The organism is Ruegeria sp. CG11, assembly GCF_056537245.1.
In genome coordinates, this window is the sequence record NZ_JBQFRE010000012.1 from 1 (window position 1) to 99,192 (window position 99,192).

The following is a 99,192-nucleotide window of genomic DNA, read 5'->3' on the forward strand; positions in this document are numbered from 1 at the left end:
ACGTTGGAAGGTATCAAAGTGGCCAACATGATCCGAAAACGGCTATTTCCAACCGCGACAGCTTCTGGATTTCGGATGTTTGCGGAGATCGCAGGAAAAGTATGCCCAGCTAGACGTTGGCTTTGGCTCTCTGAAAGTTTGCGACACAACCGAGATTGACCCGGCCGATGTTTCAATTTCGACCGGGCTGTTCCTGACAATTAGAGGCAATCGGCCAGTGTCTTGGCCATGTTGCGGATGACTTGCGGGTACAGCGCCGCGCCGGGTTCAAGATCGGACCCGAGCGGATCGATCACGCCTGTTTTGGCTTTGGTCCCGTCCAGCACGGTGTCCACAATTCCAGGGTTGAACTGCGGTTCTGCCAACACACAATTGACACCCTCTTCGCGGATGCGGCCCTGAATCTCGGCGATGCGTGCCGGGCTTGGGTCGGCCGCGTCACCGATTGAAATTGCGCCTGAGGCCGGGAAGTCGAACGCGTTCTCGAAATATTGGTAGGCGTCGTGGAACACGATGAAACTGCCGCCACGAACCGGCTCCAGTGTCTCGGAAACTTTGGCGGACAGCGCTGCCATCTCCTCGCGCGCGGCGGCAGCGTTTGCAAAATACGCGCCCGCGTTGTCCGGGTCTGCGGCCGACAGTTGCGCCGCGATCGTATTCAGCCAGGTTTCTGCGTTTGCCGGAGACAGCCAAGCGTGGGGATCATGGTCGCCATGTTCATGTCCTTCATGGTCATCATGCCCAGCATGATCGGCGTGATCTTCGTGGCCATGCTCGTCATGCTTTTCGTGATCCTCTTCTTCATGCGCGTGCTCTTCGTCATGACCGTGATCTTCATGATCGTGGTCGTCATGATCCTTGTCTTCGGCATGTTCCTCATGACCATGATCGTCATGGTCCTCGCCTTCAGCATGTTCATCATGCCCATGGTCGTCTTCGTCACCATGTTCATGCGCCTCGAACAGGGCGTTTTCACGGAAGTCCAGTCGAACCGTTCCGTCCGATTCCAGCAATGAGGTGACGGTTGCGCCGCTGGCCAGCGTATCTATTGCACCTTCCATCCACGGCGTCAGGTCTTCACCGATCCAGAACACCAGATCAGCCTCTTGCAATGCAGCGGCTTCCGAGGGGCGCAGGTTGTATTCATGCGGCGAGGCGCCGGGCGGAACAATCAGATCAGGTGTCCCAACACCTTCCATGACCCGGGCCACCAGCGAATGAACCGGTGCGATATCGACCGCGACGTTCGGAACTTCCGCCATGGCCGTTCCACCCAAAAGTGCAGCTGAGATCGATACTGGGAGAAGCTTTCTGGACATCAGACCCTCTGTGTGATTTTATAACGTTACGAGCCGCATACATGATATGGAATAACATGACAAGTGACACGCACCCCATACCGGACGACGAGACGGCCCCGGTCGGGTTCCAGAAACATGACCACGAACATTGCGTCGAAACTGCACTGGCGACAGCGGAAGCTCGCTGCAAAGAGGAAGGGCTGCGTCTGACCCCGGTTCGGCGCGAGGTTCTGGAGATGTTGCTACAGGAACATCGGGCACTTGGCGCCTATGCCATCCTTGATCGTTTGCGGGACGAAGGGTTTGGATCTCAACCGCCGGTCGCCTATCGCGCGCTTGATTTCCTTGTCCAGAACGGGTTCGTGCACAAGATCGAACGTTTGAACGCGTTTGTCGCCTGCTCTCATCCCGGTGCTGCGCATTCCCCCGCCTTCATGATCTGCAGAAAGTGTGATGCAGTGGCCGAGGCTCAGTCCGCTCCGGCGAAAGGTGTTTTGGGCGCGGCGGCGCGTGCGGCGGGTTTCGAGATCGAGCGAACGGTTGTAGAAGCCGAGGGAATCTGCCCCGACTGCACCAAAAAGGCGTAGAGATGACCCTGATCACCGTTGAGAACCTCAGCGTGCGCTATGGCGCAAATACCGTTCTGAGTCATGTGGACATGGCCATCGAGCCCGGAGAGATCGTGACCATCGTCGGCCCGAATGGGTCCGGCAAGACCAGCCTGTTGCGGGCGATCATCGGTGCGACCAAGCCATCCGTCGGAAAAGTGTCCCGCAAGCCCGGTCTGAAGATCGGATATGTTCCGCAAAAACTGCATATCGATCCGACCCTGCCAATCTCGGTTGAGCGCTTCATGGGTCTGACTCACCGTGTTTCACGCAAAAGCTGCGCCGAGGCGCTGGAAACGGCGGGCGTGCCTGATCTTTTGCAGCGCCAGATGTCACAATTGTCCGGCGGGCAGTTTCAGAGGGTGCTTTTGGCGCGCGCGCTGATCAATCGGCCAGAGATCCTGCTTTTGGACGAGGCGACGCAAGGGCTCGACCAGCCGGGATCGGCGGCGTTCTATCGCCAGATCGAAGATGTGCGCCGTGAAACCGGTTGTGCCATTCTGATGATCAGCCACGAATTGCATGTGGTCATGAGTGCTTCGGACCGGGTGATCTGCCTGAACGGCCACGTGTGCTGCGAAGGGTCCCCCGCCGTTGTGGCCTCGGCCCCGGAATACCGGGCGCTGTTCGGCACCGGTACGGGCGGCGCGCTGGCGCTTTACCGTCATGATCATGACCACGATCACGACCACTGTGATCACTCTCAGGAAGCCGCAGAATAATGCTTGATGATTTCATGACCCGCGCCACACTTGCGGGTGTCGGCGTAGCTTTTGCCGCAGCCCCTCTGGGGTGTTTTGTCGTCTGGCGCCGGATGGCCTATTTCGGTGACGCAACAGCCCACGCGGCCATCCTTGGTGTCGCGCTTTCGCTGGCGTTGCAAATGTCCATTTTCCCGGGCGCATTGGCTGTGGCGTTGGTCATGGCGCTGACCGTGACCCTGTTGGCCGGTCGTGGCTATGCCATGGATACGCTTTTGGGCGTCATGGCCCATTCGTCGCTTGCTTTCGGTCTTGTTGCGGTTTCGTTCCTTTCTGGTGTCCGCATAGACCTGATGGCGTATCTTTTCGGCGACATTCTTGCGGTTTCCCGCTCTGATCTGTTGGTGATCTGGGGCGGTGCCGCGCTTGTTGTGGCGTTGATTGCGTGGCGGTGGTCCCAACTGTTGACCGCTACGCTGAATGAGGAACTGGCCTATGCGAGTGGTTTTGACCCTAAGCGCGAGCAGTTGATCCTGACGCTTGCGCTTGCCGTTACCGTGGCTGTGGCGATCAAGGTGGTGGGCGTTCTGCTGATCGCGGCCATGCTGATCATTCCAGCGGCTGCCGCGCGCAGCCAGGCAAAGTCCCCGGAAACGATGGCTTTGATCGCTGCCATGATCGGTGCGGTTTCCGCCATCGCTGGGTTGAGGGCCGCTTACGTGTTTGACACACCTGCAGGCCCTTCAATTGTCTGCGTCGCTGCAATACTGTTTGCGGGCTTCAGTCTGGTTGGTTGGCAGACACGGCACCAGACCTAACTCATCGGCGCCAGAGCGCACTCGGCAAAGCCTGCGTTTCGATGTGAGGAGCGCGTCGGTTAAAGTTGTAGTAAATCAGTGGTCGCCGCCGCGGCACTGTACGATCTGTGTGCTGCGGTTGGGGTTGAGTGACTAAGTCGAGGCTGTAAAGGTTGACACTTTTCAATGCGTCAACCACACCGGGCACAATTGGACCCAAAAACGTTTCAAGAAGGCCCCTCTTGCCAACGCCCCTACCAAGCCGCAGTGTTCTTTGCCTCTGCCTTACTGCCAGTGTGGCGGCCGCGGACTCAGAGTTTCTTTCCCTGGCTCCAACCTATCTGCCGTCCTATGTCGGGCTCGGTATCGGGCCATATCCTGAATATATCGGGGCAGATAAAACCACTGTCGGGGCCGCTCCGATCGCGCGCTATACATTTGGCGAACAACGCTACGTTGCTCTTGAGGTCAGCTATGCAAGGATAAACCTGCTGGAAAACCGCAATTGGCGGGTTGGGCCTGCTGGCATGTACCGATTTGGCCGGGAGGATGTGAAAGACGATGTCGTCGCCGAACTCCCGGACGTTGACGGGTCACTCGAGCTGGGTGCTTTCGTGGCCTATGAAGATGTGGGCAAAGATCCTCGGAATAGGTGGGTAGTCGGCGCCAGCTTTTTGCATGGTGTTTGGGGCGACAATGACGGCTATACGATCTCCGTCAATTTCAACAGATGGGTCCCGGTCGGGCGCTATGCGGCATTGGGTCTGTACACGGCGGCATCCTTTGGGTCTTCCGAGTATATGAGCACCTATTTCTCGGTCACACCTGCGGGCGCGGCGGCCAGTGGGCTGCCCGTCTTTGACGCGGGTTCGGGTGTGCGTGATCTGCGGTTTGGTGTCGTGTTCATCCAACCTCTGAGCCGGGAATGGCAAGTCGGCACCGGTTTTTTGTACAGTCGCCTGTTGGGTGATGCTGAGGACAGTCCCATCGTCTCGGAACGCGGTGACCGCAACCAGCTCGTCTATGGTGTCGGGTTCACTCGCGCATTCTAATCCTTTCGCCCGCATAAGCCTCGGGCAGGGATGAGCAAGGTGCTACGATTGTAGTAATTCGTTTGACACCGCAAATCTCTACCCCGCCGGGCTGTCAGCAAATTCCGCAACGCCAGTTCATTCTTGCGGTGCAAGCCAGGTTTCAATGACAAAGCGTGTCGCCGGGTCTGTGTCTTCCTGCTCCAAGAGCGCTTTGAATTGATCATCCAATAATGTTTCACCCCAGTCGCGCGACGCGATTGCGATATCCAACGCCAACGCGCTGTCGTGGTTCAATATCCCAGAGAAAATCTGGATGATCTGTCCTCGGAGCATTGGTGAGACTGAACCGCCCTCAGCCAAAGCACGAACAAGCGCGCGCCGGTCTTCTAATTTTCGGTTGCCCGTACCTAGCACGCCATCGATGGCCGCGACCGCATTTGATCCATCCACCTCGATCCCGGCCAAAGTCCATTCGTATAGGTAGCTGCTGCCTGAATTCAATGCGTGCTGATAACGTGACCGAACAATCGAGACGGCCTCGGTATCGCCTGTTTGCAGACCCAGCAGGCGGATGGAAACAGGGACAAAGCCGATACGATTGATATCGCGGAACTCTTGCAACATCTGCTCTGTGGGAACTTTGATGCGCAGAGATCGAACAAGGTCATACGGTGCGCGGTCGATTTCGATCAACGCGGTGTCGCGCAAAACTCTGTCTTGGTGCGAAATATACGCGGCAAAAAACGCGATACGGTCGGCTGAGCGGATATCGCCCAACTGCCAGGTTTCCTCTGCGGAATTCAGCACCTGCAGAAAGCGTGTTCTTTCCGGGGTGAGCATGAAAATCCTGCGCCATTTGCGCGACACGCTTCGCCCCGCAGCATCTTTGTCCGTGGCCCCATATGTCAAAAGAACGGCCTTTTGCGGATCGGCTCGAAAGGCGGCCCGTGTTGTGCTGTCGATCAGGAAGGGAATCTCGGGCAGCATTGCGATGTCCTGTGTCGTGCCTTTTAGAATTTCCTTTGGAACAAACATAAACGGGTTGTCTGGTCCTGGCCCGGCCAACACAATGGCATCCGCAGAAAGCAGGTGATCAGCAAGGGATGTTTCGGGCATCTCGATGCACACGGCACAGGCTTCAGCCGGTCGGGTCGCCACAATACTTGCGGTCAAGGTGCCTATGACCAGAAGGAGCAATCCTGATAAGCGCATCAAGCCATCCCGGTATGATTGTCAAAATCGTCTAGCCGGCAGATCGAACGCCGACCAAATCTGCCTAGGTCAACTGAATGATCGCAGACCCTTATGCTTTTTCATATCCCTTATCTATCAGGCCCGACGCCGCTTCGGAGGTCTGGTTGGCACCGTTTCTTCGGCTAGACTGCCAACCCGGCCCGCAACCCTTCCAGCACAGCCTCTTCAGCGGTGCGCGGAGCGACGCAGTCGCCGATCAGGTGGTGTTCCAGTCCTAGTTCGCGGACCAGATCCTCGACAGTGTTAAGGGGGGTGTGACCCTGACACAAAACCAGCGTGTCGACGCCTTCACAGATCACCGCTTGGTTGCTCATGATGTGCTGAAGATAGACGCTGTCCTCATCTGCGCCGAACAGGCGCATGAAGGGCAGGGTTTCCACGCCGAGACCGTGCAGGCGCCCGATGCTGGCATCGCGGACATACATCTGGATGGATTGCCCTGCCATGTAACCGTTGACCGCCAGCCTGACCGAGTGACCGTTCTGCGCTAAAAGCTCCGCCATTCCGATGCCAATCCAATCGGCTCGCCAATCGGCGACGACAACCGATTTGCCAACGTCTGCATCCCCTTGCAGGACTTGCCATGCATCCACGACATGCGCGTCATCGCGCCCTTCGAATTTCGGCCAACGCGGGGTGGCGCCCGTTGCGACAATGACGGTGTCGGGGGCATAGTCGGTGATCGAGGCTTCGGTGACTTCGGCGCCCTTTCGGATGTCGACCCCGGCCAGTTCCATCTCACGCGTCAGGTTGGTGATGATGCCGCCGAACTCGGCCCGATGCGGCAAGAGTTGCGCCAGCCGGGCCTGACCGCCAAGCTGGGCGTTCCGTTCAAAAAGGGCAACCTCATGCCCGCGTTCGGCTGCGACTGCGGCGGCCTTCATGCCACCCGGCCCGCCACCGGCAACAAGCACCCTGCGTTTCGGTGTGGCCAAAGCGGGGGCGCCAAAGCGCAATTCACGCCCGCTGACCGGGTTCTGAATGCATGAAATCGGATAACCGGCGTGGAAATGCCCGATGCAGGCCTGATTGCAGCCGATACAGGCGCGGATGTCATCCATCCTCCCCGTTTGCGCCTTGATGGCCATGTCCGGATCACAAATCATCGCGCGAGTCATTCCGCACAAATCCGCCTGACCCGAGGCGATGATCTTCTCAGCATCCTGTGGCTGATTGATCCGTCCGGTAACGATGGTTGTCAGGCCTGTGCGCGCGCCAATGGCCTGACCCAGCGGCGCGGTATAGCCAACCTCTTCGAACATCGGAGGGGCAATGTGGACCGATCCGGCCAGCGTGGCGGAGGACCCGGCCACGACGCTGAAGTAATCCAGCACCCCGTCTGCGGCGATTATTGCGCAAGCCTCGAGCATGTCGGATTGCTCCAAGCCCTCATGGCTGCGTTCATCGCCGGACAGGCGCAGGCCGATGACAAAATCCTTGCCCGCCTTGGCACGAATATCCGCGGCAATGTCCCGAATGAAGCGTGTCCTGTTTTCCAGTGACCCGCCGTAGGCATCCCCGCGCCGGTTGACCTGCGGATTGAGGAATTGCGCTGGCAAATAACCGTGCGACGCCACGATCTCGACCCCGTCGAGACCGGCCTCGCGCATCCGGCGGGCCGCGTCGCCATAGGACGAAATCACCTCGGCGATCATCTCCAGAGGCATCGGTCGGGGCATCACATGGAACCGCTCGTTCGGTGTGGGCGAGGCCGAATAAGACACCGGAGTCGTACCATCCTCGGAAGCCAGCATTTCGCGGCCTGGGTGGAACAGCTGTGCAATCAGACCGCTGCCGTGGCCATGAACGACTTTTGCCAGTTGCCGGTAGCCTGGAATGCACTCATCCGTGTCCACCCGGATCGGGTCGGCGACGAATACTGCGCTGGGATGCACCAAGGCGACCTCGGTGACGATTAACCCCGCACCCCCGCGCGCGCGGGCCTCGTGATAGGCAATCATCCGGTCACCGATACGGCCCTTGTCGTTTAGATGGGTCTCATGCCCGCTGGACACGATGCGGTTGCGCAAGGTCAGGTTGCCGATGGTGATTGGCGAAAACAGGTTGGGGAAACCGGCTTGGCTCATCGGGTGTTTCCTGGCTGGTGCGGTCAGAAATTCGGCGGTGTGATCGCCCAGATCACCACGGTGTCTTCCTGTGTCGGGTTGCGGTAACGGTGCGGCGTCGTGCTGTCGAAGGCAAAGCTGTCGCCTTCTTTCAGGTAGTACAGCGTATCTCCGATCCACAGGTCCAACGCGCCGCGGACCACAACGCCGGCCTCTTCTCCTTCGTGGAAATACACGGTTTCGACGCCGCTTCCGGGGGGAAACCGGCAGGACAAAAGCTCGAGCTTTCCGCCCAGCCCCGGTGTCAGCAGCTCGTCGCGAATGCCGTCATCATATTCGATGGAACGCCGTTCCTTTTGGCGCACGACATGGGCTTTTTTCGCGGTATCCGAGGTCGAAAAGAACCAACCCACTGACACCCCCAGCGCGCGACTGATCTTGAACAGTGCGGTCACCGAAGGGCGGTTCTGGCCCCGTTCGATCTGGCTGATGAAGCCGTTGGACAGGCCGGTCGCCTGACCCAATTGGCCAAGCGTCATGCGTTTCGCTTTGCGCAGCGCCCTGATCTCTTCCCCCAGCAGCGGATCAAACCGGGAGCTTTCCACTGTCTCGATGTCCAGTGGAGCAGAGATCACATTTCCTTCGTAGTGATTGGGCATTCCAAGCACTCTGGTTTGTAAAATTTTGATACAAATAATTTACAAGTATAAATTTTGTCAACTGATTCTAGCCAGCGAGCGGGATCGACCTGTGCCACTCACGGCGGGTCTGAAGGGTTGTATGATGATGACCTCGCGGAAGAAATCAGGGGGCTGAGAGGTTTACAACAGGCGGCAGATACGCTTTCACATTGATGAATGCGTTTTGTTGGGGCATCTCAAAGAAACACAGTTGAGCAGGAAGCCATGGGCCACGCGTGGATCGACAAATTCAAAGGTCTGAGCCGTCTTCCCGAAGACATTCGGGCAGAGCTTGTTGCGGGCAGCCAGGTCATCTCACTGCCTGCGGGAACTCAGGTGTTTGCACCGGGTCAGACAGCGGACAATCTTTTGTTATTGCTGGACGGTACCGTTCGGGTGCAGCAGAAATCGGATACCGGTCGAGAGGTCTTTCTGTACCGGGTTCATGCTGGCGAAAGCTGTGTCCTGACCACCGCCTGCATGTTGGCGTTCGAGGATTATTCGGCGGATGGGATCGCCGAAACCGATATCACCGCCGTGGCCATTCCGCGAAACACCTTTGACGATCTGGTCGCGAAATCGACGGTGTTCCGCGAGTTTGTCTTTACCGCCTATTCCCGGCGGATCACTGACCTGTTCACATTGATCGACGACATCGTTTTCCAACGCATGGACGTGCGACTGGCTGCGCGATTGTTGGAGCTTGCCGACGAAGACAACATAATACACGCAACCCACGCCATTCTGGGAACCGAATTGGGAACCGCGCGTGAGGTGGTTTCGCGCACTCTCTCCGAATTCCAGCGCCGCGGCTGGGTCGAGCAGGCCCGAGGTGAGGTCCGCCTGACCGAGCGCGAAGGGCTGGAACATATGGTAAAGGCCGCCAGCGCAGCCTGAACTCTTCTGATTTACGATTTTTCACGGCTTTGGTGACCAAGTCACCAAAGCTCCGGTTCCGGCTGTGCGATTGAACCTCCATTGATTCTCGATGGAGTGAGACATGACCAGCAATATGGGAAAAATTGACCGCGCCCTGCGCCTCGTGATTGCGGCAGCCCTGGCCTATGCCGCGCTTGGAACAACCGTGCTTGGCACTGGTGCCCTGTTCTGGCTGGCGTTGATCGTCGCGGCGGTCTTCACGCTGACGGCTTTTGTGGGGAACTGCCCCCTTTACCGCATCATCGGCATGAAAACCTGCAGCGACTGCAGCTGACTCAAACGCTGGCCACACCCTGAATACGACCCGGAGGAGGAAAGACATGACAACCTATCCCGTGAACATGGCCGTAAAGCCGGACGTTTTCGCGTTTTTTGACGAGGCCACGAATACCATCAGTTATATCGTCAAGGACCCGGGTTCGAACGCCTGTGCCATCGTCGACAGCGTGATGGATATCGATTACGCGGCGGGCCGCATTACCTTTGATCATGCGGACGAACTGATCCGGGTTATCACGGAAAAAGGACTGAAGCTGGAGTGGATCATCGAAACCCATGTCCATGCCGACCACCTTTCCGCCGCGCCGTACATTCAGGAAAAACTGGGCGGCAAGATCGGGGTCGGATCGAAGATCACCGTGGTTCAGGATACGTTCGGAAAGGTCTTCAACGAAGGCACCGAGTTTCAGCGCGACGGCTCGCAGTTCGATGCGCTGTTCGAGGATGGCGACACCTACATGATCGGCACGATGAAGGCCTTTGCCATGTATACGCCCGGTCACACCCCCGCCTGCATGGTGCATGTGATGGGCGACGCGGCCTTTGTGGGCGACACATTGTTCATGCCTGACGGCGGTTCGGCCCGTGCCGATTTCCCCGGTGGGGATGCAGGCGTTCTGTATGACTCGATCCAGAAGGTTCTGGCCCTGCCAGATGAAACCCGGTTGTTCATGTGTCACGATTATGGGCCGAACGGGCGCGATATCGCCTGGGAAACCAGCGTAGCCGAAGAAAAGGCCCACAACATCCATGTTGGCGGCGGTAAGACGAAAGAGGAGTTCGTCAGATTCCGCACCGAACGGGATGCCACGCTTGCCATGCCCAACCTCATTATCCCCTCCCTGCAGGTCAACATGCGGGCTGGCGAAGTGCCGACCGACGCGGACGGCAAACCGATGCTTAAAGTGCCGGTCAACGGGTTGTAAGCCGCAATAGGGAGGAGAGCCATGGAACTTCGTACCATATCGCCCAAGTTCACGGTCAGCCCGCAGATCACGATCGAAGACGTACAGGTCATTGCGGCACAGGGATATCGTTCGATCATCTGCAACCGGCCGGATGGCGAAGGCGCCGACCAGCCATCGTTCAAGGAGATCGCAGCAGCTGCCGAGGCTGCAGGGATCGAAGCGCGCTATGTTCCGGTTCAGTCCGGCATGGTGAAGGATCAGGACGTTGCAGCGTTTGGTGAGGCGTTGGAGGACCTCCAGCGCCCGGTGCTTGCCTATTGTCGGACCGGAACACGCTCGGCGACGCTGTGGTCGTTTCACGAGGCCAAGAAACGCCCCATGTCCGAGATCCTGATGGCCACCAAGGCTGCAGGCTATGACATGAACGGCGTCGCCCGCCGCATCGCCAATGGCGGGAAAACCCCGACTGACACAGGCGACGCGCATTTTCAGGTTGTGATTGTCGGCGCGGGCGCGGGCGGCATTTCGGTCGCCGCCAGCCTCAAATCGCGGCAACCTGATTTGGACATCGCGGTGATCGACCCCGCCGATATTCACTACTATCAGCCCGGCTGGACCATGGTGGGCGGCGGAATCTTTGACGCTCAGACCACGGCGAAAACCATGGGTAGCCTGATCCCGAAAGGCGTTCACTGGATCAAGGCCGCAGTCGCCGCGTTCGAGCCGCAGAACAACGCCGTCGTTCTGGACGGGTGCCGGGTGGTGAAATACGACCGCCTTGTCGTATGCCCCGGGTTGAAGCTGGATTGGGGCAAGGTCGAAGGGCTGGAAGAGACCTTGGGCCGTAATGGCGTGACATCGAACTACCGCTATGACCTTGCGCCCTACACCTGGCAACTGGTGCAAGAGATGAAAGAGGGCAGAGCGTTGTTCACACAGCCGCCAATGCCGATCAAATGCGCTGGTGCGCCGCAAAAAGCTATGTACCTCTCTGGCGATGCCTGGTTTCGAAACGGTGCGCTGAAGGATATCGATATCCAGTTCATGAACGCGGGTGGCGTGCTGTTCGGGGTCAAGGATTATGTCCCGGCGCTAGAGCGGTATGTCGAGAAATACGGCGCCACGCTGAATTTCTTCCACAATCTGGTGTCGATCGACGGGCCAGCCAAAAAGGCGGTTTTTGAAGTGGTCAAACCGGATAGCGAGCCGGGCAGGGTCGAGGTCGAGTTTGACATGATCCATGTCTGCCCGCCCCAGACCGCCCCGGATTTCGTGCGTGTCTCACCGCTGGCCGACGCGGCAGGCTGGGTCGACGTGGATCAATCGACACTGCGCCACAAAAGCTATGACAATATCTGGTCGCTGGGTGACGTGATGAATGCGCCCAATGCCAAAACCGCCGCCGCGGCCCGCAAACAGGCGCCAACCGTGGCGGGCAACATAGTGGCCGACATCGCAGGGCGTTCGGCTGTGGCGCAATATGACGGGTATGGCTCCTGCCCGCTGACGGTTGAGCGCGGCAAGATCGTGCTGGCCGAATTCGGCTATGGCGGTGCGCTGAAACCCAGTTTTCCGCGTTTCCTGATCGACGGCACGCAGCCAAGCCGTATGGCATGGTTTCTGAAGGAAAGCCTGCTGCCGCCGATCTACTGGAAGGCCATGTTGCGCGGCAAGGAATGGATGGCGCGGCCCGAGAAGCTGAATGTCGCACCAGAGTAAGAATTAAGTCTGCCTGCGACTTTGTGCGCAACGACACGCGGGTGGTGCCGATAGCACCGCCCGCTCTGAACGCTGGAAAGTCTAGATGATCGAACACATCCGCCAATACGTCCCCGTTCTGGATTGGGGCCGAACCTATACGCGCGGCGCCTTTTCCAACGACCTTATTGCGGCGCTAATCGTCACGATCATGCTGATTCCGCAATCGCTGGCCTATGCCTTGCTGGCTGGCTTGCCTCCCGAGGCGGGAATTTACGCGTCCATTGTGCCCATCGTGCTGTATTCGATCTTTGGCACCAGCCGCGCACTGGCGGTTGGACCCGTGGCCGTGGTTTCGCTGCTGACCGCAACGGCCATCGGGCAAGTGGCCGAGCAGGGCACGGCGGGCTATGCGGTTGCGGCGCTGACGCTTGCCTTCCTTTCCGGCGGGTTTCTGGTGCTGATGGGCGTTCTGCGCCTTGGGTTTCTGGCCAACTTCCTCAGCCATCCGGTTATTGCCGGGTTCATCACGGCCTCGGGCATCCTGATCGCGACCAGTCAGGTCAAGCACATACTGGGGGTCAGCGCGCATGGGCATACGCTGCCGGAAATGCTGGGTTCGATTTTTCAGCACTTGCCCGAAATTAACTGGGTCACGGTGACAATCGGAACCCTGGCGACCGGGTTTCTGTTTTGGGTGCGAAAGAACCTCAGACCTTGTCTGAACCGGTTGGGAGTACAGCCGGTTCTGGCCGATATCCTGACCAAGGCCGGGCCTGTCGCGGCCGTGGTCGCCACAACCGTTGCCGTCTGGCAGTTCGATCTGGCCGCCGAGGGCGTGCAGATCGTCGGGAGCGTTCCCCAAAGCCTGCCACCCTTGACCCTGCCGGGGTTTTCTCCGCATCTGATCAAGTCGCTTGCTGTGCCCGCCATCCTGATTTCGATCATCGGTTTTGTCGAAAGCGTCTCGGTCGCGCAAACTCTGGCAGCCAAAAAGCGTCAGCGCATCGATCCGGATCAGGAGTTGATTGGTTTGGGCGCCGCAAATCTGGGCGCCGCCTTCACCGGGGGGTATCCGGTGACCGGTGGTTTCGCCCGCTCGGTTGTCAATTTCGACGCCGGGGCGGAAACGCCTGCGGCGGGGGCTTTTACCGCCATCGGTCTGGCCATCGCGGCGGTCGCCTTGACACCTTTAGTCTTCTTCCTGCCCAAGGCCACGCTGGCGGCGACCATCATTGTCGCAGTGCTCAGCCTTGTGGACCTGTCCATCCTGAAGAAAACCTGGGGCTATTCCCGCGCCGATTTTACCGCCGTTTCCGCAACCATTCTGCTGACGCTGGGGCTGGGGGTCGAGGTTGGAGTGGCGTCGGGCGTGGCGATCTCGGTTCTGCTGCACCTCTACAAGACCTCGCGTCCGCATGTGGCCGAGGTGGGCCTTGTCCCCGGAACCCAGCATTTCCGAAACATCCTGCGCCATGAAGTCGAAACCGTGCCTTCGCTGGTGACACTGCGCGTTGATGAAAGCCTGTATTTTGTGAATGCGCGTTTTCTGGAGACATTTATCCAAAGTCGCGTGACCGAAGGAAGCGCGGTTCGGAACGTGGTGCTGATGTTCTCGGCGGTGAATGAGGTGGATTTTTCCGCCCTCGAAAGCCTCGAGGCGATCAACCACCGGCTGACCGACATGGGGGTTGGTCTGCATCTGTCCGAAGTCAAGGGACCAGTTATGGACAGGCTGAACCGCACGCATTTCCCCGAGGTGCTGAACGGTCAGGTGTTTCTTTCACAATATGACGCCTGGACAAGCCTTTCCCACAGTGAAACCTGCGCGGGTGGCGCGACTAGGCTGTCGTCGGTCGGCGGGTAACTCCCGTCGCCGGGCCATCCATCAAGTCGCGCGGGCAGTGTCCGTTTTGTCTGACTGGCGCGCCGAAAGCGCCTGTTCCGTCAGGGTTGCCACCAGATTTTGCGCGGCATTCAGGTCAATGGGTTCAACACGGGTAGCGTGTTGCAGCCACACCCCGTCAATCAGAGCAACAATCATGCGCGCAATATGCCCGGCCTCGTCATCGGAATAAAGCGGTGCAATGGCCGAGCGAACAACGTCCAGGTTCTGCTGCTGATAGCGCAGCAATTCCTGATGATACTCGGCGTCCGACCCGGCAAGGCAATAGAGCGTCAGCCAGACCGACGACAGCCGCTTGTTCGACTGCTCGGGCGCAAGTGCCATGCGCACCAGCGCCAGCACCTTGTCCCGGGGCGGAGTGTCCTGTTCCGCGATCAGGTCCAGCTGTTCCCCGTAAGATGTCACCGCATGGCGGATCGCCGCCAGCAGCAGCCCCTGTTTGGTGTCGTAGTAGTGGCAGACCAGTCCGGCAGAGACACCCGCCTCATGCGCCACATCCCTGATCTTCAGCGCACAGAACCCCTGATCATTCAGCACGTCCATGGTGGCTTCAATGATCTGTCGTTTGCGTATTTCAGTATCTGACAATCGGGACACGGGCTGAGATCTCCTGGCTTGGGGTCGTTTTAGACGGCGCTTGGGCTGAAGGCCAGAGGCGTCATTGAACCGCTGTTCAATATTACGTTGAACGGCTGTTCAATCAGTGTTAGCCGTTCTGAAACACAAGTCCGGAGGTCCAAATGATCCGCGCAATCAACCTGACCGATGCCGGGGCACATGCCCTGATGGCTGACCCGCGTCAGATGGTCATGAGCTCGCCCGAGGTGGCCGTGCCGTTGGAATGGGAAAACCTCGTGATCGATCGTGCCTCGGACGAGGTGCGCGTCGGTACCTGGAAATGCGAACCCTACACGGATGAGATCGTCGATTATGCCTACGATGAGTTCATGTACGTGATCGCCGGAACGGTCGAGTTGATCTACCCAGACGGCAGCTCTGACAGGTTTGGTCCCGGGCAGGCATTCTTGTTGCCTAAAGGCTTCACAGGCACGTGGAAACAGCCCGAAACGGTCGTCAAATTCATGGCGATGATCCGCTGAACCGGATGGAGCATTACGACTATATCATTGTGGGTGCAGGGTCTGCGGGCTGTGTGCTGGCGAACCGGTTGGGCGAAGATATACGCAAGCGCATTTTGGTGCTTGAGGCCGGGGGCAGCGACAATGCCATGATCGTGCGGATGCCGTCGGCCCTGTCGATCCCAATGAATACCAAACGCTTCAACTGGGGGTTCGTGACCGAGCCCGAGCCGCATCTGGATGGGCGTGTCATGAACCTGCCACGAGGCAAGGGGTTGGGCGGGTCGAGTTCGATCAATGGCATGTGCTATGTTCGTGGCAACCCAATGGATTATGAGCTTTGGGCGGATCACGGGGCCACGGGATGGAACTGGGCCAACGTGCTGCCCTATTTCAAGCGACTGGAAAGCGCATCGGACGCGGGCGCGTTTCGGGGGCGCAGTGGCCCGATCAAGGTGACAAGGGGGTTGGAAACCAACCCGCTGTATCAGGCGTTCATCGAGGCGGGCGTTCAGGCCGGATATGCCCGCAGCGCCAACATGAACGACCTTCAACATGATGGCTTCGGCCCGATGGAAATGAATGTCGGCGGGGGTGAGCGCTGCAGCGCCGCTGTTGCCTATCTGCGCCCGGCCATGGCGCGGGGCAACGTTCGGGTCGTGACCCACGCTCATACAACGCGCATCCTGACAAAGGGGCGCAAAGCGGTCGGCGTTGAATACGACCACAAGGGACACCGGGTTCAGGTGCGGGGGGCAGAGGTGATCTTGTCCGCAGGCTCGATCATGTCCCCCGTCATTTTGCAGCGGTCGGGCATCGGGCCGGGGGGTGAACTGCAACAGGCCGGGATCGACGTTGTCCATGACCTGCCCGGCGTTGGCGGTAATCTGATGGATCATCTGGAGTTGTACGTGCAGCAGGAATGCACGCAGCCGGTATCTCTCTACCCGCATATGAGCCTGATGGGCAAAGCCCGGATCGGAATGCGCTGGCTGCTGCGCCGTGATGGTCTGGGGGCGACTAATCACTTCGAGGCGGGGGCTCATATCCGCAGTCGTGCTGGTGTCCTTTACCCGGACATTCAGTTTCATTTCCTGCCGCTGGCTATTTCCTATGACGGGAAATCGTTGGCCAAGGGCCATGGGTTTCAGGTGCATGTCGGCACGAAAAGATCGAAAAGCCGGGGCAGAGTGCGGCTGAATGCGTCGGACCCGCTGGGTGCCCCTCGCGTCCGGTTCAACTATATGAGCTACGAGGACGATTGGCATGAGATGCGCACCTGTGTCCGCCTCACGCGCGAGATATTCCAGCAGCCCGCCCTGGCTCCATTTGCCGGTCAAGAACTTGCTCCGGGACCGGATTGCAACAGCGACGTGCAGATCGATCAGTTCATCAAGGACAAGGTCGAAAGCGCCTATCACCCCTGCGGCACCTGCCGGATGGGCGAGGATTCGCAATCCGTCATCGACCCCAAAACGATGCGCGTTCACGAGATGGACGGCTTGCGCGTCGTGGACGCCTCGATCATGCCGCAGGCCACGGCCGGAGATCTCAACGTGCCGACGCTGATGCTGGCCGAACGCGCCGCTGATCTGATCAAAGGCACCAACTTGCCCGCCGCCGATCCGGCGCCGATGATGGTGGATGAAAACTGGCAGAGCCGTCAGAGGTCGGGGACAATTGATATGGACCTGAGCGGCAAGGATACCGGCGCGCTATTTGCCGAAGAACGTAACCTTGCGGGTGGCACAACTTACCGATAACCGAGCATCGCCTTCTGATCGGCAAGCGGGCCCGCAAGGACCCGCCGCCTCGATCATGTTATTCGGGTAGGTATTTTTCTGACCAGCTCGTGCCCACGGCGCCAGCAGCGATCAGATCGTCGATCTGCCAGTCCTCATAACCCAGCCGTGCCAGAATGGTCCGCGTGTGCTGCCCATATTTCGGCATAGGCCCCGGAATGCTGATCTGTCCGGACTTTGGCCGCACCGCGTTCGGGGCTACCAGATCGCACCAGCGTCCCATCGGGTGCTGATCATGGCGAATGACGCGGAAAGTTGCATCGGCCAAATCGATATTACCCGCGCTTTCAAGCTGTAGCGCCTTGTCGCGTGTTTCATGTAGGGAGGCGAGCGGGACAACCGTGCTTTGACCCTCGGAGAATGCCTTTTGCCAGAACGAGAGGGGCCGTGTTCTGAACCGCTCTGATAACGCTTCGTGCAGATCGTCCGATGGCACCTCTGCGAGATCGGCAAGATCGGGTACACGGGCTAGCGCAGCCTTCCGCTCGGTCGGGGCGGCGTAGAACATCCACTGATCCGCCGCTTCATAGCAATGATAAAACGGGCCCCAACCCAGCGCCTCGCGGCCTGCGGGTTCGTCAAAGGGCGCGCGGCCGTCATAGTCATACATGAACTGCGCCTGGATAAGGTTGCCCGCCCCCGCCAGAGACGCCCGTGCAATGCCGCCCTTTCCGGTTTCGCGCAGGCGCAGCAAGGCGCCACCCAGCGCCACGCAGGAGCAGAAACCGGTCAACACGTCGATGGTTCCGAAATGCGCGTGTTCCTCGGGCGTGTCCATGCTGCCCCCAAAACGCACCATGACACCGGTTGCCGCCTGCGCAAGATCGTCATAACCCAGATGGTCCGATTTCGGCCCGCGCATCGGCCCACCGAACGCATCCAGCTGAACCAGAATGAGACGCGGATTGATCTCGTTAAGACGTTCGGGCGTTAGCCCCAGCTTATCGCGCTGCTCGTCCGTGCCGTTCATCGTTATCACGTCGGCTTCGGCAATGAGTTTGGCCAAAACCTCTTGCCCTTCGTCGCTGCGCAGGTTCAGCAGGATGTTTTCCTTTCCCCTTTGGGCGTGAATGCCAAAGACCACAGTGTTCCAAGGGTCGACCGAGGGCTCAACCGGCTGCACCAGCGTCACCTCGGCCCCATAGCGCGCCAAAGTTGACCCGATGGTCGGCCCTGCGATGACATTGGTCAGATCCAAAACTTTCAGGCCGTTCAGCCAGCCGCCGCCGCCTGAATTGCCGCTAGCGCGTGGGTCATCGGCCAGCAATGCGTCCAAATCAGCAGTCGTCGGACCGGTCTTTTCTGCCGCCGCCTCATCCCCGGACAACCAGGCCACGTTGCCCATCTGGCGCATCTCGCCGTGGCGGGCATCTTCGACCCGAAGAACCAGACCCGAGGCCAGCGCATGGGGATCAGCCAACCATTCCTTGCTGAACCGCTGCGCCGTGGCCGGGGCTTTGGCGGTGCCGAACAGCTCTTCCCACTCATGCGCGGGGCGGGTCAGAAACGCCTCTTTCATCGCCGAGGACACGCGCGCCCGATCAGAGGCTCCGACCGGGTAGTTGCGCATTGACCATTCCGCAGGCCAGTCCTTGGTGTCCAGATAGGCCGAGAAATCGGGCAGCTCGTCCGCCAGATCCTTGAGCCCCAGCGTTTCCAGCACCCGGCGCGGATGCGTGGCGACCGACCCCGAAACAACATAGAACCCCCGCCCGTCGGCACAGGTATATGTGCGGTAGAACGGGTCGAGGAATTCGGACAGTTCATCGAATTCGAGATTCATCGGCAAGCCTTCGGCGGCGCGCCGATCCAGTTCGACCTCGCGCGGGGACTTATAGCGTTCCGGGTAATCCTCGATCTGCTCGCAATTGTAGATTAGGCCTTCTAGCAGCGCGGCGGCTAGGGGGACCTCGATATGATCCCCGCCATTGCGCTCGCGCGCGTTCAGGGCGAACAGAACGGCCATGGCGCCAAAGCTTGCGCCGTAGGCCGAAGCCAGGGTCAGCGGTGTGAAGGACGGGTTGATGCCCATCAGTCGACGATTCAGGCCCATATCGGTGAATTGCCCGGTATAGGCGGCGATCACGGCCTCCCAGGCGGGCAGCGCGGCCAGTTCGGTATCGGTCGACGCAAAGCCGGGCATGGAGAGGTAGATCAGTTGGTCATTTGCCGCCCGTAAGACATCCGGCCCCAGCCCAAGGCGATTCATCACGCCCGGCCGGAAATTCTCGATCACCACATCGGCGCGTTTGGCCAGTTTGATCGCGGTATCGCGCCCCTCATCCGTTTTCAGATCCAGCGTCAGGGTTTTCTTCCCGCGTGAGATCATCCGAAAGGCGGGGTCGTCAAAGGCGGGGCCGTTTGGTGGGTCAATCCGAATGACCTCGGCCCCCATGTCGGCCAGCATCATGCCAACAAGAGGGGCCGCCAGGTATTGCCCGAAATCAAGGACGCGGATGTGGGATAGTGGGCGATGGGTCATGAGAGTTTCACACAGATTTTTCGTTAGGGGCTTGCGATTCACGAACAGATGAAAGGCAAACCCGCTGAAAGTACACTGGCCAAAACATGATGCACGATATAACAAATTGTTATGGAGAGAGTGATACGTCCCATCTCTGGTTCACTGAACGCCTTGCTGGTTCTTGAGGTCGCGGTGCGCCGCGCCAGCCTGTCCCGCGCCGCCGAGGAACTGGGGCTGAGCCAGCCTGCTGTTTCACGGCATATTTCAACGCTGGAAAGCCGGCTGGGGCAGGTGCTGTTCGAACGCAACAACAATCAGATCGTGCCCTCTGCCGCCGCTGTGCGGCTGGCTGATGCCGTGGCTTTGGGGTTTGGCCACCTGGATCAGGTCTGGACTGAGATTTCGGCGCCCGCCGACCGGCAGGAGGTGACGCTGGCCTGCTCGTTCGGCTTTGCCGACCAATGGCTGATGCCGCGATTCTCGGACCTTCGCGAGCATCTGGGCGGATCAAAAGTGCGGGTCGTCACAACCGACCAGCTGGGTGACATCGACCTGAGCCGTTTGGACGCCGCCGTGGTTTGGGACACTGCTGGATTGCCGGATCGACCGTTCATCCCGTTGATCAAATCCGAAGTGTTCCCCATCTGCAGCCCCGATTTCCTGGCCGCACACCCGGAAGCAAAGGACAATATTTCTCAGCTGCCGCCATCGCTGTTCCTGCATTTCGATGTCAGGGAATCCGGCTTTCTGACCTGGCAGGGATGGTTCGAACGTATGGGCCTGCAGGCGCCGCCCTTTGATCGGGAATCCGAATTCGACGCCTATCCTTTTCTGTTGCAATCCGTCCGGCGCGGAGAAGGGGTGGGCCTGGGCTGGCATGGTCTTGTCGATCAAGCGCTTGCGAAGGGCGAAATTCTTCGGCTAGGGCCGAGTATTTCCGACCGAGACTATTCCTATTTCCTGCAACATCGACCGTTCCGCGATAAAGAGGGCGCTCTGGCGCGCTTGGCGGATTGGTTCGAGACGGCGACTTCGGAAGATTTGGAAGGCATGGCGTAGGGGCTAAGCAATCAATCCGTGACGCGCTTCGGCGCAGTCAGGTATCGACCGCACCCTGAGGCAGACTCTCGCTCCAGTTCCGCAGTGCGTCCAGAAACCCAAGTGCGGTGCGACCCAATTCGGTGATCTCGTACTGGACCGAGACCGGTGCGGTATCCATCACTTCGCGTTTTACCAGACCGTGGGCCTCAAGCTGGCGCAGGCGTTCTGTGATCATCTTCTTGCTGGCGCCTCCAATCAGACGGGACAGATCGTTGAAGCGCACCGGGCCGTCCTTCAGATGCCACAGTATGGACCCGGTCCATTTCCCGCCGATGATCCGCATTCCACGCTCAATCGGACAAGGCTCTGAACAAGCGTCATAAACCTGTCGCCGCCCTTTGCCATCGTCTTCGAGACGTGCCCGCATCCTGCACCTCCATCGCTTAGGAACAAGGTTACCAAAAGTATACTAGTTGCATTTCCACCATTGGGAACACAACTTCATCACGTCGCCGCGCAAAGTCAAGCGGCATCTGAGTCAAGGAACAAGGATCCAGACATGAGCAACGTTCTGATCATCAACGGCACACAACCCTATGAATTCGCCCCGGGCCGGTTGAACGCAAGCCTGGCGCAAAAAGCGCGGGATGCGCTGGAAAGCAAGGGTCATGCGGTGCGCCTGACAACCATTTCGGACGGTTATGACATTGACGCCGAGGTGGACGCGCATGTCTGGGCCGATTTGGTCATCATGCAATTCCCGGTGAACTGGATGGGAACCCCCTGGGTTTTCAAGAAATACATGGACGAGGTCTACACCGCCGGAATGAACGGCCGCCTGGCCAACGGCGATGGCCGCACTACTGAAGCGCCGAAAGCGAATTACGGCATGGGCGGAGCGCTGAAGGACAAAAGATACTTGCTGTCCGTGACCTTCAACGCGCCGGAAGAGGCGTTCGAAAACCCGTCAGAACCCTTCTTTGCAGGTGACAGCGTCGATGACTTGCTGCGCCCGGTGCATCTGACCGCCAAGTTCCTTGGTATGCAGCAGCTGCCGACCTTCGCCGCGTTTGACGTGATGAAAAATCCGGAGATCGACGTAGACTTCAAACGCTTTGACACCCACCTGACCACCGTTTTCGCCGAGGCCGAACATGTCCCGACCTGATATCCATCTCTATACCGCGGCCACCATGAACGGCTACAAGCTGGTGATCTTTCTGGAGGAGGCGGGCGTTCCATATGACCTCACCGCCATTGATTTTTCAAAGCAGGAGCAGAAAACGCCGGATTTTCTGAAACTCAATCCCAATGGCAAAATCCCAACGATCGAAGACCGGGCTGAGGGGCGGGCGATTTTCGAAAGCGGGCTATCCTTTGGCACCTGGCCGAAAAATACGGGAAGTTTCTGCCCGCCGATCCGGTTAAACGGTCTGAGGTAATGCAATGGATGTTCTTTCAGGTCGGCCATGTCGGCCCGATGATGGGTCAGGCGATGTATTTCCAGCATATCGCCGCCCCGAACGGACATGAGGAACCGTTTTCGATCAAACGCTATGTCGACGAGTCTCGTAGGCTGTTGGAGGTTCTGAACACCCACCTTGAGGGCCGCGAATGGCTGGCGGCAGGGGAATATACTATCGCGGATATGATGATCTATCCTTGGGCGCGTGCGTATGTCTGGGCCCGCGCCAGCGTCGAAGGCCTGCCGCACCTTCAGGCTTGGTTTGACCGGATCGATGCCCGCCCGGCGGTGCAAAAGGCCCTTACCATTCCGAAAGCAAACCCGCATTTCTGGGATACAGAGGCCGATGCCAGCGCGTTTTCCAGGGAAAATGCGGCCCGGTTTGCCGAGGATGTCAGGAAAGACTGACGACGAATCCGCCATAGATCCCAACGATCATGGCGGAAATCGGCCCGAACTGTTCCGTCCCGTGTTGGGAGCAGCGTCATGTGATCGTGCACCGGGGACAAGCATATGTTCCGTACCGTTGCAGCCATCGCCTGTTTCCTTATCCTAGGTCATGTGCCTTCTTGGATAGGTAACTTGATCTTGGGGAGAGTGCAGTGTCAGCACCAACAATTCCCAAGACCCGGGCCTGGAAGACGTATCGCCATGAGTGAAACGACACTGGAGCATAAAAGCCTGCGGGCGAAACTCTTTTGGTGGCTGGAGCGGCCCGACCGCAGTGCGACCGGGCCATGGCTGCTTGAGATTGCGCTGATCCTTCTGATCTCACTCAATGTCACCGCTGTCATCCTGGAGACGGTAGCATCCATCTACACGCGCTGGCATCTTGCGCTTGACCTGTTCGAAGGGATTTCGCTGGTAGTTTTTGTGGCCGAGTATGCCGCGCGCCTTTGGGTTGCGCCGGAAGATCCAAACTACAAATCCCGTTTGGATTGGGTCAAGTCCCCGCTGGCCGTGATCGACCTTTTGGCGATATTGCCAGCGCTGCTCTACCTGTTTTTCCCGATGGATCTGCGCATCCTGCGGACATTCCGGATGTTGCGGCTACTCAAACTGACCCGCTATTCTCCGGCGCTTGGGATGTTGTTTGCCGTTTTCGAGGAAGAGGCCGGGTCCTTTTTTGCCGGGTTCTTCATTCTGATGGTCATGCTGGTTTTTGCCGCCAGTGGCGCCTGGATCGCCGAGCACGACGCGCAGCCCGAAGCGTTTGGATCAATCCCTGCGGCGATGTGGTGGGCCATGGCGACATTGACGACCGTAGGCTATGGAGATGTGACGCCCGTCACAGTGGCCGGGAAACTGTTTGGAGCTTTGATTACGGTGATCGGCATTGGCATGGCGGCCGTGCCAGCGGGGATCCTTGCCAGCGGCCTCAACGACCAGCTGCACCGGCGCCGCGCAAGGATGGAGCGAGAATTTCGAGCGGCGCTGGAAGATGGCGCCATCTGCGAAGATGAAGAAAAGGAAATCGAGACCCTGCGAAAGCAGTTAGGTCTTTCGCATCGCGCCGCAAATCACATTCGCGAACAGATTCATTCCGAGACGCAATCTGAGGCAGGCCGGTGCAAAACCTGTGGTCAGGCCCTTCCGCTGCCGGAGGAAACGCTGGATTAAGGTGCCAAGTTTCGCTGAAGAATTGGTAACCGCCCTCAGTTCAGAAACCAGTTTGCCGGATTGTCGTAGCAAACGCGCGTGACCAGACCCTCTGCCAATGCCATGTCGTCGGGCATATGGCCCTCGGACATCCAGCGGCCGATCATCTGGCACAGCAGGCGCCTGAAATACTCATGCCGCGGGAAGGACAGAAATGAGCGCGAGTCGGTCAGCATTCCGACGAACCGCGACAGCAGACCCATTTGCGCCAGCTGGGTCATCTGGCGCTCCATCCCATCGAGCTGGTCGTTGAACCACCAGGCCGTGCCCGCCTGTATTTTCCCCGGTTCGCTGCCGTCCTGAAAGTTCCCGGCTGTGGTCACCAGTATTTCGTTCTGTGAGGGGTCTAGCCCATACAGGATGGTCCGCGGCAGGCCGCCGTGGTTTTCAATGGCGTTCAGCAGCGCATTCAGCGGCGCCGCGATTGCAGCATCGTTGATCGAGTCGCAGCCGATATCCGGCCCAAGTAGATTGAACAGGCGCGTGTTTGTGTTGCGCAGCGCCCCGATATGGAACTGCATGACTAGCCCACGCTGTGTGTAGGCGCGGCCCAGTTCGATCAGGGTGGCAGCCTGAAAATCCGCCTGTTCCTGCGCGGTTGTCGGCTCGCCCCTGCGGGCGCGGTCCAGAATGGCGTCGCGGTCCGATCCGGTAAGGGGTTCGAACGCGGTCAGGCGGTCCAACCCGTGATCCGTCGCCTTGCACCCGGCTTCGACGAAGGCGTCCAGACGGACAAGCAGCGCCGTGATCAGATCGTCAAACCCTCTGATTTGGACACCTGAGGTGTCCGACAGCCGGTCGAGATAGGCCCCATAGCCGGACTTTTCGATCTTGAAGGCCGCGTCAGGGCGGAAACTTGGGGCTACTGTGAATCCCAGATCGGGATCCGCCGCCAGGGCCTTGTGGGCGCTCAAGTCGTCACAAGGATCATCCGTCGTTCCGACAAAGCGCACATTCATCTGCCGCAGCAATCCGCGCGCCGAGCAATCGTGCTGAGACAGTTTGGAACCGGCAACCTCCCAAACCTCTTCTGCGGTGTCGGGGCTCAGCACCCCCTGCCAGTCGAAGTAGCGGGACAGTTCTAGGTGACTCCAGTGATACAGCGGATTGCCCAGACAATGGGGCAGCGTTTCGGCAAAGGCGCGGAATTTGTCGCGGTAGCTGGCGCTGCCGGTGACATGTGCCTCGTCGATCCCATTCCAGCGCATCGCCCGCCATTTGTAATGGTCGCCTTCCAGCCAGATCTCTCCCAGATCGGACCAGACCCGGTCCTGCAGGATCGCCTGCGGGTCGAGGTGGTTGTGGAAATCGACGATAGGCAGCGGGGCCGCGACCTCATGATAAAGCCGTTCGGCCTGCGGAGTGGTCAGCAGGAAATTGTCGCTCAGAAATTCGGTCACGGGTTGAGGTCCTCCAGCTGCATGGCTTGGGACAGAGCCTCCCGTGCGCCAAGTATTGAAAGTGCCTGATAGGCGCTGTGAAGCGTGACTTGGAAACCGGGAGTGACCACGAGATCGGAGGGAAACACCTGCTCGAGGCCCAAAAGAGCGTCGAAATAGGTGTCTCCGTCGGGGAGATTGGCGCATTGTGCCAACGTATCGGCCAACGGGTCCTGAACGGTCAGGGCCGAACCGTCCTCCGTCTGCCCACGCAGAAACCGCATCCATCCCGCGACGGCCAAGGCTGAAATAGGCCAGGGCGAGCCGTCGGGCAGGTGATCAGCGATCGGGGTCAGCAGACGCTGCGGCAATTTCTGGCTGCCATCGGCCGCGATCTGGATCGTCCGGTGATGCAGATGGCTGTTGCTGAACCGCTCGATCAGGCGATCGGCATATGCGGTCAGGTCAATATGATCGGGCATGCGCAGGGTGGGGGCCTGCTCGTTCAGCATCAGGTGTCGAGCTGCTGCGCGGAACACCGGGTCCTGCATACAATCCGCTACAGTCTCATGCCGGGCCAGCGCCCCAAGATAGGCCAGACAGGAATGTGCGCCGTTCAGCATCCGCAGCTTCATCTCTTCGAACGGGGCGACATCGTCTACAAACTCGGCCCCGGCCAGATGCCAGTCAGGGCGACCGGCGGCGAAATCATCCTCAATCACCCATTGGCGAAACGGTTCGCACAAAATGCCGTTCGGGTCCGGGTGGCCCAGTATTCGTGTCAGCAGAACTTGGCCCTCATCGGTCATCGCGGGCACGATCCGGTCGACCATCGAACAAGGGAAGGTGCAGGTGTCGGCGATCCATTCCGCCAGCGTGGCGTCACGCATCTGGGCTAGCGCCAGAATCGCCTTTCGGCAGGCGTGACCATTTGCAGGCAGGTTATCGCAGGACAGGACGGTCAACCCGCCATGCTCTGCCGATCTGCGCCGATGCAGTCCCTCGACAATGGTTCCGATGGCGGTTTTGGGGGCTTGGGGGTTTTCAAGGTCGTGGCGGATGCCCGGCAAGGTCAGGTCAAGCTGATCCCCGGAAAGGCAATACCCTTTCTCGGTAATGGTCAGCGTGACGATACCTAAGGCCGGGCTGGCCATCAGGTCAGGTATCGCATCTGAGCCGTCCCGCCCGGGATGCAGGGTCTGTGTGATACAGCCGACCCGGCGAGCCGAGGCGCCTTGGTCGGATGTGGTGACAACGGCGTACCAGCCCCCCGCCTGATCCAGCACGCTCAGCTGGTCGGCCCCGGTATTCAACCGCGCCGCAACCACGCCCCAATCGGCTTGCGTTTCTTCCAACGCAAGATCGGTATAGAGCAGCGGATGCGCCCGGGCGAAGGCACCAAATCCAAGGTGCAGAATGCGCGGTCGCAAGGCGGAGCGGTCATATCCGGCCTGAACCACCGGGATGTCTGAGCTTTGCAAAACGTCCTCCTGTGCCCTTATTTCTGCATCTGAAAACGGTGGAGCCCACCGGACTCATGGCGTTGCCCCTGCACGGTTAGAGCCTGCCCCAGAGGTGTGCGGATTTCCACGTGATCGAAATGGGGCGACCTGTCGCCTGACATTGACCATGACAGAGTCGCTTCCTGCGCGCCGCCGCGAAGCTCAATCCGGGTCAGGCAGAATTGCCCGTCCATCGCGGCGGTGCTTTTGCCGTCATCGTCATACATCCATGAGGTGTAGGAGGCACCGTGTTGCGCAGCGGGAAAGGCCATCAGAACCCTGCGGCCCTCAAGCTCCGGCGCGGCCTGGCTGGTGTCTTCCGACAGCGGCAGCACCGCACCGCCTTTCACAAAAACCGGGGTGCTGGACAAGGTGACCGGCAGCTCGAGGCGGGTTCCACCCGGGTGCCAGGTTTCGGTCTCCAGATGCCACCAGCCGCCGGGCCACTCGGGCAGAACAACGTCGCGGTGCGTTGCGCCCGGTTCAATGACCGAGGCCACCAGCAGGTCCGGCCCAAGCATGAAATCGAACTGACAGCCCCGGCAGGCGGGGTCGTCTGGAAAGTCCAGAAACAGGGGTCTGAGGATCGGCTCCTGCGCGGTCGCCGCGCGATACAGCTGGGTATAGAGATAAGGTAGCAGACGATAGCGCAGACGGATCGCGTCGCGCACGAGGTCCGTAACCTCGGGGTGCATCCAGGGTTCGTTGACCGTGCCGTCGTCATTCCAGGAATGAATGGTGAAACGCGGGTGGAAAACCCCGTTCTGGACCCAGCGCAGAAACAGTTCCGGATCGGGTTTTGCCCCGGCAAACCCGCCGACATCATGGCCGATGTTGAAAAACCCCGACATACTGAGCCCCAGCCCCATCGGGATATTCCATTTCAACGTCTCCCAACTGGTTCGGTTGTCTCCGGTCCAGGTCTGGGCATAGCGCTGTGTGCCCGGCGCGGCGCAGCGGGAAATCAGATAGGGCCGCGTGTTGGGGTCAAAAGCACGCTGCGCCTCGTCCGAGGCGCGGGTCATGAGCTGGCTCATTAAAGGGCGGACTTGTTCAATGCCGCATTCTTCACCGAAACCATTGCAGCGGGCAGCACTGTCCCAGATTTCATATTCGTTATTGTCATTCCACGTCGAGCCGATCCCGCGCTGTAACAGCGCGTCGGTGACATTCGATTGCCACCAGCGGATAGTGGCCGGGTTGGTGAAATCCAGATGGCTGCCTTGCCCGTCCCAGAATTGCGAGGTCTCGGGGGCATCTGTGTCTGGGTCCCGCACAAACAGGCCGTCTCGGGCGGCTGCGTCATATTGTGGGTGATCGTCCAGAAGCACCGGTTTGATATTGGCGATCAGGTGGATGCCTTCCGCCACAAACTCATCGGTGACCGTCTGAAAGCGGGGGAACTTGTCGGTGTTCCAGTTGAAGACGTAACGGCGGTCTTCAATCGAGGTGTAGCCCGACGACATCTGAAAACTGTCGCAGGGAATGTCGTGTTCTCGCAGTTGGCCCAGAAATCCCAGCATCTGATCCTGAGCGTTTTCGGCATCGGTGTAAGCCATCGAAGACGCAGAGTAACCCAGGCTCCAGCGCGGCAGAAAGGCTGTGCCGCCCGTCAGCGCTGCATGTTGTTTGATCACGCCGCGCAGGTCCGGTGCCCAACTGACATAGAGGTCCAGATCGCCGGCCTCGGCCCTCCAGAGCCGATAGGGGGCGTGGTAGTTGTCCAGCTCGTTCCCCAGATCGAACCAGCTTGTCGACAGGTTGTCGTAGAACAGCGCCGATGCTCCCGAGACGGGGCGTTCGGTGATTGTGAAGGGGATGTGCTTGTACAAAGGGTCCGTGCTGCGCGCGTCATATCCCATTGCATCTAGATTGCGCATCTCGAACCGGCGGCCGTTGCGCTCCAGTGGCCCGGTTTTTTCACCCAGCCCGAAGTACCGTTCCCCCGGAAAACGGTGCATGAAATGTGCCACTTGCCGACCGTTCCGGGCGATCTGATAGGCACCGGTGGTGCGATCCTCGGCCAAAGGCTGCCATGGCTGCGCCGGATCGGTCCTGCACTCCCATCGCAAGGCCAGCGGTTCCAGAACGCTCAGGCGCAGTTGGTCGGTTTCCAGAACCAGACCGTTGTTCAGATCAACCCTGCAACCCGGGCACGCGAACCCGCTGCGATCCTCGCGGTGTCGCCCCTGCCAGGGGACATCGCCCGCAGGCGCCACCGACCAGCTTTTGTCCATCTGCCATTGCCCATCCCGCAAAAGCTGCACACGGATCAGATTGTGCTCCAACACCACAATCTTCATCAGGTGCTGGCCCTCAACCAGCAGGGTCAACCCATCTCGGTCATGATGCTGTAGGGTCCAGTGACGCAGAGGTTTCATGGTGCGACCTCAATACCCAAGCAGCAAACGCGGCAAGAACAGGCTGATCTGCGGAAAGTAAGTCACGATCAGCAGCAGAACCACCAGCACCGCATAGAACGGAAGCATGGGGCGGATGACCTCGCCAATCTTCACCCCGCCGACCGAGCAGCCCACAAACAGGGCTGACCCGACCGGGGGTGTGCAGATCCCGATGCACAGGTTGAAAGTCATCACCACGCCGAAATGCACCGGGTCCATACCCAGATCGCTGACCACAGGCAGGAAGATCGGTGTAAAGATCAGCAGGGCAGGGGTCATATCCATGAAAGTACCGACCACCAGCAGGGCGATGTTGATGATCAACAACAGCACCAGCGGGTTCTCGGACAGGCCCAGCAACGCATCCGAGATCGAATAGGGAATATCGGCAAATGCCATCGCCTTGGACATCGCAATCGAACACCCGATCATCAGCAACACGATCGAGGTCGTCACCGCGCTTTCCAGAATGATCCCCGGAAGCTCTTTTACCGTGATCTCGCGATACCAGACCAGCGCCAGGAACAACGTATAGACCACCGCCACGGCCGAGGCTTCGGTGGCGGTGAAAATGCCTCCGACGATGCCCCCCATCACGATCACGATCAGACCCAGCGGCAGCATTGCGTTCAGGGCTTTCTCGGAGGTTTCGCGCAGCGACGGCCGTTCGGCCACGGGGTATCCGCGCCGTTTGGCAATGAGGCCTGCAACCACCATCAGGCAGACCCCCATCAGGATGCCGGGCAGGTAACCCGCCACGAACAACGCCGCGACCGAGGTTCCGTTAGTGATCAACGAATAGACAATGAAGGTGGAACTGGGCGGGATCAAAAGGCCCGTCGGACACGAGGCGACGTTCACGGCCGTGGAATAGGCTGGATCATAGCCTTCCTTGCGCTGAAGCGGGGACATGACTCCGCCCACCGCCGCTGCTGACGCCACGGCCGAGCCCGAGATCGATCCGAACATCATGTTGGCGATGACGTTGCAATGGGCCAGAGCCCCCGGCAGTCGTCCACCAAGGACCTTGGCAAACTCGATCAGGCGCAGCGCGATGCCGCCGCGGTTCATGATGTTGCCGGCAAGGATGAAGAACGGGATCGCCAGCAGGGTGAAACTGTCCAACCCCGACGCGACCTGCTGTGCCACGATATAGACCGACTGGTCGAAGGACATGAACAGCAGGAACGTGGCCAGCGCCGATAGGCCAATGGAAAACGCAATCGGAACGCCCAATGCCATGAGCAGGGCGAAAGTTCCGAAAAGTGTGGCGACAGACTGAATATCCATGACAGGCTCCTAGTCCAAAGGCCCGCCGGGGGCGATCGGCTCTAACCGTTCATTCGGGCCTTGGCCTGTGCTCGCCAAATCAACCACAAACCCCAGGCAATAAAACAGGATGGCCAGCCCCGAGGCCGGGATGGCGATGTAGACCACCCCCATCGGCAACCGCAGCGCAGGCGAGACCTGCCCGGTCTCGAGCGTGCGCGAGACGAGGTTCCAGCCGCCATAGAGCATGACCACACAGGCAAACAGCGCGATTGCGCCAATGATGGCCCCGTTGACCAATAGGCGCGGCACCCCATGCGTGATCGTTGGCAGCAGGTCGATTGCCAGGTGTCGACGCTGCCCCAACGTGTAGGCTCCGCCCAAAAGAGCCACCCAAATGAACAGGAAACGCGCCATTTCATCAGTGACAGTGCTGGGGGTGCCCAGAACGTACCGTGAAAAAACCTGCCAGATCACGCAGGCCACCAGGACCGCAAATGCGATCACGATAGTGAGGCGAAGCACGGTATCCACCGCCGCAGTCATTTGTTTCATCAATTTCCTCCCAACGGGGCCGGGGTCCTCACCCGGATCGTTTCGCCACTGCTCTTGCCCTATAAAACAAAATTGGTCAACCAATTTGTGATTTTTGGTTGACTAATTTTAATTATTGGGCGATCACATTGCCTGTCACAGGCCGGCGGGCGGTCCGTGGCGCCGAATCAGTTCTTATTCATGCAGGTTCCGAACAGCCTGCCGCACCGGCCCGCGATTGGGAGGAGACTATGTCCAAATTCTCGAAGATCACCGCTGCCATGGCGGTCAGTTTCATGGCCCTGTCGGTTGCGGCCGAGGCCAAGACCCTGCGGCTGAACCACAACAACCCCGAAGACCACCCGTTGCACAAGTCGATGGAGTTCATGGCGGACCGGGTCGAAGAACTGACCGACGGCGATCTCAAGATTCGCATCTTTGCCAACGCACAGCTTGGCACCCAGCGCGAATCGATGGAGTTGATGCAGAACGGCTCGCTGGATATGGCGCGGTCGAATGCCAGCGAACTGGAAGCGTTCGAGGAATCCTATGGCGCGCTGAACCTGCCCTATATTTTCACCAGCGCCGATCATTACTTTGACGTTCTCAGCAGCGATGTGGGCGACGACATTCTGGCCTCTTCGGCAGACAAGGGCTTTATCGGGCTGACCTATTATATCGAAGGTGCGCGGTCTTTTTATGCCAACAAGGAAATCCACTCACCGGCCGATCTGGCAGGCATGAAAATCCGGGTGCAACCCAGCCCCTCGGCCATTCGGATGGTTGAGCTGCTGGGCGGCAACCCGACACCGATTGCATGGGGTGAGCTTTACAGCGCGCTGCAGCAGGGTGTGGTCGATGGGGCCGAAAACAACCCGATGGCGCTGACCAGCGCGCGGCACGGCGAGGTGTCCAAGGTTTATTCCGATGACGGTCACACGATGATCCCGTCCGTGGTGATGATCTCGACCCAGAGCTGGAACGACCTGAACGAAGATCAGCAAGCGGCTTTGCGTCAGGCGGCCAGGGATTCGATGGTGTTCCACCGCGAACAATGGGACGCCATGAGCGCCGCTGCTGTCGAGCAGGCGAAGACCGAACTGGGCGTCAAGTTCATCGAGGTTGAAAAAGGCCCCTTCATCGAGGCGGTTCTGCCGATGCATGAAGAGGCTGCGGCGAACTCACCGGTGGTGGCGGACCTGATCCAGCGCATCAAGGCAATGGCCCCTTAAGTTAGGAACGGCGCGATGCTTGAACGGTCAGAATTGGCGGAAAACGCACTTCAGGCGCTGCATGACGAGGCCTATGATGTGCCTCTGAACCCGCAGAACCTGAACGCCGATACGCTGCTGTTTACTGGCGGCCGGGCATCGCGCCCCCTTGATGGGTTCTGGAAATTCTGTGTCGATCTATTGGACACCGGACTGCGCCAGAAATGGTATGAGATGCAGCCCGCAGCCCCCGAAGACCGGACAGAGCCCTGGGACTATGACCCGTTTGATGGCGAGACCGTGCGAATTCCGTCGAACTGGGCCATGCTGAAAGAAAAATGGTATTTCTTCGAAGGCAGCGCCTGGTACACGCGGGCGCTGGATGTCGAGGAAATTGACCCCGCGCGGCGGCAATTCCTGCGTATCGGGGCCGCAGCTTATGCCTGCAAGATTTTCCTGAACGGAGAGTTTCTCGGCAATCACTACGGTGCCTCGACGCCGTTTTGCGTGGAACTGACCGGAAAGCTGCGGCCGGGGCGCAACTGGCTGATGGCCTGCGTCAACAACACCCGCACGCTGGACCGCGTGCCGATGCGCAACACCGACTGGTTCAACTATGGCGGCCTCTATCGTGAGGTGGCGCTGTATGACACGCCCCAGACCGTGATCCGGAACTTCGCGATCCATCTGGTGCCCGATGGCAGCTATTCCCGCATCAAGGTCGAACTAGTGGTAGACGGCCTCGATGCTGGACCGGCCCGTGTGGACATCCCCGAGCTTGGCCTGTCGCAGGATATCCCGATCCAGAACGGGCAGAGTGAGGCCGAGATATCTGCCCGCCCGGTGCTTTGGTCGCCTGACAATCCGAAACTCTATGATGTCAGCGTCACTCTGGGCGCGGACCAGGTGGCCGACCGGGTCGGGTTCCGTCAGATCGAAGGGCGCAGCACGGATATCCTGCTGAACGGAGAGCCGATCTTCCTGCGTGGAATATCCGTTCACGAAGACGATGCCACTTTGGGCAAAGTCACGAATGAGGCTGACCTGCGCCGACGTTTCGAGCACGCGCGGGAACTGGGCTGCAACTTCCTACGCCTGGCGCATTACCCACATCATGAACGGGCGGCCGAAATTGCTGATGAGTTGGGCTTTTTGCTGTGGGAAGAAATTCCGGTTTACTGGGCCATCGATTTTACCAACCCCGCCACCTATCGAGATGCCGAAAATCAGCTGCGTGAGCTGATCATGCGCGATCGCAACCGCGCCTCGGTCATCATCTGGTCGGTGGGTAATGAAAACCCCGATACCGACGCGCGTCTGGATTTCATGCGCCGTCTGGCCGAAACCGCCAAGGCGCTGGACCCCACGCGCCTGACCTCGGCCGCCTGTCTGGTCAACCACAGCCAGAACCGGATCGAAGACCGTCTGGCCGACCATATCGACGTGATCGGGCTGAACGAGTATTACGGCTGGTACGAAGAAGATTTCGAGGATCTGGCCCGGATCGGTGCCAATTCAGCGCCGGAAAAACCCGTTGTGATCTCGGAAACCGGCGCGGACGGGGTGATCGGCCCAAATGGTCCCAAGACCGGGCTGTTCAGCGAAGATTACATGGCAGAGGTCTATCGCCGCCAGATCGATACCCTCCGGCGTCTGGACTATATCAAAGGCATGTCGCCGTGGATTCTGTACGACTTCCGGGTAGAACGCCGCCAGAACAAGTTCCAGAACGGCTATAATCACAAAGGCCTGATCGCCGCAGACAAGAAAACGAAAAAGCAGGCATTTCACATTCTGGCTGAGTATTACCACCAGATCGCCGACACGACCGAAGACAACAAGACGGAGACCGCATGACCGACGCCTCGAAACGCCCCTATCAGGAAGTGGCCGCGCAGCTGGTTGAACGGATCGCGCAGGATGGCTTCAAACCGGGGGACAAGTTCCCGACCGAGCGCCAGATCTCGAAAGAGATGGGGATTGGCCGGTCGCTGGTGCGCGAGGCATTCATCATGCTTGAGATCGAAGGCTACCTGGACGTCCGCAAGGGTTCGGGCAGCTACGTGCGGGATCGTCAGCCCGGCCGGTCAGGCCTGACCGGTGGTGATTATGGCCCGTTCGAGCTGTTACAGGCACGGCAACTGTTGGAAAGCAGCATCGCCGGGTTCGCGGCGACCACGGTGACCAAAGGCGATATCCTGTCGCTGCGTGAAACACTTGAGTTGGAGAAACGCTCGATCGAAACCGGCGAAGACGACTACAGCGCGGATCGCCAGTTTCACCTGCAAATTGCCGAGGCCACGCAGAACTCGGTTCTGGTCAACCAGATTGATACGCTCTGGCATTTGCGGGAATCCAGCCCGATGTGGGACAGGCTGCATTCGCGGATTTTCGACATCGGTTATCGCAGTCAATGGCTGGACGATCACGCGGCCGTCCTCGAGGCGTTGCGCCGTCGTGATGCAGAGGGCGCGCGACAGGCGATGTGGCAACATCTTGAAAATGTCCGGCTGACACTTTTGGACCTGTCGGACGTCGAAGATCCCGAATTTGACGGGTTTTTGTATTCCAAAACGGTCTCGGGTTAAGCGCGGGGAACAGGGGGCAGTCATGTTGGAAAGTTGGCGTTGGTTCGGGCCGAAAGACCCTATTCCGCTTGCTCATATCCGTCAGACCGGCGCGAAGGGGATCGTTACCGCCTTGCATGAGGTTCCCAACGGTCAGGACTGGCCGGAAGAGGCGATCAAAGCTCGCCGCGAGTTGATCGAAGCGGCGGGGCTGCGCTGGGTGGTGACCGAAAGCATTCCGGTGCATGAGGACATAAAAACCGGTGCGCCTGGCTGGGAGCGCTATGCACAAATCTGGGCCGAAAACCTGCGCCGCCTGGCCCGTCAGGGCATCCGCAACATCTGTTACAACTTCATGCCGGTGCTGGACTGGACGCGTACCGATCTGAACTATGCCCTGCCCGACGGGGCGCTGGCCTTGCGGTTCGATTTCAGCGCCTATGCCGCCTTTGACCTGTTCGTTTTGCAGCGCGACGGAGCGCAGGACAGCTATACGGCACAGGATCTGGCGGCGGCGGAAGACTGGTATGCGAAGGCTGATCAGCCGATGCTCGACAAGTTGACGCGAACGATTATTGCTGGCCTGCCGGGGTCTGAGGAAAGCTATACGCTGGATACCTTCCAGGCCTGCCTTGCGGCTTATGACGATCGCGATCATGCGTCGCTCAGGCACCAGCTTGCCGCGTTTCTTGAAATCGTTCTGCCAGTGGCCGAGGCCGAAGGGGCAAAGCTGTCGATCCATCCTGACGACCCGCCCATGGATATTTTTGGCCTGCCTCGGATCGTCTCGACCCAGGCCGATCTAGAGGCCATTGATGCAATCTCTGCGTCGCCAGCGATGGGATTCACCTTGTGCACCGGATCGCTGGGTGCGCATTCTGAAAACGATTTGGTCGCAATCGCGCGTTCGCTCGGGCCACGCATCCATTTCGCGCATCTGCGCGCGGTAAAACGCGAAGACGACCCCCGGAGTTTTCACGAAGACATGCATCTGGCCGGTGATCTGGACATGATCGGGGTCGTGCGCGAAATCATGCGGGTGGAGCGTGAAACAGGCGTTCAAATCCCGATGCGGCCAGATCATGGGCATCGCATTCTCAGCGATCTGGAACGGGATTCGGTTCCCGGCTATCCCGCAATCGGACGGCTGCGCGGCCTAGCAGAGCTGCGCGGTGTCATGCACACTCTAAGTGCTGTCGGCATCTGACATGGTGGCCGCATCTAAAACACTTCTGTGCATCGGCGAGTGCATGGTCGAAATGTCGCCACGGGGCGACGGCGTTTTTCATCAAGGGTTTGCAGGGGACGTATTCAATACGGCATGGTATGCGCGCAAACGGATGAGTGAGGACTGGCGTGTTTCGTTTTATTCCCGGGTCGGGAGCGATGCGTTGTCTGACCGTTTTGTGGAATTCACCAAGGCGCATGGCATCGATTCCGGCATGATCCGGCGTGATCCCGACCGGACCATGGGCCTGTATCTGATCGAACTGAATGAGGGTGAGAGGAGTTTCGTCTATTGGCGCGACCATAGCGCCGCCCGCAAGTTGGCCGCCGATCCGCAGGAGTTGGAACAGGTGGTCGCGGGCAGCGACCTGATCTATTTCTCTGGAATTACGCTTGCCATTCTCGCGGAAACGGATCGAGAAACCCTGACGGGCGTGCTGGAAACTGCACGAAAACAGGGAAAGCAGGTGGCCTTCGATCCCAATATCCGGCCAAGGTTATGGCAAAGCACGGCCGATATGCGCCGTTGGATCGAAGCTGGCGCGCGGATTGCAGACATCATCCTGCCGTCTTTCGAGGATGAGCAGACGGCTTTCGGCGACAGTGATCCCGAAGCCACCGCAAAGCGATACTGCGCGCTCGGCGGTGGTCTCGTCATCGTCAAGAACGGCGGGGACGACGTCACATGTCTTGAAACGCCAGACGCTCCCGTCATCCGGGTGCCAGTGCGGCAGGTGCAGCAGGTTCGCGACACAACCGCCGCCGGGGACAGTTTTAACGGGGCATTTCTGGCGGCCTGGGGAAATGGCGAACCTCTCGAGACATCGGTGCACCAAGCCGCAGACAATGCAGCGGAAGTCATCGGCAGCTTTGGCGCGTTGGTTTGAGGTCTAGGTCTTGCAGGGCCGTTAGTCGCACTAAAACCAAGCGCGTTGCGTGTCCTTGTCCGCGGATCAGGCGCGGTCAACTTGTGGACGAACCGTTACGGGCGAACGGCAGCTTTCGAATCCCGGTTGGAATTCCGGTGCCGTGCGTATAGTGCAAATGCCATCTCAGGCTTCGCATTCGATTGATGCGGAATGGACATTTGTAACGGTTTAATCCTATGCCCGAACACTCGATTGGTTTGATGCGCTCAGTTGCTTTCTGCATCTCGCTGGTGGCCACTCCTGTACTTGCTGAACAGTCTCTGGAAAGCGAAGCAAGTGATCCGACCGCGTCCCTCATGGCGTTCCAGTTGCAGAACTTTTATTCGCCGGCGCTGCATAACAGGTCCGGGTCCCAAAACGTTCTTCAGTTCCGCGGCGCGATCCCATTCCACCTGGGGGGGACGGATAATATCGCACGCCTCACGCTGCCGTACTTCACCCATAACGATGGGGGGGAAACCGGATTTACGGATGCCACGTTGTTCAACCTCACGACCTTTGATCGCCCATGGGGCCGGTTCGGCGCCGGAGTTGTTGCCTTGCTGCCAACAGGCAGCGATGGGCTGAGCGCGGAAAAGTGGGCACTGGGTCCTGCAGCCGGTTTCGTGGCGCAGACTGAATGGGGGCTACTGGGGCTTTTCAACCAGAACCTCTTTACCGTCGCGGGCGACAACGCGCGTCGGGATGTGAACCTGTCGACTCTGCAACCGATCGTGAATGTCGAGCTTGACGATGGGTGGTCAATCGGAACATCCGAGATGAATATCGTCTATGATTGGCAAAGCAGCGAATTTGTTGCGTTGCCGGTGGGGATCAAATTGTCCAAGCTGACGCAGCCGGGCCGTTTGCCTGTGCAATGGCAATTGAGCTACGAGCGTGACTTCTATGACTCAGGGACAGGCCCGCGCGACACGATTGGTCTGACGGCCAAGCTGCTGGTTCCCAAATAATGGTCCGGTCAGGGTGCCGCGCGGTTCAGAAGGACATGACCCGCTCGACAAACCAGAAGGTTGCCACCGCACCGATCCCATAGCTAATGGCGGTTGCGGTGAAATCTCCGGGGGTGCGCCAGTGCGCGGCGACACGGGGCAGGGCAAAGCGCAGGGTTATGGCGGCGGTCAGGACAACGCCGACAAAGGCCAGCTGACCGGCCTCGACGCCCAGGTTAAAGGCTAGCAGGGCGGTTGAAATATCCTGTTCCGGCAAGCCGATTTCGCGCAGGGCTCCGGCAAAGCCCAGCCCGTGCAGTAGGCCAAAGGCGAACGCGATCAGCCAAGGGTAGCGTTCGGACAGGCGCATTTCACCGGCACTGGACTTGAGCGCCTCGACGGCCAGAAACACAATGGACAGCGCAATGATCGCCTCGACCGGAGGGCCGGGCACCGAAAGATGCCCCAGCGCCGCCAGCGCCAGCGTGATGGAATGCGCAAGGGTAAAGGCCGTGATCGCCCCAACCAGACGCCAGAAATCACGGATCAGCACCAGCAGGGCAAAGACGAACAGAAGGTGATCCCACCCTTCGAGGATATGTTCGAAACCCATTGCCAGGTAGCTGCTGAAAACACCCCAGCTTCCTGTCTGCGCCGGGATCAGATGCTCTGGCTGGTCGGGGGTCAAACGGATGGTATCTGTCGCCCCGCTTTGCATCTGAAGGCGCAACAGAACATCAGTGCGCTGACCCGAGAGACCTTCGATAGACACCGTGCCATCGGTCAACCCCTCGGGACAGTCGGCAACCCAAACCGAAATCCAGGCGGATCCGTCGAACAAGGGCTCAGGTCCGGTTTGCGGCGTGCACGTGTTGGGCAGGTGCAGCGCAATGGCCATGGGCTGGCCCGCGACGTCCGGTTTGCGCCAGAACACCTGCCAGGTTTGCGGGGTCAGCTGCCGGATATCCGCAAATCCGGGTTCCAATGCGTGGCCAAAAGCCTGGATGGCAGGCATAATAACCAGCAACAGGGCCAGCAGCAGGCGCTTCATCACTGGTCCAACCTCCGGGCGATGTCGTCCGGCGCAGGTGTGATCAGGTCATATTTTTCCTTCAGCGCATCAAACTGCGCCTCGGACAGGTCGGATTTCAGATTGCGCCGCCAATCGAAAAGAACATCTTCGCGAACGTCCTCAAATGCAGGGAGTTGCGCTGATTCACGGGTGTTGACCCGCACCAGATGATAGCCAAACCCGGACGGGACGGGACCAACCCACTGTCCCACGGGCAAGTCGTTCAGCAGGGCATGGAATCCACGCCCCATAGTGGCATCAACCTTCTGCGCCGGGCTAAGCGGCAACGCGGCCGGCAACAGGCTTGGCCCGGCAAATTGCGCCGGGTCCGCGCCCCCGTTCAAGGCGCCCAGCATTTCGTTGATCTGAGCGCTCTCGGGCGTTGATCCCACCGCGACCTGCTCAAAGGCCACCCGTTCGGGCAGCAGGAAACGCTCTTTGTTTTCGGCCAGATGTGCCTGTAGGGCCGCGTCGTCGGGTTCCGAAGCTTGGGCCAGCGACAGGGTCAGAAACTCCATCTTTTGCGCCAGCCGGTTGCGGACGATGCTGTCGCCCCGGTCCAGGCCAAGCGCGCGGGCTTCACGCACCAGAACCTCTTGCCGTAAAAAGGCCTCTTGCAGCTCGGCCAGTTCCTCAGGTGCGGGTGGGCGTTGCCATGTTGATTGGAACTGGTCGATCAGGCGATTTATGTCCTGCATGTCGACAACGATCTGGTTTCCGCCATCGGGCGTAGACGGCGACGGATTGAGATAGCTGAACCAGCCGAAGATCGCGACGCCCAGCAGGAAAAAATGAAACAGGGGTTCTTTGAGAACGGACATGCGGGACCACGTTTATTAGGGCTGTCGGGGCAGATGCAAATCACCGGCCCACTCAGGTTAACTTGGTGTGTACCAGATTGGTGATGTATAAGCGCGATCCTGCACCGACGCCGGAACGTCGTCTGGCACCGAGACCCCGAACACCTTTGCGTCGTAGGTTGTCCAGCGCGGTGTCGGAATCTCGATCACGCGCACATAGTAGAATGCGTGCTGGTTCGGGTCGAAGTTAGGGTCCATCCAATAGGCGCCCAACACCGTTGCGCCGATCGCATTGGTGTAGGTTGCATTTTCCGGATCGACGGTATTGCCGACGGGGGCATCGCAGCGATGATCCGCCGCTGGGCCGCGATTGCCCGCGCAGGCAATGTCATAGATGGCCTCATGCGTGTTACCCTCGGCATCCAGCCATCCTTTGACGACCTGCACACGGTCCAGATTGGCGCCGTCCGGATCACGCAGGGTGCGGATCAGAAAGCGTGGCGCCTGACCGTCCGCGGGGGCTGTCAGATCACCCCCCATAGGGACGCCTGCCGCATAGCCACGGGCCGCGAAATCCGGGCGGGTCAGGTCTTCTTCGACAAAATCATAGCCAGCAAACACACGCACGCGCAGGCGGGTGCCGGTGGTCGCAAAGACTTCGCGCCGCTTCATCGCGTCCCAGATCGCTTCGCGGGTGTTTTCGCGGGCCCAGACTGCGGCCAGACCCGACGCCGAACTGTAAGCAGCCGTGATGTCGTCCGATGGGTCATCCGGCGTCAGCGCCCCGGTAATGGCTTCTTCCATGCGGATGGGATCATTGGTGGGCTCCAGCGCGGAAACCTTGCCGAAAAAGTTATCCTCGGTGGATGTGGCAAGGCCGGTGTGGCTGTCGGTTGACCCTACCACGCCGATTTTAAAGGGATTTCCGCCCAGATCGCGTTGATAGGCCAACCCACGTTTCAACGCTTCGCGCGCATATTCGCGCGGCAGCATGTCGGGGGTCTTGAGCTGCGTTCCAAAGCTGCCCTTGTCCCAGGTTTCGAAATCAGCGAACTCGTCTTCAGGTGACAGGAAAGGATGTGCCTCACCGTCGCCTTTCATCTGGGTGACCTCATAAATCGGCTCCCACCTTTGGCGACGGGCGGCGTAGTCCGCGCTGAGCGGCTCACCCGACAAGGTGACGTCATCGAACATCAAGCCGTTGGACAGGTTGCCGTTATGGGCCAGCGCCAGAACCTGACCGCCGGTCTTGTCTTCATAGCTCTGCAGCCAATCCCAGAGCTTTTCGGGATCTTCCGTATCATATGAAGACAGGGGAACGATCTGATCCGCCATGTCCTTGCCGTCACGGAAAATGACGTTTCGGTGCAGGTTGTTTCCGGTGGGCGAGCTTGTCCACTCAAAGCCGATGAAGGTTGTAAACGCGCCGGGTTGATAGTGGCGCTCGGCAGCCTCGGTGGTTTTAGCCCAATAGGTTTCGGCCAGACCAGTTCCGGCCATAGGGTCGGTTGCGCCGGGTATGTTCACCTCGCCGAACCAGATACCATACGCTTCGAGAACGGCGTCCATCGTTCTTGGCTCAAAAGCCTCGGCGATCGAGCGGCTCCAATCATTCGATTGCATCACAGGATCGCCCGAGTTCAGCGCGGTGGGAAGGCCCAGATTTTCGGCGTGATCCGTCACCACCATCCAATCCAGCGGCCGCTCCAGACGGGCGGGAACCCCCAGAGAGGACGTCACGGCCTCACCTTTGGCAAACCGATAGGCGTCGTCAGGAGACAGGGTGGCCAAAGCCAGACCGGCATCGGCCGAATAGGCCGTATGCAGGTGGGTGTCGCCGAACAATACCTGATTGGGGAAGTCCTGTTCCAGATAGGGCGAATACCCGGCGCTTTCCGGCGGAACCTGGATTGCTTCCTCAGCTGCGACCGGTGACGCCGCAAGAACAAGTGGGATGGTTTTCAGCACATGTGCTCGGCGCATTTTTGCCTCCACTTTCAAGATGCAAACCCAATGGGAAACGACACCGTCATCGGCATCGAAGTCTATTAGCATTCGCATTTTAGAATGGAATTTTCATCGTAGTGCAATGTGCCATTTCCGGCGTGGGCTGAATTCTTGCGGTTGCCTAAGGGCTGGAGGGCAAGCGCCAGGGTTGTTGCCATCGGGTAAGGCTGTTTTTGGTATAAGGGGCGAGTTCTATTTATATTTTACCCTTTGTGTGACCTCCAATCGGATGATGTGTCGCTTCGTTCCCATTCTGACCCTTAAACATAACGGTGGACCATTTCACTGGGAGGATGACGTCAACCATGTGATAGGTGCCCGCTACCGCTGGTGCTTGCCTGAAGGATAACGCATCACGAACGGAACGTGCTGATTGGTCTGCCAAATTCTTTGGTGAATGAGCGACCCAGCGCTGACGCGCAGGAGAACCCGCATCGCAAAGCGATCTGTTCTGTGCTCAGGCGCGTTTCCTGCGCCAGGTATCGCGCGTGCTGCAGGCGATAGAGCTTGTAGTATTTTCCGGTCGTCATCCCCAGCTCTTGCGCGAAGGCCCGGTTCAGGGTCCGTTCTGACAACGAAACACGTTCGGCCAGTTCGAATGTGGTCAGGGGGTGTTCGACATTCTCTGCGATGATGTTGAGCGCATTCAGCAGTTTGGGTGATCCGCGGTCGCGCAACCAGGCAGCGCCGCGCTGTTGATCCTTTTGGCGGGCGGGATCGAAAAGGAACATGCTCGACGCGTCAAATGCCGCTGCCGGGCCAAACGTGTCCTGTATGAGTTCAAGAACCATTTCCAATGCTGTGCTGGCCCCACCGCATGTCATGAACGGCCCCGACCGCACAAACCGGGCGTTGGAAACATCCACGTTTGGAAAGGCCTCCTCGAATGCATCCAGCTCCTGCCAGTGGATGGTTGCGCTATGGCCGTCCAAAATCCCGGCTTCGGCCAGCAGCCACGATGCCGTATCCAGCGCCAGCACACGCCGCGCGTTGCGGGACGCCACTCGGATCATTGAGACCAGTTCCCGGGTGATCTGCTCGCGCACACTGTAGCCGGCCACGATGACAAGCGTGCCTTTGGTCTTTTCGGGGTCAAACTGTCTGTCCGGCGACAGTTTCAACTTGCTTGAGCTGGTCACGGTCAGGCCGTCCAGAGTTGTGACCTCCCAATCCAGACTGGCGAACATCGCGCGCATTTTGACGTCGCGCAGAGGTTCCAGCGCGCTGGCCAGAACCATGTTCGAAAACCCGTCCAGCAGCAGGAATTCGAACTTTTCATGTGATTCTGACGACAAATGTATTCCTCCTGACGAAAATTGTATCGTTTCCGCCGGAAAGTTGAAAGTAGCTTCGCGTCAATTCGTCACCAGACGATTCACACTTTCTGCCGACCGGAGGCCTGTTTCACCATGCTGGATGCTGACCTTCTCTGGACACCCAGTGTCGAACAAATCTCGCAAACCCGGCTTGCCGCGTTTCGCGACCTTGCAAGCCAGCAGGCGGGAAAGGCGCTTGACGCCCACGCGGATTTGCATCGCTGGTCGGTGGATGAGCCCGGCGCATTCTGGCGTCTTGCATGGAAGTTCTGCGGTCTGGTCGGAAAGGCAGGGGACACGACGCTGATCCCCGACGCCGATCCTCTGAATGTCCGCTTCTTTCCCGAGGCACGTCTGAACATTGTCGAGACTTTTCTGAAGAACTCCGACGACCGTGATGCCATCATCTTCTACGGTGAAGACGGTCGCCGCCTGCGGTGGAGCCGCGCCGAGCTGAAGCAGGAAGTAGAGCATTTGGCCACCGCTCTGAAAGACGCGGGCATTGTCGCGGGCGACCACGTTGTGGGCTATGTCCCGAACATGCCGCAGGCCGTGGCGGCCATGTTGGCGACGGCGTCGTTGGGGGCGGTGTGGTCCTCTTGCGCGCCGGAAAGTGGGCCGGACGTGGTCGTGGACCGTTTCGGCCAGATCGCACCGAAACTGATGTTCGCCGCCGACGGCTATTTCTACAATGGCAAGGTTTTTGAAACCCGTGAGGCCATCGCCACGGTCGTCTCCCGCGTGCCGACGATCGAACAGGTCATCGTCTGGCCCTATGCAAAGGACGGGGCTGACCTGCCCGAAGGCATGACCGCCTATGACAGCTTCAAGCCCACTGACGCGCCCACGCTGAACTGCCGTCCGATGGGGTTCCGCGATCCGCTTTACGTGATGTTCTCGTCCGGCACGACGGGCAAACCGAAATGTATCGAGCATTCGGGTGGCGGCACCTTGCTGCGTATGCTGGTCGAACAACAGTTGCATTGCGACCTGCACGCAGGCGACCGGATGTTCTATTACACCACCTGCAACTGGATGATGTGGAACTGGCAGGTTGCCGCGCTGGCCTCTGAGGCGGCTATCATCCTGTTCGATGGCAATCCGGCCTATCCGGGTATCACCCGCCTGTTCGACCTGGTCGAGGCGGAACAGGTCACTCATTTCGGTATTTCGGCGAAATTCATTGATGCCGTGCTCAAACGCGGTGTTCGGCCGGTCGACAGTCACTCTCTTCCTTTCCTTCGTGTAGTGCTGTCGACCGGTTCGCCCTTGTCTCCGGACGGGTTTGACCATGTGTACCGGGACTGGAAAGCAGATGTGCAGCTGGCCTCGATCTGCGGGGGCACGGATATTCTGGGCTGTTTCATCGGCGGCTGCCCCACGCTTCCGGTGCATAAGGGTGAGATTCAGGCCCCGATGCTGGGGCTGGACGTGGCAACGCTGGACAGTAATGGCAACCCGGTGGCAGGAGTGGCCGGAGAGCTGGTGTGCCGCAATGCACATCCGTCGATGCCGACACGCTTCCTGAACGATCCGGGACAGGCGCGGTATCGCTCCAGCTATTTCGAGATCTACCCTAACATCTGGCGGCAGGGCGACTTCACCATTCAGACGGGCCAAGGTGGTTATGTCGTTCTGGGCCGGTCGGACGCAACGCTGAACCCCGGCGGCATCCGGATCGGCACCGCCGAGATATACCGGCAGCTGGACAAGATCGAACAGGTCGAGGACTCGGTCGTTGTCGGCCAGAACATCAGCAATGATGTGCGCGTCGTCCTGTTCGTGACCACTCCCACGGATGTGACCCTTGATTGCGAATTGGTGTCCCGGATCAAGTCCGAAATCCGCACCAACGCCTCACCGCGGCACGTTCCTGCAAAGATCATCAAAGTCGCGGATATCCCGCGTACGAAATCCGGCAAAACCGCTGAACTGGCCGTGCGGGATGCCGTCAACAACCAACCCATCCGTGACCTGACCGGCCTGATCAATCCCGGCGCGCTGGCACAGTTCACGGACCACCCTGACCTTAAATGCTGATCGAAGGATACTCATCATGCCTCTCGCAATGAATCGCGAAGTTTTCATCACCTGCGCCGTGACCGGTTCGGGCGGCACTCAGGACAAATCCCCCCATGTTCCGCGCTCTCCCGAGCAGATCGCGAACTCGGCCATCGATGCGGCCAAGGCGGGTGCTGCCGTTGTGCACTGCCACGTGCGTGATCCCGAAACCGGTGCGCCGTCGCGTGATCTGGGCCTGTATCGCGAGCTGACCGACCGGGTCCGCGATGCCGAGGTGGATGTGGTTCTGAACCTGACCGCCGGTATGGGCGGCGACATCGTGTTCGGCTCGACCGAAAGCCCGTTCCCGGTCAACGAGGCAGCGACTGACATGATTGGTGCGACCGAGCGGATGGCGCATATCGCCGAATGCCTGCCCGAGATCTGCACCTTGGACTGCGGCACCATGAACTTTGCCGAGGCCGATTATGTGATGACCAACACCCCCGGGATGCTGCGGGCGATGGGTCAGATGATGACCGATCTGGGTGTGAAGCCTGAAATCGAAGCCTTTGACACCGGCCATCTGTGGTTCGCCAAACAGCTGGTGAAAGAGGGCATTCTGGAACCTAACGCGCTGGTACAACTGTGCATGGGTGTACCGTGGGGTGCGCCGAACGACATCAATACCTTCATGGCGATGGTCAACAATGTGCCGTCCGACTGGACCTGGTCGGCATTCTCGCTGGGCCGCGACCAGATGCCTTATGCCGCGCAGTCGGTTCTGGCAGGCGGCAATGTCCGCGTTGGTCTGGAAGACAACCTGTTCCTGGACAAGGGCGTTCTGGCCACCAACGCGCAACTGGTCGAGCGCGCCGTGACCGTGATCGAAAACATGGGCGCCAAGATCATCGGCCCCGACGCCGTGCGTGAAAAGCTGGGCCTGACCAAGCGCGCACCCATCGCCAAGGGCGTTGCGGCATGACGCAACGCGTTCTCGTAACAGCAGGCGCGGCTGGAATTGGTCGCGCCATTGCCGAACGCTTTCTTGAAGATGGTTGCCGCGTTGCGATCTGTGATGCAGACCCAACAGCCGTTGCCGAATTTGCGCAAGGCCACCCCGACGCCGTGGCTGCAGTTGTCGACGTGACCTCCGAAACAGGAATGGACGCATTTCTAAGCGGGCTTGAAGTCGATTGGGGCGGCATTGATGTGGTCTGCGCCAATGCCGGCACCGGTGGTCCTGCCGGCCCGATCGAAGACCTTGATTATGACGCCTGGCAACAATGTGTCGCCACCAACGTACACGGGTCTTACCTGACCTGCCGGTGGGCGGCACGGGTGATGAAAGCGCAGAAGAGCGGGTTGATCGCAATGACCTCATCGACAGCTGGCATCATGGGCTATCCGCTGCGCTCGCCCTATGCGGCGGCGAAATGGGCCGTCGTGGGTATGACGAAAACGCTGGCGATGGAGTTGGGACCGTTCGGCATCCGCGTGAACGCGATCTGCCCCGGCGCGGTCGAAGGCGAGCGGATGGACCGCGTGATTGCCAACGAAGCCGCAGCCCGTCGTGAAAGCGAAGACACCGTTCGCGCGTCTTATGTGACCGGCGTGTCCATGAAAACATGGGTCAAAGCGCAGGACATCGCAAATAGCATCCATTTCCTTGCCTCGGAGGCAGGTAACAAAATTTCTGGACAGGTCCTGTCCGTTGATGGCCATACGGAGACACTTGCACCATGACACAAAAAGCAACCATCGTCGGCGGCGGCGTGATCGGCGGAGGCTGGGTCGCCCGGTTCCTGCTGAACGGCTGGAACGTATCGGTTTTTGACCCCGATCCGGAAGCAGAGCGCAAGATCGGCGAAGTTCTGGCGAACGCCCGCCGCGCCCTGCCTGCGCTCTATGACAAGGCGATGCCTGCCGAAGGTACACTGACCTTTCATGACGACATGGGCGAAGCGCTGGCCGGTGCTTCATGGGTTCAGGAAAGCGTACCAGAGCGTCTGAATCTCAAGCACAAGATTCACGCGCAGATTGACGAACTGTCGCCAGCGGAGGCGGTGATCGGATCGTCGACCTCGGGGTTCAAGCCGTCCGAGCTGAACGAGCATGGCGCCCGCGTCGTCGTGGCTCACCCGTTCAACCCGGTCTACCTGCTGCCGCTGGTTGAGCTGGTTGGTGAGGCGGAAACATGCGCCACGGCGTCGGAAATCCTGCGCTCGATCGGGATGTACCCGCTAACCGTCCGCAAGGAAATCGACGCCCATATCGGTGACCGTCTGCTCGAAGCTGTCTGGCGCGAAGGCCTGTGGCTGATCAAGGACGGTATCTGCACCACCGAAGAGCTGGACGAAGTCATCCGCATGGGGTTCGGCCTGCGTTGGGCGCAGATGGGCCTGTTCGAGACCTATCGGATCGCCGGTGGCGAAGCAGGGATGAAACACTTCATGGCGCAGTTCGGCCCGGCCCTGCAGTGGCCCTGGACCAAGCTGATGGACGTGCCCGAGTTCACCGATGAACTGGTCGACCTGATCGCCGGTCAGTCGGATGCGCAATCCGGCCATATGTCGATCCGCGAGCTGGAACGTCTACGCGATGACAACCTGATCGGCATGATGCGCGCGCTGAAGAAGACTGGCAGCGGCGCAGGCGGCGTGCTGAACACGCACGAAGTCACCATGCCGGAACGGGCGATTGATGATCTGCCCGTCACCGTGGATCGCACCATTCCGCAAAGCTGGACCGACTATAACGGCCACGTGAACGAGGCGCACTACCTTGAGGCCTCGGCCCAGGCGACCGACCGGTTCATGGAGATGATCGGCGCGGATGCGGACTATGTCGCGGCAGGCAACAGCTATTTCACCGTTGAAAACCACATGCAGTTCCTGGACGAGCTGCACGCGGGCGATCGGCTGAAAATCACCACGCATGTGCTGCAGGGTGAAGGCAAGAAAATGCAGCTGTTCCATTGCCTTTATGGTGAGAACGGCCAACTGGCCGCCACGGTCGAAACCCTGCTGATCCACATGGACCTGAACGCTCGCAAGACGTCTCTGCCGTCCGACGCCGTGGCTGCGAAACTCGCGACTTATGCTCAGGATCACGCAAAACTGCCTGCGCCTCAGGGTGTCGGTCGTCACGTCGGCCTGCGGGCCTAAGGAACGCATGTGCCGCCTCTTCCTCTCCCCGATTTAGAGACGGCATTCACTGGCGGATCGGGTCAACAGAACCCGATCCGTTTTTTGGGAGACATCCAAACCAAAACATCAATGACAGATCATTGTCAGAAAGGGAGGGCTCGATGGACGAGCAACATCAAAACTCACATCTTGTGGCGAAGGAGGGTTTTTTCACCGGCCTTCACCCGGGAATGGGCATTGCGGCGAAAGGTATGATCGCAGCCTTTGTCATCTTCACCGTCATGAACGTGGAATTTGCAGGCGGTCTGTACAAATCCATTCGCAGCTGGATCGAAAACGGCCTGAGCTTTTACTACATCACGCTGTTTGCCATCGCGTTCTTTTTCTGCCTCTGGCTGATGTTCTCGAAGTTCGGGTCACTGCGTCTGGGGGACGATGACTCGCGCCCAGAGTTTGGGAATTTCAGCTGGGTCGCCATGCTGTTCTCGGCCGGTATCGGTATCGGCATCCTGTTCTTCGGGGTGGCGGAACCGATCTTCTACTTCGACAACTCCCAGGTCTGGGGCTATCCAAACAACCCCCATGCCGATCTGGCGGGCCACACGGAAATGAACATGCAGCGCGCCATTGACGCGATGCGTGTCACATATTTCCACTGGGGTCTGCATGGTTGGGCGCTCTATGTACTCGTCGGACTGAGCCTCGCCTATTTCGGTTTCCGCAAGAAACTGCCGCTGACCATGCGCTCGGCTCTGTATCCGCTTATCGGTGAACGCATTTATGGCCCCTGGGGTCACGCTGTGGACCTGCTGGCGGTGTTCGGCTCGGTCTTCGGGATCGCCACCTCGCTCGGCCTGGGGTCAAGTCAGATGGTTACGGGCCTCAACGTGCTGTTTGGCATCGAAGGAACGACGGCGCTGCAAATCGGCCTGATCGTTCTGGTCAGCATCATCGCCATCGTTTCGACCGTCTCGGGCGTCGGCAAGGGCATCCGTATTATCTCGGAATGGAATATCTGGCTGTCGATCCTGCTGCTGGTGCTGTTTGTCATCATCGGCCCGTTCCAATGGCTGATGGGCTTTTTCGTGACGTCCATGGGTGACTACCTGTGGAACTTCGTTCCGATGGGGTTCTGGGCGGCGTCCTCTGACGAACACATCGCTTGGCAGGGTGGCTGGACCATCTTCTATTGGGGCTGGTGGATTGCATGGGCACCGATGGTCGGCATGTTCATCGCACGCATCTCGCGCGGTCGCACGATCCGCGAATTCATGGTGGGCGTGCTGTTTGTACCGACCGTCATGGTGTTCTTCTGGCTGTGCATGTTTGGCGGCAACGCCATTTGGCAAGAGCTGCACATGGGCGCGGGTCCGGCCTCGGAAAACGGTGCAGGTGTGATTGCAACCGTGCGGAACTGGGATCTGCCCGCCGCGCTGTACGGCACCATCGGCAACCTGGGCGCCACCTCGTGGATGGGCAATATGGAATGGATGGCTTGGCCGATGTCGGCACTGGCGACCATCCTGCTGTTCTCGTGGTTCGTAACTTCAGCGGATTCGGGCACGCTGGTTATCACCACGATGCTTTCGATGGGCGACGACAATCCACCCAAAAAGTTCCGCATCATCTGGGGTGTCGGGATCGGTGCAACCGCGATTGCGTTGATGCTGGCGGGCGGTCTGGCCGCATTGCAAACAGCATCGATCGCTGCAGCCTTCCCGATCTCCTTCGTGTTGATTGCAATGGTATGGGGCCTGATGAAGTCGCTGAACGAGGATCCGTCGGCAGCCCCGATCCAAGAACAGAGTGTTGCGCCTGATGGCACCAGGCTGAAACAAGACCTGCACGCGTGACAGTCTGCGGAATTGAAAACTCCACTGGGCGGCTTCGCCCAGTGGTCAAGGCAACGACTTTGCCCAACCAGCAGCGCTTTCAAATGGTGCGCGTTACGCTGGTATGCGCATTTGATGCGCAAATGCTCCGAAAACGCTCAACTTCGGATGGACGGTGCCCGGCGTTCTCTTTACCAATCACCAGAACAGAAAAAGCACGCGCTTAACGCCTGTGCAGGGGTATCAGAGACCGGAGCATACATTATGGCCCAAGGCCAAACGATTTCTATTCAGGATGCCTTCAACCTGGCGATGTCGCATTATCAGAAGGGCGAACTGAAACCGGCGGCCACATTGTTTTCCGAGATTGTCAAAGCTGCACCGGCTCATGCGCACGCGCATCAGATGGTTGGCCTTACCGCATTTCTGGCAGGGCAGGGGGGCGTTGCTGTCAAAGCCATGCGCGAAGCGGTTCGGCTGCAGCCGAACGACGCCGTGTTTCTGGCGAATTTCGTGGAAATCCTGCGCTCGGCCGGTGAACTGAACGAAGCCGTCGAGATCGGGCACCGCGCAATCCGTCTGGCGCCTGGCAGTGCCGCGGCGCATTCGAACCTCGGCCTTGTTTACTACGACCAGAACAACCTGACCGAGGCCGAAGCCTCGCAACACCGCGCGTTGGCGCTGGACCCCGATTTTGACCGCGCCATCAACAACCTTGGCAGCATTGCCCGCGATAATGGCGACAGGGCGAAAGCGGCAGAGTTTTACCGCAAGGCGCTGCGGATCAACCCGGCCTCGACAGAGACCGCCAACAACCTGATTTCCGTTCTGATCGAGGCCGAGAACCCCTCAGACGCCCGCACCGTGGCCGAGGCTCAGATGCAGCGTACCCCGCAGGATGCGGAATTGCATCGGAATTTCGGCAGGATTTTCCTGCTTGAAAACGATCTGGACAAGGCGGAGGCCGCTTTTCGCAACGCGATTGCGATCGATGGGAAAAAGGCCGAAAGCTATGTGGGGCTGGCACAGGTTCTGTTTGAAAAGAACCATCCCAAACTGGCCTTGATCGAGGCCGAAAACGCCGTGCGCCTTGATCCGGACTGCGCTGTGGCCTTCCATCACGTCGCCATGGCCAAGGCTCATCTGGGCGACCTGACCAGTGCCATTGCGAACTATGAAAAAGGGCTGGAGCTGAAACCGGACATGGCGGCCAGCCTGCTGGCGCTGGGACATCTGGCGCTGGAACAAGGGGACGCTGACATCGCCCGCGCCCGGTTCGAACAGGCCGCTGAGACCGCAGAAGACAAGCTGGGCGCGTTGCTTGCGCTGTCAAAGGTGGACAAGACCACCCCGGACAGCCCGATCTTTCACCAGATGGAAGCGGCTCTGCCCACCGCTGCCGACATGCTGCCCCAGAAAGCGGCGGCCTATCACTATGCGATGGGCGAATGTTACGAGCAGTTGAAGCGCTACGATGAGGCGTTCCGGCAATTTGATACCGGTGCCCGGCTAAAGCGTGGCTTGGTCGACTATGACGCGGCTGAAACGGATGGGTTGACGGACGATCTGATTACCACCTTCGACAGCAAGATGATCGACAGGCTGCGCGGTTGTGCCGTGGACAGTGACCGGCCGATCTTTGTGCTGGGGATGCCCCGATCGGGCACAACGCTGACTGAGTCCATTCTGGACGCGCACAGTAATGTCTTCGGCGCAGGTGAGCTGAATGACATGCAAAACCTGTTCAGCCGCTTGGATGGCAGCCCGGCCACGGTGCCGGAAACTGTCAGGGCCCTATCGGATAACCGGCTGAAACAGCGGGCCGAGGACTATGTTGACACGCTGACCGGGCACGCGCCTTCAATGCCGCACATCGTGGACAAGATGCCCGCGAATTTTCAGCTGCTGGGCCTGATCCACGGTCTGTTCCCGAACGCCAAGATCGTTCACGTCGCCCGCAACCCGTTTGACACCTGCCTGTCTTGCTACACACGCTTGTTCGAGCGCAGTCAGCTGCACAGCTATGATCTGGTCGAATTGGGACGCTACTTTAACAACTATGTGCGCCTCATGAACCACTGGCACGACACGCTGCCCGAAGGCACGTTTCTGACGGTTCACTACGAAGCATTGGTCGATGATATCGAAGCCCAGACCAAGCGCCTGTTGGACTATTGCGGGTTGGACTGGGACAGCAACTGTCTTGACTTCCACGCTCGCAAACGGCGCGTGCGAACCGCCAGCGTTCAGCAAGTGCGCCAGCCCCTTTACAGGTCATCCAAGGCCAAATGGCTAAATTATGAGGAGCACCTGAAGCCGCTGGTCGAAACGATCGGCGATCTTTCGATAGATTTCTGAGTGTTGCGCCTGCGCGACCGAAGGCGGGGCAGGCGCGCGGAGCATCCTGCAAATAAAGAGAGGGTAGGTCGGTTGATCCGCCATACCCAAAAGCTCATGGTCTGACCGGTTCTGAACCGGTCAGAAAGACCACCGGAGTCCGGCCCGGAAGTTCGGACCCTGCGCGTCGCTGCCAATTTCCTGTTCGGCATTGGCTTCGAACTTCATGTCGGGGACGAATTCGTGCTCGTACCCGATCAGCACACTGCCGCCGGTGAAATCGTTTGAGGCGAAGGACAGGCTCTGTGTGGTCGAGAATACCGTCACGGACGCATCGGAATCGCCCAGATCCCGCCGCAGCACGCCTGACAGCTGACCGACCAAAATGCCGCCGTTGTCCAATGCTCTTTCCACATCGACACCCAAGCGGGCCTCGATCACTTCGGTGGTGCTGTCCCCTACCGTGGCATTGGCCGAAGAACCGGTCTCGGTATAGCCGTCATCCTTCTGACGGGTATAGCGCACATCGCCAAAGCCCATCAGCGAGAACGCGTTGCTGACGTCGAATGGCCGTTCTGCGCCCAGATAAGCGGTCACCAGCGTGCTGTCATACTCGGCATTCGCATCGGCGCTGCCGGTGATTTCGCGGGACCGGTCGGTGGACAACCAGCCAAAACCCAGACCGGCCTCAACCGTATACAAGCCGAACTGACGGCCCACAGAGGCATCCAGATACACGCCATCAGTGTCGAAATCCGTGGTGTCCGTATCCCCGTCCGAGCGGAACAGCCCCAGCCCCAGGGCTAGCGCCAGACCATTGTCCAGCTGCCCGGAATACCCGACGCTGCCGTTGAACAATGTAACATCGGTTTCGGTTCCTGCGTTTTCGAACTGGCGCGATGCGGCGTCGATCATCACATAGGGGCGGAAGGGACCAAAGCTGATGCCCGACACCCGACTGGTTGTCGAGTTGCGCGTGACCTACGCCTGCCCCCCGTAGAAGGCCGCGACATCAGCCGAAGTCACCAGTTCCGAGGAATCGACACTGGCGTAAACCGGGGCCGCACCGCTTTCATTCTGCACGAACCAGACCGAGCTCCTATCCGAAGCCGTGGTGGTAAACACCCCGGATCCCGCGGCGGCGTCTTTGAAGCGGAACATCGCACTGCCGCCGTTGGCATCCAGATTGACTTTGTGATCCCGCACCCGGATCAGACTGCCGACCTTGTCGATGCGCTGGCGGACAAAGTCCCGGTGTTTGTGAAAGCCCCGCCTATGTCTCCCTTGGCCAGAAAGTCCTGGGCCGTGACATTGCTGGTTCCACTGGCGACAGTTGCGCTGATCGCGCCGTTGTTCACGATCTGGCCAGAGGGCCGCACCTGATTGTCCGCCTGCAGACCAACGGCCAGCGCATTGGATGTCGCAGACACCGTGCCATCGTTGGTCAGGGTGCTGGAGTAGACCGGGTCGAGCGTCACGGCGGGGGCCGTGGCCGTGGAAACAGTCACTGAGCCTGTGGACGCGATGCTGTTATCCTCGTCGTTCGAGAAGATCACCGGAGACGTCTGCGGAGTGGAAATCACCTCTGCCAAGGCTATTCCCGACGGCACTGTCCCTATAGATGCCGAGGCCTGAAACGCCGAAGGTGCATTGCTGACAATTCTGCCTTTCCATTTGACAACGCGACCACCTCTGGCAATGCGCGCCTGCACGGACCACCCCCAAACCGCCTGTAGTCACCGATGTCTTCCCTCAAAGACATTTTTTGATTGCTGGCAAGTTCTCTAAGATCGAAGCTCGGCCTAAATGTTGCAAGCTCAGACGATGTAGGCTCTAAGTTCGCGCGCGGAGTGTTAATTGCAGTTTGGCAAGTTTCAAACTGACGTTATGTAGTGAACTCAAATTTATATACTCCAAAGGAAACGGGCACCGTAGGTTGGGGGCTCGACGAAACAATACCCGAAGGCTGAGATTTCGATGTCCGAGTTGACCGGGTGGACAACCAAGCGATGTGATGAAGTTTTAAACCCGTTTACGCACCTCACGCTGGCAGGCAGTGGCGTTGTAAAGGTCCTAAACGTGGCCTCTCACATGAACAGCGCCGCCGTCACTATGTGGCTGTTTGCTCACCAGCGGCGTAATGGGACAGAAACATATCCACACAGTCTTCCATCACGCCAGCGGTATCTCGGCGCTCGCCAAGCAAATAAACCGGCCAAAAGAAGAACGCCTTGACCAATGCAAGAAGCTGGCTGGCCGCGTATATAGGGTCGGCCTTTCGCAATGATCCGGCTTCCATGGCACCGGCGATAAGTTGCGTTATCGGGTAATCATGAGTCGTCAGTTCGGCATAAAATGCCCGCGACCGATCAAGATCGCGGAGGAGTTCCGCATTGACCATGCGGTTCAATCCCAACGTCTCTTTGTCGGTGATCATCACGACATACTGTTCAAGCGCGTTTACAAGCTGTTCCTTCAGGTCACGGTCGGGATCATAGGGGACCGGGGCCATGACGCTGTTTCGCTCGATCATGATCTGGGCAATCGCATCGAACAAGGCATCCTTGCTTTCGAAGTGATTGTAGAGCGTTCGGCTTGAAACACTGGCACGTTTGGCGATTCTTGTCGTGTTGGCGCCATGAAATCCATGCTCGCGGAATTCTTCAACCGCAGCTTCGATGATGTTTTGTCTTTTGATTTCAGTAAGTTTCATAAGGCGGCCTAATGGGTGCAACTGCGAAGTCGCTGTCAATGCGCATCCAGCACACAATGCGCAGAGTTTTTGATACACCGTTTGATAGCGTCTGACTACCAAGTCTGTTGCCGTGCGCCCCGTGACGTTAAAACCGTTTAAACATCTCTGATTGCTCGAGAAATCGCGACAACGCTGCGGCTGCGCGCGGCCGCTATCACGCGCGGTGTGGGGCTGTCCGAACCCGAATGGTTGTTTCATCAGGGCCAATGGGCCATCCGGATCGTCAGATCGTCAGCTTTTTTGACTTCAGTTCCTGATAGTGCGGAAGGTGATGATCGAGGTATGCGCGCAGTTGCGGCGCGGTTGCGGCCTGGGCTTCAAACGCGTCGATCTGGCGCTGGTGCTCACCTTCCTCGATCGGGCGGATACCGGTCGCCTGGCTCACGTCACCATGCCATCCTTCGACCTGGCCCCAGTCTTTTGGCACATCGCCTTGCCAGTCAAAGGCGTGATCCGCAGGCGCCAGCCCCCACGCGCGCCACAGTGCAGCCATCACACCGCGAGGGTCGTCGCGCATATCTTCGGCCGAAATGACCGGAGCGGCCTGACCAGTGGCTGCCTTGATCCCGTCATACAGCTGTCGCTGCGCCGCGAGCCCGATTTCCTCCTCCGTCACCTCTGGATCCAGCCGGTGGTATGACGCAATCGAGGCCACGGGATCGCGCACCAGAAATCCGTGGGTCAAGCGGTTGAGAAACGCCGTATCTTCAAGAATGTGAGGCAAAACGTAATAGGCCATGTCCTTGAAAAACACCGGACGGGCGTCGGCCCGGGACAGGAGCATGTCGCGTATGTCCTCATACCGCGTGGGATGGCCCTCCTGCACATCGAAATGGGGCATGACACGCCTTTTGCGATGCACGTAATAGTCATACATGAACGGCTCGTGGGCGCAGTCCATATCGCCGCGTTCCCGCATGATCCGCTCGGTCGCGGTGGACATGGATCGGGGATGAGACCAAAGCACGATAATCGGGTGTGTCGCCATGGGATACCTTCAGTTCTTCATGCGTTTGTTGTCCGGGTCATAGGGCGGTTGGTCAAGAATTACCGCGCCGCGCCTTTGACCCAGAACCTCGACACTCAGCCCGCTCCGCGCGGTCCGGTCGCGCAGATAGGCCAGCGCCAGTGTTTTGCCGGTGCGATGCCCGAAAGCGGCCGAGGTGACGATGCCGACAACGCGGTCGCCCTGATAGACACCGTGGGCGAAATACGGATCGACGTCGGTGGTTTCCACGTCCAGCAACACCATGTCCCAGCGATCTTCGGCCTGCATCCGTGTGGCCAGGGCATCCTTGCCGTTGAACTCATGATCCATCTTGATCATCGGACCCGCTCCCGTTTCCGTCGGGGTGCGTTCAGTGGTGAAATCCGCACCCCAGGCGCGATAGCCTTTTTCAAGCCGCATCGCGTTCATCGCATAGGCGCCGAAAAAGCCCAGACCATGCGGTTTTCCGGCCTCTTTCACCGCATCAAACAGGGTAGGCATGTCGGCAGATTTTACATGTAACTCCCAGCCGAGTTCGCCGACATAGGACACCCTCAGCGCCCGGATGGGAATACCAGCCACGTCGATTTCTCGCACAGACAACCAGGGGAAGTTCGCCCCAAGATCGATATTGGTTAGCGTAGCCAGTACATCCCGCGACTTCGGCCCCATCAGGCCAAGCACCCCGAAATCCTCGGTCACGCGGGTGATGGTGACGTCAAATCCTTCGGCACGGGCGCGTAGCAGATCGTCATCCATCTCTTCCGCAGCTGCGGCTGACGTCAGGTAGACGTGATCCTCTGCCAGAACCGATACGGTAAATTCCGACTGAGTTCCGCCTGCCGGAGTCAGGGCATGAGTCAGGCCGATCCGCCCGGGCTTCGGTGCTCGGTTCGCGCCAATGTTGTCCACGAAAGCGCGTGCGTCAGGGCCGGTTACGTCGAACTTGGCAAAGACCGACATATCGGCCAGCCCGACGTGGTTGGCGACGGTTTCACATTCCACCGCCACCCGGTCGAACCAGTTGGATCGGCGGAAGCTTGGTGCGGCTTCGTCCCCCTGTTTGCCCGAAAACCAGTTGGGCCGTTCCCAGCCATAAGCGGCGCCCATCACCGCGCCCCGTGCGACCATCCGGTCATGGACCGGCGACAGCCGTTTGCCGCGTGCGGCGGGGCGTTCTTCGTGCGGGTAATGTACGCCGAACTGCAAGCCGAAGCACTCGATGGCCTTCTGCACACGATAGTCGCGGTCGGCCCAGCTGCCGAACCGGCGGCTGTCCACGGCCAACGCATCCATCGGCGGCGCACCATGCGTCATCCAATGGGACAGGAACCAGCCCGCGCCTCCGCCCTCCATCACTCCCATCGAGGACCCAGTCAACAGCCAGGCGTTGGGCAGCCCGTGGGCGGGGCCGATCAGCGGGTTGGCATCAGGGGTGAAGGTAATTGGGCCATTGACCACCGATTTGATCCCGCCGGTTTCCAGCGCCGGAATACGTGCCATCGCCATCATGATGATGTCTTCGACCCGGTCCAGATCGGGCGGCATCAGGTCGGCCCCAAAGTCGGGCGGGCAACCGTCGATCGACCAAGCCTCGGCATTCTTTTCATAGGGACCAAGGATCAGCCCGTCGCGTTCCTGCCGCACATACCAGCTTTCTTCCGGATCGCGGATCATCGACAGTTCGGGCAGGCCCGCCGCGATACGATCTGCCACGGCTCCGACTGTGTCGGTTACAAGGTATTGGTGCAGCACCGGAACCGAAGGGATGTTCAGCCCCATCATGTGACCGATTTCCCAGCCCCAAGTGCCTGCGGCGTTGACCAAATGGTGGGCGTGAATTGTGGTCTTTTCGGTCTCGACTACCCAGAGATCGTCCTCGCGTCGGATTGAGGTCACAGGGTTGTAGCGCAGGATCGTGGCGCCATTCCGGCGCGCCACCTGCGCCATTGCATTGGTTGCCAGTGTCGGGTCCACATGGCCGTCATCGGGTTCGTAAATCCCCCCCAACAGGCCTTCGGACCGGGCCAGCGGATGCAGGCGCTCTACATCGTCAGGGGTCAGCATCTGCAGATCATAGCCGGTGAACCGGCTCAGCCCCGCCACATGGGCGAATTCATCCATCCGGTCCGGGTTCGAGGTGATCCGCATCGCGCCCGAGCGGTGAAATCCGCAGGTGCCGCCGGTCTCTTCCGGCAGGATATCACGATACAGCCGAACCGAGGTGGCGCGCAGTTCCTGAATGGTCGGGTTGTGGGCGAAATGCGTGCACAGCCCCGCCGCGTGCCAGGTTGACCCATGGGTCAGATCGTTCTTTTCCGTCAGCACCACATCGGACCAGCCCGCCTTGGTCAGGTGGTACATCAGCGACACCCCCATGGCGCCGCCGCCGATGATCAGGACCTGAGCTTGCGTGACCGTCATGATTTTATCCGTTCGTTCTTGGGGTCAAAAGGCGGGCGCATCAGCGGGATCGCCGGATAGTGTTTGCCGGCCACCTCGATGGTGAAGCTGCGGTCGCAGGTCTGGGGCAGGGTCTCGCCCGTAGCAATCTCGACCAGCCCGAGCGCGTAAGTCTTGCGGGTGCGGGCACCGCGTGCGCCCGAAGTGGTGGCACCGACCACGCGACCACCTTCGTGGATCAATTCGTCATGCAGAATGAGCGGTTTGTCCGGCAGCTCAAAGATCACCGCGCGACGACGCGGGCCTTCGGCCTTTTGCCGGACCAGTGCCGCCTTGCCCAAAAACTCTTTGTCCCACGCCACGGCAAAGCCCAGCCCGGCCTCCAGCGGAGAAATATCGGGGCCAAGATCATGGCCCCAATGTTTGAACCCTTTCTCGATCCGGCACCCATCCAGCGCGAAATGGCCCATCGGCCGCGCACCTTGCGCGTAGAGTGCATCGAATACTGGCGCGCCTTGTTGAGTGGGGATGTAAAGTTCCCACCCCAACTCCCCCACGAAACTCACCCGCAGCGCGCGGCAGGGGATGCCGGCCACGATAACGTCACGGGCGTTGGAGAACGGGAAGTCCTGCCAGTCGGCGTCAGACAATGCCGCCAGAACATTACGTGACCCGGCGCCCATCACGCCGATCACCACCTCGTCTTGGGTGACGTCCTGGATCACTACGTTACGCCGTGTGCCGTGACGCCGGAGCCACGCAAAGTCCTTCTGCCGGGTTGCGGCTCCGGACACCATGCGGAAATGATCCGAGCCAAGGCGTAGGACCGTGACGTCGGCCTCAACCCCTCCGCGTGCATTCAAAAGCGGCGTATAGACCGCGCGTCCGGGCGCGACGTCCAAATCGGCAGTTGCCAGATATTGCACCAGCGCCAACGCATCCGGCCCGGTGATGTCGAACTTACCGAATGGCGACAGGTCGATCAGAGCCGTGCCATGCTCCATGATCGCGGCCTCGCGGTGGATGATCTCCTGCCAGGGCTGTTCTCCGACGGAGTAGGGCAATTCCCGTTCGCTATCGCCCCGCGCATACCACAGCCCGCGTTCCCAACCTGCGGTGAGGCCGAATTCGGCCCCTGCCGCCGCCCATTTGTCGTGCAACGCAGATTTGCGCAGACCGCGCCCGGCCTTGGACTGTTTGAACGGCCAGTGCAGGGCAAAGGCGTCGCTGACCGCCTCTTCCATCCGGGTTTCGATATGGCTGGTGGCAGCAACCAGCGGATCGACGCGCGCCACGTCCACCTCCCACAGGTCCATCGGCGCTTCGCCCGCGATCATCCAATCGGCCAGAACCCGTCCGACACCGGCAGATGACATGACGCCGACCGAGTTCATACCCGTGGCCACATACAGCCCGTCCACTTCGGGGGTCTGACCGATCAGGGGGCGAGTGTCATGGGTGAAGCTCTCGGGACCGTTCATGAAATGCTGGATGCCCGTTTCGGACAGCGCCGGGATCAATTCCAAAGCACCCTCCATGAAGGGCATGAACTGATCCCAGTCCTCGGGCAGTTCCAGAAACGGGCGGTCGCCCTCGGGGCCGAAGGCATCCCAGCATTTCGCGTTCGGCTCAAAGCCACCGATCACCAGCTTGCCCGCATCGCCTTTGACGTAGAAACCACGGTCCAGATCACGCAATACTGGATAGGGGTTGGGCAATCCGGCCATCGGCTCGGTCACCACATACATATGTTCCACCGCCTGCAAGGGCAGGGCTACCCCCGCTGCATCAGCCAGTTTTTTGGACCAGGCTCCGGCACATAACGCCACGCGATCCGCCAACAACTCGGTCCCGTCGGCCAGAGCGACACCTTTGATCCCGCCGCCTTCGACCAACAACCGGTCCACCCGCACACCTTCCCGGATCTGCACCCCCTTGGCGCGGGCGGCCTTGGCGTAGGCCATGCACAGATCCACAGGGTTTACATTGGCGTCCTCTTCAATCCGCAAAGCGCCGACCAAGCCATTTGTATTGAGGCCGGGGAGGATGATCTTGTCGGGAGACAGGATGGATGGCGTCAGCCCAAGATGTCGACCCAGCGACGCAATGCGATGCAGTTCATCCATTCGGTTGTGATCACGCGCCAGCCAATAACCACCGGTTTGACGATACCCGGTGGATAGTCCAGATTCCTCTTCCAGCCTCGGGAAAAGCGTTCCGGCATACATCGCCAACTGGGTCATGTTCGGCGTCGCGCGCAACGGGCCGACAATTCCGGCCGCGTGCCAACTGGTGCCCGAGGTCAGCTGGTTGCGCTCAAGCACCTGCACATCTGTCGCCCCGGCCGAGGCCAGATGATAGGCCAGGCTCAGCCCGATCGCGCCGCCTCCGATGATGATGGTTCCCGCCATGAATGGCACTCCTCGCTCTTGCCGTCCATGTTCGCCGCGACATGAAAGGGATCAAGTGTCACCTATCATCATAACTACAACTAATGATAAGCAGAGCTTGCGCCGTTCCTGCCCGGGGCGTATCGCGCAATCGGCTTCAATTAACGGGAAAGAGGGCGCAAATGACGCGCAATGAGACTGAAATTAATCTGTTCCGGGCCATCGAAGTGTTCATGGCCGTCGCGGAAATGCGCCATGTGACGGCGGCGGCCCATGCCTTGGGGATTACCCAATCGGCAGCCTCGCAGCATCTGAAAAACCTGGAAAGCGCCTTTGGCGTGACATTGGTCGACCGATCTCACAGGCCGCTTGGACTGACCCATGCAGGCGAGGCCATGCAGCGGCATGGATATCGCATCCTCAATGAGATCGAAGACCTGAAATCGGACCTGCGCCACCTGAAGGCCGCTTCGCTGCCGGTGTTGCGCGTTGGGCTTCTGGCCTCAATCGCCACGACGCTGACGCCGGGCCTTTTCGACTTTGTCGAGCATGATCTGCGGGTGCCTGAATTGATCCTGTCGGCGGGCTTGGCCAGCGACCACCAAAGCGCGCTGACCGCGCGAAAGATCGATATTGCCGTTACTTCGGAGCTGTTTGTGATGAGCGACGACTATGACACCTATCCCGTTATGGAGGAACCGTTTTTTCTGGTTTTGCCCGAAGATTACGCCGGTCCCGAGGACGACATCCACGCCATTTCCGAACGCATGTCACTCGTGCGGTTTGGTGCGCTGACCCCAGTGGGACGACGCACTGATCAGCACCTGCAACGGTGCCGCCTGAACCTGCCCCGCGCGATCGAGGCGGACCGGTCCTCGATGGTGGTGGCCGGTGTGGTGACCGGCAAATGTTTCGCGATTCTGACGCCCTCACTGTTGATCGACGGCGTGGCCGAAGGGATGCCGCTGCGCATTGTGCCGTTGCCGTTTTCCGGCTTCAAACGCGGCGTGCAGGTGGTGTCGCGCAAAGAGGATCTGGGCGATATCCCGGCCTGTCTGGCCCATCAATGTGCTGATATTCTGCGTACGCATTTCGAACACCGCTTTCCGGACATCGCGGATCAGATCACATACTTCACCGGCACTAATCCCAATCATTAGGATTTCCGATCAAAGGCCTCTCCCCCTGTTCGCGACCCGTTTCCAATGCATAGTCAGGGAACCGGCACGGACTCCCGCGCCGTATCCAACAGGAATTGGGGAGGCACCACATGTCACGTCGTTCAGGCCGCAAATCGCGCGTTCAAGCGCGGGCCGCCAAGGGGGCGGTATCCGCCCCCTATGTGACGCGGCGGATCGGTTTGGTCAGTCTGATCGACGACGAAGCTATCGCTATCATTGAACGCAATGCCGACCGAATTCTGGACGAGATCGGCATGGAGTTTCGCGGTGACCCCGACACGCTGGACCTGTTCAAGGCCCACGGCGCGCGGGTCGAGGGTGAGCGGGTGCGGTTTGACCCCGGCTGGTGCCGCGACAAGATCAAAACCGCGCCGTCTGTCTTTACCCAACACGCCCGCAACCCGGCCCGGTCCATTCAGATTGGCGGGCAAGCTCAGGTCTATGCCCCCAGTTTCGGCCCGCCATTCGTGCATGACATGGAAAACGGGCGCCGTTACGCCACGCTGGCCGACTTTCAGAACATCACCAAGCTGCACCATCAGTTGGGTGCGGTGAACCATTCCGGAGGGGTGGTGGTGGAACCGGTCGATGTTCCCGTGCCGGTGCGTCACCTGCACATGGCCCACACCCATCTGACTATGAACGACAAACCCTTCATGGGGGCAGTGACCGCGCCCGAGCGGGCCCGCGACACGATCGAGATGTGCAAGATCGCCATGGGTGCCGACTTCGTTGACCAAAACTGCGTGCTGTATTCGGTGGTCAACACCAACGCGCCTTTGGTGATGGATGAAACCATGCTGTGGGCACTGAAGGAATACGCACGGGCAGGGCAGTGCACGGTGGTCTCTCCGTTCGTGCTGGGGGGCGCGATGTCGCCGGTTTCGGTGGCTGCTACGTTGGCGCAGGTTCTGGCCGAGGTGCTGGCGTCCGTTGCTCTAATCCAGATCATCCGCCCCGGTGCCCCGGCTGCTTTTGGCACGTTCTTTTCGCCTATATCGCTCAAGACCGGAGCGCCGACATTCGGCACGCCGGAAGGTACCCAGTTCCAGATGTGCGCCAAAACGCTGGCGGACCGGTTGGGCCTGCCGTTTCACTCGGTTGGAGGGCTGACCGCCTCAAAAGTGCCGGACGCGCAAGCGGGGTATGAAAGTCAGGCCCAATTGATGGGGGCCGCGTTGGCTGGGGTGAATTTCATCATTCACGCCACGGGTTGCCTCGAAGGGCTGCTGACCACCGGTTATGAAAAGATCGTCATGGATGCGGATCGCTGCGCGGCGATGCAGCGCTTTGTTCAGGGCGTCGATTTCTCGGAAAGCGCGCAGGCGATGGAGGCGTTTTCCGAGGTGGAGCCGGGCGGCCATTTCCTTGGCGCGCAGCACACGCAGGACAACTTCGAGACAGCCTTCTGGATGGGCGACATGTCCGACAACGGCACCTACGAACAATGGGCCGCCGAGGGTGCCCATTGGCAGCATGACCGTGCCACCGCCCGGGTGAAACAGTTGATCGAAGACTACGAAGCCCCGGCCATGGACGCCGGAATCCGCGAAGCCCTTGATGAATTCGTCACCCGCCGCAGCCGGGAAATCGAAGGAGAACAGCCATGAGCATGCAAACCGACTGGACCCTGAACGACACCGCCCGGCGGCGAGACATCTTCTATGCCGCAAGCCAACGCAAGTTCGTCCCCTTCAAAGAGCCGATGGTCTTCAAGAAGGGCTCCATGCAGTACCTCTGGGACGTTGAGGGGCGCAAATATACCGACCTTCTGGGCATGAATGTCTGCATCTCGGTCGGGCATAGCCACCCCAAGGTGGTCGCAGCGGCGATGGAGCAGGCGCAGGAACTGACCCACTGCACCACCATGTTCTACCACCCGGTGCCCGCTCATTTTGCCGAGGAACTGGTCGCCACCATGCCAAACCCCAACGGTGACATCGAATGGGTGGTGCATTTCACCAATTCCGGTTCCGAGGCGGTTGACCTCGCCATGACCATGGCGCGCAGTTATACCGGTAACCTTGATCTGCTGGCGTTGCGGTCGGCCTATCACGGCCCGACGGCTGCGGCGCAATCGATCACCGGGATTTCGGGCTGGCGGCATCCGGGGATGCCGGGCAACGTCGCCTTTGTGCCTGACCCGCATCAGTATCGCGGCATCTTTGGCGAAAACGCGGGCGCGCAGCCCTATCTGGACGAGATCGAGCGCACCATACACGCAGCCACAACCGGCCGCGTCGCCGGGATTTTCGTGGAAAGCGTGCAGGGCTATGGCGGCATTGTCGAAATGCCCAAGGGGTATATGACTGGTGCCGCCGAACGGGTGCGGGCGGCCGGAGGGCTCTATATCGCGGATGAGGTGCAATCCGGGTTCGGGCGCACCGGGGATCACATGTGGGGGTTTGAGGCCGATGGCGTCATCCCGGATATCGTGGTCATGGCCAAAGGCATCGGCAACGGCTTTCCGTTGGGCGCGGTGGTCGCGCGCAAGGAAATTGCGGCCCCAATGGCTGAGAAGTTCATGTTCCACACTTACGGTGCCAATCCGACCTCCTGCGCGGCAGGGCGGGCTGTTCTGCAGGTGATCAAAGAGGACAAGGTGCGCGAAAACGCCCGCGACGTGGGGGCCGCGTTGCTGGTGCGCTTGCACGTGCTGAAGGAAAAGTACCCGGTCATCGGCGATGTAAGGGGACGCGGCCTGATGCTGGCCGTTGAGATGGTCAAGGACCGCAAGACCAAAGAGCCGGACCCGCAAACCACCGCCGCCGTGTTCGAGGCCACGCGCGAAAGCGGGATTATCCTGTCGAAATCGGGCGCGTACCAATCCTGCTTGCGCATGGTCCCGCCGATGTGCCTGTCGATGGAGGATGTCGATCACGTGGCGGATGGTCTGGATCAGGCCTTCAGTCGCGCCACGGGATAACGCCTGAAAGTAAAAGAGTCAGCCGATGCGGCTGGCTCTGTACTCAAAACGGGTTGGCTTAGCCCCGCAGCACTTTACCCGCCGCATCAAAGGGCGGCTCATGCAGGATAACCGCCTTGTGCGGGCGTCCGAGGACCATGACTTCGACCTCATCCCCCGGCTGGGCGTTCTTGACGTAACCCAAGGCCAGCGACATGCCGACGGTGTAGCCATAGGTGCCCGAGGTTACGCGCCCAATGCCTTCACCATCCTTAAAGATAGGTTCGCCACCGGTTGCGTCCGCGTTAGAGGTGGTCACGTCGGCCTCGTCCAGATGCAGCAGAACCAGCTGTTCGCGCGCTGGGTTTTCCAGCACTTTCTGCGCGGCGCCCTTGTTAAGGAAGTCCTTTTCGAGCTTGCACAAACGGTCCAGTCCCACCTCATGCGGCCAGTATTCCGGGCTGTATTCGCGGCTCCACGAACCATAGCCCTTTTCGACTCGCATCGACATCAGCGCGCGGCTGCCAACCGGGCCCGCGTCGAATTCTCTTCCTGCTTCGATCAGTGCGTCATACAAGCGGGCCTGATCTTCGGTGGCGCAGTGCAGTTCCCACCCCAGATCGCCGGTGAACGACACGCGCAGGGCCAGAACCTCGACGCCCGCCAGTTCGATCTTGGCCGAATGCATGAACGGGAAGTCCTCGGTCGCCAGTGAAGCGTTGGTCAGGCGCTGCAGGATCTCGCGCGATTTCGGGCCAGCGACATTGAAGCCGCAGATCGCTTCGGTCTGGCTTTCGAAGGTTGTGCCTTCGGGCAGGGGGACCTGCTTGAAAAACCGCTTGTGATAGCGCTCTGCCATACCTGAACCGATGATCCAGAACTCATCCTCTGCCACGCGGGTCACGGTGAAGTCACCTGCGATGCCGCCGCGTTTCGAAATCAGCGGGGTCAGGCACGACCTACCCACCGCCTTGGGCATGGTGTTGGCGAAGACGGCATTCAGCCAGTCCGCAGCACCCGGACCTTTGCAGATGTATTTGGCGAAGTTCGAGATATCGATGATGCCCGCGCGATCTCGCAGCATCTTGCATTCTTCGCCCACTGGCCCCCACCAGTTCTGGCGGGTAAAGCCGTTGGTATCCACGGCGCCCGGTTCATCTGCGAACCACAAGGGGTGTTCCCAGCCGACGTTCAGGCCGAATACCGCACCCATGGCTTTCTGGGTTTCATAGATCGGGCGCACGCGTGCAGGACGGCCTGCGCTGCGTTCTTCGTTCGGGAAGTGGATGGCAAAGCGGTGTGCGTATTGGTCCTGCACCTTGGCCATGGTGAATTCCTTGGTGGCCCAGGTGTCGAACCGCGCCATGTCCCATGCGAACATGTCGTATTCGGTCTCACCCTCGATAATCCATTGTGCCGCCATCAGGCCCATACCACCGGATTGTGAGAAGCCGGGGATGATGCCGTTGCAGCAGAAATAGCCGTCCACTTCGGGGACTGGTCCCATCAGCACGTTCGAGTCCGGCGACCAGATCATTGGGCCGTTGATGACCCGCTTGATCCCGGCCTCACCCACGGCGGGCAGACGCTCGATCGCGTTCATCATGTTCTCTTCGATCCGCTCCAGATCGTCGGGGAACAGGTCGTGCGCGAAGTCCAGCGGGGTACCTTCTTCGGCCCAGAACTTCATGTCCTTCTCATAGGCACCGACCAGCAGGCCGTTGCCTTCCTGGCGCAAATAGTATTCGCCGTCACGATCCGAGACCGAAGGCAGGCGGGTGCCGTGGGCCTGAACGTCCGACATCGCTTCGGTCACGAAATATTGGTGCTCGGTCGGCTGCAGCGGCAGATCGATCCCGGCCAGTTTCGCGACTTCACGGCCCCACAGGCCTGCAGCGTTTACCACCCACGGCGTTTTAATTTCACCTTTCGGGGTTTTTACGACCCAGGTGCCGTCATCCTGCTGTTCGGTCGCGATGACCGGGGTAAAGCGGTGAATCTCGGCGCCGCGCTGGCGCGCGCCAACCGCATAGGCGTTGGTCACACCCGACGGGTCGACGTTGCCGCCATCGGGTTCGAACATCACGCAACGGATGCCGTCGTAATTGACCAACGGATTCAGGCGCTGCGCCTCTTCGATACTGATCTCATAGAAGTTCATGCCGTAAAGCTTGGCTTTGGCCGCCTGCAGCTTCAGCTGATGCTCCCGCTCTTCGGTTTGGGCCAGGTACAGCGAGCCGGGCTGGAACACGCCACAGCTTTGGCCTGTTTCCTCTTCCAGCGCATTATACAGGTTCATCGTGTAGTGCTGGATACGGCTGATATTGGTGCTGTCATGCAGCCCGTGGATGTTTGCCGCCGCGTGCCAGGTTGAGCCAGAGGTCAACTCATTCCGTTCCAGCAGCACAACGTCCGACCAACCCAACTTGGTTAAGTGATAAAGGATCGAGCATCCGATTACACCGCCGCCGATGACTACGGCCTGAGCTTCTGTTCGCATTTTGTTATCTCGCGCGTTTTGTTTCGCTGAGTTTCTTTCACGAACCGGGGCCCATCGACAATGTCCACAAAATTCAAGGTGGGGTGAGGTGGGTTAAACCTAAGGGCCAGCGGCAAGAACGCGAGGGCATTGCCTGAGAGGCACTGCTCCCGCTGTTTCAAAACTCCAGACGATGCGCGCGACCACGTTCGAAGAGCTTTTGGTTCAGCTCATCCGCTTCGGGTGCGCCGTATTCCAGCGCGAACACGAAGGCGTGCGTCAGGTAAAAGCAGGCGGCGTCGTGGTCCTGACGCTGTTCTGCCTGATTTGCCGCCTCGTGATATAGGCGGATCAGCGCAGGCACATCGTAGTCCGCATGTGCCTGCAGCAGTTGTTTATCCAGGTCTTCCAGATCCACGGTCAGCCTTTCAGCGAGATCGCAATGTTCTTGGTGCGAACGTAGTTATAAAGCGCCTCCAGCCCTTTTTCACGACCGAAACCGGATTTTCCGACGCCGCCGAACGGGGTCGAGATGCCTCCGGCGAACCATTCGTTGACGAAAACCTGACCGGCCCGCAGCTTGCGTGCCACCCGATGTGCCCGTGTCAGATCGCGAGTGAAAATACCTGCGACCAGCCCGAATTCAGTGCCATTTGCCATAGTGATCGCTTCGGCCTCGGTATCGAACGGAGTAAAGCAGGTGACGGGGCCAAATACCTCGTCCTGCGCCACGCGGCTTGCGGGGTCGACATCTGCCAGAATGGTCGGCGCCATGAAATACCCCTTGCGGTCCAGTCGTGCACCACCCGCTGCAACGCGTGCGCCGTCCTGACGGGCGGTCGAGGTGATCTCTTCCACGCGCTGCAATTGCAGGGCCGAAATAACCGGCGTGTGATCAGGGTTTTCAAGACCGTGACCGACACTCAGGCCGTTGGCCAGTTCTGCGGCGTGTTCTACAGCCTGATCATAGATCGAGCGATGCACCAGCACCCGCGCCATGGCCGAGCAGACCTGACCGGCATTGTAGAAAATACCGCTTTGCAGGCTGGACATCAGCGTATCCAGATCAGCATCGTCAAAGGCTACGGCGGCGGATTTGCCACCCAGTTCCATCAGTGAAGGGATCACATTATCTGCTACCGAGCGCAGGATGTGCTGGCCTGTTGGGACCGAACCGGTGAATACGATCTGATCGACCTGCGAGCTTGCCACAAGCCTTGCACCCAGATCCGAGCCGATGCCATTCAGGATCGACACTGCACCCGCGGGAACCTCGGCGCGCTCCAGCGCAACGCCCAACATGGCCAGGCCGATGGGGTCCAGTTCCGGAGATTTGATGATGGTTGAGTTGCCGGCTGCCATGGACGGCGCCAACGACCGGCCTGCGATCGATACCGGGAAGTTCCACGGCACGATCTGCGCCGATACTCCATAGGGTTCAAACACGGTGTAGTCCGCATAGTCGGGACCCAGTGGGATCGATTTGCCTTCGATCTTGTCGGCAACACCGCCGTAGTATTCGAAATACTGCGCGGCCTCGATGAATTCGTCCCGGGCAGCCTCAAGCGTCTTGCCGCTTTCCCGGCAAAGCAGATCGGCACCTTCATCCGCAATGTTACGGATTTCCCGCCCGATGCGGATCATCAACCGACCACGTTCCGCCGGGTTCATATCGGCCAGATCGCCCCGTTCAAACGAGGACCGCGCCGCCACAAGCGCCTTGCCGACGGTTTCTTCACCCGCGCGTGCGCAGTCTGCCACATGATCTTGATTGCCGGGATCTTCGACGGCAATGAACGCGCCGTTGTCGCCGTCCACCCACGACCCGGCCAGAAAGTTTCTGGCCAGACCGTCCTTCAGAAAGTCGCTCATGCTTCTGCGCGACCTTTTTCGATCTGCGTTGCAACCCAATGGTGGAAGCAGTGGGTCGGCCCGTCCATCGCAGGCGAGAAACGGCCCCCGTCGAACAGAACACCGTGGCGGCCTTTTTGCATGCCTTCGACAACGAACACGTCTTCCTCGAACACGGTTTTCCAAAGCTGCGAGTTTTTGGCGCGCAAAGGTTCATGCTCGGGCGCGTCTTCGGGCTTTTTGGCGTAGTACAGCTCGATATGCTCGATGGTTTTTTCGTGGTTCACGGGCTCGAGGATAAAGGCGAAGCCGTGGTCGCGTTGAACGCCCAGCATCACGTTCGGGTAGACGACGATGTATTCTGCGCCTTCATTCCACTTGTCGCTCAGGCCTTCGAAGTCGTCCAGCTTTTCACCGTCCTGACCTTCGAACTGGCGGTAAACCAGCGTTCCCTGACCCGAGTATTTACCAAGCTCATTAATGTTGTAGTGGTCTTCCAGACGCGAATAGCTGTTCAGTCCGGGGTGAACCCAAGGCAGATGATAACTCTCGCAGAAATTCTCGACGGCCAGTTTCCAGTTGGACTCCAACTCAAGGCGCACAGAAGCACCGGCGCCGCCGTGATACATCGGCTTTTCGAACTCTTTCCAGCGCTCCATCAGCTCACTGTGGACCTCTTCGAATTCCGGGGCGTTGCCGTCAACGTTCACGAAGACAACGTCGCGCCAGACGTACGAGCGGATGCGAACCAGACCCAGTTCGGCGAAATCCAGGTCTTCGTGCGTGTTCTGACCGGGGCCACCCACGTGCGGTGCGGTGCGCAGCTCGCCATTCAGGCCATAGCACCAGCTATGATAGGGGCAACGGATCGCGCCACGAATTTTCTGCGGTTTGTCGACCAGAATCATGCCGCGGTGACGGCAGGTGTTCTGGAACACGCCGATCTCACCGTTGCGGTCGCGGACCATCAGGATGGGCATTCCCAGGAAATCGACCGGTTTCGCATCGCCAGCGTCGGGGATGTCTTTGCCAAAGCCGATACCGGACCAGTTGGCAAACAAGACCGACTCCCGTTCCTCGGCGAAAACGGCGGGGTCGATATAATGTTCGTTCGGCAGCCCCTTGGCTGTGTTTACCGGGGTCAGAACGGACGAAAGCGATGCGTGCTTGTTCATCAGTCACTCCTGAGTTTGTCTTTAGCTTTGGATTTCCTTCCCATTGGCAGCGCAAAAGGTACGTCTTCAATACCAAAAAACCTAATCGATAAGTGAGACTGGCTAAACCGATCCACCCTGCACTTCGTTCAGAAGCCAGTTTTTGAGGGCCAGCGCCCCTTCGGAAAGGTGTTCATCTTCGCGCCCGACCAGAAAGAAATTATTTGGAGCTGGAATGCTGAACTCTTCAAGCGCCACCAGCTTGCCCGAGCTGAGCATCGGTTGAATCAGACGCTTCCACCCCAGCGCCAAGCCAGCCCCCTTGCGGGCCACCTGCAGGGCCAGCGCGTAACTGTTGACCCGCGATTGGGCCGGAATATTTCCCGTATAGCCAAGCTCGTGAAACCATTCCGGCCAGGTGGTCCAGGTATTGTCCCTGGTTTCCAGATGGATCAGGCGGTGCTGTGTCAGGTCACCGAGGCTGGCCCCCTTCAACTCTGCAGCCAATTCGGGGCTGCACACAGGCGTCAGGGTATCGCGATAGAGTTTTGTATGCGGCAACGAGGAGTTCGGTTCCTGCCCGTAGCGGATGATGAAATCCAGATCGGGGCGGTCTGCAAACGACGTATCCTGCGCCATCTGGTTCACTTTTACATGCGGGTATTCCTGCCAGAACCGGATGACGGACGGGGACAGCCACAAGGCGGCAACGGCGGTGGTCGATCCGACGGTGGCGTGATTTTCGGAATCGCCGCTGCGGATTTGTTCTAACACCTTTGACACCTTGAGGAAAGATGTGCCCAGAACCTCGTAGAGCGCCTCGCCATCTTCGGTGAGTTCGACGCCCCTATGCTTGCGAACGAACAGCGGCGCGCTCAGGTCGGTCTCTAGCGCCTTGATCTGATGGCTTACGGCGCCTGGGGTGACGGATAGCTCGCTTGCGGCTTCCTTGAAACTCAGGTGGCGCGCCGCCGCCTCAAAAGCGGACAGCGTGGCAAGCGGAGGTAGGTTGTAGTGGCGTCGTGACATGCGTGCTACGTGGCTATGATTTTAACTTGAGTTTGTTTCAACCGAATATGAGAAATTTTGCAATTGAAAACCATGTTTTTTTCTGCAGCTTTGTCGCCGGTTGCGAAACCGGCAAAACACAATGATGGGAACCCTGATGAACACACAAGTCGCGCGCCTTGTCCGAAAAACTGAACTGAGCCCGGACACGTCCGATTTTTGTTTCGAAATCCTCGGTGGTCGGTTCACAGGCCTCGAACCCGGCGCCCACGTGGACGTTCATCTGACCGAGGATCTGGTGCGCCAGTACTCGCTTTGGAGCTGGAGCCAAGACGGCCGCATGGTCAACGTGGCCGTTAAACGTGAGGATGACGGGCGCGGCGGTTCCCAGGCCATGCATGATCTGGAGGAAGGCGCCGAGCTTGCCATCGGCGGGCCGCGCAATCACTTCCCGCTGGAAAGCCATGATCGCCACGTCACCCTGATTGCGGGCGGAATCGGGGCTACTCCGCTGGTGGCAATGGCGCGCGAGCTGCTGAACCGGGGGCAGGATTTCCGCGTTTATTACCTCGTGCGTTCGAAGGACTACGCCGCTATGGACAAACAGTTCCGAGCTCTGGGTCTGGATGAGTGGTATCACCTGCATTGTGACGATACCGATGGAGCGTTCGATCTGGCGGCGGTGATGCAATCCATGCCGATGGGGGCCGACGTCTATACTTGCGGCCCCGAGCCGATGTTGAACGCCGTATTGGAATCCGGCACTGCTCTGCGCGGTGGTGCGATCCATTTCGAACGGTTCGCCGCCGCGTCAGACATCGAACACGCACCCAATGACAGCTTTGAGATTGAGGTTCATTCCACCGGCGCCGTCTACTCCGTGTCTAAGGACGAAACGATCCTCGAGGTACTCAAGACCAACGGCGTCCATGTGGATTTCGGCTGTTCGGAAGGGCTCTGCGGCTCTTGCATTGTCGATGTCGTTGAAGGCGAAGTGGATCATCGCGATGGCATCCTTACACCCGAGGAGCAGGCCACGAACAGCTATCTCTGCACCTGTGTGTCGCGCGCAAAATCCGACCGTCTGGTGCTGGCGCTTTAGCAGTAAGCCTGCTTCGCGCAGGCATTGTATGTTATCCTGAACAAGAGCCGCGGGCTCATAGAGGCCCACGTTCCTGTTCAGCACTGATTCAGGTCGCCTTTTCGCCGACGATGCCGATGAAGGGAGTGTAGATATACGGCGCTCAGCTCATCGCATCAGCCAGCATGAGCACCAGACGCATGTAGGACGGCGACAGGTGCGAATAGTTCGGATAGGTCTGCGCACCAGCGTGCTGCGGAATCACATTCAAGCCTTTGCCGCGCCTGCGAACAGAGGTCTGACCGCACATAGGCCGGACCCTCAATCCACCCGCTTTCTGTTTCTGAGTTGGTACGGGGTTTCGCCGAATTCGGCCTTGAAACACCTTGAGAAATGGCTGGGCGTTTCGAACCCGGTGGCCAGGGCGACATCGATGATCGGCTGCGAGGATTGAATGAGCAGCCGATAGGCCTCTCTCAGACGAATTTTTCGGTAATGCTGTTTCGGGGTAATGCCCAGATACTTCTTGAACAGCCGCTCGATTTGTCGCCGCGAGATACCGGCCTGATCCGCCAGAACGGCTGGCGACACCGGTTCTTCAATCTGCTTTTCCATCGCTGCGATCACGCGCGATACGGTGCGGTTCGGAACCGTCAGACTGTTGGGGATACTGGTGTCGACGGATTTCTGAATCTGTCTGAGCGGCGTGTAACACATGCATTCCGCAACGCTGCTGGCAAAATCCGCGCCGTGGTCCTGCTCGATGAAATCCAGAAACAGGTCGATAGCGGATACACCGCCTGAACTGGAACAGCGCAGGGTCTCGGAAACATGAGTCTGCCGACTGAGTTCTACGTCCGGATGGGCCTCCTTGAAGCCGACACGGTACCAGGAGTGAATAGCGGCAGTTGCGTCCTCCATCAGGCCTGCCTGAGCCATGAGAATGGCCCCTGTGCCCAGCCCGGTTACACGCACATCGCCGCGCGCAAGGCGCCCAAGACTGACTTCAAGGTCAAAGCTGTCCAGTTCAAAGACATGCTCGCCCGAAACCACAACGATATCCCGCGCCAGAGTAACATCCTTCAGCGTGATATCGACCGCGACGTCGCATCCGATACTGGATCGAACGGCCTGTTCCGTCGTGCCGCACAGTGTCCAGTCATAGAGCTTTCTGTCCGCAACGAGGTTCGCGTTCTGCAACGTCTCGATGGCCGAAATTAGCGACAAATGCGAAAAATGCGGCAGCAGAACAAAGTGAAACAGATGCGGTTTGGCGCCGGTGTCCGTTGCGGGGTTGTCTTGTGAAACGGGCGGTTTCATTCAGGTCTGGCACGTGCTTTGTTGTTTTTCCGGAATAATGATTGATCCCCTCAACTTAGTCCAGCCAGAGTTCCCGAGCAGAAACGCTCAGACCCGGGGGCTTATTGCGGGCCGGAAAAATCCTGATGGAAACCTCGATCAGTTCGGCCAGCCGATGCGGCGATGTTCAGGTGTTCGAAAACGCACAGGGATATGTGAAGACGGGAAGTGGACGTGTCAGGGTAAAAAGCCTATTGCATTTCTTGATCGGAAATTTATGGGAAGGAAGAGCGCTGCAGAACTGCATCTGACGAATTTCCATTCTGCGCCGCCTTGCCGGAACACGTTTCTAACATCCTGCGCGGCAACCAAAGCCGTTCACATCGCGACTATTTTTAAGAAAACAACACCGAACGGAGACGCAAAAGATGCTCAGAACCCGAGCCTTCCTGCTTACGTCATTGACTGTATTGCTTTCCGGTTTGACATCCCTAGCCGTGGCGCAATCCAGCAACCCAATTCCGGTGACCGTTGTGGCGCTGGAAGCGCAGGACGTGACCCTGTTTTCCGAACTGCCGGGCCGCGTCGCGGCGCTGGGTGTGGCCGAGGTCAGGCCGCAGGTCTCCGGAATTGTTGTCGAACGCCTGTTTCAGGAAGGCGGCACCGTTCAGGAAGGCGATGCGATGTATCGCATCGATGATGACGTCTATGACGCGCAGGTTCAGCAGGCCACCGCAAGCGTTGCTCAGGCCGAGGCCCGGCTGACAGCCGCAGAAAAAGAAGAGCAGCGCGTGGCGGAACTGTTGGTGCGCAACGTGGCCAGCCAGCAGGCGGTGGACAGCGCCGTGGCAGAACGTGACGCGGCCAAGGCGGCGTTGTTGGTGGCGAAGGCGCAGTTGCAAACCGCCAGGATCGACCTACAGCACACCACGATCCGCGCGCCCCTTTCTGGCCGCGTTGGCCGGGCGCTCGCCACACAGGGCGCGCTGGTTACTGCGCAACAGGCCGAACCGCTGGCTGTGATCCGACAGATAGACCGTGTCTATGTGGATGTTGCCGTCTCAACCCAAGATGTGTTGCGGTTCAACCGGGCCGTTGCCTCGAAGACGGCAGCACTGCAAACGATCGATCCGACGGTGACAGTCTCGTTGGCGGACGGGTCGACCTTTGACCAGACCGGAACGGTCCTTGCGGCGGAACCGCAGGTGGACCCGCAGACGGGTGTTTCGGTTTTGCGGATCGAGTTCCCGAACCCCAACCAGATTGTGCTGCCCGGCATGTATGTCACCGCGCATCTTCCGGTTGAGGTTCTGCAGGGCGCAGTGCTGGCGCCGCAGCAGGGTGTCGCGCGTAACCGGCGCGGCCAGCCGACCGCGATGGTGGTGGACGAAAACAATACAGTGGTCGAACGGATTCTGACCGTGCGGGGCACCGAGGGCAACAAATGGATCGTGACGGACGGCCTGAAGGCCGGTGACCGCCTGATCGTTGCGGGGCTGCAAAAGATAGGGGTCGGCGCGACGGTTGCGCCAACCGAGGAACCGGAGTCCTGAACCGCGCCGACGGACAAAAGCGCTCAGACTCCCGCAACAAAATGTGAAAGTTCCCCATGGCACGTTTCTTTATCGACCGACCTGTTTTTGCATGGGTCATCTCCATTCTGCTGATGGGTATCGGTACGCTGGCTGTTTTCAACCTGCCGGTTGCGCAATACCCGCAGATCGCGCCGCCTACGGTCGAGGTCACCGCGTCTTATTCCGGCGCTTCTGCCCAGACCGTGAACAACACGGTGACGCAGGTGATCGAGGAGCAGATGACCGGCCTTGATGGGCTGCGATACATCAACTCGTCCTCGACTTCGACCGGGACATCCACGGTCACGCTGACTTTTGAAACCGGCACCGACCCGGATATTGCGCAGGTGCAGGTGCAGAACAAGCTGAGCCAGGCCACCCCGTTGCTGCCGGAAACGGTTCAACGGCAAGGAGTTATCGTCGAGAAATCCTCGGGCGGGTTCCTTCTGGTGGCAGCACTTGTGTCGACCGATGACCGCCTCGATGCGGTGGATTTGTCGGACTACATGGTGTCCAACATGGTCGACGAATTCAGCCGTCTGGAAGGGGTCGGCAACGTTCAGGTCTTTGGCGCGCAATATGCGATGCGTATTTGGCTGAACCCCGAACAGCTGGCCGCTTTCGAGTTGACGCCCGCGGATATCGTACAGGCGGTGTCGGAGGAAAATGCTCAGGTCTCGGCGGGGTCCTTCGGCGCTCTGCCAGCGGTCGAAGGGCAGGCTCTGAATGCCACGATTACTGCGCAATCGTTGCTGTCCACGCCTGAAGACTTTGAACAGATCGTGGTGCGCGCGGAAACCGATGGCGGATTTGTCCTGCTGCGCGATGTGGCGCGGGTTGAGATAGGGGCCGAAAGCTATACCACATCCGCGTGGTTCAACGGCAAGCCCACTGCGGGCATGGCCATCCGGCTGGCCTCGGGGGCCAACGCACTGGATACGGCAGAGCGGGTGAAGCACAAGCTGGACGAAGTGTCCTCCTTTTTCCCGGACGGCGTGGAATATGTCGTGCCCTATGACACCACGCCCTTTGTCGAGATTTCGATCGAAGAAGTGGTCCACACACTAATCGAGGCAATCGTTTTGGTCTTCCTCGTCATGTTCCTGTTCCTGCAAAGCCTGCGCGCAACAATCATTCCGACCCTCGCAGTGCCGGTCGTGCTGTTGGGAACGTTTGCGATAATCTCGGCCTTTGGCTTCACGATTAACACGTTGACCATGCTGGCGATGGTTCTGGCGATTGGCCTGCTGGTGGATGACGCCATCGTCGTGGTCGAAAACGTCGAACGGATCATGGAGGAAGAAGGGCTTTCCCCCTACGAAGCCACCAGGAAATCCATGGGTCAGATCACCGGCGCGCTGGTTGGGATCGCTCTGGTTCTGTCCGCCGTGTTCATCCCGATGGCGTTCTTTGGCGGCTCGACAGGGGTCATTTATCAGCAATTCTCGATCACTATCGTCTCGGCCATGATGCTGTCGGTCGTTGTCGCACTGACCCTGACGCCCGCCTTGTGCGCAACGCTTTTGCGCAAGCCCGATCATGACAAGCGCAATCGCGGCCTGTTCGGATGGTTTAACCGCGGGTTCGACCGGCTGACCGAGAGTTATTCGTCGCTGGTCGGGTTCTCGATCCGGCGCCCGCTGCGTGTGGGATTGATCTATCTGCTGATCGGCGCCGCGATGGTGTTCCTGTTTGCCCGCACGCCGACCGGCTTTTTGCCCGAAGAGGATCAGGGCATCCTTTTCACTCTGGTTCAGGGTCCGACCGGCTCTACCGCTGGGGCGACCGAGGAAGTGTTGGAACAGATTGAGCAGTACTATTTGGAGAATGAGGCCGAAAACGTCGAGTCGGTCTTTACCGTGCGCGGCTTCAGCTTTGCCGGGTTGGGGCAGAATATGGGCATTGCCTTTATCAGCCTAAAGGATTGGGACGAACGCAAGACCCCGGATCGCAGCGTTCAGGCCATCGCAGGCCGGGCCTTTGGTGCCTTCTCGCAGATTCAGGAAGCTTTTGTTTTCCCGATTGTGCCGCCCGCAGTGATCGAGCTTGGCAACGTCAGCGGTTTTGACTTTTACCTGCAGGCCCGTGATGGCCAAGGCCATGAAGAGTTGATGCAAGTCCGAAATCAACTGATGGGTCTTGCAATGCAAAGCGAGAAGATAGCCTCGATCCGCCCGAACGGACTTGAGGACGCGGCCCAGTTCAACATCAATCTGGATTGGCGCGCCGCCGGTGCGATGGGGCTGTCCGCGCAGGAAGTAGGTGAGCTGTTGTCGGTGGCCTGGGCCGGGCGCTATGTGAACGATTTCCTGGACCGGGGCCGGATCAAGCGCGTCTACGTTCAGGGCGACGCGCCGTACCGCATGGTCCCCGAGGATATCGAGGCTTGGCGGGTGCGCAACGATTCCGGTGGGCTGGTGCCGCTGTCGAACTTCTCGTCCGCGAATTGGCAATTCGGGCCGCAAGGCCTCTATCGCTATAACGGCGTGTCGGCCATTCAGCTGCAGGGCAGCCCCACACCAGGGTTCACCACGGGTGAAGCAATGGCCGAGATCGAGGCGCTGGCACAGCAATTGCCGCCGGGATATCAGATCGCCTGGACGGGTCTGTCGCTGGAAGAACGGGAATCCGGAGATCAGGCAGGGATGCTTTATGCCCTGTCTTTGGCCGCAGTGTTCCTGTGTCTTGCGGCCCTGTACGAAAGCTGGACCATTCCTTTCGCGGTGATGCTGGCGATGCCGATCGGTGTCACCGGATCATTGGTCGGGGCCTGGCTGGGCGGGTTTGAAAACGGCGTTTATTTCCAGGTTGCACTGCTGACGGTGATTGGTCTGACCGGTAAGAACGCGATTCTGATCGTCGAGTTCGCCCGCGACAAGGTCGTAGCCGGAGAACCCTTGCTGCAAGCTGTCAAGGACGCGGCGCATCAGCGGTTCAGACCGATCCTGATGACTTCGATGGCGTTCTCGCTGGGGGTTCTGCCGCTGGTCCTGTCCACCGGCGCGGGTGCCGGGGGGCGTACGGCGATGGGCTCGGGCGTGATGGGCGGCGTCATCTCGGCCACGGTGCTGGGCGTTGTCTTCGTGCCGGTCTTCTTCGTGATGATCTACCGCGTGGTCAGACGCGTCGCGACGGAATGAAAAAAGGCGCTACCCAGCTATTTGGGCAGCGCCAGTCGGTCACAACTGACGGAAGACAGTTGTGGGGGTTTTCAGAAGTGGACGTAAAGCTCGTCCCCTTCCTGCGAGACGTCAAAGCGGCGTGTTTTGATGGACGAGTCCACCAGAAACTCGCCGCTGCGAATGTCGAATTCCCATCCGTGCCAGGCGCAGCGGACGATCTCACCGGCGCGGTCATAGACGAACTCGGTCGAGTCGGTTTCGCGGGTGGTGCCGCAAACCGGCCCTTCGCACAGGGCGGCACCTTTGTGGGGGCAGATGTTCAGTAGCGCGTGATAGCCGTCATTCAGTTTGAATACGCCGATCGGCATGTTCGACACAGTGACGATCTTGGCCGCATCGGCGGGAACCTCGTCGGTTTTGCAGGCGAAATGCTTGTTTGCCATGGTCGAAAGCTCCTTCTTTATTCTGCGGCGTGCGCCATAGGGCGCGGCAGGCGGGTGTAGACGTCCAACGCATTGAGCCCGAATATCTTCTCGCGCCACGCGGGCGGAACGTGCAGCTTGTTGACGTCGTCGTAATCCCAGTGCGGATAATCCGACGCGAACATCAGGGTGTTCTCGCCATCCATCGCCTCAAGCGTGGCCCAAAGGTGCTGGATGTTCTCGGGCTGCTCCAGCGGCTGGGTCGACATGCGGATGTTTGATTTGAAGTACTCGGACGGCAGCCGCTTGAGCCACGGCGTTTCCTTGCGCAGCGCCTTGTAGTTCGCGTCCAGACGCCACAGGACCGACGGCACCCAGGCGACGCCACATTCGATGATCACCACCTTCAGCTCTGGCCATTTTTCGAATACACCATGGGCGATCAGGCTGGCCATGTGGGTCATGGCTGTCTGCGGCAGGATCGCATGGGTTTCCCAGAAGAAGGTCGAAGGCCCGGCACCGATGGGGGTCGAGTTGATGCCACCCTGTCCGCCAAGGTGCATGGCAAACGGCAGGCCCATTTCGGCACAGGCTTCATAGATCGGATGATAGAAGAGATCGCCGTAGGGGCGCGCGGCACCATGGCTCACCAAAACTTGAACGACACGGGGATGGCCGCCGACGCGACGGATTTCAGCAGCGGCGAGGTGCGGATCCTGCGGTGCCACCACGATTGATCCCCAGAACCGCTCGTCCTTGGGAAGCCAGTAGTCGATCATGTAGTCGTTATAGGCTTTGCATAACGCATTGGCGTAATAGGGGTTGGCCAGCGTCGAGGCTTCGATCGGTTCGTCGCCGGTCAGAATTGCAACGTCGATATTGTATTTATCGAGGTGCTTTTCCTTCATGATCAGATAGTTATCGTCTTCCTCAACTGGGTTCACATCATGGCGGGCGAAACCTTCGGGGTGGAACCATGGGCGGTGGCCGTGGGGGAAGGCACCGCGCGGGCCGGTCCGCTCGCCGCGGACAAACATGTCCTTGAACAGACCTTCCATATACGGTTCCAGAACCGTGGCGCTGCACCAATAGTTGTGGCAGTCGCAATCGACGATGAACATGAACTTCTCCTGTTGCTGGCGCCAAAAGGGCGGGCTTTTTATCTTGTTCAACGACGCTTGATATCTGCGATATTTTGACAAATAAATGCAATTGAAACTCATCTATCAATCGAGATTTCCGATTAAATGAACCGCCAGCTGTTAGTGACCTACATGGATGTTCTGGAAACGCGGAACTTCAACCGCACCGCCGAACGTCTGAATGTGACCCAATCCACGGTCAGCGCCCGCATCCGCCAGCTGGAGCAGGAGCTGGACACGCGCCTGTTCGAGCGCGGTCGGGGCGGGGCCGAGCCCACTGCTGCAGGTCGGCGTTTTGAAACCCATTGCCGATCGCTGCTGGCCGCCTGGAGCCTTGCGCGGCGTGATGTCGAGGCCGGTGGCGGTGGTAAAAGACAACGCTTGCGGATTTCCGTTCAGTTCAGCCTGGCGCGATCCGTGCTGATCGACTGGGCGAAGGTGGTCCGGGAACGAAACCCGCATCTGGACCTGTATCTCGAGGCCAACTTCTCGCAGCAGATTCAACGCGATGTTTTGACCGGTGAGACCGATATCGGCATTGTCTTCGTCCCGCAGCAGGCGCCGGACATGTTTGTCAGCGAATTGGGCAGCGAAAGCTATGTAATGCTGTCCACCGATTGTGACCGGGTCGAGGATGTCTCTTGGTCGCGTTACATTCAGGTCGCCTACACATCCTATTTTGACCGCCAGCATGATGAGGCCTTTTCGGATCATCCGCAAAGCTCGACCGTTGTCGGAAGCGACGATCTTGCGCTGGACTTCCTGAAGTCCAGCGGCGGAACAGCCTATTTCCCCGGCTTTGCCGCCCCGGGTCTGTGCGCCGAGTACCCGACTTTGCAACGGGTAACGGACGCACCCGTGATCCCGCAGCCCATCTATTCCATCGTTCATGTGCGAAAACGCCATGATCCGCTGGTGGCGCAGGCCGTCACCCTGTTCAAAGAACTGATCCAGTACCGATCAATCGTTTTAACCGATTGATACCGCAATTCTGCGCCGTTTTTCAGTTCCACCGCACCATTATCCTCGCGCGAACCCTATTCTGGAGGTTTCCGCAAGATGCTCGTTGCGACGGACAGTCCGTTTTCCCTGAGTTCAGCCAATAACCAACCTTGCTATGCGGGTGGGCCTGCCACTTTGACCTGCAAGGCGGTGATCGATGAAACACATGACAGCAAGACCTTCGTTTTTGAGGACACGCAAAGCCGCAGCTTTGACTTCAAGCCCGGCCAATACGTGACCTTCTGTTTCGAGATCGAGGGCAAGCCGCATGTGCGCGCCTATTCGATCTCGTCCACGCCGACCCGGCCTCACAACATTCAGGTTACCGTCAAGCGTGTTCCGGGTGGGATGGTGTCCAACTATTTGAACGATCAGATGAAACCCGGGATGGAAATCGAGATCGCGGACATCACCGGCGGCTTCAACTGGGTGGATATTCCCAGCGACAAGCCTCTGTTCCTGTCCGGTGGGTCCGGTGTCACCCCGGTCATGTCGATGCTGCAATACGTCACCGACGTGACCTTGCCCAAGGACATCGTCTTTGTGCATTTCGCGCGCTCGCCGAAAGACATCATCTTCCGCGATCAGCTGGAGTTTCTGGACAGACGGTTTGCGAACGTGACCGTTCACATGATCGTGGATGAGGCCGAAGACGGGTTCGCGGGTGAAATCGGACAAATATCGGCTGATCTGCTGCAGCGTCTTGTGCCCGATCACCCTGAGCGCAGCATTTTTATGTGCGGCCCCGAAGGGTTCATGAAAGCAGCGCGTGATGTGGCCTCGGTCATCCCGTTTGCCGCAGTACACGAAGAGAGCTTTGGCGAGAAGATCACCATCGCAGAAAGCAGCGGCACAGGGGGTGAGGTCTATTTCTCGCTCAGCGGTCTGCATGGGCACGCGGACGAAGGCCAAACCCTGCTTGAGGCAGCGCTGAATGCCGGGGTTTGGATCGATTCCGCCTGTCAGCAGGGCGTGTGTGGCAACTGCAAAGTGCGCCTGACCCAGGGCGACGTCGAAATGCAGGACATGGGCGGGCTGCAACCCGGCGATACCGAACAGGGCTACGTGCTGGCCTGCTGCAGCTGGCCTAAAGGACCGGTCGCGTTGGACGCGTGACCGGCAAAAACCACAACAAGAACAAATGAAAGCGGAGGAACCGTTTCGCCAAAACAATAGACAATCCAAAGGGAGGACTTAGGATGTCAAACGACGACAACAAAATCGCGGAGCCATTGACGGACCTGCCGATTAAAACCGCAGATACCGGGTTTTATTCGGGGTTCAGCGTTGATGTAACCGTAACGGCAAAGCTCGCGGTAGGCGGCCTTGTAATTTGGGCGGTCGCCTTCCCCGAGCAGGCCGGAACGGTCCTGTCCGGGTTCAACAGCTTTATCCTGTCCAACTTTGCCAGCTGGTACATCTATGTGATGGCCCTGTTCGTGCTGGTTTGCATTGGGTTGGCAATCTGGCCCGCAGCGGGCCGGCTGAAAATCGGCATGGATGACGATGTGCCGGAGTTTTCGAACTTCTCGTGGTTTTCCATGATGTTCGGGGCCGGGATCGGTGTGGGGATGCTGACCTGGGCCGTGGCTGAACCGGTTTATCACTTCAAGAACAACCCGGATGTGATCCAAGGCCTTGCGACCGGGGCAGGGGCGGACAACGTCTTGAATGCCTATAAATGGTCCTATCTGCACTGGGGGTTCTCGGCCTGGGCGTCCTATGCGATTGCCGGTCTGGGGCTGGGCTATTTCGCGTATCGCCGTGGTCTGCCGCTGACCATCCGGTCGTCGCTGACACCACTTTTCGGTTCCAGCCTGTCGGGCTGGCTGGGTCACGCCATCGATATCGTTGCGGTGATCGCCACCATTCTGGGCGTTGCGCAAACGCTGGGCTTCGGGGTCGAGCAATTCGTGGCCGGCATGGCGCGGATCGGAGTTGGTGAGTGGCTGCTGAATGACGAAGGCACCGCGTCCTCAGTCGGGATCATATTTGCCATCGTCGTCATTATGGGGGCCTCAACCTTGTCGGCCCTGTCCGGCGTGGGCAAAGGCATCAAGTGGCTGTCGAACCTGAACATGGTTCTGTCCATCTTCCTGCTATCCTTCTTCCTTATCTTCGGCTCGACCTTCTTTGGTCTGCACGCGTTGTTTGTCGGCGTCTGGGAATACCTTCTGGCACTGCCGGGCATGCTGTTCACCGTTTTCCGCGGCGACGGGGCCGGAGGCGTCGCCGACAGTCTCGAAGGCTGGCAGGGCGGCTGGTCGGTATTCTACTGGGCCTGGTGGGTCGCCTTCGCACCGTTTGTCGGTCTGTTCCTAGCCCGCATCTCGCGCGGCCGCACCATTCGCGAGTTCGTTCTGGGTGCGGTGATCGTGCCTGCGATCATGTGCTTTGTCTGGTTCTCGTTCGCAGGTGGAACTGCGATTGATCTGGAACTGAACGGTGGCGCAAATGACGTCATCTTCAGTGCCTCCGACGGTGACAAGATCTTTGCGATGACCGGTTTCATGCTGGGTGAGTTGCTGGGCTGGATGATGGCGATCGTGATCGTTGTGCTGCTGATGACTTATCTGGTGACCTCTGCGGACTCGGCGGTGCTGATCGTCAACACCATCAACGCGGCTGGCGACGAAGGTCCAAAGGCGCGGCCTCACATCATCTTCTGGGGTGTTGCTCTGGGGCTGGTTGTTGCGGCACTGCTGCTGGTTGGCGGGTTGAAGGCGATCCAGACAGCGATGGTGATTGGCGCGTTGCCGTTCTCGCTGGTGATGGTCCTGATGTGCATTGCTCTGATCAAGGCGATCTGGCGCGACAGCATCCGGTCGTCGCACGGTGTGCAGAGTACCTTTGCCGAAGCTGAAGAAGCTAACTGACGAAATCCCGGCCAGCCCTGATGGGCTGGCCAATTCGACGCGGTCAACCGCACAAAAAATGCAAGGGCGCAAACCCTCGCATTTTCTGTTTTACGGGCTTGAACGGATCAGGCTGCAGCGATCTGGCCCGCTTTCTCTACCAGTACTTCAGCCTGACGGATCGACGCATAGTCGATCAGGCGGCCGTCCAGCGACACCGCGCCTTTGCCTGCGGCTTCGGCCTCGGCCATGGCAACAAGAATGCGCTGAGCCTTGTTGACCTCGGCGTCGGACGGCGACATCACCTCGTTCGCCAGTGCGATCTGGCTGGGGTGGATCGCCCATTTGCCTTCGCACCCCAGAACCGCCGCACGTTTGGCCGCGGCACGATAGCCGTCGGGATCCTGGAAATCGCCGAAAGGCCCATCGATCGGGCGCAGGCCATTAGCGCGGGCGGCAACCACCATACGGGCCAGAGCGTAGTGCCACATGTCGCCCCAATGGGTCATGCGACCACCATCCGCGTCCGCATCGGTCAGCACCGAGTAGTCAGGGTTCACGCCGCCGATGATCGTAGTCCGTGCGCGGGTCGAGGCCGCATAGTCGGCAACGCCAAAGTGCAGGCTTTCGTTGCGCTTCGACGCGGCTGCGATCTCGCTGACATTCTGCATCCCCAGCGCGGTTTCGATGATGTGCTCGAAGCCGATGCGTTTCTTGTAGCCCTTAGCGTCCTCGATCTGAGTAACCAGCATATCGACGGCATAGACATCAGCGGCGGTGCCGACTTTGGGGATCATGATCAGGTCCAGCCGTTCCCCAGCCTGTTCGACCACATCCACCACGTCGCGGTACATATAGTGGGTGTCCAGACCGTTGATCCGCACCGACATGGTCTTGTTGCCCCAGTCGATGTCGTTCAGTGCTTCGATGATGTTCTTGCGCGCCTGTTCCTTTTCATCGGGCGCAACGGCGTCTTCCAGATCGAGGAAGATGACATCCACATTCGACTGCGCCGCCTTTTCGAACATACCGGGCTGACTGCCCGGAACGGCCAGCTCGCTGCGGTTCAGACGGGCAGGGGCTTGTTCAATGGAATGAAAGCTCATGGTTCGGGTCCTTCAACTTACAGGTTAGGATAGATTGGGAATTTGGCGCAGAGGTCTGCGACCTCGGCTTTGACCTTGGCTTCGACTTCGCCGTTGCCGTCCTCGCCATTGGCGGCCAGGCCGTCGACAACCTCGATGATCCAGTCGGCGATCTGGCGGAATTCGGTCTCGCCGAAGCCGCGGGTGGTGCCAGCGGGCGAGCCCAGGCGGATGCCCGACGTGATGGTCGGTTTTTCCGGGTCAAACGGCACGCCGTTCTTGTTGCAGGTGATATGCGCGCGGCCCAGAGCCTTCTCGGTGGCGTTGCCCTTGACGCCTTTGGGACGCAGGTCGACCAGCACCACGTGGGTGTCTGTGCCGTGGGTCACGGTATCCAGACCGCCCTTGATCAGCTGATCCGACAGCGCCTGCGAGTTCACCACAACCTGCTTGATGTAGTCCTTGAAGGCCGGCTGCAGTGCCTCGCCGAAGGCCACGGCCTTGGCTGCGATCACATGCATCAGCGGGCCGCCCTGAATGCCGGGGAAGATGGCCGAGTTCACTTTCTTGGCGATCGCCTCGTCATTGGTCAGGATCATGCCGCCGCGCGGACCGCGCAGGGTCTTGTGGGTGGTGGTGGTCGCAACATGGGCGTACGGGAAGGGCGAGGGGTGCTCACCCGCCGCAACCAGACCGGCGAAATGCGCCATGTCCACGTGCAGATAGGCTCCAACCATGTCCGCAATCTCGCGCATGCGGGCAAAGTCGATCTGGCGCGGGATGGCCGAGCCACCAGCGATGATCAGCTTGGGGTTATGCTCTTTCGCCAGCGCTTCGACCTGATCGTAGTCCAGCATGTTGTCTTCTTTGCGCACACCATACTGGACGGCCTTGAACCACTTGCCCGACTGGTTGGGCGCGGCGCCGTGGGTCAGGTGACCACCGGCGTCCAGGCTCATGCCCAGAATGGTGTCGCCGGGCTGGATCAGCGCCTGGAACACACCCTGGTTGGCCTGGCTGCCCGAGTTCGGCTGCACGTTGGCGAACTCACAACCAAACAGCTGCTTGGCGCGGTCGATGGCGAGGTTTTCGGCGATGTCGACGAACTGGCAGCCGCCGTAATAGCGACGGCCGGGATAGCCCTCGGCATATTTGTTGGTCATCACCGAGCCCTGCGCCTCCATCACGGCGGCAGAAACGATGTTCTCGGACGCGATCAGCTCGATCTCGTCGCGCTGACGGCCCAGCTCGGATGTGATCGAGCCAAAAAGCTCAGGATCACGGTCCGAAAGGGACTGGGTGAAAAATCCGGTTGTGCGATGGGGGGCGTTCATCATGAACCCTTCTGAAAAAAGGGCCGCTCAGCCTGCATAAGCGAGTGAGCGGCCAAGTGGGGATTGGGTCAGATCACACGGTCGCGTGGGGGGCGGCCGGCGAAAAAATCTTCGAGGTTGTCGAGGACACGGAATCCCATCGCCTCGCGCGCTTCCTTTGTGGCACTGCCTAGATGCGGCAGCATCACGAGGTTGTCGCATTGCAGAAGGTCCGGATTGACGCGCGGTTCACCGTCGAACACATCCAGCGCAGCCCCTCCGATCATGTCGAAAGACAGCGACTGAATAAGGGCCCGCTCGTCGATGACCTCACCGCGTGCCGTGTTGATCAGGAACGCGTCGGGTTTCATCAGGTCCAGTCTGCGTGCGTTGATCAGATGACGGTTTGCGGCGCCACCGGGGCAGTGCAGCGAGACGAAATCGCATTGCGGCAACAGCTCATCAACCGTGTCCACTTGCGTCGCGTTGCACTTGGCCAGGATGTCCGGCGCAGTCGGGCTGCGGTTATAGACAAGAATCTCCATACCGAACCCGTGATGGGCGCGGCGGGCCATTTCCTGCCCGATGCGGCCATAGCCGATGATGCCCAGCGTCTTGCCGCTGACCTTGGTGCCGATCAGATGCGTTGGACGCCAGCCGGTCCAGTTGCCAGCGCGCAGTTCGCGCTCACCTTCACCGGCGCGGCGGGCCACCATCAGCAGCAGCGTCATGGCGATATCGGCGGTGCATTCGGACAGCACGTCGGGCGTGTTCGTCACGGTCATGCCCAGCCCACGTGCCGATGGCTCGCAGATGTGGCTGTAGCCGACGCCATAGTTGGCGAGGATCTTTGTCTGCGCGCCGGGTACATCCATTGCTTCGGCGTTCAGCGTATCGGTGACGGTGGGCAGCACCGCGTCATAGGATTTCAGTGCTTGCCGGATTTCGGCCGGGGACATTGGTTTGTCCCCGGTGTTCAGCACGGTGTTATAGTTCTCGGCCAGCTGCGCCTCGACGGCGGCAGGCCAACGACGGGTAACAAGAACCGAGGGTTTGACCATCACGCGGCCTCCATCACACGGGCGATCGTTTCACCGATCACAGCGGGGTTTTCGGCCACGGTTACACCGGCGGCCGACAGGATCTCGACCTTTTCGCTGGCGCTTTCGCCAAAGGCTGAGATGATTGCGCCCGCGTGCCCCATCGTGCGGCCTTTGGGAGCGGTCAGACCGGCAACGTAAGCCACCACCGGTTTGGTGATGTGGTCGCGGATGTATTCGGCGGCTTCGGCCTCCTGCGGGCCGCCGATTTCACCGATCATGGCGATGATATGGGTGTCTTCGTCCTCTTCGAACCGCTGCAGGATGTCCTTGAAGGACGAGCCGTTGATCGGGTCACCGCCGATGCCGACACTGGTCGATACACCAATCCCGCGCTCTTTCAGCTGCGCGGCGGCCTCATATCCCAGCGTGCCGGACCGACCAATGATCCCTACGTGACCGGGCAGGTAGATATGCCCCGGCATGATCCCCAGCAGAGCTTTGCCGGGCGAGATCGTGCCCGCGCAGTTCGGCCCGGTCAGCACCATGCGCTTTTCCTTGGGATAACGGTACATGTACCGCTTCACCCGGATCATATCCTGCGCCGGGATGCCGTCGGTGATGCAGACGCAGTACCGGATACCGGCATCTGCGGCTTCCATGATCGAGTCGGCAGCAAACGGTGGCGGCACGAAGACGAGGCTGGCATCGGCGCCGGTGGCTTCGACGGCCTGTTTGACGGTGTCAAAGACCGGAACGCCTTCGACGGTTTCCCCGCCTTTGCCGGGCACTACGCCGCCCACAACGTTGGTGCCGTAGTTCAGCATGTCCTTGGTGTGGAACCGAGCCATACGGCCGGTGATACCTTGTACGATGACACGCGAGTCACGATCGAGAAGAATGCTCATTACACAGCCCTCATCTTGGTGCCTTGAGTAAGGTCGTTTTTCCATGCGCCCACGGCGCGTTCTGCGGCTTCCATCAAAGTGGTTGCCCGGATGATCGGCAGGCCGGATTTGGCAAGGATTTTCTGACCCTCTTCCACATTGGTCCCGGCCAGGCGCACGACCACAGGGATATCGAGGTCCAGTTCCTTCAGCGCCTGCACGACCCCTTCAGCCACCCAGTCACAGCGGTTAATACCGGCGAAGATGTTGACGAGGATCGCCTGCACGTTGTCGTCGGACAGAACCAACCGGAAGGCTTTGGCCACACGTTCCGGTGAAGCGCCGCCACCGATATCGAGGAAGTTGGCGGGCTCACCCCCGGCCAGCTTGATGGTGTCCATCGTGGCCATCGCCAGACCGGCACCGTTGACGATACAGCCGATATTGCCGTCCAGACCTACATAAGACAGGCCGCGATCCGCCGCGCGGCTTTCGCGTGGGTCTTCTTGGCTCTTGTCGCGCAGCTCGGCGATCTGCGGGTGACGGAACAGGGCATTGTCGTCAAAGCTCATCTTGGCGTCCAGCGCTAGAACGCGGTCGTCCCCGGTGATGACCAGCGGGTTGATCTCGACCATGGTGGCGTCCAGATCGCTGAAGGCGGCGTAGCAGCCCTGCAGCGTGCGCACCATGTGTTGCACCAGCTTCGGTTCCAGTCCCAGTTTGAATGCGATTTCGCGCGCCTGGAATTCCTGCAAGCCAACAGCGGGTTCAACAATTGACCGTACGATGCTGTCTGGACGCTCAGCCGAGATTTCCTCGATCTCCATCCCGCCCTCGGACGAGGCCACGATCATCACCCGCTGGCTTGAGCGGTCGAGCACGAACCCAAGATAGATCTCGCGGTCAATTGGCACGGCGGATTCGACATAAACACGGTAGATGCCTTTGCCTTCCGGGCCAGTCTGATGTGTGACCAGCTTGCGACCAAACAGATCGTCACAGGCTTCGTAGATCTCGTGCTCAGTGTTGCACAGCTTGACACCTCCGGCCTTGCCGCGCCCGCCTGCGTGGACCTGCGCCTTGACGATCCATTTGTCACCGCCCAGTTCACGCGCCCGATAGGCCGCCTGTTCCGGGCTGTAGGCCAACGCGCCCGAGGGCACGTCGACACCGAAATTCGAAAGAAGCTCTTTCGCTTGGTATTCATGGATATCCATCTGCAATCCTCCCGTTCATGCAGTGTGATTAAGCGGCGATCGACGTGCCGTAGCGGCTTTCCAGCAAGGCTTCGATCGAGTCTTGGTCAACCTCTCCTCCCAGTTCGCGCAGGGCCTCGGCGAACAGGCGAACAATCCGGCTGACGGCCTGTCGGTTCAGCTGGTTCAGGATCCCGATGCGAACTTGCACCGGCGCGCTGAGCGTGGGCCAGATGCCAAACCCGCGCGCGCGGCAGTTCTGCACCAGTTCCATCTCACGGCCCGCCAATTCCGGCGGCAGGTTCAGCACGATGAGGCTGGGCATATCCGAAGTCACTTCGCACCCCATCTCGATCACTGCATCGCGCAGGACCTTTTCGTGGGTTCGGTAGGACATCGAGCGCTTTGCCAGACCCTCTTGCAGGGTCAGACGCAGGGATTCGTGGAAAGCAGCGACCGCGTATCCGGAATGGGTGCGGTGATAGGTGCCTTTTTCCACGTCCTGACCATCGACGATACCCCAGTGGCGGGCCTCGAAAATCGGGTTGTGAACATAGGTGTAGGCACCGGTTGTCTTCAGGGTTTCGATATAGGCGTCCGTGAAGCTGACGGGCGCATAGGTCAGCGGCAGGCAGCACAGGCCTTTTTGCGGGCACGAAGCCCAACCGGCAATGCCGGGGAAGTCATCAATCGAAAAGTCATCGACGCCCAGTGACGAGACCGCATCAATCAGACCCATCGCGCCGTGACGCTCACAGGCGTCCGAGAACCCGCGCAGGTCGTTGATACGGCCCGAACCGGTTTCCCAATGCGCCATGAAGGCCCATTTCGGCTGATGCTCGGCCAGAGCGGCTTCGACCAGCTCACCCGTCACTGGCTGGCCATGCGGAACTTCGATCACGGTGACGCTGGCGGCCTGTGGGTCCAGCGGGTTGGCGGCGTGCTCTTCAGGTGTCGCAGCCTTGATCCGCAGAGTCAGCGCATCAATGCCCGAGAAGGTGCCATTGGTGAAGGCAACCACCTTATCGCCGGGCATCACGGCTGAAAACATGGTGTCCAGCGCGCTCCAACCGGTGCCGGCCACGGCGAAGGTATAGGCGTTTTCGGTGCCCCAGATCTTGCGCAGCATATGCTTGCACTCGACCATGCCGCGCAGGACGTCGCCCTGCATGTGATCCGCCACGCCTGCATTGGCAAAAGCGTTCAGAACGCGGGCGTCAGTGTTGCCCGGCCCCGGACCTGCGGCAAGCGTTTCGGGAATTTCGAGCGGTGGGAAAATTTGAAAGGTCATCGTTAGACATCCTTGGCGGTTATTCGGGCCCTGCGGCCTGTTGTGTTACGTTGCCGAACAGAAAACGCGGACTTGCCCTGTAACGCAACGTAACTTACTACTGTTTTAGGATGGCTAAATGGATGGGGGTTTACCTACCCATTTAGGTAAAAATACCAAAGTATACCGATTTACCACCTACCCAAATGGGTAGTAATTGGCAAAAACAGGGTGAATGAGATGTCTGCTACCGCTAACGGTCCGATCGATGTCATGCTTGCGGACAGCAACCCGCTGGTCTTGTCTGCCATGTCCGAAATCTTCGAGCGCGACCCGCGATTCTCATTGGTGGCGACCTCGGCCACGGCCGAAGGGTTTCTGGGAACAGTGATGCGGGTGCCTGTTCAGGTGGGCGTGGTGGACTGGAACCTTCCGGTGCTGGGGGCGGCGAAACTGATCGAAGTGCTGCGCGAACAGGCCAACGCCCCGCGCTTTGTTGTCTACGGGGAAACCACCGGTGAAATTCCGCGCTTGGCGATGCAGGCCGGGGCCGCTGGCTTTGCCGCCCGGTCCGGCGAGGTGGAGGGTCTGCTGGAAACCTGCGCCGACGTGGCTGCGGGGAAAATGGTGTTCCCGTTCATCGACGTCCGCAAGATGCAGCAGGACCCGATCCAAAGTCTGTCCCGTAAAGAACGCGCTATCCTTGAAGCGTTGGCACAGGGCATGTCGAACCGCGACTTGTCGAAAGAACTGCAGATTTCGACCAACACCGTCAAATTTCACCTGTCCAATATCTACGAGAAACTGGCGGTGAAAAACCGGGCCCAGGCCATTGCTTATTTTTATTCGTCGCAGTTGTCCGGAAGCTAGTTGTCAGGCCTGACATTACTCTGCGGTGATCACTTTGTGGGGCTGCACGGCCGTCCCGCTGCCTGACCCAGCCCGGCCCAAACTCCGAGATGACGGTGGTAGACCGTCTGATGTCGGCAATGCGCAAGATTGCATCCCGACCGCCAGTGACGATGATTGCGCAAGACCCCGCGCCGTGCGCCATGCAAACACACAGGACCAACCCATGATTCAGAATAACCCCGCCCTGATCGACGCCATCCGCGACCGGTTTGCCCATGTTGATAGCTGTCCGTTTCAGGGTGAGCGTATCTTTTTCGAGAACGCTGGTGGTGCGCTGACGCTGAAATCGGTGGCCGAGACCTCGGCCTTCTACACGGCAATTCCCGACAATCCGGGCCGCATCAATCCGGCGGGGCAAGGTACCCAGCATGTGATCAACAAGGCCAAGGATGATTTGGCTGTTTTCATGAACGCCTCGACCGGCCAGTTCTTTGCTGGTGAAAGCGGCACTGAACTGCTGTTCCGCCTGATCCGCACTGCCTGTTTGGCCGCACCGAAAGGCGCCAAGGTGATCGGTTCCTCCATCGAACACCCCGCCACCCGCAGTGCCGCCCACCGCTGGGCCGGGGTTGCCGATCTGGACTATGTGAACGTCCCCCATAACAACGAAACCGGTCTGGTCACGGCCGAGGACTATACCGCATTGATGACCCCGGATGTGGCGGTGGCCACGATCCTGCACGCGTCCCCTGTGACCGGTATGGGCATGGATGTAGCCGAGATTTCGGCCGCGATACGGGCAGTGGCACCGGAATGTATGATCGTCGTCGACGGCATCCAGCACGCGGCGCATGGACAGTTGGATTTGGACGCTTATGACGTCGATGGCTATGTGATCTCACCCTATAAAGTGTTTTCACGCCATGGTTATGGCATCGCCTGGATTTCCGACCGGCTGACCTCTTTGCCGCATGACATGTTGATCGATGCCCCCGCAACTGATTGGGAATTCGGCACACGCGACACCGGGTCGTATGCGACTGTGTCGGACGTGGTCGCTTATTTCGATTGGTTGGGTGGCAAAGTCTCGGACGAGACCGACACCCGCAAACGGATCGACGCCGCAGGCCGCGCCATCCACGCCTATGAGACTCACCTGACCAACACCGCCATCAATGGCACCGGCAACCTGCCGGGGCTGCGTGACATGGACCACATCACCATTCTGGCCGGGGCTGACAACGACGCACGTGAAGGGCTTGTGTCTATCGTAGTCGAAGGCAAGGCCTCCGAAGACGTGGTGGAAACTCTGAACCAACAGGGTATCCGCACCCACACGCGTAAGGCCGATCACTATTCCGGCAACGTACTTACGCCACTTGGCTTGCCGGATTGTATCCGCATCTCGTTCTGTCACTACAACACCGAGCAAGAAATCGCCCGTCTTCTGGCTGTGATCAAGATGCTTGGCGATGGCGGTTAAACAGGTTGCACGCTCAGAAATTCCGGATTTGGGAACCGTTTGGATCTTTCAAAAGACCAAACCTGCGGGTCAGTCAGGATTCCATTGTTCAAGTAATTCAGAGCCATGAGTTGTGCCAAACATCCAGGGTGCGCTGAATGAGGTTCACTGCGGGACCAGAGCTTTCCAGATTTACTTGATGACTACGGCTTCGCATTGCCTTGTGGCTGAATCCGCAAGCTCCGCTGGCGCACTTTTTCACTCTATACATCCCCCGCTTCACTCGGTATGGACTGCGCTTCGATTTTGATCCGTATGTTGGACGCTCTGAGGGTGACAGCATCACCCAAGAGAACTGACCCATGAAACAGACACTCGAAGCTGCGCTGAAGCGCAAAGGATATGACACCCTGACCCCTGTCCAAGAGGCGGTGACCGCGCCGGATTTGCAGGGTCGTGACCTGTTGGTTTCTGCGCAGACCGGATCGGGGAAAACCATTGGGTTCGGGCTGGCCATTGCACCGACCGTTCTGGGCGAGGCGCAGGTTTTTGATACAGCAGATGCGCCTTTGGCCTTGGTCATCGCTCCGACGCGAGAACTTGCGATGCAGGTCAAGCGAGAATTGGGTTGGCTTTACGCGGATGCGGGGGCTTTCATTGCCTCATGCGTTGGCGGCATGGATATGCGGGATGAACGCCGTGCATTGTCTCGTGGTGCGCATATCGTGGTCGCAACGCCGGGGCGGTTGCGCGACCATATCATGCGTGGCTCGATCGATCTGACGGCCGTGCGCGCCGTGGTTTTGGATGAGGCCGACGAGATGCTTGACCTCGGTTTCCGCGAAGATCTGGAGTTCATTCTCGAGCAAACGCCGACAGACCGCCAAACGCTGTTGTTCTCGGCCACCGTTCCCCGCGCCATTGTCAGCCTTGCTGCCCAGTACCAACGGGATGCCGAACGTGTCAGCACCGTCAGTGAGCGGACGCAGCACGCTGATATCGAATATCGCGCCATGAGCGTAGCTCCTCGTGATGGTGAAAATGCGATCATCAACGTGTTGCGGTTTTATGAGGCGCCAAACGCCATCGTGTTTTGCAACACGCGTGCCATGGTCAGCCGTCTGACGGCCCGGCTGTCGAACCGCGGGTTCTCGGTTGTGGCGCTGTCCGGTGAGCTGACCCAAAGCGAGCGGTCCAACGCGCTGCAAGCCATGCGTGACGGGCGCGCCCGTGTCTGCGTGGCAACCGACGTCGCCGCCCGCGGGATTGACCTGCCGAACCTAAATCTGGTGGTTCATGCTGAACTGCCGAACAGTCATGAAACCCTTCTGCACCGCTCGGGCCGAACCGGGCGCGCGGGGCGCAAAGGGGTCAGCGCCCTAATCGTCCCTCCGGCGTCGTTCAAGAAAGCGCAACGTCTGCTGAAATTCGCCAAACTGACGGCCGAATGGGGGGCTGCCCCTTCAGCCGACGAGGTCAACGCGCAGGACTTGCAGCGGATGTTCGGTTCGGACGATTGGCTGACGGATGTAACCGAAACCGAGCGCGCATCTGTCGATGAACTGGTGGCAAGGTTCTCGCCAGAACAATTGGCTGCGGCCTATGTCCGTCAATACCAGCAACAGCATTCCGCACCGGAAGAGTTAAGCGACGTCAAGGACGCCGGGCCAAAACCGTCCGCGCCTTTTGGGCCGAGCGTTTGGTTTTCGCTTTCGGAAGGCCGCAATGACAATGCGTCTCCGCGCTATCTGCTTCCCATGATTTGCAAGGCGGGGAACATCACAAAGTCGGATGTCGGCGCGATCCGTATCGCAGACAACGAAACCTATATCGAAATTCGCGAAAGCAGCGTTCCCGGCTTTTTGGATGCGATCGGATCCGAGATGAAGATCGAGGGCACAAAAGAAATCGTGCAGCTGGATAAGGCACCCGATTTTTCGAGCTCTGCCAAGGCAGGCCCCAAACGGGGTGCAAAAGGCAAAAGAAGTCAGGAGAAAACCTGGCAAAAACCGCCTCGCCTTACCGAGCCGAAGCCTGCGAAGGCGCGAAAGAAGCCCGAGCCCAAGCCGTCTGACAAAACAAAAGCTGAACCCAAGCCCAAACGCGACAGCCTCAGCGGCGCTGGTAAAAAACCTAGCCGCCCTAAAGGCCCGCCGCCGCCCAAAGGTAAGCCAAGCAGCAAGAAAAACCGTGCTCGTGCCGCCGCGGCTAAAGGCGGCAATGCTGTGCCAAGGCGCCCGAAATAAGCGAGGCGCTCGCGTATCTTGACGGGTTTCATCTGCGTTGCATCGCGGCTTTCCCGATGCGGCCGCTAGACCAAGAAGGCAAAGCTGCGCTAGTACACCTCAGCGTTACCCTCCAAAAAAGACTGCGCGGGTTGGCCCGCGCAGTCTGAAAAGCAGAATTGTTGCCGTAGTATTATTGCGCTGCGGCGCGTGCGGCTTCCAGCCAGCTGTCATATGCGGCCTGGTTGGCTGCAATCCACTCGTCAACATGCCGGTCGATATCGTCCGAACTATCTTCGCCATCCGCGATCTTTTTGTTTTGTGCCGAGATGTCGTTGATGTCGATCTTGGCAACTTCGAACAGTTTCGCAGCGGCCGGATTTGCGGCCAGGAACTCATCGGTGGCGACGATACGGATGCTGTCGACCGCAAAGCCGAGGTCCTTGCCATCGAAAGTAGTCTCGGCGGTTGCGCCATCGGGCAGCGAAGAATACGGCACGGCCAGGAATTCCACGTTTTCACCCGGAACCAAAACACCCGACACCCAGTATGGGGTCCAGGTGTAGTACAGGACGTTCTCGCCACCTTCGCTGCGCGCGATGGTATCCGCGATGATCGCGTTATATTCACCCTGGTTGTGGTTGACGGTGTCACGCAGCCCGAACTCATCCAGTTGGTGTTCGATCACACGCTCACAGCCCCAGCCGGGAACGCAGCCAGCCAGATCAGCTTTGCCATCACCATCGGCGTCGAACAGAGCGGCCTTTTCCGGGTCTTTCAGATCACCCAGATTCTGAACACCTGCATCATAGGCGGCTTTGTTGACCAGATAGCCCTGCAGTGCACCGTCGATCAGGGTCCCGACCTTCTCAAGAACGTCGTCACCACCCGATTCCTGGAAGAACGTGTCGTGCAGGCCGTTCCAGTGCACAGCGGTGAAATCCGCGTCGCCTGTGCCCAAAGCCAGATGCAGGGTTTGCGCCTGCACTTCTTCGGGCTCGGCAACGTCATAGCCCAGATCATTCAGCGCCCTGAACAGGATACGGTGCTGGAAGATCTCTTCCGAAATCGGCTGTATAACCGGGCGAACGGTGACGCCCTCGCCGGGCTTGTCGCCGGCCGCAAAGGCTGACGTGGCGAGGATAGTTGTGGCAGCAAACGCGGCCAGAGTTGATTTGACGAACATAGTGAAAGGTCCTCCCAATAGATCAGTTCGTTTTCTGTGGTTCGGGTGTTTGTTCGGGCTGAGGCTTTTTGATCAGACGCAGCACAAGGCCAACCGGGCCGCCTTCGTACCAATGACGGTGTCCGCGCTCGCGCCCGGATTGGCCCATGCCCTGAGTGATGCGGTCCAGCACGATCGCCAGGATCACAATGCCAAGGCCGCCAACCAGCGCCTTACCGGCATCCAGTCGACCCATGGCCCGTAGCACTTCGTTGCCAAGCCCTTTGACCGAAATCATCGAGGCAATCACGACCATCGACAGCGACAGCATGATTGTCTGGTTTACACCGGCCAGAATGGTGGGGGTGGCAAGGGGCAGCTCGACTTTGAACAGGACCTGACGCGGATTGGCACCAAAGGCCCGGGCAGCTTCGACCACCGACGGGTTGACGCCCCGAATGCCCAGCGACGTCAGGCGGATCAACGGCGGCAGTGCGAAGATGATCGTAACGACCACGCCGGACACGTTGCCGATACCGATCAGCATGACCACCGGCACAAGATACACGAAGGCCGGAATTGTCTGCATGGTATCCAGGATCGGGCGGATTGCCGCCTCGAACCGGTCATTCTTGCCAGCCAGAATGCCAAGTGGCAGGCCAATAAAGAACGACAGGATCACCGCAGAAACCACGATGGCAAGCGTGGTCATCGCCAGCCCCCAGGCATTCGGTGAAAGGAAGCCAAGTGCGGTCATGAGGATGCCGACCAAAATGGCAGTGCGCCGCCCTGCGGCCTGCCACGCAATCAGGATAATGATGATCAGCATGATCAGAGGCGGCACAGCGTTCAAAGCCGTGTCGATGCCGACGATCATTTCGTTGAAGAAGTTCTTGATGGGCTGGATGATCGCCCTGTTGGCGATGGCCCAACCTTTGACGCCATCCGCACTTTCGGCGATGCCCAAATCGACCAACGAGAAGGGATCGAGGATGCTGAATTCTGTGTCTGCCATGATACCCTCTCTCAGTGTTTCATTGTTGCGGGGTCGTCGACATCACCCTGGATGCCGCGCAGCAGTGCGTTTTTGGTAACGATCCCGATCGGTTTGCCATCGGCTTTCACCACAACGGGGTGCTGTGTTGCGATGGAGAGATTGACCAGATCATCCAGCGAGTGATCCGGATGCGCTTCGGGCCATTGGTCGTGATCGACCGGGCCCTGGCGCTGTTCAAACGCGGCCACCGGCTCCATGATCTTGCCAGCCGAGATCAGTTCCAGCTTGGAGATGCCAGCGACAAAATCGGCCACATAGTCGTCTACCGGGTTGGTCACGATGTCTTCGGGCGTGCCAACCTGCACCAGAGCACCGTCTTTCATGATCGCGATGCGGTCGCCGATGCGGATCGCTTCATCCAAATCGTGCGTGATAAACAGCGTGGTCTTTTTCATCTCGGCCGACAGCGACATAAACTTGTCCTGCAACTGTCGCCGGATCAGCGGGTCGAGAGCCGAAAAGGGTTCGTCCATCAACAGGATCGACGGGTCAGCGGCAATGGCACGGGCGAGGCCCACACGTTGCTGCATACCGCCTGACAGCTCATCGGGGTATTTTTGATCCCAGCCGTTCAGGTCAACCGCATCGATGGCGCGCATGGCGTTTTCATGGCGCTCTTTTGCATCATGGCCCCGAACCTCTTGGCTGAAGGACACATTATCCAACACGGTACGATGTGGCATCAGCGCCATGTTCTGAAAAACCATGCCGATTTTCTCGGCCCGAACCTCGCGCAGGTCGCGCGCGTTCAGCTTGTTGACGTCCTGGCCCTCGATGAACAGCTGACCCGAAGTTGGTTCGATCAGTCGGTTCACATGGCGAATCAGGGTCGACTTACCCGAGCCTGACAGGCCCATAATGCAGAAAATCTCACCCCGCCCGACCGTGAAAGTGGCGTCCTGAACGCCGACAACACAGTCAAAGCGATCCCGCACTTCAAGCTTGCCAAGCCCTTGTTCCTGAACAGCTTTCATAGCCTCTGCGGAACGTTTGCCGAAAATCTTCCATAGATTCCGGCAATCGATGACGGCGTCATCATGTAGATCTTTCACCGCTTCCTCCCAACCTAAAACTCGCGTTGCATACTGCATATTTTTTTCTTGTACACAATTTGAATTTTCTACTATTGTGTTGAACCAGTGGAAGCACAGCGGCGATTCCGTTACTGCACAGGCGCGTGTATTCTTTTGGGAGGTCGAACATGAAAGACGCGTCGCGACGTCGAAAGCAGCAGCTTTATGATCATTTGAAAGTGTCAGTTTTGACGCTTGCGCTTCAGCCTGGAACGGATCTGGACGAGGCGACGCTATCTGAAGAGTTTGCACTTTCGCGGACGCCATTGCGCGAGGTTTTTCGGCAATTGGCGGGCGAAGGGTACCTTGAGTTACGCGAGAACCGTGGCGCGCGCGTATCGGGGATGTCCTATACGACGTTGCGCGACTTCTTTCTTGCAGCTCCGATGATCTATGGCGCAATTCTGCAACTGGCGGCAAAGAATGCCCGGCCTGCCCAAATTGAACAACTGAAGCAGGCGCAGGAAGATTTCAAATCGGCGTTGCGCGGCGGGTCCGGTGCAGACCGGGCCATGGCCAACAACCGCTTTCACGAGATTACCGGAGATATGGCCGATAACATTTATCTGCTGCCGTCTTTCAAGCGGCTGCTGATCGATCATGCCCGGATCGGCATGACCTTCTACCGACCACAGGACCCGGCCATGACCGAAAACCTGTCCGAGGCCAGTGCCCAGCATGACGCCATCATCGCGGCCATTGAGGCTGGGGATGAGGCAGCTGCGGGTTCATTGGCGATTGATCATTGGAATCTGTCGCGCGACCAGATTGAGTTGTTTGTCACGCCCACGGGGCTTGACTTGCCGCTGGGA

General features: G+C 59.3%; 82 protein-coding genes. 41 read left to right on the plus strand and 41 right to left on the minus strand.

What is annotated here, in order from left to right:
- Window positions 1–200 precede the first annotated feature (200 nt).
- Window positions 201–1,319: a zinc ABC transporter substrate-binding protein gene (locus tag ACR0KW_RS18550; RefSeq protein WP_480806302.1), complete on the minus strand. Its 1,119-nt coding sequence runs from the start codon at window positions 1,317–1,319 to the stop codon at window positions 201–203.
- A gap of 56 nt (window positions 1,320–1,375) precedes the next feature.
- On the opposite strand from ACR0KW_RS18550, the gene ACR0KW_RS18555 reads away from it, so the two are divergent.
- From ACR0KW_RS18555 to ACR0KW_RS18570, 4 genes are all read left to right on the plus strand, one after another.
- A complete protein-coding gene (locus ACR0KW_RS18555) occupies window positions 1,376–1,888 on the plus strand; it encodes a Fur family transcriptional regulator (RefSeq protein ID WP_480806303.1) in 513 nt (170 codons plus the stop codon).
- A gap of 2 nt (window positions 1,889–1,890) precedes the next feature.
- The gene (locus tag ACR0KW_RS18560; protein ID WP_480806304.1) at window positions 1,891–2,631 is read left to right on the plus strand and encodes a metal ABC transporter ATP-binding protein; all 741 of its coding nucleotides are present in this window, start codon (window positions 1,891–1,893) and stop codon (window positions 2,629–2,631) included.
- Window positions 2,631–3,428 carry an iron chelate uptake ABC transporter family permease subunit gene (locus ACR0KW_RS18565; protein WP_480806305.1) on the plus strand — a complete coding sequence of 266 codons (798 nt, stop codon included), beginning with the start codon at window positions 2,631–2,633 and terminating at the stop codon, window positions 3,426–3,428. Before ACR0KW_RS18560 ends, ACR0KW_RS18565 begins: the two co-directional genes overlap by 1 nt.
- 221 nt (window positions 3,429–3,649) lie before the next feature.
- Entirely contained in the window at window positions 3,650–4,459 is an 810-nt protein-coding gene (locus ACR0KW_RS18570) for a MipA/OmpV family protein (RefSeq protein WP_480806306.1), read from the plus strand.
- Between the two features lie 117 nt (window positions 4,460–4,576).
- Here ACR0KW_RS18570 and ACR0KW_RS18575 read toward each other — a convergent pair whose 3' ends face one another.
- The 3 genes from ACR0KW_RS18575 to ACR0KW_RS18585 all read right to left on the minus strand — a co-directional run bounded on the left by ACR0KW_RS18575 (window position 4,577) and on the right by ACR0KW_RS18585 (window position 8,420).
- Window positions 4,577–5,653: a hypothetical protein gene (locus tag ACR0KW_RS18575; protein ID WP_480806307.1), complete on the minus strand. Its 1,077-nt coding sequence runs from the start codon at window positions 5,651–5,653 to the stop codon at window positions 4,577–4,579.
- Window positions 5,654–5,817: 164 nt separating this feature from the next.
- The gene (locus tag ACR0KW_RS18580; protein ID WP_480806308.1) at window positions 5,818–7,782 is read right to left on the minus strand and encodes an oxidoreductase; all 1,965 of its coding nucleotides are present in this window, start codon (window positions 7,780–7,782) and stop codon (window positions 5,818–5,820) included.
- A 23-nt stretch (window positions 7,783–7,805) separates the two neighbouring features.
- Window positions 7,806–8,420: a helix-turn-helix domain-containing protein gene (locus ACR0KW_RS18585; protein ID WP_480806309.1), complete on the minus strand. Its 615-nt coding sequence runs from the start codon at window positions 8,418–8,420 to the stop codon at window positions 7,806–7,808.
- Window positions 8,421–8,666: 246 nt separating this feature from the next.
- Between ACR0KW_RS18585 and ACR0KW_RS18590 the strand changes: the two genes are divergently transcribed.
- The 5 genes from ACR0KW_RS18590 to ACR0KW_RS18610 all read left to right on the plus strand — a co-directional run bounded on the left by ACR0KW_RS18590 (window position 8,667) and on the right by ACR0KW_RS18610 (window position 14,132).
- A complete protein-coding gene (locus ACR0KW_RS18590; protein ID WP_480806310.1) occupies window positions 8,667–9,338 on the plus strand; it encodes a Crp/Fnr family transcriptional regulator in 672 nt (223 codons plus the stop codon).
- A 103-nt stretch (window positions 9,339–9,441) separates the two neighbouring features.
- Window positions 9,442–9,654, plus strand: a complete 213-nt coding sequence (locus ACR0KW_RS18595) for a YgaP family membrane protein (protein ID WP_480806311.1) — start codon at window positions 9,442–9,444, stop codon at window positions 9,652–9,654.
- Window positions 9,655–9,700: 46 nt separating this feature from the next.
- Window positions 9,701–10,585 (plus strand): MBL fold metallo-hydrolase, encoded by an 885-nt coding sequence (locus ACR0KW_RS18600; protein ID WP_480806312.1) that lies wholly within the window; start codon window positions 9,701–9,703, stop codon window positions 10,583–10,585.
- A 21-nt stretch (window positions 10,586–10,606) separates the two neighbouring features.
- A complete protein-coding gene (locus ACR0KW_RS18605; RefSeq protein ID WP_480806313.1) occupies window positions 10,607–12,286 on the plus strand; it encodes a bifunctional protein tyrosine phosphatase family protein/NAD(P)/FAD-dependent oxidoreductase in 1,680 nt (559 codons plus the stop codon).
- A gap of 85 nt (window positions 12,287–12,371) precedes the next feature.
- Window positions 12,372–14,132, plus strand: a complete 1,761-nt coding sequence (locus ACR0KW_RS18610; protein WP_480806314.1) for a SulP family inorganic anion transporter — start codon at window positions 12,372–12,374, stop codon at window positions 14,130–14,132.
- Window positions 14,133–14,153: 21 nt separating this feature from the next.
- Here ACR0KW_RS18610 and betI read toward each other — a convergent pair whose 3' ends face one another.
- Window positions 14,154–14,768, minus strand: a complete 615-nt coding sequence (gene betI, locus ACR0KW_RS18615; RefSeq protein WP_480806315.1) for a transcriptional regulator BetI — start codon at window positions 14,766–14,768, stop codon at window positions 14,154–14,156.
- Window positions 14,769–14,911: 143 nt separating this feature from the next.
- Here betI and ACR0KW_RS18620 point away from each other — a divergent pair, with 143 nt between their 5' ends.
- A complete protein-coding gene (locus ACR0KW_RS18620) occupies window positions 14,912–15,271 on the plus strand; it encodes a cupin domain-containing protein (protein ID WP_480806316.1) in 360 nt (119 codons plus the stop codon).
- A 5-nt stretch (window positions 15,272–15,276) separates the two neighbouring features.
- A complete protein-coding gene (gene betA / locus ACR0KW_RS18625; RefSeq protein WP_480806379.1) occupies window positions 15,277–17,013 on the plus strand; it encodes a choline dehydrogenase in 1,737 nt (578 codons plus the stop codon).
- A gap of 58 nt (window positions 17,014–17,071) precedes the next feature.
- Here betA and ACR0KW_RS18630 read toward each other — a convergent pair whose 3' ends face one another.
- On the minus strand, window positions 17,072–19,534 hold the full coding sequence (locus ACR0KW_RS18630; protein WP_480806317.1) for a CoA transferase: 2,463 nt from the start codon (window positions 19,532–19,534) through the stop codon (window positions 17,072–17,074).
- A gap of 120 nt (window positions 19,535–19,654) precedes the next feature.
- On the opposite strand from ACR0KW_RS18630, the gene ACR0KW_RS18635 reads away from it, so the two are divergent.
- On the plus strand, window positions 19,655–20,575 hold the full coding sequence (locus tag ACR0KW_RS18635; protein WP_480806318.1) for a LysR family transcriptional regulator: 921 nt from the start codon (window positions 19,655–19,657) through the stop codon (window positions 20,573–20,575).
- Between the two features lie 37 nt (window positions 20,576–20,612).
- Here the strand turns inward: ACR0KW_RS18635 and ACR0KW_RS18640 are convergent, their stop codons facing one another.
- The gene (locus ACR0KW_RS18640) at window positions 20,613–20,984 is read right to left on the minus strand and encodes a winged helix-turn-helix transcriptional regulator (RefSeq protein ID WP_480806319.1); all 372 of its coding nucleotides are present in this window, start codon (window positions 20,982–20,984) and stop codon (window positions 20,613–20,615) included.
- A 132-nt stretch (window positions 20,985–21,116) separates the two neighbouring features.
- Here ACR0KW_RS18640 and ACR0KW_RS18645 point away from each other — a divergent pair, with 132 nt between their 5' ends.
- The 4 genes from ACR0KW_RS18645 to ACR0KW_RS18660 all read left to right on the plus strand — a co-directional run bounded on the left by ACR0KW_RS18645 (window position 21,117) and on the right by ACR0KW_RS18660 (window position 23,642).
- Window positions 21,117–21,725: an NAD(P)H-dependent oxidoreductase gene (locus tag ACR0KW_RS18645; protein WP_480806320.1), complete on the plus strand. Its 609-nt coding sequence runs from the start codon at window positions 21,117–21,119 to the stop codon at window positions 21,723–21,725.
- The gene (locus ACR0KW_RS18650) at window positions 21,712–21,999 is read left to right on the plus strand and encodes a glutathione S-transferase N-terminal domain-containing protein (RefSeq protein WP_480806321.1); all 288 of its coding nucleotides are present in this window, start codon (window positions 21,712–21,714) and stop codon (window positions 21,997–21,999) included. The genes ACR0KW_RS18645 and ACR0KW_RS18650 overlap by 14 nt, the downstream gene beginning before the upstream one ends.
- On the plus strand, window positions 21,999–22,430 hold the full coding sequence (locus ACR0KW_RS18655) for a glutathione binding-like protein (protein WP_480806322.1): 432 nt from the start codon (window positions 21,999–22,001) through the stop codon (window positions 22,428–22,430). The genes ACR0KW_RS18650 and ACR0KW_RS18655 overlap by 1 nt, the downstream gene beginning before the upstream one ends.
- 243 nt (window positions 22,431–22,673) lie before the next feature.
- On the plus strand, window positions 22,674–23,642 hold the full coding sequence (locus tag ACR0KW_RS18660) for an ion transporter (RefSeq protein ID WP_480806323.1): 969 nt from the start codon (window positions 22,674–22,676) through the stop codon (window positions 23,640–23,642).
- A gap of 35 nt (window positions 23,643–23,677) precedes the next feature.
- On the opposite strand, the gene uxaC is transcribed toward ACR0KW_RS18660, so the two are convergent.
- The 5 genes from uxaC to ACR0KW_RS18685 are packed head-to-tail and all read right to left on the minus strand — an operon-like array spanning window position 23,678 to window position 30,788.
- On the minus strand, window positions 23,678–25,081 hold the full coding sequence (gene uxaC, locus ACR0KW_RS18665) for a glucuronate isomerase (protein WP_480806324.1): 1,404 nt from the start codon (window positions 25,079–25,081) through the stop codon (window positions 23,678–23,680).
- Window positions 25,078–26,541 carry a mannitol dehydrogenase family protein gene (locus ACR0KW_RS18670; RefSeq protein WP_480806325.1) on the minus strand — a complete coding sequence of 488 codons (1,464 nt, stop codon included), beginning with the start codon at window positions 26,539–26,541 and terminating at the stop codon, window positions 25,078–25,080. The genes uxaC and ACR0KW_RS18670 overlap by 4 nt, the downstream gene beginning before the upstream one ends.
- Window positions 26,542–26,558: 17 nt before the next feature.
- A complete protein-coding gene (locus ACR0KW_RS18675) occupies window positions 26,559–28,943 on the minus strand; it encodes a glycoside hydrolase family 31 protein (protein WP_480806326.1) in 2,385 nt (794 codons plus the stop codon).
- Between the two features lie 9 nt (window positions 28,944–28,952).
- Complete coding sequence (locus ACR0KW_RS18680; RefSeq protein WP_480806327.1) at window positions 28,953–30,254, minus strand: TRAP transporter large permease; 1,302 nt, start codon at window positions 30,252–30,254, stop codon at window positions 28,953–28,955.
- Window positions 30,255–30,263: 9 nt separating this feature from the next.
- Entirely contained in the window at window positions 30,264–30,788 is a 525-nt protein-coding gene (locus tag ACR0KW_RS18685) for a TRAP transporter small permease (protein ID WP_480806328.1), read from the minus strand.
- Between the two features lie 230 nt (window positions 30,789–31,018).
- Here ACR0KW_RS18685 and ACR0KW_RS18690 point away from each other — a divergent pair, with 230 nt between their 5' ends.
- From ACR0KW_RS18690 to ACR0KW_RS18715, 6 genes are all read left to right on the plus strand, one after another.
- Window positions 31,019–31,999: a TRAP transporter substrate-binding protein gene (locus ACR0KW_RS18690; protein ID WP_480806329.1), complete on the plus strand. Its 981-nt coding sequence runs from the start codon at window positions 31,019–31,021 to the stop codon at window positions 31,997–31,999.
- 15 nt (window positions 32,000–32,014) lie between these two features.
- A complete protein-coding gene (locus ACR0KW_RS18695; protein WP_480806330.1) occupies window positions 32,015–33,835 on the plus strand; it encodes a glycoside hydrolase family 2 protein in 1,821 nt (606 codons plus the stop codon).
- Complete coding sequence (locus ACR0KW_RS18700) at window positions 33,832–34,566, plus strand: FCD domain-containing protein (protein ID WP_170327686.1); 735 nt, start codon at window positions 33,832–33,834, stop codon at window positions 34,564–34,566. Before ACR0KW_RS18695 ends, ACR0KW_RS18700 begins: the two co-directional genes overlap by 4 nt.
- Window positions 34,567–34,588: 22 nt before the next feature.
- On the plus strand, window positions 34,589–35,752 hold the full coding sequence (gene uxuA, locus ACR0KW_RS18705; RefSeq protein WP_480806331.1) for a mannonate dehydratase: 1,164 nt from the start codon (window positions 34,589–34,591) through the stop codon (window positions 35,750–35,752).
- A gap of 1 nt (window position 35,753) precedes the next feature.
- Window positions 35,754–36,659 (plus strand): sugar kinase, encoded by a 906-nt coding sequence (locus ACR0KW_RS18710; RefSeq protein WP_480806332.1) that lies wholly within the window; start codon window positions 35,754–35,756, stop codon window positions 36,657–36,659.
- Window positions 36,660–36,901: 242 nt separating this feature from the next.
- A complete protein-coding gene (locus ACR0KW_RS18715; RefSeq protein ID WP_480806333.1) occupies window positions 36,902–37,651 on the plus strand; it encodes a hypothetical protein in 750 nt (249 codons plus the stop codon).
- 25 nt (window positions 37,652–37,676) lie between these two features.
- Here the strand turns inward: ACR0KW_RS18715 and ACR0KW_RS18720 are convergent, their stop codons facing one another.
- The 4 genes from ACR0KW_RS18720 to ACR0KW_RS18735 form a co-directional block, all read right to left on the minus strand.
- On the minus strand, window positions 37,677–38,681 hold the full coding sequence (locus tag ACR0KW_RS18720; RefSeq protein ID WP_480806334.1) for a HupE/UreJ family protein: 1,005 nt from the start codon (window positions 38,679–38,681) through the stop codon (window positions 37,677–37,679).
- A complete protein-coding gene (locus ACR0KW_RS18725) occupies window positions 38,681–39,523 on the minus strand; it encodes a peptidyl-prolyl cis-trans isomerase (protein WP_480806335.1) in 843 nt (280 codons plus the stop codon). Before ACR0KW_RS18725 ends, ACR0KW_RS18720 begins: the two co-directional genes overlap by 1 nt.
- A gap of 57 nt (window positions 39,524–39,580) precedes the next feature.
- Window positions 39,581–41,485: a DUF3604 domain-containing protein gene (locus tag ACR0KW_RS18730; RefSeq protein ID WP_480806336.1), complete on the minus strand. Its 1,905-nt coding sequence runs from the start codon at window positions 41,483–41,485 to the stop codon at window positions 39,581–39,583.
- Window positions 41,486–41,862: 377 nt separating this feature from the next.
- Window positions 41,863–42,804, minus strand: a complete 942-nt coding sequence (locus ACR0KW_RS18735; RefSeq protein ID WP_480806337.1) for a GlxA family transcriptional regulator — start codon at window positions 42,802–42,804, stop codon at window positions 41,863–41,865.
- Between the two features lie 114 nt (window positions 42,805–42,918).
- On the opposite strand from ACR0KW_RS18735, the gene ACR0KW_RS18740 reads away from it, so the two are divergent.
- The 6 genes from ACR0KW_RS18740 to ACR0KW_RS18765 all read left to right on the plus strand — a co-directional run bounded on the left by ACR0KW_RS18740 (window position 42,919) and on the right by ACR0KW_RS18765 (window position 52,165).
- Window positions 42,919–44,865: an acetoacetate--CoA ligase gene (locus ACR0KW_RS18740; RefSeq protein ID WP_480806338.1), complete on the plus strand. Its 1,947-nt coding sequence runs from the start codon at window positions 42,919–42,921 to the stop codon at window positions 44,863–44,865.
- Window positions 44,866–44,881: 16 nt separating this feature from the next.
- Window positions 44,882–45,811 carry a 3-dehydrocarnitine:acetyl-CoA trimethylamine transferase BcoG gene (gene bcoG, locus ACR0KW_RS18745; RefSeq protein WP_480806339.1) on the plus strand — a complete coding sequence of 310 codons (930 nt, stop codon included), beginning with the start codon at window positions 44,882–44,884 and terminating at the stop codon, window positions 45,809–45,811.
- Window positions 45,808–46,572 carry an SDR family oxidoreductase gene (locus ACR0KW_RS18750; RefSeq protein ID WP_480806340.1) on the plus strand — a complete coding sequence of 255 codons (765 nt, stop codon included), beginning with the start codon at window positions 45,808–45,810 and terminating at the stop codon, window positions 46,570–46,572. Before bcoG ends, ACR0KW_RS18750 begins: the two co-directional genes overlap by 4 nt.
- A complete protein-coding gene (locus ACR0KW_RS18755) occupies window positions 46,569–47,993 on the plus strand; it encodes a carnitine 3-dehydrogenase (protein ID WP_480806341.1) in 1,425 nt (474 codons plus the stop codon). Before ACR0KW_RS18750 ends, ACR0KW_RS18755 begins: the two co-directional genes overlap by 4 nt.
- A 143-nt stretch (window positions 47,994–48,136) precedes the next feature.
- A complete protein-coding gene (locus ACR0KW_RS18760) occupies window positions 48,137–49,828 on the plus strand; it encodes a BCCT family transporter (RefSeq protein ID WP_480806342.1) in 1,692 nt (563 codons plus the stop codon).
- A 243-nt stretch (window positions 49,829–50,071) separates the two neighbouring features.
- A complete protein-coding gene (locus tag ACR0KW_RS18765) occupies window positions 50,072–52,165 on the plus strand; it encodes a tetratricopeptide repeat-containing sulfotransferase family protein (protein ID WP_480806343.1) in 2,094 nt (697 codons plus the stop codon).
- Between the two features lie 120 nt (window positions 52,166–52,285).
- Here ACR0KW_RS18765 and ACR0KW_RS18770 read toward each other — a convergent pair whose 3' ends face one another.
- The 7 genes from ACR0KW_RS18770 to ACR0KW_RS18800 all read right to left on the minus strand — a co-directional run bounded on the left by ACR0KW_RS18770 (window position 52,286) and on the right by ACR0KW_RS18800 (window position 60,701).
- Window positions 52,286–53,098 carry an autotransporter outer membrane beta-barrel domain-containing protein gene (locus tag ACR0KW_RS18770; RefSeq protein ID WP_480806344.1) on the minus strand — a complete coding sequence of 271 codons (813 nt, stop codon included), beginning with the start codon at window positions 53,096–53,098 and terminating at the stop codon, window positions 52,286–52,288.
- Window positions 53,099–53,125: 27 nt separating this feature from the next.
- On the minus strand, window positions 53,126–53,350 hold the full coding sequence (locus ACR0KW_RS18775; protein WP_480806345.1) for a hypothetical protein: 225 nt from the start codon (window positions 53,348–53,350) through the stop codon (window positions 53,126–53,128).
- A 5-nt stretch (window positions 53,351–53,355) separates the two neighbouring features.
- Entirely contained in the window at window positions 53,356–53,736 is a 381-nt protein-coding gene (locus ACR0KW_RS18780; protein ID WP_480806346.1) for a hypothetical protein, read from the minus strand.
- 518 nt (window positions 53,737–54,254) lie between these two features.
- On the minus strand, window positions 54,255–55,097 hold the full coding sequence (locus ACR0KW_RS18785) for a TetR/AcrR family transcriptional regulator (RefSeq protein WP_480806380.1): 843 nt from the start codon (window positions 55,095–55,097) through the stop codon (window positions 54,255–54,257).
- A 25-nt stretch (window positions 55,098–55,122) separates the two neighbouring features.
- Window positions 55,123–55,887, minus strand: coding sequence for a sulfotransferase-like domain-containing protein (locus tag ACR0KW_RS18790; RefSeq protein ID WP_480806347.1), 765 nt, complete (start codon window positions 55,885–55,887; stop codon window positions 55,123–55,125).
- A gap of 9 nt (window positions 55,888–55,896) precedes the next feature.
- Window positions 55,897–58,311 carry a GcvT family protein gene (locus ACR0KW_RS18795; protein WP_480806348.1) on the minus strand — a complete coding sequence of 805 codons (2,415 nt, stop codon included), beginning with the start codon at window positions 58,309–58,311 and terminating at the stop codon, window positions 55,897–55,899.
- Complete coding sequence (locus ACR0KW_RS18800) at window positions 58,308–60,701, minus strand: GcvT family protein (RefSeq protein WP_480806349.1); 2,394 nt, start codon at window positions 60,699–60,701, stop codon at window positions 58,308–58,310. Before ACR0KW_RS18800 ends, ACR0KW_RS18795 begins: the two co-directional genes overlap by 4 nt.
- Before the next feature lie 161 nt (window positions 60,702–60,862).
- On the opposite strand from ACR0KW_RS18800, the gene ACR0KW_RS18805 reads away from it, so the two are divergent.
- The 3 genes from ACR0KW_RS18805 to ACR0KW_RS18815 all read left to right on the plus strand — a co-directional run bounded on the left by ACR0KW_RS18805 (window position 60,863) and on the right by ACR0KW_RS18815 (window position 64,787).
- The gene (locus ACR0KW_RS18805; protein ID WP_480806350.1) at window positions 60,863–61,840 is read left to right on the plus strand and encodes a LysR family transcriptional regulator; all 978 of its coding nucleotides are present in this window, start codon (window positions 60,863–60,865) and stop codon (window positions 61,838–61,840) included.
- A gap of 110 nt (window positions 61,841–61,950) precedes the next feature.
- On the plus strand, window positions 61,951–63,471 hold the full coding sequence (locus ACR0KW_RS18810; RefSeq protein ID WP_480806351.1) for a trimethylamine methyltransferase family protein: 1,521 nt from the start codon (window positions 61,951–61,953) through the stop codon (window positions 63,469–63,471).
- Window positions 63,468–64,787, plus strand: coding sequence for an aspartate aminotransferase family protein (locus ACR0KW_RS18815; RefSeq protein WP_480806352.1), 1,320 nt, complete (start codon window positions 63,468–63,470; stop codon window positions 64,785–64,787). The genes ACR0KW_RS18810 and ACR0KW_RS18815 overlap by 4 nt, the downstream gene beginning before the upstream one ends.
- 58 nt (window positions 64,788–64,845) lie before the next feature.
- On the opposite strand, the gene ACR0KW_RS18820 is transcribed toward ACR0KW_RS18815, so the two are convergent.
- From ACR0KW_RS18820 to ACR0KW_RS18840, 5 genes are all read right to left on the minus strand, one after another.
- Entirely contained in the window at window positions 64,846–67,266 is a 2,421-nt protein-coding gene (locus ACR0KW_RS18820) for a GcvT family protein (protein WP_480806353.1), read from the minus strand.
- Between the two features lie 157 nt (window positions 67,267–67,423).
- Window positions 67,424–67,663 carry a hypothetical protein gene (locus ACR0KW_RS18825; protein WP_480806354.1) on the minus strand — a complete coding sequence of 80 codons (240 nt, stop codon included), beginning with the start codon at window positions 67,661–67,663 and terminating at the stop codon, window positions 67,424–67,426.
- Between the two features lie 2 nt (window positions 67,664–67,665).
- The gene (locus tag ACR0KW_RS18830; protein ID WP_480806355.1) at window positions 67,666–69,117 is read right to left on the minus strand and encodes an aldehyde dehydrogenase family protein; all 1,452 of its coding nucleotides are present in this window, start codon (window positions 69,115–69,117) and stop codon (window positions 67,666–67,668) included.
- The gene (locus ACR0KW_RS18835; RefSeq protein WP_480806356.1) at window positions 69,114–70,271 is read right to left on the minus strand and encodes an aromatic ring-hydroxylating oxygenase subunit alpha; all 1,158 of its coding nucleotides are present in this window, start codon (window positions 70,269–70,271) and stop codon (window positions 69,114–69,116) included. The genes ACR0KW_RS18830 and ACR0KW_RS18835 overlap by 4 nt, the downstream gene beginning before the upstream one ends.
- Window positions 70,272–70,373: 102 nt before the next feature.
- Window positions 70,374–71,279, minus strand: coding sequence for a LysR substrate-binding domain-containing protein (locus ACR0KW_RS18840; protein WP_480806357.1), 906 nt, complete (start codon window positions 71,277–71,279; stop codon window positions 70,374–70,376).
- A gap of 136 nt (window positions 71,280–71,415) precedes the next feature.
- Between ACR0KW_RS18840 and ACR0KW_RS18845 the strand changes: the two genes are divergently transcribed.
- Window positions 71,416–72,360, plus strand: coding sequence for a PDR/VanB family oxidoreductase (locus tag ACR0KW_RS18845; RefSeq protein ID WP_480806358.1), 945 nt, complete (start codon window positions 71,416–71,418; stop codon window positions 72,358–72,360).
- Between the two features lie 142 nt (window positions 72,361–72,502).
- Here ACR0KW_RS18845 and ACR0KW_RS18850 read toward each other — a convergent pair whose 3' ends face one another.
- The gene (locus tag ACR0KW_RS18850; RefSeq protein WP_480806359.1) at window positions 72,503–72,649 is read right to left on the minus strand and encodes a hypothetical protein; all 147 of its coding nucleotides are present in this window, start codon (window positions 72,647–72,649) and stop codon (window positions 72,503–72,505) included.
- Window positions 72,650–72,660: 11 nt separating this feature from the next.
- Window positions 72,661–73,659, minus strand: a complete 999-nt coding sequence (locus tag ACR0KW_RS18855; RefSeq protein ID WP_480806360.1) for a GlxA family transcriptional regulator — start codon at window positions 73,657–73,659, stop codon at window positions 72,661–72,663.
- A gap of 407 nt (window positions 73,660–74,066) precedes the next feature.
- Between ACR0KW_RS18855 and ACR0KW_RS18860 the strand changes: the two genes are divergently transcribed.
- Window positions 74,067–75,191 (plus strand): efflux RND transporter periplasmic adaptor subunit, encoded by a 1,125-nt coding sequence (locus ACR0KW_RS18860; protein WP_480806361.1) that lies wholly within the window; start codon window positions 74,067–74,069, stop codon window positions 75,189–75,191.
- Between the two features lie 56 nt (window positions 75,192–75,247).
- Window positions 75,248–78,352 carry an efflux RND transporter permease subunit gene (locus ACR0KW_RS18865; protein ID WP_480806362.1) on the plus strand — a complete coding sequence of 1,035 codons (3,105 nt, stop codon included), beginning with the start codon at window positions 75,248–75,250 and terminating at the stop codon, window positions 78,350–78,352.
- 71 nt (window positions 78,353–78,423) lie between these two features.
- Here the strand turns inward: ACR0KW_RS18865 and ACR0KW_RS18870 are convergent, their stop codons facing one another.
- A complete protein-coding gene (locus ACR0KW_RS18870) occupies window positions 78,424–78,777 on the minus strand; it encodes a Rieske (2Fe-2S) protein (RefSeq protein WP_480806363.1) in 354 nt (117 codons plus the stop codon).
- Between the two features lie 17 nt (window positions 78,778–78,794).
- Complete coding sequence (locus ACR0KW_RS18875) at window positions 78,795–79,877, minus strand: amidohydrolase family protein (protein ID WP_480806364.1); 1,083 nt, start codon at window positions 79,875–79,877, stop codon at window positions 78,795–78,797.
- Between the two features lie 126 nt (window positions 79,878–80,003).
- Between ACR0KW_RS18875 and ACR0KW_RS18880 the strand changes: the two genes are divergently transcribed.
- The 3 genes from ACR0KW_RS18880 (at window position 80,004) to ACR0KW_RS18890 (ending at window position 83,776) form a co-directional block, all read left to right on the plus strand.
- Window positions 80,004–80,879, plus strand: a complete 876-nt coding sequence (locus tag ACR0KW_RS18880) for a LysR family transcriptional regulator (RefSeq protein ID WP_480806365.1) — start codon at window positions 80,004–80,006, stop codon at window positions 80,877–80,879.
- A 78-nt stretch (window positions 80,880–80,957) separates the two neighbouring features.
- Window positions 80,958–82,016, plus strand: coding sequence for an FAD-binding oxidoreductase (locus tag ACR0KW_RS18885; protein ID WP_480806366.1), 1,059 nt, complete (start codon window positions 80,958–80,960; stop codon window positions 82,014–82,016).
- A gap of 83 nt (window positions 82,017–82,099) precedes the next feature.
- A complete protein-coding gene (locus ACR0KW_RS18890; protein ID WP_480806367.1) occupies window positions 82,100–83,776 on the plus strand; it encodes a BCCT family transporter in 1,677 nt (558 codons plus the stop codon).
- A gap of 107 nt (window positions 83,777–83,883) precedes the next feature.
- Here the strand turns inward: ACR0KW_RS18890 and ACR0KW_RS18895 are convergent, their stop codons facing one another.
- From ACR0KW_RS18895 to ACR0KW_RS18920, 6 genes are all read right to left on the minus strand, one after another.
- Window positions 83,884–84,861 (minus strand): HpcH/HpaI aldolase/citrate lyase family protein, encoded by a 978-nt coding sequence (locus tag ACR0KW_RS18895; protein ID WP_170327728.1) that lies wholly within the window; start codon window positions 84,859–84,861, stop codon window positions 83,884–83,886.
- A gap of 17 nt (window positions 84,862–84,878) precedes the next feature.
- Complete coding sequence (gene glyA / locus ACR0KW_RS18900; RefSeq protein WP_480806381.1) at window positions 84,879–86,174, minus strand: serine hydroxymethyltransferase; 1,296 nt, start codon at window positions 86,172–86,174, stop codon at window positions 84,879–84,881.
- A 68-nt stretch (window positions 86,175–86,242) separates the two neighbouring features.
- The gene (locus ACR0KW_RS18905) at window positions 86,243–87,214 is read right to left on the minus strand and encodes a 2-hydroxyacid dehydrogenase (protein WP_480806368.1); all 972 of its coding nucleotides are present in this window, start codon (window positions 87,212–87,214) and stop codon (window positions 86,243–86,245) included.
- A complete protein-coding gene (gene sucD / locus ACR0KW_RS18910; RefSeq protein ID WP_480806369.1) occupies window positions 87,214–88,101 on the minus strand; it encodes a succinate--CoA ligase subunit alpha in 888 nt (295 codons plus the stop codon). The genes ACR0KW_RS18905 and sucD overlap by 1 nt, the downstream gene beginning before the upstream one ends.
- Complete coding sequence (locus ACR0KW_RS18915; protein ID WP_480806370.1) at window positions 88,101–89,297, minus strand: malate--CoA ligase subunit beta; 1,197 nt, start codon at window positions 89,295–89,297, stop codon at window positions 88,101–88,103. The genes sucD and ACR0KW_RS18915 overlap by 1 nt, the downstream gene beginning before the upstream one ends.
- Window positions 89,298–89,325: 28 nt before the next feature.
- Window positions 89,326–90,567: a pyridoxal-phosphate-dependent aminotransferase family protein gene (locus ACR0KW_RS18920; protein WP_480806371.1), complete on the minus strand. Its 1,242-nt coding sequence runs from the start codon at window positions 90,565–90,567 to the stop codon at window positions 89,326–89,328.
- A 219-nt stretch (window positions 90,568–90,786) separates the two neighbouring features.
- On the opposite strand from ACR0KW_RS18920, the gene ACR0KW_RS18925 reads away from it, so the two are divergent.
- From ACR0KW_RS18925 to ACR0KW_RS18935, 3 genes are all read left to right on the plus strand, one after another.
- Window positions 90,787–91,416, plus strand: a complete 630-nt coding sequence (locus ACR0KW_RS18925) for a response regulator transcription factor (RefSeq protein ID WP_480806372.1) — start codon at window positions 90,787–90,789, stop codon at window positions 91,414–91,416.
- A gap of 205 nt (window positions 91,417–91,621) precedes the next feature.
- Complete coding sequence (locus ACR0KW_RS18930; RefSeq protein WP_480806373.1) at window positions 91,622–92,881, plus strand: aminotransferase class V-fold PLP-dependent enzyme; 1,260 nt, start codon at window positions 91,622–91,624, stop codon at window positions 92,879–92,881.
- Window positions 92,882–93,222: 341 nt separating this feature from the next.
- Window positions 93,223–95,106, plus strand: a complete 1,884-nt coding sequence (locus tag ACR0KW_RS18935) for a DEAD/DEAH box helicase (RefSeq protein WP_480806374.1) — start codon at window positions 93,223–93,225, stop codon at window positions 95,104–95,106.
- A gap of 172 nt (window positions 95,107–95,278) precedes the next feature.
- On the opposite strand, the gene proX is transcribed toward ACR0KW_RS18935, so the two are convergent.
- Genes proX through ACR0KW_RS18950 form a run of 3 tightly spaced genes read right to left on the minus strand, consistent with a single transcriptional unit; the run spans window position 95,279 to window position 98,359 of the window.
- Complete coding sequence (gene proX / locus ACR0KW_RS18940; protein WP_480806375.1) at window positions 95,279–96,271, minus strand: glycine betaine/L-proline ABC transporter substrate-binding protein ProX; 993 nt, start codon at window positions 96,269–96,271, stop codon at window positions 95,279–95,281.
- Between the two features lie 22 nt (window positions 96,272–96,293).
- Complete coding sequence (locus tag ACR0KW_RS18945; protein WP_480806376.1) at window positions 96,294–97,265, minus strand: ABC transporter permease; 972 nt, start codon at window positions 97,263–97,265, stop codon at window positions 96,294–96,296.
- An 11-nt stretch (window positions 97,266–97,276) separates the two neighbouring features.
- Window positions 97,277–98,359 carry a quaternary amine ABC transporter ATP-binding protein gene (locus ACR0KW_RS18950; protein ID WP_480806377.1) on the minus strand — a complete coding sequence of 361 codons (1,083 nt, stop codon included), beginning with the start codon at window positions 98,357–98,359 and terminating at the stop codon, window positions 97,277–97,279.
- A 149-nt stretch (window positions 98,360–98,508) separates the two neighbouring features.
- Between ACR0KW_RS18950 and ACR0KW_RS18955 the strand changes: the two genes are divergently transcribed.
- On the plus strand, window positions 98,509–99,192 hold a 684-nt coding region (locus ACR0KW_RS18955; RefSeq protein WP_480806378.1), incomplete at its 3' end, for a GntR family transcriptional regulator.

Excerpts from the sequence above, each read along its gene's own strand:
- ACR0KW_RS18700 (WP_170327686.1), top strand. The coding sequence starts at position 33,832 with ATGACCGACGCCTCGAAACGCCCCTATCAGGAAGTGGCCGCGCAGCTG.
- proX (WP_480806375.1), bottom strand. The coding sequence starts at position 96,271 with ATGTTCGTCAAATCAACTCTGGCCGCGTTTGCTGCCACAACTATCCTC.
- ACR0KW_RS18645 (WP_480806320.1), top strand. The coding sequence starts at position 21,117 with ATGAGCAACGTTCTGATCATCAACGGCACACAACCCTATGAATTCGCC.
- ACR0KW_RS18750 (WP_480806340.1), top strand. The coding sequence starts at position 45,808 with ATGACGCAACGCGTTCTCGTAACAGCAGGCGCGGCTGGAATTGGTCGC.
- glyA (WP_480806381.1), bottom strand. The coding sequence starts at position 86,174 with ATGAACGCCCCCCATCGCACAACCGGATTTTTCACCCAGTCCCTTTCG.
- ACR0KW_RS18755 (WP_480806341.1), top strand. The coding sequence starts at position 46,569 with ATGACACAAAAAGCAACCATCGTCGGCGGCGGCGTGATCGGCGGAGGC.
- ACR0KW_RS18565 (WP_480806305.1), top strand. The coding sequence starts at position 2,631 with ATGCTTGATGATTTCATGACCCGCGCCACACTTGCGGGTGTCGGCGTA.
- ACR0KW_RS18875 (WP_480806364.1), bottom strand. The coding sequence starts at position 79,877 with ATGTTCATCGTCGATTGCGACTGCCACAACTATTGGTGCAGCGCCACG.
- ACR0KW_RS18555 (WP_480806303.1), top strand. The coding sequence starts at position 1,376 with ATGACAAGTGACACGCACCCCATACCGGACGACGAGACGGCCCCGGTC.
- ACR0KW_RS18905 (WP_480806368.1), bottom strand. The coding sequence starts at position 87,214 with ATGGTCAAACCCTCGGTTCTTGTTACCCGTCGTTGGCCTGCCGCCGTC.
- ACR0KW_RS18725 (WP_480806335.1), bottom strand. The coding sequence starts at position 39,523 with ATGTCCGTTCTCAAAGAACCCCTGTTTCATTTTTTCCTGCTGGGCGTC.
- ACR0KW_RS18785 (WP_480806380.1), bottom strand. The coding sequence starts at position 55,097 with ATGAAACAACCATTCGGGTTCGGACAGCCCCACACCGCGCGTGATAGC.
- ACR0KW_RS18580 (WP_480806308.1), bottom strand. The coding sequence starts at position 7,782 with ATGAGCCAAGCCGGTTTCCCCAACCTGTTTTCGCCAATCACCATCGGC.
- ACR0KW_RS18680 (WP_480806327.1), bottom strand. The coding sequence starts at position 30,254 with ATGGATATTCAGTCTGTCGCCACACTTTTCGGAACTTTCGCCCTGCTC.
- ACR0KW_RS18600 (WP_480806312.1), top strand. The coding sequence starts at position 9,701 with ATGACAACCTATCCCGTGAACATGGCCGTAAAGCCGGACGTTTTCGCG.
- ACR0KW_RS18815 (WP_480806352.1), top strand. The coding sequence starts at position 63,468 with ATGAGCATGCAAACCGACTGGACCCTGAACGACACCGCCCGGCGGCGA.
- ACR0KW_RS18620 (WP_480806316.1), top strand. The coding sequence starts at position 14,912 with ATGATCCGCGCAATCAACCTGACCGATGCCGGGGCACATGCCCTGATG.
- ACR0KW_RS18895 (WP_170327728.1), bottom strand. The coding sequence starts at position 84,861 with ATGAGCTTTCATTCCATTGAACAAGCCCCTGCCCGTCTGAACCGCAGC.
- ACR0KW_RS18575 (WP_480806307.1), bottom strand. The coding sequence starts at position 5,653 with ATGCGCTTATCAGGATTGCTCCTTCTGGTCATAGGCACCTTGACCGCA.
- bcoG (WP_480806339.1), top strand. The coding sequence starts at position 44,882 with ATGCCTCTCGCAATGAATCGCGAAGTTTTCATCACCTGCGCCGTGACC.
- ACR0KW_RS18925 (WP_480806372.1), top strand. The coding sequence starts at position 90,787 with ATGTCTGCTACCGCTAACGGTCCGATCGATGTCATGCTTGCGGACAGC.
- ACR0KW_RS18660 (WP_480806323.1), top strand. The coding sequence starts at position 22,674 with ATGAGTGAAACGACACTGGAGCATAAAAGCCTGCGGGCGAAACTCTTT.
- ACR0KW_RS18800 (WP_480806349.1), bottom strand. The coding sequence starts at position 60,701 with ATGGCGGGAACCATCATCATCGGAGGCGGCGCGATCGGGCTGAGCCTG.
- ACR0KW_RS18710 (WP_480806332.1), top strand. The coding sequence starts at position 35,754 with ATGGTGGCCGCATCTAAAACACTTCTGTGCATCGGCGAGTGCATGGTC.
- ACR0KW_RS18760 (WP_480806342.1), top strand. The coding sequence starts at position 48,137 with ATGGACGAGCAACATCAAAACTCACATCTTGTGGCGAAGGAGGGTTTT.
- sucD (WP_480806369.1), bottom strand. The coding sequence starts at position 88,101 with ATGAGCATTCTTCTCGATCGTGACTCGCGTGTCATCGTACAAGGTATC.
- ACR0KW_RS18720 (WP_480806334.1), bottom strand. The coding sequence starts at position 38,681 with ATGAAGCGCCTGCTGCTGGCCCTGTTGCTGGTTATTATGCCTGCCATC.
- uxuA (WP_480806331.1), top strand. The coding sequence starts at position 34,589 with ATGTTGGAAAGTTGGCGTTGGTTCGGGCCGAAAGACCCTATTCCGCTT.
- ACR0KW_RS18685 (WP_480806328.1), bottom strand. The coding sequence starts at position 30,788 with ATGAAACAAATGACTGCGGCGGTGGATACCGTGCTTCGCCTCACTATC.
- ACR0KW_RS18915 (WP_480806370.1), bottom strand. The coding sequence starts at position 89,297 with ATGGATATCCATGAATACCAAGCGAAAGAGCTTCTTTCGAATTTCGGT.
- ACR0KW_RS18730 (WP_480806336.1), bottom strand. The coding sequence starts at position 41,485 with ATGCGCCGAGCACATGTGCTGAAAACCATCCCACTTGTTCTTGCGGCG.
- ACR0KW_RS18610 (WP_480806314.1), top strand. The coding sequence starts at position 12,372 with ATGATCGAACACATCCGCCAATACGTCCCCGTTCTGGATTGGGGCCGA.
- ACR0KW_RS18590 (WP_480806310.1), top strand. The coding sequence starts at position 8,667 with ATGGGCCACGCGTGGATCGACAAATTCAAAGGTCTGAGCCGTCTTCCC.
- ACR0KW_RS18650 (WP_480806321.1), top strand. The coding sequence starts at position 21,712 with ATGTCCCGACCTGATATCCATCTCTATACCGCGGCCACCATGAACGGC.
- ACR0KW_RS18655 (WP_480806322.1), top strand. The coding sequence starts at position 21,999 with ATGCAATGGATGTTCTTTCAGGTCGGCCATGTCGGCCCGATGATGGGT.
- ACR0KW_RS18850 (WP_480806359.1), bottom strand. The coding sequence starts at position 72,649 with ATGTGCGGTCAGACCTCTGTTCGCAGGCGCGGCAAAGGCTTGAATGTG.
- ACR0KW_RS18550 (WP_480806302.1), bottom strand. The coding sequence starts at position 1,319 with ATGTCCAGAAAGCTTCTCCCAGTATCGATCTCAGCTGCACTTTTGGGT.
- ACR0KW_RS18845 (WP_480806358.1), top strand. The coding sequence starts at position 71,416 with ATGAACACACAAGTCGCGCGCCTTGTCCGAAAAACTGAACTGAGCCCG.
- ACR0KW_RS18830 (WP_480806355.1), bottom strand. The coding sequence starts at position 69,117 with ATGAGCGACTTTCTGAAGGACGGTCTGGCCAGAAACTTTCTGGCCGGG.
- ACR0KW_RS18585 (WP_480806309.1), bottom strand. The coding sequence starts at position 8,420 with ATGCCCAATCACTACGAAGGAAATGTGATCTCTGCTCCACTGGACATC.
- ACR0KW_RS18560 (WP_480806304.1), top strand. The coding sequence starts at position 1,891 with ATGACCCTGATCACCGTTGAGAACCTCAGCGTGCGCTATGGCGCAAAT.
- ACR0KW_RS18630 (WP_480806317.1), bottom strand. The coding sequence starts at position 19,534 with ATGACCCATCGCCCACTATCCCACATCCGCGTCCTTGATTTCGGGCAA.
- ACR0KW_RS18640 (WP_480806319.1), bottom strand. The coding sequence starts at position 20,984 with ATGCGGGCACGTCTCGAAGACGATGGCAAAGGGCGGCGACAGGTTTAT.
- ACR0KW_RS18765 (WP_480806343.1), top strand. The coding sequence starts at position 50,072 with ATGGCCCAAGGCCAAACGATTTCTATTCAGGATGCCTTCAACCTGGCG.
- ACR0KW_RS18740 (WP_480806338.1), top strand. The coding sequence starts at position 42,919 with ATGCTGGATGCTGACCTTCTCTGGACACCCAGTGTCGAACAAATCTCG.
- ACR0KW_RS18860 (WP_480806361.1), top strand. The coding sequence starts at position 74,067 with ATGCTCAGAACCCGAGCCTTCCTGCTTACGTCATTGACTGTATTGCTT.
- ACR0KW_RS18865 (WP_480806362.1), top strand. The coding sequence starts at position 75,248 with ATGGCACGTTTCTTTATCGACCGACCTGTTTTTGCATGGGTCATCTCC.
- ACR0KW_RS18690 (WP_480806329.1), top strand. The coding sequence starts at position 31,019 with ATGTCCAAATTCTCGAAGATCACCGCTGCCATGGCGGTCAGTTTCATG.
- ACR0KW_RS18945 (WP_480806376.1), bottom strand. The coding sequence starts at position 97,265 with ATGGCAGACACAGAATTCAGCATCCTCGATCCCTTCTCGTTGGTCGAT.
- ACR0KW_RS18805 (WP_480806350.1), top strand. The coding sequence starts at position 60,863 with ATGACGCGCAATGAGACTGAAATTAATCTGTTCCGGGCCATCGAAGTG.
- ACR0KW_RS18930 (WP_480806373.1), top strand. The coding sequence starts at position 91,622 with ATGATTCAGAATAACCCCGCCCTGATCGACGCCATCCGCGACCGGTTT.
- ACR0KW_RS18880 (WP_480806365.1), top strand. The coding sequence starts at position 80,004 with ATGAACCGCCAGCTGTTAGTGACCTACATGGATGTTCTGGAAACGCGG.
- ACR0KW_RS18795 (WP_480806348.1), bottom strand. The coding sequence starts at position 58,311 with ATGACGGTCACGCAAGCTCAGGTCCTGATCATCGGCGGCGGCGCCATG.
- ACR0KW_RS18695 (WP_480806330.1), top strand. The coding sequence starts at position 32,015 with ATGCTTGAACGGTCAGAATTGGCGGAAAACGCACTTCAGGCGCTGCAT.
- ACR0KW_RS18810 (WP_480806351.1), top strand. The coding sequence starts at position 61,951 with ATGTCACGTCGTTCAGGCCGCAAATCGCGCGTTCAAGCGCGGGCCGCC.
- ACR0KW_RS18715 (WP_480806333.1), top strand. The coding sequence starts at position 36,902 with ATGCGCTCAGTTGCTTTCTGCATCTCGCTGGTGGCCACTCCTGTACTT.
- ACR0KW_RS18790 (WP_480806347.1), bottom strand. The coding sequence starts at position 55,887 with ATGGCGACACACCCGATTATCGTGCTTTGGTCTCATCCCCGATCCATG.
- ACR0KW_RS18820 (WP_480806353.1), bottom strand. The coding sequence starts at position 67,266 with ATGCGAACAGAAGCTCAGGCCGTAGTCATCGGCGGCGGTGTAATCGGA.
- ACR0KW_RS18675 (WP_480806326.1), bottom strand. The coding sequence starts at position 28,943 with ATGAAACCTCTGCGTCACTGGACCCTACAGCATCATGACCGAGATGGG.
- ACR0KW_RS18935 (WP_480806374.1), top strand. The coding sequence starts at position 93,223 with ATGAAACAGACACTCGAAGCTGCGCTGAAGCGCAAAGGATATGACACC.
- betA (WP_480806379.1), top strand. The coding sequence starts at position 15,277 with ATGGAGCATTACGACTATATCATTGTGGGTGCAGGGTCTGCGGGCTGT.
- ACR0KW_RS18890 (WP_480806367.1), top strand. The coding sequence starts at position 82,100 with ATGTCAAACGACGACAACAAAATCGCGGAGCCATTGACGGACCTGCCG.
- ACR0KW_RS18870 (WP_480806363.1), bottom strand. The coding sequence starts at position 78,777 with ATGGCAAACAAGCATTTCGCCTGCAAAACCGACGAGGTTCCCGCCGAT.
- ACR0KW_RS18855 (WP_480806360.1), bottom strand. The coding sequence starts at position 73,659 with ATGAAACCGCCCGTTTCACAAGACAACCCCGCAACGGACACCGGCGCC.
- ACR0KW_RS18835 (WP_480806356.1), bottom strand. The coding sequence starts at position 70,271 with ATGAACAAGCACGCATCGCTTTCGTCCGTTCTGACCCCGGTAAACACA.
- ACR0KW_RS18885 (WP_480806366.1), top strand. The coding sequence starts at position 80,958 with ATGCTCGTTGCGACGGACAGTCCGTTTTCCCTGAGTTCAGCCAATAAC.
- ACR0KW_RS18595 (WP_480806311.1), top strand. The coding sequence starts at position 9,442 with ATGACCAGCAATATGGGAAAAATTGACCGCGCCCTGCGCCTCGTGATT.
- ACR0KW_RS18920 (WP_480806371.1), bottom strand. The coding sequence starts at position 90,567 with ATGACCTTTCAAATTTTCCCACCGCTCGAAATTCCCGAAACGCTTGCC.
- ACR0KW_RS18605 (WP_480806313.1), top strand. The coding sequence starts at position 10,607 with ATGGAACTTCGTACCATATCGCCCAAGTTCACGGTCAGCCCGCAGATC.
- ACR0KW_RS18840 (WP_480806357.1), bottom strand. The coding sequence starts at position 71,279 with ATGTCACGACGCCACTACAACCTACCTCCGCTTGCCACGCTGTCCGCT.